Origin of the sequence: Sinorhizobium fredii USDA 257 (assembly GCF_000265205.3) — a bacterium.
GTDB lineage: Bacteria > Pseudomonadota > Alphaproteobacteria > Rhizobiales > Rhizobiaceae > Sinorhizobium > Sinorhizobium fredii_B.
Window position 1 is genome coordinate 2,792,297 of sequence record NC_018000.1, and the last position, 115,343, is coordinate 2,907,639.

General features: G+C 61.6%; 89 protein-coding genes, 17 pseudogenes and 1 riboswitch (1 of these 107 cut by a window edge). Of the genes and pseudogenes, 52 read left to right on the forward strand and 54 right to left on the reverse strand.

Features of this window, described 5'->3' with window-relative positions; all coding sequences use genetic code 11:
* Positions 1–363 carry the 5' portion of a VOC family protein gene (locus USDA257_RS12890; protein ID WP_014763404.1) on the reverse strand. Its footprint begins 3 nt before the window's first position, so only the first 363 of its 366 coding nucleotides appear in the window; it begins with the start codon at positions 361–363; the stop codon falls past the left edge of the window.
* A gap of 231 nt (positions 364–594) precedes the next feature.
* On the opposite strand from USDA257_RS12890, the pseudogene USDA257_RS33950 reads away from it, so the two are divergent.
* A pseudogene (locus tag USDA257_RS33950) lies at positions 595–828 on the forward strand (transposase); the annotation flags it as partial.
* A 28-nt stretch (positions 829–856) separates the two neighbouring features.
* Here the strand turns inward: USDA257_RS33950 and USDA257_RS12895 are convergent.
* Positions 857–1,672: a helix-turn-helix domain-containing protein gene (locus tag USDA257_RS12895; protein WP_014763406.1), complete on the reverse strand. Its 816-nt coding sequence runs from the start codon at positions 1,670–1,672 to the stop codon at positions 857–859.
* Between the two features lie 203 nt (positions 1,673–1,875).
* Between USDA257_RS12895 and USDA257_RS12900 the strand changes: the two genes are divergently transcribed.
* From USDA257_RS12900 to nhaA (USDA257_RS12915), 4 genes are all read left to right on the forward strand, one after another.
* Positions 1,876–3,339, forward strand: a complete 1,464-nt coding sequence (locus USDA257_RS12900; RefSeq protein WP_014763407.1) for an alanine/glycine:cation symporter family protein — start codon at positions 1,876–1,878, stop codon at positions 3,337–3,339.
* Between the two features lie 75 nt (positions 3,340–3,414).
* The gene (locus tag USDA257_RS12905; RefSeq protein ID WP_014763408.1) at positions 3,415–4,818 is read left to right on the forward strand and encodes an aspartate ammonia-lyase; all 1,404 of its coding nucleotides are present in this window, start codon (positions 3,415–3,417) and stop codon (positions 4,816–4,818) included.
* Entirely contained in the window at positions 4,815–5,759 is a 945-nt protein-coding gene (locus USDA257_RS12910) for an asparaginase (RefSeq protein ID WP_014763409.1), read from the forward strand. Before USDA257_RS12905 ends, USDA257_RS12910 begins: the two co-directional genes overlap by 4 nt.
* 644 nt (positions 5,760–6,403) lie before the next feature.
* Entirely contained in the window at positions 6,404–7,717 is a 1,314-nt protein-coding gene (gene nhaA, locus USDA257_RS12915; RefSeq protein WP_014763410.1) for a Na+/H+ antiporter NhaA, read from the forward strand.
* Between the two features lie 137 nt (positions 7,718–7,854).
* Here nhaA (USDA257_RS12915) and nhaA (USDA257_RS12920) read toward each other — a convergent pair whose 3' ends face one another.
* The 5 genes from nhaA (USDA257_RS12920) to USDA257_RS12945 all read right to left on the reverse strand — a co-directional run bounded on the left by nhaA (USDA257_RS12920) (position 7,855) and on the right by USDA257_RS12945 (position 14,957).
* Positions 7,855–9,009 carry a Na+/H+ antiporter NhaA gene (nhaA, locus tag USDA257_RS12920; protein WP_014763411.1) on the reverse strand — a complete coding sequence of 385 codons (1,155 nt, stop codon included), beginning with the start codon at positions 9,007–9,009 and terminating at the stop codon, positions 7,855–7,857.
* 451 nt (positions 9,010–9,460) lie between these two features.
* Entirely contained in the window at positions 9,461–10,972 is a 1,512-nt protein-coding gene (locus USDA257_RS12925) for an amino acid permease (RefSeq protein ID WP_048657380.1), read from the reverse strand.
* A gap of 1,062 nt (positions 10,973–12,034) precedes the next feature.
* Positions 12,035–12,706: an ABC transporter ATP-binding protein gene (locus USDA257_RS12935; protein WP_014763414.1), complete on the reverse strand. Its 672-nt coding sequence runs from the start codon at positions 12,704–12,706 to the stop codon at positions 12,035–12,037.
* On the reverse strand, positions 12,703–13,944 hold the full coding sequence (locus tag USDA257_RS12940) for an ABC transporter permease (protein WP_014763415.1): 1,242 nt from the start codon (positions 13,942–13,944) through the stop codon (positions 12,703–12,705). Before USDA257_RS12940 ends, USDA257_RS12935 begins: the two co-directional genes overlap by 4 nt.
* Positions 13,945–13,949: 5 nt before the next feature.
* Complete coding sequence (locus USDA257_RS12945; protein ID WP_014763416.1) at positions 13,950–14,957, reverse strand: efflux RND transporter periplasmic adaptor subunit; 1,008 nt, start codon at positions 14,955–14,957, stop codon at positions 13,950–13,952.
* A gap of 271 nt (positions 14,958–15,228) precedes the next feature.
* On the opposite strand from USDA257_RS12945, the gene USDA257_RS12950 reads away from it, so the two are divergent.
* Together USDA257_RS12950 and USDA257_RS12955 are read left to right on the forward strand one after the other, a co-directional pair.
* Positions 15,229–16,521, forward strand: a complete 1,293-nt coding sequence (locus USDA257_RS12950; protein WP_048657381.1) for a TrkH family potassium uptake protein — start codon at positions 15,229–15,231, stop codon at positions 16,519–16,521.
* Entirely contained in the window at positions 16,514–17,185 is a 672-nt protein-coding gene (locus tag USDA257_RS12955; protein WP_014763418.1) for a potassium channel family protein, read from the forward strand. Before USDA257_RS12950 ends, USDA257_RS12955 begins: the two co-directional genes overlap by 8 nt.
* Positions 17,186–17,618: 433 nt before the next feature.
* On the opposite strand, the gene USDA257_RS36920 is transcribed toward USDA257_RS12955, so the two are convergent.
* On the reverse strand, positions 17,619–17,960 hold the full coding sequence (locus USDA257_RS36920) for a hypothetical protein (RefSeq protein ID WP_014763420.1): 342 nt from the start codon (positions 17,958–17,960) through the stop codon (positions 17,619–17,621).
* Positions 17,961–17,995: 35 nt separating this feature from the next.
* Between USDA257_RS36920 and USDA257_RS12965 the strand changes: the two genes are divergently transcribed.
* Positions 17,996–18,301, forward strand: coding sequence for a hypothetical protein (locus tag USDA257_RS12965; RefSeq protein ID WP_014763421.1), 306 nt, complete (start codon positions 17,996–17,998; stop codon positions 18,299–18,301).
* 439 nt (positions 18,302–18,740) lie between these two features.
* Here the strand turns inward: USDA257_RS12965 and USDA257_RS12970 are convergent, their stop codons facing one another.
* Together USDA257_RS12970 and USDA257_RS12975 are read right to left on the reverse strand one after the other, a co-directional pair.
* On the reverse strand, positions 18,741–19,955 hold the full coding sequence (locus USDA257_RS12970; protein ID WP_080605578.1) for an IS701-like element ISRm31 family transposase: 1,215 nt from the start codon (positions 19,953–19,955) through the stop codon (positions 18,741–18,743).
* Between the two features lie 67 nt (positions 19,956–20,022).
* Positions 20,023–20,121: pseudogene (locus USDA257_RS12975) on the reverse strand (IS5 family transposase); the annotation flags it as partial.
* 110 nt (positions 20,122–20,231) lie between these two features.
* On the opposite strand from USDA257_RS12975, the gene USDA257_RS12980 reads away from it, so the two are divergent.
* The gene (locus tag USDA257_RS12980) at positions 20,232–21,746 is read left to right on the forward strand and encodes an integrase (RefSeq protein ID WP_041414048.1); all 1,515 of its coding nucleotides are present in this window, start codon (positions 20,232–20,234) and stop codon (positions 21,744–21,746) included.
* A gap of 170 nt (positions 21,747–21,916) precedes the next feature.
* On the opposite strand, the pseudogene USDA257_RS33960 reads toward USDA257_RS12980, so the two are convergent.
* From USDA257_RS33960 to USDA257_RS12995, 3 genes and pseudogenes are all read right to left on the reverse strand, one after another.
* Positions 21,917–22,587: pseudogene (locus tag USDA257_RS33960) on the reverse strand (IS5 family transposase); the annotation flags it as partial.
* Positions 22,588–22,664: 77 nt separating this feature from the next.
* Positions 22,665–23,444, reverse strand: a complete 780-nt coding sequence (locus USDA257_RS12990) for a universal stress protein (RefSeq protein WP_014763425.1) — start codon at positions 23,442–23,444, stop codon at positions 22,665–22,667.
* Between the two features lie 187 nt (positions 23,445–23,631).
* Positions 23,632–24,235 (reverse strand): annotated as a pseudogene (locus USDA257_RS12995) (arsenite efflux MFS transporter ArsK); the annotation flags it as partial.
* 105 nt (positions 24,236–24,340) lie between these two features.
* Between USDA257_RS12995 and USDA257_RS13000 the strand changes: the two are divergent.
* The 3 genes from USDA257_RS13000 to USDA257_RS33965 all read left to right on the forward strand — a co-directional run bounded on the left by USDA257_RS13000 (position 24,341) and on the right by USDA257_RS33965 (position 26,984).
* Positions 24,341–25,444: a hypothetical protein gene (locus USDA257_RS13000; protein ID WP_014763427.1), complete on the forward strand. Its 1,104-nt coding sequence runs from the start codon at positions 24,341–24,343 to the stop codon at positions 25,442–25,444.
* Positions 25,431–26,516 (forward strand): nucleotidyltransferase family protein, encoded by a 1,086-nt coding sequence (locus USDA257_RS13005; protein WP_014763428.1) that lies wholly within the window; start codon positions 25,431–25,433, stop codon positions 26,514–26,516. Before USDA257_RS13000 ends, USDA257_RS13005 begins: the two co-directional genes overlap by 14 nt.
* Before the next feature lie 162 nt (positions 26,517–26,678).
* Positions 26,679–26,984: a hypothetical protein gene (locus tag USDA257_RS33965; RefSeq protein WP_080605579.1), complete on the forward strand. Its 306-nt coding sequence runs from the start codon at positions 26,679–26,681 to the stop codon at positions 26,982–26,984.
* A gap of 415 nt (positions 26,985–27,399) precedes the next feature.
* Here USDA257_RS33965 and tnpC read toward each other — a convergent pair whose 3' ends face one another.
* From tnpC to tnpA, 3 genes are read right to left on the reverse strand one after another with little or no spacing between them, the layout of a single operon-like run.
* Entirely contained in the window at positions 27,400–28,992 is a 1,593-nt protein-coding gene (gene tnpC, locus USDA257_RS13010; protein WP_014761247.1) for an IS66 family transposase, read from the reverse strand.
* 53 nt (positions 28,993–29,045) lie between these two features.
* Positions 29,046–29,399 carry an IS66 family insertion sequence element accessory protein TnpB gene (tnpB, locus tag USDA257_RS13015; RefSeq protein ID WP_014761246.1) on the reverse strand — a complete coding sequence of 118 codons (354 nt, stop codon included), beginning with the start codon at positions 29,397–29,399 and terminating at the stop codon, positions 29,046–29,048.
* Positions 29,380–29,847 (reverse strand): IS66-like element accessory protein TnpA, encoded by a 468-nt coding sequence (gene tnpA, locus USDA257_RS13020; protein WP_014761245.1) that lies wholly within the window; start codon positions 29,845–29,847, stop codon positions 29,380–29,382. Before tnpA ends, tnpB begins: the two co-directional genes overlap by 20 nt.
* Before the next feature lie 440 nt (positions 29,848–30,287).
* Between tnpA and USDA257_RS37795 the strand changes: the two are divergent.
* Positions 30,288–30,520 (forward strand): annotated as a pseudogene (locus USDA257_RS37795) (Na+/H+ antiporter NhaA); the annotation flags it as partial.
* A gap of 49 nt (positions 30,521–30,569) precedes the next feature.
* Here the strand turns inward: USDA257_RS37795 and USDA257_RS38420 are convergent.
* A complete protein-coding gene (locus tag USDA257_RS38420) occupies positions 30,570–30,704 on the reverse strand; it encodes a hypothetical protein (protein WP_014763430.1) in 135 nt (44 codons plus the stop codon).
* Between the two features lie 78 nt (positions 30,705–30,782).
* Here USDA257_RS38420 and USDA257_RS13025 point away from each other — a divergent pair, with 78 nt between their 5' ends.
* The 5 genes from USDA257_RS13025 (at position 30,783) to USDA257_RS38780 (ending at position 36,619) form a co-directional block, all read left to right on the forward strand.
* On the forward strand, positions 30,783–31,103 hold the full coding sequence (locus USDA257_RS13025) for a DUF1476 domain-containing protein (RefSeq protein ID WP_014763431.1): 321 nt from the start codon (positions 30,783–30,785) through the stop codon (positions 31,101–31,103).
* A gap of 443 nt (positions 31,104–31,546) precedes the next feature.
* Positions 31,547–32,272: a hypothetical protein gene (locus USDA257_RS13030; protein ID WP_052316340.1), complete on the forward strand. Its 726-nt coding sequence runs from the start codon at positions 31,547–31,549 to the stop codon at positions 32,270–32,272.
* A 96-nt stretch (positions 32,273–32,368) separates the two neighbouring features.
* Positions 32,369–34,048, forward strand: coding sequence for a sensor histidine kinase (locus tag USDA257_RS13035; RefSeq protein WP_014763432.1), 1,680 nt, complete (start codon positions 32,369–32,371; stop codon positions 34,046–34,048).
* The gene (locus tag USDA257_RS13040) at positions 34,036–34,674 is read left to right on the forward strand and encodes a response regulator (protein ID WP_014763433.1); all 639 of its coding nucleotides are present in this window, start codon (positions 34,036–34,038) and stop codon (positions 34,672–34,674) included. Before USDA257_RS13035 ends, USDA257_RS13040 begins: the two co-directional genes overlap by 13 nt.
* A 1,672-nt stretch (positions 34,675–36,346) precedes the next feature.
* On the forward strand, positions 36,347–36,619 hold the full coding sequence (locus USDA257_RS38780) for a hypothetical protein (protein WP_144051926.1): 273 nt from the start codon (positions 36,347–36,349) through the stop codon (positions 36,617–36,619).
* A gap of 163 nt (positions 36,620–36,782) precedes the next feature.
* Here USDA257_RS38780 and USDA257_RS13055 read toward each other — a convergent pair whose 3' ends face one another.
* Positions 36,783–43,859 (reverse strand): hypothetical protein, encoded by a 7,077-nt coding sequence (locus USDA257_RS13055; protein WP_014763435.1) that lies wholly within the window; start codon positions 43,857–43,859, stop codon positions 36,783–36,785.
* A gap of 553 nt (positions 43,860–44,412) precedes the next feature.
* On the opposite strand from USDA257_RS13055, the gene USDA257_RS36600 reads away from it, so the two are divergent.
* A complete protein-coding gene (locus USDA257_RS36600) occupies positions 44,413–44,601 on the forward strand; it encodes a hypothetical protein (protein WP_014763436.1) in 189 nt (62 codons plus the stop codon).
* Between the two features lie 29 nt (positions 44,602–44,630).
* On the opposite strand, the gene USDA257_RS13070 is transcribed toward USDA257_RS36600, so the two are convergent.
* Positions 44,631–44,855, reverse strand: a complete 225-nt coding sequence (locus USDA257_RS13070; RefSeq protein ID WP_041414176.1) for a hypothetical protein — start codon at positions 44,853–44,855, stop codon at positions 44,631–44,633.
* 646 nt (positions 44,856–45,501) lie between these two features.
* On the opposite strand from USDA257_RS13070, the pseudogene USDA257_RS36605 reads away from it, so the two are divergent.
* A pseudogene (locus USDA257_RS36605) lies at positions 45,502–45,604 on the forward strand (IS5/IS1182 family transposase); the annotation flags it as partial.
* Positions 45,605–45,750: 146 nt separating this feature from the next.
* Positions 45,751–46,254 (forward strand): MarR family winged helix-turn-helix transcriptional regulator, encoded by a 504-nt coding sequence (locus USDA257_RS13080; RefSeq protein ID WP_014763439.1) that lies wholly within the window; start codon positions 45,751–45,753, stop codon positions 46,252–46,254.
* 225 nt (positions 46,255–46,479) lie between these two features.
* Here USDA257_RS13080 and USDA257_RS38530 read toward each other — a convergent pair.
* Positions 46,480–47,144: pseudogene (locus USDA257_RS38530) on the reverse strand (protein-L-isoaspartate O-methyltransferase family protein).
* A gap of 316 nt (positions 47,145–47,460) precedes the next feature.
* On the opposite strand from USDA257_RS38530, the gene USDA257_RS13090 reads away from it, so the two are divergent.
* Positions 47,461–47,934, forward strand: coding sequence for a c-type cytochrome (locus USDA257_RS13090; RefSeq protein ID WP_014763440.1), 474 nt, complete (start codon positions 47,461–47,463; stop codon positions 47,932–47,934).
* Positions 47,935–47,972: 38 nt separating this feature from the next.
* Entirely contained in the window at positions 47,973–48,584 is a 612-nt protein-coding gene (locus tag USDA257_RS13095) for a class I SAM-dependent methyltransferase (RefSeq protein WP_014763441.1), read from the forward strand.
* Positions 48,585–48,614: 30 nt separating this feature from the next.
* Here USDA257_RS13095 and USDA257_RS13100 read toward each other — a convergent pair whose 3' ends face one another.
* The 6 genes from USDA257_RS13100 to USDA257_RS13125 form a co-directional block, all read right to left on the reverse strand.
* A complete protein-coding gene (locus tag USDA257_RS13100) occupies positions 48,615–49,436 on the reverse strand; it encodes a DsbA family protein (RefSeq protein ID WP_014763442.1) in 822 nt (273 codons plus the stop codon).
* The gene (locus USDA257_RS13105) at positions 49,430–50,134 is read right to left on the reverse strand and encodes an SCO family protein (protein WP_223843427.1); all 705 of its coding nucleotides are present in this window, start codon (positions 50,132–50,134) and stop codon (positions 49,430–49,432) included. The genes USDA257_RS13100 and USDA257_RS13105 overlap by 7 nt, the downstream gene beginning before the upstream one ends.
* Entirely contained in the window at positions 50,134–50,781 is a 648-nt protein-coding gene (locus tag USDA257_RS13110) for a redoxin family protein (protein WP_014763444.1), read from the reverse strand. Before USDA257_RS13110 ends, USDA257_RS13105 begins: the two co-directional genes overlap by 1 nt.
* Positions 50,778–51,218: a DUF411 domain-containing protein gene (locus USDA257_RS13115; protein ID WP_014763445.1), complete on the reverse strand. Its 441-nt coding sequence runs from the start codon at positions 51,216–51,218 to the stop codon at positions 50,778–50,780. Before USDA257_RS13115 ends, USDA257_RS13110 begins: the two co-directional genes overlap by 4 nt.
* A 25-nt stretch (positions 51,219–51,243) precedes the next feature.
* Entirely contained in the window at positions 51,244–52,701 is a 1,458-nt protein-coding gene (locus USDA257_RS13120; RefSeq protein ID WP_014763446.1) for a multicopper oxidase family protein, read from the reverse strand.
* A 98-nt stretch (positions 52,702–52,799) separates the two neighbouring features.
* A complete protein-coding gene (locus tag USDA257_RS13125) occupies positions 52,800–53,153 on the reverse strand; it encodes a hypothetical protein (protein WP_041415211.1) in 354 nt (117 codons plus the stop codon).
* Positions 53,154–53,615: 462 nt separating this feature from the next.
* Between USDA257_RS13125 and USDA257_RS13130 the strand changes: the two genes are divergently transcribed.
* A complete protein-coding gene (locus USDA257_RS13130; protein WP_014763449.1) occupies positions 53,616–54,794 on the forward strand; it encodes an IS110 family transposase in 1,179 nt (392 codons plus the stop codon).
* A gap of 8 nt (positions 54,795–54,802) precedes the next feature.
* Here the strand turns inward: USDA257_RS13130 and USDA257_RS13135 are convergent, their stop codons facing one another.
* The 7 genes from USDA257_RS13135 to USDA257_RS13165 form a co-directional block, all read right to left on the reverse strand.
* Positions 54,803–57,970, reverse strand: coding sequence for an efflux RND transporter permease subunit (locus USDA257_RS13135; protein ID WP_014763450.1), 3,168 nt, complete (start codon positions 57,968–57,970; stop codon positions 54,803–54,805).
* On the reverse strand, positions 57,967–59,397 hold the full coding sequence (locus tag USDA257_RS13140; RefSeq protein ID WP_014763451.1) for an efflux RND transporter periplasmic adaptor subunit: 1,431 nt from the start codon (positions 59,395–59,397) through the stop codon (positions 57,967–57,969). Before USDA257_RS13140 ends, USDA257_RS13135 begins: the two co-directional genes overlap by 4 nt.
* Positions 59,394–59,792 (reverse strand): FixH family protein, encoded by a 399-nt coding sequence (locus tag USDA257_RS13145; protein ID WP_014763452.1) that lies wholly within the window; start codon positions 59,790–59,792, stop codon positions 59,394–59,396. The genes USDA257_RS13140 and USDA257_RS13145 overlap by 4 nt, the downstream gene beginning before the upstream one ends.
* Positions 59,793–59,902: 110 nt before the next feature.
* The gene (locus tag USDA257_RS13150) at positions 59,903–60,274 is read right to left on the reverse strand and encodes a hypothetical protein (RefSeq protein ID WP_223843428.1); all 372 of its coding nucleotides are present in this window, start codon (positions 60,272–60,274) and stop codon (positions 59,903–59,905) included.
* Positions 60,275–60,378: 104 nt separating this feature from the next.
* Complete coding sequence (gene petA / locus USDA257_RS13155; protein WP_048657478.1) at positions 60,379–60,882, reverse strand: ubiquinol-cytochrome c reductase iron-sulfur subunit; 504 nt, start codon at positions 60,880–60,882, stop codon at positions 60,379–60,381.
* A 383-nt stretch (positions 60,883–61,265) separates the two neighbouring features.
* Positions 61,266–62,639, reverse strand: coding sequence for an IS1182 family transposase (locus tag USDA257_RS13160; protein WP_014763455.1), 1,374 nt, complete (start codon positions 62,637–62,639; stop codon positions 61,266–61,268).
* A gap of 396 nt (positions 62,640–63,035) precedes the next feature.
* Entirely contained in the window at positions 63,036–64,268 is a 1,233-nt protein-coding gene (locus USDA257_RS13165) for a flavin-containing monooxygenase (protein ID WP_041415213.1), read from the reverse strand.
* 367 nt (positions 64,269–64,635) lie between these two features.
* Here USDA257_RS13165 and USDA257_RS13170 point away from each other — a divergent pair.
* The 7 genes and pseudogenes from USDA257_RS13170 to USDA257_RS13190 all read left to right on the forward strand — a co-directional run.
* A pseudogene (locus USDA257_RS13170) lies at positions 64,636–65,015 on the forward strand (lipocalin-like domain-containing protein); the annotation flags it as partial.
* A 144-nt stretch (positions 65,016–65,159) separates the two neighbouring features.
* Positions 65,160–65,576, forward strand: a pseudogene (locus USDA257_RS37455) (DUF924 family protein); the annotation flags it as partial.
* Between the two features lie 65 nt (positions 65,577–65,641).
* A pseudogene (locus USDA257_RS13175) lies at positions 65,642–66,733 on the forward strand (IS1182 family transposase); the annotation flags it as partial.
* Between the two features lie 303 nt (positions 66,734–67,036).
* Positions 67,037–68,806 carry an adenylate/guanylate cyclase domain-containing protein gene (locus USDA257_RS13180; protein ID WP_231698935.1) on the forward strand — a complete coding sequence of 590 codons (1,770 nt, stop codon included), beginning with the start codon at positions 67,037–67,039 and terminating at the stop codon, positions 68,804–68,806.
* Between the two features lie 364 nt (positions 68,807–69,170).
* On the forward strand, positions 69,171–69,305 hold the full coding sequence (locus USDA257_RS38435; protein ID WP_014763461.1) for a hypothetical protein: 135 nt from the start codon (positions 69,171–69,173) through the stop codon (positions 69,303–69,305).
* Between the two features lie 142 nt (positions 69,306–69,447).
* Positions 69,448–69,720 (forward strand): EAL domain-containing protein, encoded by a 273-nt coding sequence (locus USDA257_RS13185; protein WP_052316341.1) that lies wholly within the window; start codon positions 69,448–69,450, stop codon positions 69,718–69,720.
* 688 nt (positions 69,721–70,408) lie between these two features.
* The gene (locus tag USDA257_RS13190; protein WP_014763463.1) at positions 70,409–72,406 is read left to right on the forward strand and encodes a HAMP domain-containing methyl-accepting chemotaxis protein; all 1,998 of its coding nucleotides are present in this window, start codon (positions 70,409–70,411) and stop codon (positions 72,404–72,406) included.
* A gap of 197 nt (positions 72,407–72,603) precedes the next feature.
* Here USDA257_RS13190 and USDA257_RS13195 read toward each other — a convergent pair whose 3' ends face one another.
* Positions 72,604–74,703, reverse strand: coding sequence for a GGDEF/EAL domain-containing response regulator (locus USDA257_RS13195; protein ID WP_014763464.1), 2,100 nt, complete (start codon positions 74,701–74,703; stop codon positions 72,604–72,606).
* 539 nt (positions 74,704–75,242) lie between these two features.
* On the opposite strand from USDA257_RS13195, the pseudogene USDA257_RS34005 reads away from it, so the two are divergent.
* Both USDA257_RS34005 and USDA257_RS13205 read left to right on the forward strand, forming a co-directional pair.
* A pseudogene (locus USDA257_RS34005) lies at positions 75,243–75,494 on the forward strand (aromatic amino acid lyase); the annotation flags it as partial.
* 22 nt (positions 75,495–75,516) lie between these two features.
* Complete coding sequence (locus USDA257_RS13205) at positions 75,517–75,861, forward strand: high-affinity nickel-transporter (protein ID WP_014763466.1); 345 nt, start codon at positions 75,517–75,519, stop codon at positions 75,859–75,861.
* 22 nt (positions 75,862–75,883) lie between these two features.
* Here USDA257_RS13205 and USDA257_RS13210 read toward each other — a convergent pair whose 3' ends face one another.
* Positions 75,884–77,077 carry an MFS transporter gene (locus USDA257_RS13210; protein ID WP_080605785.1) on the reverse strand — a complete coding sequence of 398 codons (1,194 nt, stop codon included), beginning with the start codon at positions 77,075–77,077 and terminating at the stop codon, positions 75,884–75,886.
* Between the two features lie 308 nt (positions 77,078–77,385).
* Between USDA257_RS13210 and USDA257_RS13215 the strand changes: the two are divergent.
* Together USDA257_RS13215 and chrA are read left to right on the forward strand one after the other, a co-directional pair.
* Positions 77,386–78,208: pseudogene (locus USDA257_RS13215) on the forward strand (chromate resistance protein ChrB domain-containing protein).
* Positions 78,209–79,624 (forward strand): chromate efflux transporter, encoded by a 1,416-nt coding sequence (chrA, locus tag USDA257_RS13220; protein ID WP_014763468.1) that lies wholly within the window; start codon positions 78,209–78,211, stop codon positions 79,622–79,624. It abuts the pseudogene before it with no gap.
* A gap of 146 nt (positions 79,625–79,770) precedes the next feature.
* Here chrA and USDA257_RS13225 read toward each other — a convergent pair whose 3' ends face one another.
* From USDA257_RS13225 to USDA257_RS13295, 15 genes are all read right to left on the reverse strand, one after another.
* Complete coding sequence (locus USDA257_RS13225) at positions 79,771–79,956, reverse strand: hypothetical protein (protein ID WP_041414181.1); 186 nt, start codon at positions 79,954–79,956, stop codon at positions 79,771–79,773.
* Between the two features lie 24 nt (positions 79,957–79,980).
* The gene (locus tag USDA257_RS13230) at positions 79,981–80,568 is read right to left on the reverse strand and encodes a HupE/UreJ family protein (RefSeq protein WP_014763470.1); all 588 of its coding nucleotides are present in this window, start codon (positions 80,566–80,568) and stop codon (positions 79,981–79,983) included.
* 25 nt (positions 80,569–80,593) lie between these two features.
* Positions 80,594–81,133 carry a hypothetical protein gene (locus tag USDA257_RS13235; RefSeq protein WP_014763471.1) on the reverse strand — a complete coding sequence of 180 codons (540 nt, stop codon included), beginning with the start codon at positions 81,131–81,133 and terminating at the stop codon, positions 80,594–80,596.
* Positions 81,134–81,143: 10 nt separating this feature from the next.
* Positions 81,144–82,349: an agmatinase family protein gene (locus USDA257_RS13240; protein ID WP_014763472.1), complete on the reverse strand. Its 1,206-nt coding sequence runs from the start codon at positions 82,347–82,349 to the stop codon at positions 81,144–81,146.
* Positions 82,342–83,142, reverse strand: a complete 801-nt coding sequence (locus USDA257_RS13245; RefSeq protein WP_014763473.1) for an ABC transporter ATP-binding protein — start codon at positions 83,140–83,142, stop codon at positions 82,342–82,344. The genes USDA257_RS13240 and USDA257_RS13245 overlap by 8 nt, the downstream gene beginning before the upstream one ends.
* Complete coding sequence (locus USDA257_RS13250) at positions 83,139–83,963, reverse strand: ABC transporter permease (RefSeq protein WP_014763474.1); 825 nt, start codon at positions 83,961–83,963, stop codon at positions 83,139–83,141. Before USDA257_RS13250 ends, USDA257_RS13245 begins: the two co-directional genes overlap by 4 nt.
* 76 nt (positions 83,964–84,039) lie before the next feature.
* Positions 84,040–85,122: a putative urea ABC transporter substrate-binding protein gene (locus USDA257_RS13255; RefSeq protein WP_014763475.1), complete on the reverse strand. Its 1,083-nt coding sequence runs from the start codon at positions 85,120–85,122 to the stop codon at positions 84,040–84,042.
* Positions 85,123–85,215: 93 nt separating this feature from the next.
* Positions 85,216–85,323, reverse strand: a riboswitch (guanidine-I (ykkC/yxkD leader).
* Positions 85,324–85,571: 248 nt separating this feature from the next.
* Positions 85,572–87,377 carry an allophanate hydrolase gene (atzF, locus tag USDA257_RS13260; protein ID WP_014763476.1) on the reverse strand — a complete coding sequence of 602 codons (1,806 nt, stop codon included), beginning with the start codon at positions 87,375–87,377 and terminating at the stop codon, positions 85,572–85,574.
* Entirely contained in the window at positions 87,374–87,727 is a 354-nt protein-coding gene (locus tag USDA257_RS13265; RefSeq protein WP_014763477.1) for a cupin domain-containing protein, read from the reverse strand. Before USDA257_RS13265 ends, atzF begins: the two co-directional genes overlap by 4 nt.
* Positions 87,720–88,388 (reverse strand): cysteine hydrolase family protein, encoded by a 669-nt coding sequence (locus USDA257_RS13270; protein ID WP_014763478.1) that lies wholly within the window; start codon positions 88,386–88,388, stop codon positions 87,720–87,722. Before USDA257_RS13270 ends, USDA257_RS13265 begins: the two co-directional genes overlap by 8 nt.
* Entirely contained in the window at positions 88,388–89,935 is a 1,548-nt protein-coding gene (locus USDA257_RS13275) for an ABC transporter ATP-binding protein (RefSeq protein ID WP_041414182.1), read from the reverse strand. The genes USDA257_RS13270 and USDA257_RS13275 overlap by 1 nt, the downstream gene beginning before the upstream one ends.
* On the reverse strand, positions 89,932–90,648 hold the full coding sequence (gene biuH / locus USDA257_RS13280) for a biuret amidohydrolase (protein ID WP_048657383.1): 717 nt from the start codon (positions 90,646–90,648) through the stop codon (positions 89,932–89,934). Before biuH ends, USDA257_RS13275 begins: the two co-directional genes overlap by 4 nt.
* 12 nt (positions 90,649–90,660) lie before the next feature.
* A complete protein-coding gene (locus USDA257_RS13285) occupies positions 90,661–91,587 on the reverse strand; it encodes an ABC transporter permease (RefSeq protein WP_014763480.1) in 927 nt (308 codons plus the stop codon).
* Positions 91,587–92,717: an ABC transporter permease gene (locus tag USDA257_RS13290; RefSeq protein ID WP_014763481.1), complete on the reverse strand. Its 1,131-nt coding sequence runs from the start codon at positions 92,715–92,717 to the stop codon at positions 91,587–91,589. The genes USDA257_RS13285 and USDA257_RS13290 overlap by 1 nt, the downstream gene beginning before the upstream one ends.
* Before the next feature lie 15 nt (positions 92,718–92,732).
* The gene (locus USDA257_RS13295) at positions 92,733–93,878 is read right to left on the reverse strand and encodes a BMP family ABC transporter substrate-binding protein (RefSeq protein ID WP_014763482.1); all 1,146 of its coding nucleotides are present in this window, start codon (positions 93,876–93,878) and stop codon (positions 92,733–92,735) included.
* Positions 93,879–94,219: 341 nt separating this feature from the next.
* Here USDA257_RS13295 and USDA257_RS13300 point away from each other — a divergent pair, with 341 nt between their 5' ends.
* The 14 genes from USDA257_RS13300 (at position 94,220) to dhaK (ending at position 107,053) form a co-directional block, all read left to right on the forward strand.
* Entirely contained in the window at positions 94,220–94,897 is a 678-nt protein-coding gene (locus USDA257_RS13300; protein WP_041414185.1) for a GntR family transcriptional regulator, read from the forward strand.
* Positions 94,898–95,099: 202 nt separating this feature from the next.
* Positions 95,100–96,425 carry an ABC transporter substrate-binding protein gene (locus tag USDA257_RS13305; RefSeq protein WP_014763484.1) on the forward strand — a complete coding sequence of 442 codons (1,326 nt, stop codon included), beginning with the start codon at positions 95,100–95,102 and terminating at the stop codon, positions 96,423–96,425.
* 123 nt (positions 96,426–96,548) lie between these two features.
* Positions 96,549–97,475 (forward strand): carbohydrate ABC transporter permease, encoded by a 927-nt coding sequence (locus USDA257_RS13310; RefSeq protein ID WP_014763485.1) that lies wholly within the window; start codon positions 96,549–96,551, stop codon positions 97,473–97,475.
* On the forward strand, positions 97,472–98,428 hold the full coding sequence (locus USDA257_RS13315; RefSeq protein ID WP_014763486.1) for a carbohydrate ABC transporter permease: 957 nt from the start codon (positions 97,472–97,474) through the stop codon (positions 98,426–98,428). The genes USDA257_RS13310 and USDA257_RS13315 overlap by 4 nt, the downstream gene beginning before the upstream one ends.
* Positions 98,425–98,634, forward strand: a complete 210-nt coding sequence (locus USDA257_RS13320; protein ID WP_014763487.1) for a hypothetical protein — start codon at positions 98,425–98,427, stop codon at positions 98,632–98,634. Before USDA257_RS13315 ends, USDA257_RS13320 begins: the two co-directional genes overlap by 4 nt.
* A gap of 3 nt (positions 98,635–98,637) precedes the next feature.
* Positions 98,638–99,735 (forward strand): ABC transporter ATP-binding protein, encoded by a 1,098-nt coding sequence (locus USDA257_RS13325; protein ID WP_014763488.1) that lies wholly within the window; start codon positions 98,638–98,640, stop codon positions 99,733–99,735.
* Entirely contained in the window at positions 99,728–100,735 is a 1,008-nt protein-coding gene (locus USDA257_RS13330) for an ABC transporter ATP-binding protein (RefSeq protein ID WP_014763489.1), read from the forward strand. Before USDA257_RS13325 ends, USDA257_RS13330 begins: the two co-directional genes overlap by 8 nt.
* A 39-nt stretch (positions 100,736–100,774) precedes the next feature.
* On the forward strand, positions 100,775–102,409 hold the full coding sequence (locus USDA257_RS13335; protein ID WP_041414187.1) for a dihydroxyacetone kinase subunit DhaK: 1,635 nt from the start codon (positions 100,775–100,777) through the stop codon (positions 102,407–102,409).
* Positions 102,410–102,575: 166 nt separating this feature from the next.
* Complete coding sequence (gene dhaL / locus USDA257_RS13340) at positions 102,576–103,196, forward strand: dihydroxyacetone kinase subunit DhaL (protein WP_370057269.1); 621 nt, start codon at positions 102,576–102,578, stop codon at positions 103,194–103,196.
* A complete protein-coding gene (gene dhaM, locus USDA257_RS13345) occupies positions 103,193–103,591 on the forward strand; it encodes a dihydroxyacetone kinase phosphoryl donor subunit DhaM (protein ID WP_041415222.1) in 399 nt (132 codons plus the stop codon). The genes dhaL and dhaM overlap by 4 nt, the downstream gene beginning before the upstream one ends.
* Complete coding sequence (locus USDA257_RS13350; RefSeq protein WP_014763493.1) at positions 103,591–103,935, forward strand: HPr family phosphocarrier protein; 345 nt, start codon at positions 103,591–103,593, stop codon at positions 103,933–103,935. The genes dhaM and USDA257_RS13350 overlap by 1 nt, the downstream gene beginning before the upstream one ends.
* On the forward strand, positions 103,919–105,526 hold the full coding sequence (locus USDA257_RS13355) for a phosphoenolpyruvate--protein phosphotransferase (RefSeq protein ID WP_041414188.1): 1,608 nt from the start codon (positions 103,919–103,921) through the stop codon (positions 105,524–105,526). The genes USDA257_RS13350 and USDA257_RS13355 overlap by 17 nt, the downstream gene beginning before the upstream one ends.
* Positions 105,527–105,531: 5 nt before the next feature.
* A complete protein-coding gene (locus tag USDA257_RS13360) occupies positions 105,532–105,942 on the forward strand; it encodes a hypothetical protein (RefSeq protein WP_014763495.1) in 411 nt (136 codons plus the stop codon).
* Positions 105,943–106,057: 115 nt separating this feature from the next.
* Positions 106,058–107,053 (forward strand): dihydroxyacetone kinase subunit DhaK, encoded by a 996-nt coding sequence (dhaK, locus tag USDA257_RS13365; RefSeq protein WP_014763496.1) that lies wholly within the window; start codon positions 106,058–106,060, stop codon positions 107,051–107,053.
* 173 nt (positions 107,054–107,226) lie between these two features.
* Here dhaK and USDA257_RS13370 read toward each other — a convergent pair.
* Both USDA257_RS13370 and USDA257_RS38785 read right to left on the reverse strand, forming a co-directional pair.
* Positions 107,227–107,801: pseudogene (locus tag USDA257_RS13370) on the reverse strand (NADPH-dependent F420 reductase); the annotation flags it as partial.
* 27 nt (positions 107,802–107,828) lie between these two features.
* Entirely contained in the window at positions 107,829–107,918 is a 90-nt protein-coding gene (locus USDA257_RS38785) for an SDR family oxidoreductase (protein WP_370057266.1), read from the reverse strand.
* Here USDA257_RS38785 and USDA257_RS13375 point away from each other — a divergent pair.
* The 3 pseudogenes from USDA257_RS13375 to USDA257_RS13385 all read left to right on the forward strand — a co-directional run.
* Positions 107,886–108,716, forward strand: a pseudogene (locus USDA257_RS13375) (GlxA family transcriptional regulator); the annotation flags it as partial. The gene USDA257_RS38785 and the pseudogene USDA257_RS13375 sit on opposite strands and share 33 nt — an antisense overlap.
* 83 nt (positions 108,717–108,799) lie before the next feature.
* Positions 108,800–109,012 (forward strand): annotated as a pseudogene (locus USDA257_RS13380) (tyrosine-type recombinase/integrase); the annotation flags it as partial.
* A gap of 13 nt (positions 109,013–109,025) precedes the next feature.
* Positions 109,026–110,214 (forward strand): annotated as a pseudogene (locus USDA257_RS13385) (IS91 family transposase).
* A 498-nt stretch (positions 110,215–110,712) separates the two neighbouring features.
* Here USDA257_RS13385 and USDA257_RS13390 read toward each other — a convergent pair.
* Complete coding sequence (locus USDA257_RS13390; RefSeq protein WP_014763500.1) at positions 110,713–114,081, reverse strand: AAA family ATPase; 3,369 nt, start codon at positions 114,079–114,081, stop codon at positions 110,713–110,715.
* Positions 114,082–114,728: 647 nt separating this feature from the next.
* Positions 114,729–115,323 (reverse strand): annotated as a pseudogene (locus USDA257_RS13395) (tyrosine-type recombinase/integrase).
* Positions 115,324–115,343 lie beyond the last annotated feature (20 nt).

Sequence of the window (115,343 nt, forward strand, 5' to 3'; positions counted from 1 at the left end):
ATCCTTCTTGAACTCGAATAGCTCGATGACGTTGCCCGATGGATCTTCAAGCAAGATGGCGCGGCCGGCACCGCCGTCGCTGATTTGGCCGCGGAATCTTGCATCAGCCCGGCGCAACCGCTCAATAAGGACGTCGACCTCGTTTGTAACAATCATAAATCGGTTCCATCCGCCCGGCTTCGGATCGCCGCCCGCTTGACCACCGCTCCCCGCACCTGGGGCGCTGAGATACAGCGTCAAGTCGTCGCGTAGCAGCGCGGCGAACTTGCCCGGATTGTGCTTGTCGATCTTGAAATCGAGATTGTCTCGATAGAACGCGACCGCCTCGTTGACGTCTGCAACGATGTATCGGACGGATGCCATTCAACCTTCTCCTCTGTCTTGTAGCTAGAACGGTCCACTCGCGCAAAGGTTTCCTGTCGATGGAGCTGAGTGCAGAAGCTGGCTGTCTGTATGCCAGCCGCAGAAGTTGGATTTAAGGGATTGGACGTAGTCGTATTTCGGCGGTGTTTATGACACCCTATACGACCGACATTGGGTCAGCATACCAAATGGCGGCTTTCATATCGCGCCAGCTTCTGACTCAGGCTCAACATGAGCCGATATGACCTGACCGACTTCGAATGGCGCGTGATCGAGCCGCTGCTACCCAACAAGACGAGAGGCGTGCCGCGCGTCTATGATCGACGCGTGCTGAACGGCATCTTCTGGGTGCTGCGATCCGGTGCGCCGTGGCGAGACCTACCCGGGCCCTATGGCACTCGCACTACCTGCTATAATCGCTTCGTCCAATGGCGGAAGGCGGGCATGTGGGATCGGCGGCTGGAGCGACGGGAGGCGAGACCACGAGTAATTCTCAGATGAAGTTGGCGCGGAACAGCACTTGACCGGGGGCGATGTCGTTGGTGACAGCGGCGCGCAGCGCTGCGTCAAGCCGCGGATCGTCCGGCTCGTAAAGGCCGCACATAGATAGCGCCTGACGCGGATTCACTGCAAAGCCGAGATAATCATATACCACCCGCGCGCAACAGGGCATGCGCTCGCCGCTGCCGGAGACGCCGAGCTTGAGGCCGGTCAGGCGGGTGATGCGGTTTTTGAAAGAAGGGAACAGGATAGTCTGGCTGATTTCCAGTCCAGTCAGCGTCTCATAATCGACAAGGAAAATCCGGTCCCTTAGAAAGTGCGCCACGCCGCGATAGACGCCGCGATATGCTTTCTCACCGGGACGCTCGACGAGCCGCTCGCTGCGCCGGTAAAAGATACCCCCTTCGCTTTGTTCGAAGCGGACGAGAGTACGCAAAATCCGTCCTGGATAGGCCATCGAGTAATAGTTTTCAAAGTAATAGCCGAGATATCTATCTAAGCCCGCGCTCCCCATCGCCTTCAGGCGGCTCAGGTGGGCGGCCTCGCGAGTTGCAGCCGGCACTTCGACGCGCGCGCGAGGACGTAGCTGCACAAGCTCCGCGAAGCGCACGGCCGGGAGCAGTATCTCGTGCTCCTCTACACCAAAGAAATCGCATAGGCGGCGCAGAATATGGGCGGAAGGCAAGTGGCGGCCGCCGAGATAGCGATTGAATTGCGGTCGATTGATCTTCACTTGCCGGCAGACCTCAGCGATCGAACCGCGATAGCTGCACAAAAGCCGTAGGTTGGCGGCGAAATTCTCGTGCATAGGTCTCTCTCAGCGTCAAAAAGCGAAAGCGCGTTTTGGCGCGAACCGTGCACCAGAATGCGCCAATTAGCAATAATCCGGCAAGTTGTCACAGCGAGTGGCAACGGGCATAGCCCGTATCAGGGAGATTTCAGGCTTTCCGGCGGCGGCCGGTCGGCCATCACCGCGCCGACGATTGCGGCGCGCGCCAACGGGAGGATGTTATGCTCGATTTTCTCAATGACCTTTTGTGGAGCAAGGTGCTGATCGTCGTGCTGATCGGCATTGGTCTGTGGTTTACGCTTGCCTCGCGTTTCGTCCAGCTTCGCTATTTCGGGCGCATGTTTCGCATTCTTGGTTCCGGACAGGCCTTTGCCAGGGGGTCGGATGGCCATCTCTCCTCCTTTCAGGCGCTGATGCTCTCGGTTGCCGGCCGTGTCGGCGGCGGCAATATTGCCGGCGTTGCGGTAGCGATCACGCTTGGCGGGCCGGGCGCTATCTTCTGGATGTGGCTCGTCGGCCTCATCGGCATGGCGACGAGCTTCTTCGAATGCACCCTGGCGCAGGCCTACAAGCGGGCTGAGCCGGATGGTACCTATCGCGGCGGCCCGGCCTATTACATCGCCCGTGGCCTCGGCGAGCGATGGAAATGGCTGGCGGGCGTCTATTCGGTGCTCTTGCTGGTCACGTTCGGTTTCGGTTTCAACGGAGTGCAGTCCTATTCCGTGGCCACGTCGCTCAACGATGCCTTCGGCCTGCCGGTGATCGCCACTGGCGCCGGCATCGCCGTCCTCGTCGGCATCATCATCGCCGGCGGTGTCCGGCGCATCGCCCGCATTGCCGACGTGCTGGTGCCAGTCATGGCGCTGAGCTACATCGCCATTGCGCTGGTCGTGCTTGCGTTCAACATCGATGCTTTGCCCGCCACGCTCATGCTGATCGTCAAGAGCGCCTTCGGCCTGGAGCCGGCGATCGGCGGTGGCATCGGCGCTGCCATCGTTATGGGCGTGCGGCGCGGGCTCTTCTCCAATGAAGCCGGTCTCGGCAGCGCGCCCAATGTCGCGGCCGTGGCGCAAGTGCCGCATCCGGCATCGCAAGGTGTCGTGCAGGCGTTCTCGGTGTTTATCGACACGCTGATCGTATGCTCCTGCACAGCCTTCATCATTCTGCTCGGCGATGTCTACCGCCCGGGCGCAGACGAAATGGTCGGCGTGGCCCTCGCCCAAGCTTCGCTCGCGAGTCATATCGGCGAGTGGGGGCGCGTCTTCGTCAGCATTGCGATGATGCTCTTCGGCTTCACCACGATGATCTATAATTACTATCTCGGCGAGAACAGCCTGGTCTGGTTCGGCGGGCGCAACAAGCCGCTCATCATTCTTTACCGGATGGCGGTGGTTGGCCTGTGCGGCTGGGGCGCCACCTCCGACCTCGGCACGATCTTCGCCTTTGCCGACGTCACCATGGGCCTGCTCGCGCTCGTTAACCTGCTGGCGCTCGTCATGCTCTTCAAGCCTGCGCTGAAGCTGATGCGGGATTACGACAGGCAACTGGTGCAGGGCGCTTCCGAACCGGTCTTCAATCCGGAAAAATTCGGCTATCCTGGGATAGATCGCGACGCCTGGAAAGGCGAGGCCTGGGGCTACGAGCCCGAAGGCGCGGTGGCAGCGAGCGGGAGCGCGCGCGTCTAGATCATCCCGCTCTCAGCACGAACCCCGGGCCGCGACAACCCGGCCCGTCGTTTTCAACTTTCGCGAGCCAACGACATGAACATGCGTATCGAACACGACCTGCTTGGGGATAGGGAGGTGCCGACCGATGCCTGGTTCGGCATTCAGACCCTGCGGGCGGTCGAGAATTTTCCGATCACCGGCGTGCCGATCAGCCATTTTCCGCATTTTGTAGCGGCACTCGCAATGGTGAAGGCAGCTGCCGCCCGCGCCAATTGCGATCTTGGCCTGCTCGCCCCGCACAAGGCCGAGGCGATCTTCGCCGCCTGCGAGGAGATCGCTGCCGGTCGGCTGCATGACCAGTTCGTCGTAGACCTCATCCAGGGCGGAGCCGGCACCTCGACCAATATGAATGCCAACGAGGTCATCTCCAATCTCGCGCTCGAAAAGCTCGGTCATGCCAAAGGTGCTTACCTGCACCTGCATCCCAACGACGATGTGAACAAGTCGCAATCGACCAATGACGCCTATCCGACTGCGGTGTGCCTCGGCCTGCAATTCGCCGCCGAGCCGCTCGTCGCAGCGATCGGCTCGCTCAAGGAAGCGCTTGCGGATAAGGGTAAGGAATTTGCCGACGTCTTGAAAATGGGTCGCACCCAGCTTCAGGACGCGGTGCCGATGACGCTTGGTCAGGAATTCGACGCTTTCGCCGTCAACCTCGGCGAAGACATCGAGCGAACCGGCGAGATCCTGCGTCTCCTCTCAGAGGTCAACCTGGGCGGCACGGCCATCGGCACCGGCCTCAACACCCATCCCGATTATGCGCCTCTCGTGGTCCGCCATCTTGCCGAGATATCCGGCAAGCCGATGCTGCCGGCCGCCAACCTCATCGAGGCGACCTCCGACATGGGCGCCTTTGTGCTCTTCTCCGGCCTGCTCAAGCGGCTGGCGATCAAGCTCTCGAAGCTCGCCAACGATCTGCGCCTGCTTTCGAGCGGACCGCGCGCCGGCCTCGGCGAGATCGAGCTTCCGGCCATGCAGCCCGGCTCTTCAATCATGCCGGGCAAGGTCAATCCCGTCATTCCCGAAGCGGTCAATCAGGTTGCCTATCAGGTGATCGGCAACGACCTTGCCGTCACGCTCGCGGCCGAGGCCGGCCAGCTCCAGCTCAACGCCATGGAGCCGCTGATCGTCTACAATCTGTTCTCTTCAATCAAGATGCTGGCGACCGCCTGCCAAATCCTCGAAGAACGGTGCATCCGCGGCATTCGCGCCAATCGCGAGCAGTGCCGGCGCCATGTCGAACGCAGCATCGGCATCGTCACCGCCCTGGTGCCGCGCATCGGCTACCAGAACGCCACGCGCATCGCCGCCGAGGCATTGGCGACCGGCGCCACCGTGGGCGAACTGGTCGCCGCCGAGGGGCTGCTGACGCCGCAGGAGCTCGAAAGGTTGCTCAGCCCCGAGGCGATGCTCGGGCCCGGAGCCGAGGTCGGATGAAGCGCCGCATCCTCATCCTCCACACGGGCGGCACCATCGGTATGGAGGCCACTCCCAGTGGCCTTAAGCCGATGGCGGGGTTTGGCGCGCTGCTCAAGCGCCGGCTCGGCGAAACGGCCTCCGCTGCGCCGCTGCCCGATTGCGATGTCGTCGAACTCGAAAGGCTGATCGACAGCGCCAATCTGCAACCGGCGCAATGGCCGGTCATTGCCGGCGAACTCGTCCGCCGCTGGGAGGCCTATGACGGCTTCGTCGTTCTGCATGGCACCGACACCATGGCCTGGACGGCTTCGGCGCTCTCCTTCATGCTGCGCGGTCTCGACAAGCCGGTCATCCTGACCGGCGCGCAGATTCCGCTTGCGGCGCCGCGCAGCGATGCGCTGAAAAATCTGGAGATGGCCCTGATCCTTGCGGCGCAACATCCGATCCGTGAGGTGAGCATCTGTTTTGGACGAAAGCTGCTTAGGGGAAACCGCAGTCGCAAGATCGCCACCGATCGCTTCGACGCCTTCGATTCGCCCAACTATCCGCCGATCGCCGAATCCGGCATCAAAATCGTGCTGCATCGTGAGTTGCTCCTTGCGGCCGAGGCCAAGGCTTTCTTTCTGCCGAAGCATTTCGAGCCAGAGGCGGTGGCGGTGCTCACCATCCATCCGGGGCTTTCGTCGCCCGTCGTCGAGGTGGCACTCTCCTCCCCCCATCTCCGCGGGGTGGTGCTGCGTAGCTACGGCGTTGGCAATGTGCCGGAGGCGGACGCGCGGCTGCTTGCGGCCCTTGGCGGGGCCGTGGCGCGTGGCGTGACCGTGATTAACACCACACAATGCGTCTTTGGCGCCGTCGCGCAGGACACTTATGCCACAGGCACCGCCTTGGCCCGCATCGGCGTCGTCTCGGGCGGTGACATGACGCTGGAGGCCGCCTTTGCAAATTGCATGTCCTGACCGCCGAAAGACTGGGCCCGGAGGAAATCCGTGCTCGCATCGCGCAGCCGCTCTGCGGCGAGATCACGACGACCGCATAGTCGATCTGCGCCTGAGCAGACGATCGGCACCCCCCCCCAGGATACCTATTCATTGACACGGGATTCTCACATTGACGGGAGAGCGACACTTCAGCCGGGGAAGGGGCATCCCCTTCGCGTTGGATGCCGCCGCTCGCACAGTCGCCTTGACGAGCTCGATGTTGTGGAAATCAGCACAAGCCGTTGGTCTCTAGTTCTCGATGCAGACCAAATGGTGGCTTGTATGCGATCTACTCTAACGTGAATGCCTCGTCCCGAGCGCGATGCAGTGCTGGTCGAGTGGCCCGGAATGACTTCGCGTTATCCGGAATACAACGACGAGTCTCTACATCGGCCGGCGGCGGGCCAATGGGTCGAGAATTCGCCTTCACCATCGTCGTGGCAGGGTGGAAGTGCAGCAGCCGCTCGCCCTCTGTGTAGTTCGGCCGGACCTTCCGGGCGTCACGGCGAGGAGGTCGGCCGCCACCGCAAGATAACGGCCGATCTTGGCGATTGAAACCAAAACCAGGAGGCGCGCCAACGGCTCCTTGATGATGCCCGCTGCAAGATTGGAGGGCCTCTCTGGTGAAACTCGGCCTCGTCGTTTACATGAACCTGAGAGGCGCACTGCCTGCGGCGGAGTCTCGCCTTATTGGCAAAGACAACAGAACCCTTGCAACAGAGGACGTGAGCACTTTGTCCAAAGCTTACGAAAACACTTCGCAAAGCGGCCGTATCCGGTCGACGCTCCGTCAATTCCTGGATAATGAGGCTGCGGGCGGCCTCGTGCTGATGGCGACAGCCGTACTTGCCATTGGAGTGGCAAACTCACCTCTTGCACCGGTCTATTTCTCGGCACTGCACGTCCATGTCGGCCCCCTAAGCCTTCAACACTGGATCAACGACGCTTTGATGAGCGTGTTCTTCCTGCTCGTCGGCCTTGAAATAAAGCGCGAGATGCTCGATGGTCATCTATCGAGCTGGAGCCGCCGAATTTTGCCTGGAGCCGCCGCGGCGGGTGGCATGTTGGTGCCAGCCCTGATTTACATCGGTTTCAATCTGGCAAACCCGACAGCATTGCGCGGCTGGGCTATTCCAACGGCCACTGATATTGCCTTCGCCCTCGGCGTCCTTTCGCTGCTTGGACCACGCGTGCCCGCCTCGCTGAAGATATTCCTTGCTGCCCTGGCAATCATCGATGATCTCGGGGCAGTCATTGTTATCGCATTGTTCTACACCGACGCTCTGAACTTCATCGCGATCGCCGCCGCCGGCGGCTTGGTCGCCGTTCTGATCACCTTCAATCGCTTGAAGGTTGCTCGCCTGTGGCCCTATCTGTTGGCCGGCGCAACCCTGTGGTTACTCGTGCTTCTCTCAGGCATTCATGCAACATTGGCCGGCGTGATGCTGGCCATGACAATTCCGCTGAAATTGACTCCTGGCACCCCGGAAGCATCGCACCACGAGTCGCCGCTGCACAAGCTTGAACATGCGCTGCAAAGGCCGGTAGCTTTCTTGGTCGTGCCGATATTCGGCTTTGCCAATGCCGGCGTGTCATTCGCCGGCGTTACGCCTTCGGTGTTGCTCGAACCCCTGACGCTCGGCGTGGCGGCGGGGTTGCTGATTGGCAAGCTCGTTGGTGTCTTCGGGACGGTGGCAATCCTGGTCAGGACCGGTCTTGCTGATCTGCCCGCCACTGCAACCTGGAGCCAGACCTTAGGTGTCGCTCTTTTGTGTGGCATAGGCTTCACCATGAGCCTGTTCATCGGGCTTCTGGCGTTTGATGAACCGGGAATCCAGGACCGGGTAAAGCTCGGGATCCTCGCCGGCTCGGTTTTGGCAGGCATTGCCGGCTACACAGTATTGAGTGTGGTAGGGCGGAAATGTCGCTCCGAGTAGGGAAGATCGTTGGGTGGCGCTTCTTTCCAACATGAACCGATGCAATCCCTGGTTCCTTTTTCATGTCATTGGGACTGAACTCTGTTTTCTTCCGTCGGCAGCAACCGGGATATCAGAGCGCCGGCGCAAGTACCTGCCTAAGAGGGCTTTCGAGGGGCCCACCTCAAAATGCCGTATCCGCAGGCTCCCGCAACAAGGGAACCGGCGAAGATTCCCAGTTTGGCTCTGTCTTTCAGTTCTGGTTCGGTGAACGCCAACTGAGCAATGAACAAACTCATGGTAAAACCAAATCCACAGAGCAGCGCGGTCCCGGCCGCTTGAGTCCAGGTTGCCCCCTCCGGCAAATCAGCAACCTTTGAATTTACCAATAGGACGACGGTGCCGAAGACGCCGACTATTTTGCCTATGGATAGGCCTGCGGCTACGCCCAAGGTGACCGGCTCGAACAGGGTGCTAGGAGAGACACCTGCGAATGAAACGCCCGCATTGGCGAATCCGAACAGCGGCACGATTAAGAAGGCGACGGGTGTACTGAGACAATGTTCGAGCCGGTGGAGCGGCGATGCCGAAAATGTCGCATCCGACGCGTCATGACGGAGATGGCCAGGGATCGCCAGTGCTACGAGCACTCCGGCAAGCGTCGCATGCACACCCGACCGCAGCAAAAACGCCCACAGGACCAAACCCAGCAGCGCGTAGGGAACAAGATGGTTCACCCCTTGGCGGTTCAGAAGAAAGAGGAGCGATAAGAGAACTCCCACAATCGCGAGGTCAGGTACCGAAAGGCCGTGGCCGTAGAAGAGCGCGATGACAAGAATGGCTCCTACATCATCGATAATGGCCAACGCGGTCAGGAAAACCTTCAAGGAAGACGGAACGCGAGGTCCCAGTAGCGAAAGGACGCCGAGAGCAAAGGCTACGTCGGTCGCGGACGGTATGGCCCAGCCCCGCAACGCCGTCGGGCTGCCGAGATTGAGGACGATGTAAATCAGGGCAGGCATTAGCATGCCACCCGCTGCCGCAGCGCCCGGTAGAAGGCAGCGTCGCCAGCTCGAGAGTCCTCCGTAGGCCCACTCTCGCTTGATCTCGAGGCCAATGCGAAGGAAGAACAATGCCATCAGTCCGTCGTTGATCCATTGCTGCACACTGAATGGACCAATATTGCGACCGAGCGCTGCGGAGTAGGATGGGGAAAAGCGCGAGTTCGCCAGCACGATCGCAAGCAGCGCTGCAATCATGAGCAGCAGGGCTGCCGAGAATTTCTTGTCTGAAAGCCGGCGCAGCAGACTCATGGTTACGCTCACCTTGAGGGCGATGCACCCAAACCGAGCGCATCGCAACCGGTTCGCAATAAGGGGCGCTGCGTGGAATTTTCCCTGCGAAGCTAGGGAACATCCGCCGCATGACCGATGTTTCCCTTCCTGTCTCACCCACGGTAGCTTACCGCAGCCATCCGAAATACAGAGCGGCAGATAAACCGACCTGGAGAAAAGCCAGTGTGACTATCAGAATGACAAATCCGCGCTTCAGGAGAGTCATGCGACACCTCTTTCCATCGGGCCGCCCCCTGGGGCAAATCGCGCATTGCTGCGGCCCTGTCTGATCATGAACAGCGCATGCATGTCAAACCGAATGCGGCATTCACTTAAAATATCGCTTCGAGACCACTGCCGAAGGGCACACGGCAGTGCTCCGGTGCTTGGAGAAGCCTCAGCGAAAGAGCTCGTCCGGCATACCGGCCGTTCACATAGACGCCGCGCCTTCGCGCTGCCTGACCGCGAAATCCTCCTCTGGCGAATAGACGAGCGTCTTGCGGCCATAGGCGGCGAAGTAGACGATCGCCAGTGCATACCAGATAGCGACGCCGATGATGCCCCTCTGATAAAGGGGATCGGCGAGCTGGAACGCGATCGTCACCAGCGCTATGACGACGGTAAGCGCCGCACCTGGTATGCCAAACGGGCTGCGGTAGGGCCGCTCGATGTTCGGAAAAGCGCGGCGCAGTTGGATGAAAGTCAGCCCCTGAAGCAGGTAGGAAAACATGGCGCCAAACACCGCCATGTTCAGCAGCACACCGCCTATGAAGGAGCCGGCCTGCTCACCGCCCTGAGTGAACCAGACCACCAGCATGACGAGATAACCGACCAGCGCCCCGGCAACCAGTGCTGTGTTCGGCGTCTTGTGCGCGCCATGGGTGACCGACAAGAAATGCGGGAAATAGCCGGCGCGTGACAGCGAATAGATTTGCCGACCAAAGGCGAAGATGATCGCGTGGAAACTTGCAATCAGTCCAGCCACTGCAAACAACGACAGGATCTTCGCCCAGCCCGTGCCGTAGATCGCACGGAAGCCGTCGAGGATCGGCTCGCCCGAGGAACCGAGCTTGAAAGCGCCGTCAGGAATGGCCGGATTGATGATGAGCACCAGGAAACCGGTCGCAATCAATGTGAACATGCCAAGCATGATGCCCTTGGGCATGTCGCGCCTCGGATCGACCGATTCCTCGGCGGCTAGCGGCAACTGCTCGATGGCAAGGAACAGCCAGACGGCGAAAGGCATCGAGGCCAGCACGCCATAGATGCCGAACGGGAGGAACGGTCCGCCACCCTCCGGAAGCTCGACGGCCGTACCAGTCGCCGGATCAACGCCAACGTTCATCGCATACCTGCTGAAATCGATGAACGGAATGGCGCTCAAGAAGAAGAACACCAGAATGGCCAGCGCAATTAGTGTGACAATCACCGTGACCTTAAACGAGAGTTCCACTCCCCGAACATTAAGACCGACGAAGACGATGTAGCCGATCAACCACCAGACGGGCTGGAAGTACTGCGGCGTCTCGAAAATGCCGGTCAGGTATGCCCCGATGAAGAACACCACGACCGCGGGGGTGAGCACATATTCGATATTTTCCGCCACGCCGGTGATAAACCCACCCCATGGACCAAATGCCGTCCGCGCGAAAGAATAGGCGCCGCCCGTATGCGGCAAGGCCGGGCTCATCTCGGCGATGGAGTAAGTCAGGCCGAGATACATGATTGTGATCAGAATGGTGCCGATGAACATGCCGCCCCATCCGCCGACGGCAAAGCCAAGATTCCAGCCCGAGAAGTCACCGGAAATGACCGCCCCCACACCGAGAGCCCAGAGCGAGAAGACACCCGCATGACGCCTAAGCTCGCGTATGGAGAAATACTCCTGCCCAGGTATGTGATAGATCACCCCACCTTCATGCTGTTTGCTGTCGTCGGCCATGGCAGTTGCCTTTCGCGGATGTTCGCTGCGATTCCGGCCTAGTAGGCAAAGTGAAGCTGGAGCTTCCAAAGCCCCTCGGGTTAATCGGGCGCGTATGGCTTCTGTGGCCCGAGTTTCGAAGAGCACGCTGCCAGCCAACAACCGCTCAGAAGCGAACAACTGAGGCGGGGTAACAAGCCAATGCCTGTGTCGCATGCAAGATTTACCCAGAAACTCTTGCTGATTTCATGCTCAATCGAAGGCTTTGTCAAACGTATTTGAATGTTACCGCGCTCCCAAAACCCACACTTCCGCTGCAAATGTGCAATTGGCGGTAGCTGGGTGCACGTCGCTCATTTTTTTGTATTGATTACCATACTTCTGTCGCATGAACTCAATGTCATCCATTCAGTGGCTGATTGCGTGACAGGATAACTCGGCCAGGCTCTGTCTTATTCTTTACTTGCCGACCTGATCCTAAGGCGCAATACTTCTCTTTAGAAAGATCATCGGAGGTGGAGGAGGCCACCATGAACTATCATACACGCGAAAGACTCCATGCTGTGGCGGCCGTTCATGCCGGAATGGATGCCCCCGCGATGTCGCGGGACGAACGCCTCGCGCGATGGGCGCATCTCTTGGAGCAAGATCCGGACCGGTCCCTCGCAACGCTCACCGAGACTGAGTATGAGCCTGAATTCATACGCGACAGTATGCGAAGCGAAGGTTCTCCTATCACGATAGCATCTGAGGACGCTGCACTTCGCGCCGACGGTCTCACAGGCGACACTTATGGGGACGCGAAGCGCTTCTTCGGATTGGCCGATTGGCAGTTGCACCACGTCGTATGTAGCTGCCATTCCGGCGCAACGGTGCGATCCGGAAAGGCTGCGGAATATGTTCGCGAGGTAGCGAAGCCATATCCCGGCCTTCTTGCCATGCTCTGGGATGCGCTGCGTATTTTCCGTTGACTGTACGCCGCTGACGATCGCGCTGGCCAAAGCTTGAGTCGGGCGGGCAGTGAGCCATTTTGCCCGCCTGAGCTTGGCCAGCTTGACACCGCTGGAAACTAGTCTTTTGAAATTAGTTAATCTTGCCGTCGATAAGCTGGATTCTCCGGTCCATTCGCTCGGCAATCTCGAGATCGTGTGTGACTGCCACGACCGTCTTGCCGCGATCGCGCACCAGACCTTCGAGTATCCTGAAAACCTGCTCTGAGCTATGGCTATCGAGGCTGCCTGTCGGCTCGTCGGCGAGGATCAGCGAAGGATCGTTAGCGAGCGCGCGCGCGACCGCCACGCGCTGGCGCTGTCCGCCGGAAAGCTGGTCAGGCCGCTTGTCGAGGTGTTCCCCCAGTCCCAGCGAGGTGAGCAATTCGCCGGCTCGCTCCCGCATTTGCCCCCGGGCCAGTCGCCCGAGCCTGCGCATCGGAATCTCGACGTTCTCGCGCGCCGTGAATTCCGGCAAGAGAAAGTGAAACTGAAAGACGAAGCCGAGTTTGGAGAGCCGCGTGGCTGCCCGCTCGCGCTCATCCATCGGCTCGGTATCGCGGCCGGCAATTCTGAGTGTGCCGCTTGTCGGCCGGTCGAGCAGGCCGAGCAGGTAGAGGAGGGAGGATTTGCCCGACCCGGACGGCCCCGTGATGGCGACGAACTCGTTCTCGCCGATCGATAGCGAGACATTTCTAACCAGCGTGACGGGAACGGTCTCCGGCAGGACGCGCGTCAGGTTCTCGGTCTCGATGAGCACGTTCATGTCGCACCCCTGATGATGTCGACAGGATTGAGGCCGGCAGCGCGGCGCGCCGGCAGGTATCCAGCCAACGCCGCCGAGCCCAATGCGAAAGCAGCGGCGATGACGTAATGAAGCAGGCTCCAGGCGATCGGCAGATGCGTCATTTCCTGTCCCGTCGCTGCGATCTCGAAGCGCACCAGTGACAGCGCATAGGTCATCGAAAATCCGAGCAGCCAGCCAAGCGCAGAGCCTGCCACGCCGATGGCCACGCCTTCGAGCAGGAAGAGGCGGCGCATGTCGGCTTCGCGGAAGCCGAGGGACTTCATGATGGCGATGTCGCGCGCTTTCTCATGCGTGATGGTGGAGATGATGTTGTAGATTCCGAATCCCGCGACCAGCATGATCGCGCCGACAACCGTATACATGATGACATTGCGCACCACGAGCGCCTCGAGAATCGACTCGTTTGCCTCCTGCCACGCCACCGCCTTGTAGCCGAGTTCGGCCTCGGCACGGCGCGCCACCGACGGCGCGTTGTTCGGATCGTCGAGCTTGATACGGATTTCGTTGACGGCGTTCGGCCGCGCGGACAGGACTTGCGCATTCTTCAGAAGCACATAGGCCTCGCCCTCGTCACGTGCGGTGGTTCCCGTGTGGAACAGACCGGCTATCTTAAAATTACGGGTCAGCCCCTCAGAAGACACCGCCGTGACCGTGTCGCCCAGACTCGCACCGAGCCTGGTCGCCATTGTGTCGCCAATCAGAACATTGTTGCCGCCTGCAGCAAGTGCAGCGAAGCTTCCTTCGACGAAGTCCTCCACGATAGGCGAGACACCGAGCTCACGCTCGGGATCGACCCCGATGATCGCCGCGCCCACCTCCTGGCTGGAATATCGCATTACGCCCTGCGCCTTGAGGCTTGCGGCGAACCGTCCAGGAACCCAGCTCGCCAGCCAGGCGGTCGCGGCCGTCGGATTGATGATGCCGCGTCGGTCGTCGCGCGGCCTCAGCCCGGAAATTGCCACCGAGGCGAAGGCGTCCTCAGCGGGTTGGCGGCGCGCCGTTCGCTGCTCGTCAGTGATGTTGACATGCGGCATGGTGTCGACGAGTTGTCTGATGAAATCGTCCTGCCCGCCCTGCATAAGCGCCGCCATGGCGATCGAAAATCCGACTCCGACGGCCACGCCCAGAACGGCAACCAGCATCTGGCGACCGCGGCCGGCGATATGGGTGGCTGCGATGTCGAAGATGAGCGGCATTACACTCATTCCTGCGAGGCGGCGGCGAAGGTCACGCGCGCACCGTCGGCTACTGCAGGATAGGGTGACACGACACGGGCGTTCTCGTCGATGCCGGAAAGAACTTCGATGCCGTTAGCGCCACGAATCCCAGTCCGAATTTCGTGGCGCCGCGCCCTTCCATCTTCGACCAGGACGACCTGATTCCCGTTTACGGCCGATGAAGGTAATAAGAGCGCATTGTTGGAGACACGGATGACGATATTGACGTCGGTCGACATGCCGATCCGCAGTGGCGTGTCGTCCGGCAGGCGCAGGCGGACGCGGTAGGTCTTCGTAACAGAGTCGCCCTTGGGCGTAACGCTGTCGACGACCGCCTCCAGATTCTGCCCCGGAAAAGCGTCCGCTTTCAGGAGCGCGCGCTGGCCAACCTCGACGCGCGGAATATCCTCCTCATTGACTTCGGAGACCACCAGCAGCGGCTTTGGCTCGCCGACCCAGAAAAGCACCGTCCCGAGCTCAGCAACCTCGCCGACCTCGCCATCCTGCCGGAGCACGACGCCGGGGCTCGGGGCTCGCAAAACATAAGTTTCCAGGCGCGCCTTTTGTCCGGCAATCAGTGCCTCGATCTGCAGGAGGTCGGATCGAGCCCGATCGACCGCCTGCTGGCTTGTCACATTGCGTTCCGCAAGCACCGAGAGGCGGCGGAATTCCTCCTGAGCCAAGCCCAGCCGCGCTTCCAGTTCACCCAGCGTGGCGCGTACCTGGCTGTCATCGAGTCGAGCAAGGATATCACCGCGCGCCACCAGCGACCCTTCGCAGTCGCATTGCTCGACGATTCTGTCGCGGACCACCGGAGCGACCTTGGCCCAGGTGCGCGGTTCGACCGTGCCGCTCGCATAGACGATTTCTGCCGCGGCTCCACGCGACGGAACCACGACGGAGACCGGCGTGGGGCGCCATGCAAACAAGGCTGTGGATGCGGCTATGGCCGCAAGACCAATGGCGCCGATTATCCAGCGTTTCAACCGCACCAGACGCTCCCGAGCGAGTATGACCTACACCGTTAGACCGAGCGTCGGTCTCACGAACTCCATCCTTAAGCAACTTTCAATAAGCGAACAAAATGCAATCCGAATCGCGTATCCAGGCGGGCGAATCATTTCAGTAACCGATAGTAGCGGATATTAATCCGGCGTAGCGATTCTGGGTTTGCAGCGGGCGAGTCAGAGCGTTGCAAGCTGCACATCCAATGAGGTGGAATTTTTGCCACGATCCATCCGACACCCTGCACGGCTTGTGCCGATGGCATTCCTTATTGCCATTTTTGTAGGCACAGCCTTGCTCATGCTGCCGATCTCTCGCGCGGGGCCGGGAGCTGCTCCCCTGCTTACCGCATTGTTTACCGCCACCTCGGCAGTCTGCGTCACGGGGCTTATCGTCCAGGACACACCGACGTACTGGTCCGGCTTCGGCCAAGGCGTGATTCTTGCGCTGTTCCAGGTCGGTGGTTTCGGAATCATGACAGGCGCAACGCTTCTGGGTCTCCTCGTTACTCGCAGACTGAGACTGAGTAGCCGTCTCATTGCCCAGACGGAGACCAAGAGCCTCACTCTGGGCGATGTCGCTGGCGTCCTTCGTCTCATCTTACTCGTTACAGTGACAGTCGAACTGCTGACCGCGGCTGTGCTCAGTTGGCGGTTCCGATACGGCTATGATCATGATTGGAGCGACGCGCTGTGGCATGGGCTGTTTCATGCGGTCTCCGCGTTCAATAATGCAGGGTTCTCAACCTATTCCGATAGCCTAATCGGATTTGCGTTCGACCCACTTATCCTTGTTCCGATCATGGCCGCAGTCATCATCGGCGGCATTGGTTTTCCGGTTCTCTTCGAGCTCCGGCAGGCGACGCGGCAGCCGCAACGCTGGTCTATCCACACCAAGATTACCCTGCTTGGAACGGCTTTTTTGCTCGTGGCCGGACTCGCTGCGACGGCCGTCTACGAGTGGGGCAATCAGGCAACGTTGGGATCATACGAATGGACGGGAAAGCTGCTGAACGCGGCGACCCATTCGGTCATGACGAGAACCGCCGGCTTTAACAGCGTCAATATTGGAGAAATGCGTATCGAGACGCTGGTATCGACCTATGCTTTGATGTTTATCGGCGGCGGCAGTGCCGGAACCGCCGGCGGCATAAAGGTCACCACGTTCTTCCTTCTTGGATTTGTTGTCTGGGCGGAGATTCGAGGTCAGCCCGATACAACCGCGTTTCGACGTCGTATCGGCGCCCATGCTCAACGCCAGGCACTGGCAATTGTATTGTTGTCAGTTGCCTCTGTTGGCGGGGGCGTGCTCATTCTCCTCAGCGTCACGAGCTTCCCGCTTGAGGATGTCATGTTTGAAGTCATCTCGGCATTTGGGACCGTTGGCCTGTCTACGGGCATTACTGCAGGACTACCTCCCGCCGGGCAACTTGTTGTCATCGTCTTGATGTACATCGGCCGCGTCGGCACGATCACAATTGCAAGCGCGCTCGCGCTGCAAGAGCGCAATATACTCTTCCGATATCCAGAGGAGCGCCCAATCGTTGGCTAAGAACAGCATTCCCCGCGGGGACGGGGTCGTCATTATTGGTCTCGGCCGCTTCGGCAGCGCCGTTGCACAATCACTGGTCTCTCTTGGCCATGAGGTGTTGGCCATCGACGAAAACGCGGAGCTGGTTCAGAGCTGGGCCACCCGGCTGACCCACGTCGTGGAGGCTGATAGCTCCAATACAGACTCTCTGCGTCGCCTCGGCGTCCAGGACTTTCCGCATGCGGTCGTCGGAATTGGAACGGATATCGAAGCGAGCGTGCTTACCGTGCTGGCGCTCTCGGAACTCGGAGTGCCCGACATCTGGGCAAAGGCCGTCAATCCTAACCACGGTCGCATTCTGGAGCGTACCGGAGCGCATCATGTCGTATATCCGGAAGCGGCCATGGGCGAGCGTGTCGCCCACCTGGTCACTGGCAAGATGATCGACTTCATAGAATTCGATGATGGCTTTGCCATCGTGAAGACGACCGCGCCGGAAGAAGCTATCGACAAGACGCTGGGAGAATCCGGTCTTCGTAGCAAGTACGGGGTGACCATCGTCGGCGTCAAGCGGAGGAAGATGGACTTTACGTATGCCACGCCGGAAACAATGGTCGAGGCGGGTGATCTGTTGATCGTGTCAGGACCGACCAAACTGGTGGAAAGGTTCGCAGCGCTTACTTGACGCATTTGGGCTCGGTCGGCGAACTGGCGGTTTTCGGCAGTGTGATCAAAGTTGCTCGCAGTTCTCCGACATCGAAAGGTCCCTTGCCATGTAGCTGTCGAAGCCGCGAGCGCGGCGACTTCACGCTCTCGCGGATCTGCCACCAGACACGAATGCTGCTGTCGATGTTTGTTATCGGACGCTTCCACGTTGGCTTGCCTATAGAATATCCTAGATTCTAGGGCCGCGCTTCTGAGCGCTCTGAATGATCCCCATTTTCTCGTTAATGGCATGCTGCAGACCGGCCGGCCCGAGGTAGTTCGCGATGGACCAAAGGAGCAACGTTCGTAACGCATTGACAGTGCGCCGGCAGAAGCGCGCTCTTGCAAGACGTAAGCAAAAATACCCCCGAGAAGAAGAGCTACATATTTGATAAAGAGCTTGGGCCGGCGGCTTAGGACATGCCCTCTAGTTTCAGAACGCTATCGCCCTGTTCATCGCTCTCGGCGCGGTCATTGGCGCCGGCATTGCTCTCTACGGGCGCTGGGCGGCGAGGAGCCGATCGGCGAATGACATCATGCGTCCGCCGTCTCCTCTCCGCGGCGGCCATCTCTTGAATAGCATAGGCATGGGGCATCGGGGACGAAATGGCAGATGATGATATGAACGGGAACGGCAACAGTTCGTTGCCGGCCAATTGGGCGGCGCTGAGCGTCCGGGGTCCAGGCTGACGGGCGTCGGCTTCATGGCCCTGCAGCCGATCAAGGACAACACCGCTCATCTCGAGGAAACGCATGTCCCCGTTTCTAATCGGCGGTTTCTCAGAAGGAAATGGAATGGCGATCGGCACGAGGTTCCGAGGACCGGCTACGCCAGGAGGCGGCGCTGAAGGACATCCACGACGCCCAGGTGCCGCGCGCGGAACTCGATCGCGTCTGGGAGGGCTATGACCAGCGCTTCTCTGACCACCAGCGGCAGATCGATGCGGTGAAGCAGGCGCAAGGCAGTGTCTACAGGCAGCGCGGCATCATCCTCGACCAACACCCATTGAGCTGCAACGCTTCCAAAAGAGCCTTTAAATCGTTGTCTCCAGAGAAGAGAACGACATGGTCGGCCGGACAGGACACCGCCTCTTGACGATCGGCATTATATGCTGATTTACAACCTTTACGCAGCTCATTGAGTTTGCTGTGAGCCGCGATTTAGGCGGACAGGTGGAACTGAACTATGCGCCGGCGGGTTTGGGTGTCGAGATCGTTATCCCGCTAGGATCGATTTCATTGACATCGAGACCGGTCTCACGCGTAAAATCGTGAGGTCGAGTGCTCGCGCCAAGGATTGCTACTATCCGCGCAGCCGGCAAACGGTTCCACTCAGAACGAAAACAGCCAAATTGACCGTTCAATGCTGCGATTTAATCTAGCATTACAGTTGCATTTAGTTTTGAGGTGAGCTCGTCGAGCGGCCGCCTGATGGGCGCGCCTCCAGCATGACCATGCGATGACGTAGGCGGGGCTTATGCGACGCTGAGCAAGCCTGATGGCGATGCGCCGGACTTCCTGGATAGACCAGCGGATCAAGTCCTGATGGTCGGCATCCGCGGTCTTTTTGGGGGCGTCGCGTCATTGGCGCGGTACCGGATCACCGCCATCATGGCGAAGGCAAGCATGACGAGGGAGACGTGGCGATGCCAGCCATGCCATGACCGGGTTTCGTTGTGATCGAGTCCGAGCTCGTTCTTGGCGGTCTCGAAGCTGTCTTCGATCGCCCAGCGATGGCCTTCAACGGAAACGAGCGTCTGGATGTCCGTCCCGGCCGGGCACCATGTGGTGAAGAATGCGAGATCACCGTCGCTGATATTGCGCCGGATCAGCAGGCCACGGGTCCAAAGCCCAGATTTCGTCTCGTTATATTCGTCGGCATCGAGGTCGGCGAGTTCGCAATAGGCCCAGTCATGAAGCCGCGCGCCTTTGGTGCCCTCACCGGCGGAAAGACGTTGCCATGCACTTGGATCGAGATCACGGGCGATCTCCTGCGCTGTGCCGGCGACCGGAGGCTTACCCGACCAGGAGCCGAAATGGTGGTCCGATTTAACCCCAAGAACGTAGCCTTTGCAGGCTCGACGCAGGGTCCCTTCGACGTCCCCGACGCCATAGACCGCATCTGCGGCCACCCATGAAAACGGCACGTCGGCTGCCAGCGCACGCCGTATCATCTCGACAGCCAGGCCTGGCTTGGTAGCGAAGGCTGTAGCCTGAGGAACATGAGCTGCTGCAAGCCTTGCCGGATCGCCAGTCCAGCTCTTGGGCAAGTACAGGGCTCGATCGATAAAGGCATGGCCGCGAACGGACACATAGGCGGCGAACACACCGATCTGGCAGTTCGTTATCTTGCCAGCCGAACCTGTATATTGACGTGCAACACCGCACGATGTCTTGCCCTGCTTGAGGAAGCCCGTCTCGTCGATGACCAGGACCGCATCATCCGTGGCGAGGTTTTCTACGACATACTCTCGCACGATGTCGCGAAGTGCGTCCGCGTCCCAGCGCCCGCGCCCCAGAATGGCTTGTTGCCGCCACGGGCCGGGATCACCGGCCGCCTCAGCACGCATCCAACCTGTCTTACGCCGCTCGTCACCCAGCAAGCCGTCCAGGAAAAGGTTCGCAGAGGCTGCAACTCGCTCCTGCGTAAACAGTCCGCGCATGCGAGCCTTCACGTCGCGCAACGATGATGCCCAAAGCTCAAGCGTCGTCTCGATTGATGCACCTGCCATCCATGACCTCCGAATCATGGAGACCCATAGATTCAGATCATAAATAAATATGCAACTGTGATGCTAGGCTGTGGTGACGATTTAATCATTTGAGCCAGAGCATGATGCTGGCGAGCTTGACGAATCCGAGGAAGGTTGCTGCGAGCTTATCGTAGCGTGTTGCGATGCGGCGCCACTGCTTGCAGCGCGACAACCAAGATGAGACGCGCATTGCCTCGTCGAAACTGTTCCCGAATACTCAACCGTTGCCTCACATAATTTGCTCCCTACCGAGGGGTATGAACAGGGGCGACTATGGGACAGCTGAGCATGGCGACGAGGAAAGAACTGACGGCGGCGGTTTCGGAGCGTTATCGTGCTTCGACGCGAACGGAGAAGGCGAGAATTCTGGATGAGTTCGTCGTCATCACGGGCTTTCACCGCAAGCACGCGATGCGCCTGCTGCGGCGCCACGGGAGAGAGCCTACAGGTCGGCGAGCGCGGCCGCGGGTTTATGATGAAGCGGAACGCAATGCGCTCATATTGCTGTGGGAGGCGTCTGATCGGGTTTGTGGGAAGCGGCTGAAGGCGTTGCTACCCGTCCTTGTCGAGGCGATGGAACGGCACGGTCATTTTAACCTCGCGCCTGAGATCCGCGGCAAATTGCTGGCGATGAGCGCGGCCACGATCGACAGGACGCTGGGACCGATCCGAGAGGGTTTGGGACGCCCTCGACGGCGGCCCGCGGCGCACGCCCTGCGACGGAGCATTCCCATTAGAACGTCGGCGGATTGGGACAATCCGGCGCCAGGCTTCGTTGAGGCGGATCTCGTCGCCCATTGCGGCCCTTCGGCTCGCGGCAGCTTCATCCAAACCCTTGTTCTCACCGACATCGCGACTGGCTGGACGGAATGTGCGCCGCTGCTGGTTCGCGAACAGACACTGTTGAGCAGTGTGCTCACAGAATTGCGCAAGCAACTGCCCTTCGCGCTTCTCGGCCTGGATACGGACAACGACACCGTCTTCATGAACGAGACGTTGAAGGCCTATTGTGACGCCGCCAACATTGTCTTCACGCGCTGCCGCCCCTACCGCAAGAACGACCAGGCCTTTGTCGAGCAGAAGAATGGCGCCGTCGTGCGCAGGATGGTTGGATATCGTCGGTTCGAGGGACTGGAGGCCGCCACGCTGCTAGCGAAGCTCTACCGATCAGCACGGCTGTTCGTAAACTTCTTTCAGCCATCATTCAAATTGATCGCGAAGCAGCGCGACGGCGCTCGTGTGCGCAAGACGTATAGTCCGCCAGCCACGCCGCATCAGCGTCTGATTGCCGACGCTCGCACGTCAGATGCAGTCCGCTCCCGTCTGCAGGAAATCTACGCAGGGCTCGATCCTGTCCTGCTATTGCGCGATATTCGCGCCCTACAGGAGCGACTCGCTGCGCTTGCCGACACGCCGCCGGCCATGCGCACTGACGGGGTAGCTCAGCCGATCGACCTTTTCCTCGCGAGTTTGCGGACGGCCTGGAAGGACGGAGCTACCCGGCCGACGGATCGTCCGATTGTAAAGGCCAAAAGAGGACGGCGGCGTCCTGACCCTCTCGTCAAGGCGACCGCCGACTTGCGAAGTTGGTTCGAAGCCGAACCATGGCGAACCGGCAGTGAACTTCTGTCACGTCTGCAGGCCGAGTATCCCGGCGATTACCCCGACAAGCTGCTTCGAACACTTCAGCGCCGGCTGAAGGTCTGGCGTAGCGAACAGGCGGACGCGTTGCTGTTTGGCACCTTGAACAAGGAGCCGCCGATCCACCAAATCGCAAGGCCGCACTGAGGTGCCGTGGCGCTCGCGAAGGAGGCCAGGCGCTGCGAAACCCCTGCCATCTCCGCGCCCGGCCTCCTTCGCCCCAACCCGGGAGCAAAATGAATGAGGCAACGTACGAATATCGGGGAGCATCGTTACGTGCGGCAATACGTGATCTCAGCCAGATTGTCGCTCTACAACTGCTTGAGTTTGGCGAAGAAGCCCTCAATTCCCCAGCGTTGGCGGTAGGCGATCCGATCATAGCCGTGCTGATGCTTGCGATGACGGCGAGGCGGAATGACCGGCTCGCCGCCCTGATCCAGGATGGCGTCGTGGAGGCTGTCGGCATCGTAGGCGCGGTCGGCGATGACTTGGCCTGAAGCCAGTCCGGCGACAAGGCCGCAGGCTGGCGCCATGTCGTTCTGCTGGCCGGGTCCGATCGCGAAGCGGATCGGCAGGCCGAGTGCATCTACGACGGCGTGGAGCTTGGTGCCGAAGCCGCCGCGCGAGCGCCCGAGAGCCTGGGCTTCAGGTCCCCCCTTTTGCGCCGCGCGCCTGCGGCTTGTGCATTCGCCCGGATGACAGTGGCGTCGATCGCCAGCCATTCGAGATCGGGATCACGGACAATCGCTTCGAACAGGCGGTCAAACACGCCCATCTCGATCCAGCGGTAATAGCGACGCTTGGCCGTCTGATATGGGCCGAATCGCTCTGGAAGATCACGCCAGCGTGCACCGGAACGGGCCATCCATAACAACGCGTCGAAGAAGCGGCGCCCGTCGCTGCGCGGGCCGCGCCTTCCCTTCCGTCCCCCGGGAACGAACGGCTTCACCTTCTCCCACTGATCGTCACGAAGAGCTTCGCCTTCCATCGCTGGCCTCCAAAAGCCAGCGTTGAATCTGATTTGCACCCTGATGGGAATCCCAAATCTTAAATCGTCACTACGGCCTAGTGCGACATCAGAACCGGCATTGAAATGTTATTCAGCAGATTGCGCGTCGCGCCGCCGAACATATCTTCAAAGAGCGGCGAGTGGCCATACGCGCCGCATACGATAAGATCTGCACTCTCTCGGTCGAGGACCGCAAATAACGCACCGGTGAAATCGGTCTCCCCGGTATCGCGCCATCCTTCCAAGGCAACCGTAACCGCGTGATGTTCGAGATGGCTCTTTATCTCCTGAACATCTTCATTTTGGTCGCTGTAGTTGCTCGCAAAAACGAACAGGAAAACTTTGCGCGCTAGCTTGAGGATTGGCATCGCATCATGAACGGCGCGGGTTGACTCTCGACTGAAATTCCAGGCAACGATCACCCGCTCGCCGATTGCACCTTCACCGGCCCAGCCCGTCGGAAGCACCAACATGGGAACCCCGGCGGTCATCAGAATTTCTTGAGGAACTGCTGAATTGGAAAGATGGCGGCGATCCGGATGCGGCTGTGTCGTTACCAGAAGATCAGCGCAATGGGCAAAAAGCACTGCGGTATGAGCTTCCGGCCTTGCCCGGTGATATTGGAAATCCAGGCCAGCCTCCTGAACTGCCGTGGTGAATTTGGCCTCGATTGCCATCGCGGAATCGCGGCTCTCCCCTTCCAGTGCTTCCTTTGTGCTGATGTCGACGCCGATCAGTCTGGCTTGGTGCTTGGCAGCGACATTTATGGCGGTGCGCACTCGGGCAGGGCAATCTGCTCCAACGTCCAAATAGACGACGATATCTCTATAGCCCATAGCTTCCTCCATGTGCGAAGGCGTAATGCCGAGGCGAACCCCATCTCAGTGAACCCTTAATACCCATTGACGCGGCAGGTTCCGGATGCCTGCAAAGAAAAACCCGCTGCGGCGATGTCGGGCTGAGTGCACAAGCGGCAAGGAAGGCCTGATTTGGTCGCTTCGGAGGCGACCACGAGCCGCTCCATAATACGGAGAAAACGAAGGGAGCAAGCGCACCCGCCACCAGCCGGGCGGCGACCATGCGGCCGGTAATTGCGCCGTAGCCGGCCGATCCGAACAGCCAGAGCGGCAGCGCGCTCTGGGCAATGCTGTTGATGCCCGAACCGAGACCAAGACAAATTCCGAAGGCGGCAGCACCGGGCAGCCACGTTCCGGATACGCCAACGACGACGACAGCCGCGACTATCAGGGTGGCCGAGCGCGTCGCGAGCATCGGTGGCGGCAGGTTCTTGCCGAATGCCATACTGATGAAGCCTGATCAAGACCTGCGCGGGTCCGAACAGCGAGCCGATGACCACCGCTGCCGTGCCGAAACCGATGGATCCCAGCATCGGAACCATGTGCATCAGTATCGCCGAAAGCGTGAACCCATGCAGGGCAAAAGCTAATGAAACAAGGAACATGCCACGTCGCCTGACCTTAGACGTAAACGCGCCGACGATCGCCTCTCGGTCTTCACCCGTGAATGCGGTTGCTTCGGACCTCCGGCTTCGCGGAAGGCAGACGAGCAGGTTCAATGCCGCGTAGGCGGTGTAGATTTCGCGCCATGTCAGGTGCTTGTGAAGGCTACGCCGGCGTATATAGTTAGATAGATTTCGGTCTGTCTCGCGCTCAGCTACGATAGGAAAAAAGCGGGGAGGCGTCTTTGCATTAGCGGAGGGCAGGGGGACCGAATGAAGATCCGCCTCACCGACGGGGCACGCTTTTTCCTGCTTGGCGAGCGGAAGACGATCTTTGTCGAGTCGTCACAGCAGATTTTCGAAGTTGACGACATCACTGCCTATCTCACCTGCCTCCTTGCCGAGGCAATGTCGGCTCACGACTTGGAAAATGCGCTTGTGGCGCGCGGCTCACGTCGTGTCGCAGCGCGCTCGTTCGTGAGGGACTATCTTCTCGAATGGTCGCGACGCGGGGTACTGGACGTCGCCTTCGACGAGGACGAGGGCGCGCCTGTGCACACGCAGTTGCTCGATCTCGCCGGCACGGCCGTGTCGATTGCCTATCACGATCGGGGATTGCTCGATAGCATCCTTCCCGTTTTCGATCATCAGGCCGCGTCCGGCATGCAGCCCCTGATTACCTACTCTGTGGGCCGCTTCGGTGAGCGCGCCTGCATCAGCCGACATCGTTCGCAAGCGATGATCGTCACGGCCGCGGAGGCGGTGCCGGCATTGAAAACGCTGCTGACGGACGACGTCCTCCAGAACCTCGGCGCGGCCGTCGCCCTTCACACCGCGCTTCTGGTGAAGAACGGGAATGGCCTCTTGATCTGCGGCGCCCCCGGAGCGGGCAAGACGACGCTCGCTTTGGCGCTGAGCGAGGCCGGGTTTTTCTATGGCGCAGATGATATCGCTGTGTTGAACGAGGATGGCCGGCTACGCGGCGTAGCGTTTGCGCCGGCGCTCAAAGAGGGTTCGTGGCGCCTCTTTGAGGGAATGCGGGATGCGATCCACATCGCTCCGATACACCGCCGTCTCGACAACAAGCGTGTGCGCTACCTCGCGCCGGTCCACCTTGCTTCCCCCGAGGCAGTTCCGCTCGGATGCATCGTGCTCATCCGCCGCCGGCGAAGCGGGCCGGCGGCGGTTAGGAAGGTCGAGCCGTTTCGCGCTCTCTCGGAGTTGCTTGCTGGCGCCTTCACGCCCATGCGTAGGCTGCACCTGCGGCAGTTCCAGACCCTCCTAATCGCGGTCTCGGGCGCCAGGGTCATCGAACTGACCTATTCGCGGCTCGATAAGGCCGTAGAGACCTTGAGCCGGTACCATGACGGGGAATAGCTATCGCGGTCTTCTTGCCCTCGTCGCCTGCCTCAAGGGCACTCCTCCCGGAGAGGTGGATTGGGATGAAGTCATAGCAGATGCCAACAGGAGCCTGACGATCTCGTCTCTTGCCGCCGCAATGAGCTTAGCTGGGGCCGTGGACATACCGGAGGACGTTCGCTCCTATTTTTCTCTGATTTACGAGCGAAACGCTGAGCGCAACTCCAGGCTGTCTGCCCAACTCACAGAGGCGATCGGCTGCCTGAACGGTGTCGGCGTCGAGCCGATCATGATGAAAGGCGCGGCTCTCCTCCTGGGGTGGGAGCACCGAGCGGTCGGCGCGAGGCTTCTGACGGACCTCGATATTCTCGTGCGGCCCGAGGAAATACCCGATGCGATCGCCGCGCTCCGGCGGATTGGATATGAGATCCAGTTTGCGGCCGGCAGCGGCTCCTGGCCGGGAAATCCCAGGTATCATCTGCCGGCGGTGCTGGCGCGATCGAGGGACGCGGGCGCAATCGACCTTCAGTGTCGGCCGAGAGGTCCCGCCTCCTTCAGCGACGTCGAATGGCTTTACGGTCGCAGTCGCCGGGCGGACCTCGATGGAATCCATGTCCATATTCCGTCGCCCTTTGTGCAGGTCGTGTTCCTGATCCTGCATGACCAGTTTCAGGACGGCGACTATTGGCGCGGTCTCCTCGATCTGCGCCACCTTCTCGACATGGCGCAACTCGCGCGCTCGGCAAAAATAGACTGGGACGAATTGAGATCGCTCTTCGCCGCCGGCTATGAGAGAAATGCCGTGGATACGCAGATCATCACGGCCGATGCGCTGTTCGGCCTTGAGGGTGCTGGCGGTCTCTTTTTTGGAAAGCTGGCGCATTGCCAATTAGCGCGGCGCCGGCTCCAGTTCGGCCGAGATTATCTCGCCGTCCCGTTGACTGTTCTGACGCTTCTGACGGAGATCTTTCACTACCCGTCCTGGGATCGCTTCGGCGGCGAGCGCTATCCTTCCCGGTCGCAGGAGATCAGGCGAAAGCTCCGCGAGTTGCGGCGCATTTTTCGTCCCAAGCCACCTGGAAAACTATAGAGGCGGGCAGCAAGCCGGAACTGCGTTCCTCTCCGGTCACTGCTAACCTGATAAACACTATTGGGAATTCTCCCAGGTAATCATTCTGGATTAACGCAAAAGCCATTAACAAATGAGTTGACCTTTGCTGTAATGTGGGAAGAAATGCGAGGGAGGGCGCTTATGAGTTCCGAAAAAACTGATGGTCTGCCGTCAAGGTGCGAAGAAGACCGGCGCGAATTCCTGAAGAAGTGCGGTCGTTTTGCAGTCGTCACTCCACCCGCGGTCACCATGCTGCTTTCCACCAGCCTCACGTCGAACGCAATAGCGGCTTCCGGCGGTGGTGGAGGCGGAAGCCACGCCAACAATGGCTGGGGCAACGGTCCGGATGCGACAAACAAGGGCAGCTACCACGGCGCAGGCGTATCCCGAGGAGGCCCGGGGGCTGGCTACTCGCAGAGTAGTTCCAAAGTCGGCGGCGCCCGATAACCCGGCTTGAACAGTCGGCAAACTCGTGTCGGCTGACAGCGTGCAAAGGCGCCGAACGGTTCCCATGCGCGGCGCCTCTACCGAGTCTAGGTACGTCTCAGACAATTGGTACCGACGAAACGAACTTTCTGCTGCTGACGTTTAGCCCACGCCGCCGCGAGGTCAAAAGCTCAGCCGCTGATACAGAGCCAGCCATGCATTGAATATCCGCTTTGGCACTTGCTTTCGCCGAGCACAATTTCTCCCCTCTTTAGCGCTTTTGGCAGCGCCTCCCGCAATATTGCGCTCAGCACCTGAGGATGAATTCGCGACAAATTGTTTGCATTCGAACACGCTTGTATAGTAAGCGCGATTTTCCCCGCACATTGACGCCGGCGATTTCGACGGATCGTCTTGCGTTGGGAACGGCATCTGGTCAGGCGGTGGCAGTCTGTGTGAAGTTGAAGGGCAACAAGTCGTCGATATCAGCATCGCCCGCGCGTTGAGGCAATTCGGTAAGGACGTGGCGCAACCACGTCAACGGCTCGACGCCGCAGGCACGGCAGGTCAGCATGAGGCTGTAGATGACGGCGCTGGCCTTGGCTCCGTCGGTGGTATCGCTGAACAGCCAGCTCTTTCTGCCGGTCGCAAAAACTCTGATGTCGCGCTCCAAGATGTTGTTGTCGATCGGCATCCTGCCATCGTCTGTGTAGCGCGTCAGATAATCCCACTGGTTCAGGGTGTAGGATACAGCATCGCCCAGCTTGGTGTCCGGCATGACCTTCGGCGCGATTTCGTCGAGCCATACCTTGAGAGCGGTCAGGACGGGTATGCTGTGTTGCTGTCGGAATCGGCGAACGCTGTCGGCCTTCGTTTCGCCGGCATCAGGCTTCTTGTCTCGTGCTTGCCTTTCAACCCGATAGAGTTGTTCGAAGAACCGGAGAGCCTGCTCGGGCGGACCGCCGCCTTTCTTTCTGGCTTTGAGGGCATCGACGAAGCGCCGCCTCGAATGGGCCATGCATCCGATATGGATCGCGCCATCCAGCGTGCGCCAGGCGGTGTAACCATCGCTCATCAATATGCCGCGGTAATCGCCGAGGAAGGTCTGGGGGTGAATCTGGCCGCGGCCCGGCTGATAATCGAGAAGCACGATCGGCTCGTCACTGTCGTCGCCGCTCCGATAGGCCCACATATACGATGTGCTGGTGGCCTCTTTGTCCTTTTCCTTCAGGACCTGAACGGTCGTCTCGTCGCCATGGATGAGGGGTTGCGACCTGAGCCGCAGTTTCAGCGCGTCATAGATGCGATGCAGATGCTTCTCGCTCGAACCGATCACCCAGTGGCCGAGAGCACCACGGCTGACAGGAACACCGGCGCGTTCGAAGGTCTGCGCCAGACGGTAGAGCGGTGTGCCGTCGACGTACTTGTGAACGAGTGCGAAGGCCAATGTCGAGGCCGTGGCGATGCTGCCCGGCAAGGGCTGCACCGGCATCGGCGCGGTCACGACAGGCGTGTTGATCCCGGTGCGGTCGCAATGGCGGCATGCATATTTGAACCGCACATTCTGTAAGACCTTCGCCTTCACTTCGATATGAAGTTGCTCGGTAACGGCCTCGCCCATGCGGTGCATCTGCCCACGGCAGCAAGGACAAGCCTTCTGATCGTCGGGAAGGTCATACTCGACGCGCTCGCGCGGCAGGTTCTGCGGTAGTGGTCTGCGGCCACGCTTCTGACCCGTCGTGCTTTCGACAGGCGGCAGGCCTGTGTCCGGAATGTCGATGACCTCGCTCTCGTGGCTGTCCGCTCCATCCTCGTCCGCAGCCTCTTCGGCTTCGTTGAAGATGCGATCAACGTGCTTTTCGCTGCGCGGCGCAAAGCGATGGAGCCGTGCAAGCGCCAGCTCTTCCTCCAGCTTGACGACCCGCTGCGAGAGCGTTTCCTTCTCGGCTTTCAGCGCGGCGATTTCGGCAGCATTGGCCGCCAACTGCGCCATCAGCTCTGCAACGCTCGGTTCGCCGGTTCGATTCATCGTAGTTTTGAATCTGAACCGCTACCCTACGTCAACAGCTCAATTCGCCACCCTCAGCCGGCGACCTGATACTGCCGCACCGGGTGGCGGACCATCGCATCGATATCGATGCCGTCGAGGATCCAGTGCAGTTGCTCGGTCGTCACCGTGACCACCGCCACCTCACGGCGAGGCCATCGGAACTTGTCCTCGGTCAGCCGCTTCAGGACCAGCACAAAGCCCGATCGGTCGAAGAACAAGAGCTTCATCCGGTCGCGACGGCGATTGCAGAACGCAAAAACCGCTGGAGCAAACGGATCGAGCGCCATCGTCTCCTGGACCAGAACTGCAAGGCTGTTGATGCCAGCCCGAAAGTCGATCGGTTCGCGATGCAGGTAGACCTGAAGGTCAGCGCCCAGTCTGAACATGACCCAACGCTCCGATTATTGCTGCCAACACGTCCACATCACTACATTCCAGCGTCAGCTTCACACCGTTCGGCAGTGACGCGCTCACCTTGGCTGGAGAGGACAGCCGGTCGATCCTCTCCGATTGCGATCGTCGCTCTTCACCATCCGTGGCAGGCATCTCCAACGCAAACGCGCTGCTCTGCATTGGCAGGCTGCTCGCCGCGGTGATCTGAACCGGAAGAAAAGCCGATGTCGAAGACGGCGGCAGAGCACGGAACTCCTTGGCCTTCTTTATCCATTTCCAAACGAGGTTCGCGTTGACCCCATGTTCGAGCGCAAGTTTCGATACTGATGCGCCAGGTTCAAGGCAGGCCGAAATAAGACGGTCTTTCGATGCTGGATCGAACCGGCGTCGTCCATTCCGACCAACGAGTCGCACGACAAGCTTTTGACCTTCTTCCATCATTTGGTGTCCACCTCCTTTAGGTGGACACCAAATGCCAAAGCTCACACCATCACAGAAGGTGCGGGGAAATTCGCGCTTACCTTGTATAAACGTGGTCTGCTGCATAAAATCGCCTCGCCTGTGAATCGAACGCTCGGGCACGGGAAGCCTCTTCTGAGAGATCGGAAGGGGGCTTCTCGGTTCAGAACGGACTGCGTTGCCAGTCGAAAGCCCGGAACTGAAGCACGGTAACCGCTTCAGTTCATGTATGCCGCCTCTATGGAAATCCTCCTCCCGCCAGGGTCCAGCGGTCGGCCACATATTTGCACCGCGGTAGCCGAACATGCCCGGGATAAACAGCACGTCTGTGGCGTAACTTAGTATCGTCGTTTACATCACCGGGAGGGCGCATGGTGCGTGCGGCAGAGGCCACTTCACGTTGCAACAGAGGACGTGGACACCTGTCGAGATCGTACGAAAAACTTTCGCGTGGCGGCCGTACCCGGTCGACGCTTCGTCAGTTCCTCGTCAATGAGGCCTCGGGCCGCCTTGTGCTGATGGCGACGGCCGTACTGGCAATCATGCCAACTCACCTTTATCGGTAGCCTATTTCTCCGCTCTATATGCCTATTTCGGTCCGCTGAGCCTTCAGCACTGGATTAGCGACGCTCTGATGAGCGTCTTTTTCCTGCTAACCGCCTCCGGCAGGATAGGGTCAGTTTCTCGGCCTCAATTCAGCGCAGTCATGATGCGCCCATGATGGTATCGACGGAATTGAGACGAGCGGCGCGGCGCGCCGGCAGGCAACCTGTTTCGGCGCGCTGCTGATCGATCACGTTGGGCGGTGCGGTCTTGCCAATAATGCCCGTTCGCGCCACTCTGAGCTTCGACTAATAGCCGGACATCCGCGGATGTCGGATGAAGGTCGGAACCTGCACCCGAACCGAGGGCCAAGCATGAGCAGCATGAGAGACCGCCAAGAAGGCTTCGAAAAGAAATTCGCGATGGACGAGGAATCGAAGTTCAAGGCCATGGCACGTCGCAACAAGCTCTTCGGCCTATGGGCCGCCGAGAAGCTCGGCAAGACCGGCGCGGACGCCGACGCCTATGCGAAGGAGGTGGTGCGCGCGGACTTCGAGGAAGCAGGGGACAACGATGTGTTCCGCAAGGTGCGCGCCGATTTCGACGCAGCTGGCGTCGCACAGCCCGACCATGAGATTCGCAGCGTTATGGACGAACTGCTGGCGACCGCCGTCGACCAGATCAAGAACACGTGAATTCCGCTGAGTTCTGACAGATAACTGCGGAAGGAGGTACGGTTCCTGTCGGCCTTCGGAACCGGAGCCAGAGCTCGATCAGCGGCTACGGAAACATCACGACAGGCGCGTTCTTGATATTCCACAATACGGATCTAGGCCACGCTGCGGCATATTACGATACCAACCCGAATGTTGCCGGTGGCGCGGTGCTTATCGCGGAACTCGACAATGTCACGCTTCTGGGCACTTCGGCAACTTCCATACCGGTGATTTTCTGTTGGTCTAGCGCTGAACGACAATGCAAGTGGCGATGGCCGAACTTTGGCGCGCCGCATGCCCCTCGGCAAGGTCTATATAATACTCTAGATTCCGTCCAGCTCCACCTAGTGCTATTAAGGGGACAACACCTTCTTACTCGTGATGGATTTATTACGCCGGAACGGCCGCTGGGGTAGTTCTCAATGGACCAAGGAATAAAGCGCCGTATCGCGGCTTCTGTGCCGGCAGAGGAGTTCACGAGGCTGGATAGAGACGGTCCTGCGGCTGCCGCGATGAAACCGCACAAGAGTGCGCTTCTTTGGCACGACCTCGCCACCAAACACCCGTCGATTATTGTCGGCGTCGTCCTCGCCTATGCTTTTCGAGATCCCCCACTGGCGGACCATCTCGCGCTGTCGATCGTTGCCGGTGGTTTAAGTGTGCTCACCTTGGCGTCAGCGAACTATGTGTTAAGGGAATGGCTGAACCGGATTGACATTCAAGCTTTGGGAAAACAAGCAGATGCCACCCTGATATCCGTTGGGCTTTTTGGTGTGTTTTCTATGGCGGGTCTGCTACTGGCCTCTCAGCTTGGGAGACCGTTTTTGTGGACGGCAGTCGTGTTCCTGTGTTCAGGAATGATTTACCAGGTCCCTAGATTTCAGCCGAAAGACGCGCCGAATTTGCATGTGATCGTCGAGTCCATCAGGCATCCAATCCAATTCACACTCGGCTGGATGATTATCGACCCGTTAACTTCGCCTCCAATTTACCTCGTCCTCGCTTTCTGGACTGCAGCGGCTTTCTTGGCTTGGCTCCCAAAATCTCACCATAGCTCCGAGACCGCGGCGAACATACGGAGTAGGCGCTTCGCAGGAGCATTCCGGCACAATCGGCATGTTGCCCAGCCGGGTCGAGATGGTGGCTGACGCTTTCGTTGACTTTTCTCGCCTTTGTAGTGAAGATTTAGAAATACTGAAAATACATTTTCCTACTCACGCGAGAGCTTCTATGCGGAGTTGCGCATGGTTAGCATAGAATTTAGTCGCAATGCCGACGCGAGGCACTCGCATTGGCCGGGGAAGGGGTTTGCGAGTCTGGCCCGCAACTGGTTGCTGCGCACCGACCCTGAGCGATTGATTTGTATCGGTCGATTTCTGAGTGCCGCGTTTGCTTTCCTGGCGATCTATCTGGATCCGACTCGACCCAACTCGCAGCTTTATGAGTCCCGGGTTGTTCTGTGTCTGTATCTCTTCCTTTCCATTGGGCTGATCTTCTTTCCTCTCCGCCGTTCGTTCGATAGTCCTGCGCATTTGTTCATCCATATTGTTGATGCCGCAGTGGTCGGCTGGCTGACATTTCTGACGAATGAGCTTGCCAGCCCGTTTTTCACCATTCTCCCATTCGTGATCTTATCGATGACGATGCGCTGGGGTTTAAAGGGAGCGACGCTTGGTGCGTTAATCGCCCTTTTCGTCCAACTGGTCGTAGGCATTCCTGATCTGCTGGATGGGGAATCGGAGCTCAATCTCTTCATCATGAGGTCCATCTATTTTGTGCTGATAGCGGCTACTCTGGGATATTTCGGGGCCTATAGGGAACAAAGCAGGCAACGCTTAGCCCAACTTGCACAGTGGCCGCCAGGTGCTATAGGCGAGGACTCGGTATCCTGGTTGGGAATACTCCTGGAACACGCCTCCCGGGTCCTGGGAGGCCCACACCTGCTAGTGATCTGGCGTGATCAGGAGCTTGAATCGGGATGCGTCGCCTACTGGACATGCGGCAATCTGCAGTTGATCGACGTCAAGGGCTCTGAGTTCTGGCAACGTCACGACCCGCAACAACATGCCACAGATCGACGCAAGAGCAGCAAAAAACTGGACGCGATCTTCGCTGAATTGCCGGAGTTATCCGCAAAGCCCAGTGAAACACATTGCAAAGTATCTGCAGCTGCCTTTTCGAGTATTCGATTTCGTGGATGCGTCTTTGTCATCAGCCCTGCCCCTAATCCTGACGGTGGCCCCGCTTTAACTCAGATCATTGCCGCTCGCCTCAGCGCGGAACTTGAACGTATCGCTTTGATTCAGTCGGCGCTCGCGGAAGAGCGCATGCGTCTTGCAAGGGACTTGCATGATACCGTTCTCCAGAACCTTACCGCGGCGCGTCTGAAGCTGAAACTGATCAGCGAAGCGGTTCCGAATGCTGCAAAGGCACAATTGACGGAGGTGGGGCTGCTCCTTCTTGAGCAACAACAGTGCTTGCGCAAATTCGTCGAGGACAGCCGAGCGGCTGAGGGAGGTAGTCTTGCTCGACTCGGGCAGACCCTCCCCGATTTCCTAAAGCTCTTAAAAGCGCGTTGGAATTGCGACATCGGGTTTTCGTTTGGCCCCGCAGAACTCGTGGTGCCAAAATGGATGCTGCACGAGATAATGCAGTTGATCTCCGAAGCCGCGGCCAATGCGGTCCGTCATGGGCGAGCCACACGACTGAACATCATCGTCACAGGAGTGGAAGATAGCCTAACCCTCGAAATAACTGACGATGGCTCCGGGGTGCCCGAGAACTTGGAGCCTCAGAAGCCCTCGTCGCTTTCGCAACGCGTCGCGGAACTGGGTGGGCAACTCACAGTTTGCGCGACGTCGCCTGGCTTCGGGCTTCAGATCACGCTCCCTGCTAGGCTGGAGGGCTGGTCATGTACTCAGTGATCATCGTGGACGACCACCCTCTGCTCCTGAGGGGCCTCCAGGATCTGATGAGCGCGGCACCAGAGTTTGAAGTCGTCGGTGCAACCACCAGCGGAACCGAAGCAGTTTCGCTGATTTGCGATCTTCAGCCAGACATTGCCGTTCTTGATGTGGCGATCCCAAGTATGGGTGGACTAGAGATTCTGCGGGCGACGCGCAACAAAAGACTGACCAAATTCATTTTTCTCACGGCAACGATAAGCGGACCCCAGATTGCCGATGCACTGAAAATGGGATTGTCTGGAATTCTCTTGAAGGAGTACGCCCCGGAAGAACTGCTGAACTGCATGCGCAAAGTCGCAAACGGAGGCAAGTGGCTCCCGCAGGAGCTGCTATCAAGAGCGTCGATGCCGAGTGATGAAGGCATGGTCGAAAAGCTTAATCTCCTTACGGCGCGGGAACGCCAGATCACCGTGTTGATATGCAGTGGGCTTTCGAACCGCACCATTGCTGAGAGGATCGGCACATCAGAAGGAACAGTCGGAATTCATTTACACAATATTTTCCGTAAGTTGGAGATTAGTAATCGTACAGCGCTTGCCGCCCTACATGTCCAATACATGACTGCTAATAATAAGAATGTTTGAATGTATCATACGCTCTGAAATAATGCGAAACAGTTTGGCGGAACCGCCGACAATCAGGCGATCTGCGCGGGTTCCTTCGCACTATGGGCAACTAACAGTAAGAGGCTGAAGCGAACACCGTCGCCATGTTTCATGGGCTGCTTGCGAGGCCAATTTGCGAGGCCAATTTCACTACGGCGCCGCGCTTCTTATCAGATGCGCAAACGTTGCTTTGGCGCTGTAGCAGTTGAGATGCTGCATGTTTTGAACCCTAAACGGGCTACCCTTTATGGAAGCGTGCAGTGGGGTCGCCACAGCGATCTTCCCTTTCGGAAGCTTCAAACCGAACGCCATATATCGTCCTCTATATTTCGCAACCCCATCTTTCGATGTAATTATTTCAGTCCCGAAGGCGTAGACCCTTCGAGATATTGGGCCATAAAGATATAGACATAGGTTGCAACGGCCTCGCTTCTAGCAAGGAGTTTTACCATGGTTTCTATCACGAAAGTGCTTTTTGCATGTGCATTGGGCGTGTCTTCTTTGTTGGCATTTCCGATGCTTTCAATCAGTCCCTCCGACGGCCTTGAATCCGGCAAGGCATTCGCAGATAACCGCGACCGGGGACACCCGTCCGGTGACATAGGAAGACAAGACAGCCGCACGACCAGTTCGGGAAACTAATTGAACCCGCATCCAAAAAGCTCGCTCGTATTCGGAGGCCCTGGTGGCCTCCTTTTTTTTGCGATTTCACGCAGGCCTGCTTGTCATATATTGTGCCCGACGCGCGGCAAGCGCTGAGCGAGTCCCAATGTCCAGTTTTCGGAGATGTTGTGCAGGTGGATTCTGATCGCTCCCCATCTGATGTTGCCAAGGTAGAGGCAAATTGCTCGGTTGGAAAGGCCGCCGCAAATCAGTGTCGTGAACTTAAGTTCACGGGGTGTAAGCAGGTTAAACTTCAAATATCCCTGCTTGCTCGCTTGAGACGCTTTGGCCAGCAGCACTTCGCGAGATCACGGTGTTGATCGATAGGGTTGAAGATTCCCGTAGCGCTTGCCGCCCTGCATGTGCAATACATGACAGCTAATAATAAGAGTATTTGAATCTCGCTTTCAGAAGTCTACCCCAAAAAAAGAGGCCATTGGGGGCCTCCGCTGATCTGCTAGTAGAATCAATTTGCCTGACAATATCGTTTAACATTGTCTTGTTTTTCGCTGCAGGCATGATTGGATTATCTCGTTTTCCACAAACACCCTTATTTTCTAGTATACCATTGTTAGGAAAAGAGAGTAGAAATTTCTTTCTAAACTAACTTTGATAATATTGAGTCTGTATGAAATTCGTCATCAAAAAACTCTCAAAATTAAATACGTAGGATCATTTCAACAGCTATTTGGCATCAAGGCACGTTGCGCTTAGAATAATTGCACCGAAGGACCCACGTGAGAATATAGAGGATCATATACAGGCGAAAAATTTCCTGCCAAGAAGATCAGGTGGCGAAGGCACGACTACTGCGCGATCTCGAACGCCAAGCGCCTTTGGTGATCCGGGTCGTACTCATGTCAAAAAATTCGATCGGACCTGCTAACATAACCCTTCGGTATACAGTTCTATATATTCTCAAGTCCTCAGGGGAATGGGAGGATCGCATCCAAGTTGATAGTTGTTGGATGCTGAGGAGTCCACGTCAATGCACTCCAAAACACCCCAAGCGCGGCCAACACGGAGTGAAGAAGACCGCCGCGAATTTCTAAAGAAATGCGGTCGCTTCGCTGCCATCACGCCGCCATTGGTTACAATGCTACTGTCCACTAGCCTCACTTCGGACGCTATCGCCAAATCCGGCGCCGATAATCGCGATGGCTCCGGTCGTGATCGTCCCCGCCGAGACCGCAGGGCGCGCCGAGTTGACCAAGGACGCTCGGCCGACGTGGCCAGGGAAGGGCACGGGGATTTTCGATGAAGCTGCGAAGGAGCGCGACTTTCCTGCTTTGGCAGCGGTAGGCGATCTTTGTCGAGTCGTCGCGGATCTTCAAATTTTCGCACCAATGCCGTTGGGAAGCTATAGGTCAATTCTGAACATCGCGGTCCTTTGCAGTCCGAACGATGACCCACATAGGTCGATATTACACCGCCAGATAGGCCGCGATCACTGCCGCTATCTGATCGGAGCTCAGAGCGTCCATCTGGGAGTCCATCAAGGCGTTCAGTTGCGTGCTAGACAGATTCCCGATGTCTTCTGTGGACAGGCCCGCCACACCGGATGCGCTGAACGAGGCGACATCTTCCGCTGAGAAGGTTGCCAGATCGTCGGTCTCCAGTGCGGCGACCTGCGCCGAGGTCATCGCACTGACCTGGACCGACGTCAAAGCCTCGGCCTGGTCTGTCGTCAAGGCGGCGACGACCCTGGTGCTCAACCCCGAGATCGCGCTCGTGCTCAAGGCGACGATATGATCGGTGGAGAGCTGGGCGATGTCGTCAGTCCCCAGAGCCGCTGCCTGTATGGCGTTGAGGGCACTGAGCTGCGCCGTGGACAAGGTGGCGATCTGGGCGGTGCTCATCGCCGCCACCTGGTTGTAGCTCAGCGATCCGATCTGGCTTGTTCTCAATGCGGCGATCTCGGCAGTGGAGAGCGCTGCGACAAAGGTGGTGGACAGGCCTTTGATGGCCGACGCGTTGATCGCCGCCAGTTCCGCGGTCGAGAACGTACCGATATCCTCGGTGGTCAGACCGGCGAGCCCATCGGCGCTCAAGGCGGCAATTTGACCGGTGGACAGCGAGTCGATCTGAGTAGCGCTCATGGTTCCGACCTGGGCGCTGCTCAGGCCCGCAATGCTGGTGGTCCCCAGAGCGGCGATCTCGGCGGTGGAGAGCCCGGCGATGAATTCCGTGGGCAGTCCCCTGATGGCGGAAGAGCTGATCGCCGCGAGTTCCTCGGCCGAGAACCCCTCCAGATCATCCGTGCTCAGCCCCGACAGCGCATCCGAGCTCATGGCGGCGATCTGCACGGTGGTAAGGGCGTCGACCTGATCGTCGCTCAGGGCCCTGACCTGATCGCTGCCGAGGCCGGCAACGCCCGCCGTGCTCAAAGCGGCAATCTGCGCCGTCGAGAGTACCGCGAGATCGTCGGTGCTTAGTGCCGCCACTTGCTTGGAGCCGAGACCGCTGATCTGCGCCGTTGACAGGCCCTCGATCTGGTCGGTGCTCAGCGCGTTGATCTGGGCGGTGGAAAGGCCTGATATGCCGGCCGAGCTCAAGGCCCCGATCTGATCGACCGAAAGCGCAGCGATGGTGTCTGTGGAGAGCCCCAACACGGCAGTCGAACTGATCGCCGCTATTTCATCCGTCGAGAAGGTCTCCAGATCATCCGTGCCGAGAACGGCGATCTGCTTCGAACTCAGTGCGGCAATCTGGAACGAGGTGAGAGCCTCGACCTGGTCGATGTTCAAGGCGTTGATCTGGGCCGTTGAAAGGCCGGCGATGCCACCCGTGCCCAGCGCCGCGATCTGATCTTCCGAAAGCGCCGCTATCGTGTCGGTGGACAATCCCGCCACGGCACGCGAACTGATCGCTGCGATATCCTCGGTCGAGAAGCTTTCCAGATCGTCCGTACTCAGCGCCGCGATCTGCGTCGAACTCATCACCGCCACCTGGGCCGAGGTCAGGGCCTCGAGCTGATCGGCGTTCAGCGTGTCGATCTGGGCGGTGGAAAGGCTTGCAAACGCTGCCGCACCCAGCGCGGCAATCTGGTCCGTCGAGAGAATCGCGATGTCGTCCGTTCCCAGCACCGCCACCTGCTTGGAGTTCAGGGCTGCGATCTGGTCGGTCGACAGTGCCTCGATCTGGGCGGTGCTCAACGCCTGGATCTGGATGGTGGAAAGACCGGCGACGCCCGCCGCGCTCAAGGCGGCAATCTGATCCGCCGAAAGCGCTGCGATCGTGTCCGTGGACAATCCCGCCACGGCGCCCGAGCTGATCGCCCCGATATCCGCGCTCGAAAAGCTCTCCAGATCGTCCGTGCTCAGCACCGCAATCTGCGTCGAACTCATCACCGCGATCTGACTCATGGTCAGAGCCTCGAGCTGATCGGCGCTCAGCGCCTGGATCTGCATGGTCGAAAGCGCCGCAACGCCCGCCGTGCTCAGTGTGGCAATCTGTTCCGTCGAAAGAGCCGCAATGTCGTCGGTGCCCAGCGCCGCCACCTGCTTGGACCTGAGAGCAGCGATCTGGTCGGTCGACAGGGCCTCGAGCTGGTCGGCGCTCAAGGCGTTGAGCTGGGCGGTGGAAAGGTCTGCGACGCCGTCCGCGCTCAAGGCAGCGATCTGATCCGCCGAAAGCGCTGCTATCATGTCCGTAGACAACCCCGCTACGGCATCCGAACTGATCGCCGCGATATCCGCGGTCGAGAAGGTCGCGAGATCCTCCGTGCTCAGCGCCGCGATCTGCGTCGAACTCAGCGCCGCGACCTGTTCTGAGGTCAGGGCCGCGAGCTGCTCGGCGCTCAGCGCATCGATCTGTGCCGTGGAAAGGACCGCAATGCCAGCCGTGCCAAGCGCGGCAATCTGGTCCGCCGAGAAGGCCGCAATGTCCTCGGTGCCCAGGGCCGCCGCCTGCTTGGAGCTGAGGACAGCGACCTGTTCGGTCGACAGGGCTGCGATCTGGTCGGTGCTCAACGTACTCATTTGGGCCGTCGTAAGACCGGCGACGCCGGCCGTGCTCAAAGCCGCGATCTGTTCCGCCGAAAGCGCCGCAATCGTATCCGTGGACAGTCCCGCCACGGCGCTTGAACTGAGAGCCGCGATCTCCGCCGTCGAGAAGCCTGCAATGTCGTGCGTGCTCAGCGCAGCGATTTGCTTGGAGCCGAGCGCGGCGATCTGGTCCGTCGTCAAGGCATCGACCTGGTCCGCGCTCAGGATGGAAATATCCGCCGTGCTCAGACCGACAACGCCGCCCGCGCTCAAGGCGGCGATCTGGTCGGTCGAGAGCGCCGCGACGTCGTCCGTGCTCAACACGTCGACCTGTCTGGACGTGAGCGCCCCCATCTGGGCCGTGGTCAAGGCCGCAAGCTGATCGCTGTTCAAGGCATCGACCTGCTTGGTGCTCAGCGCCGCAACGGCAGCCGTGCTCAACGCAGCGATCTGACCGGCGGAGAAGGCAGCTATGACATCCGTCGAAAGGCCGGAAACGAGATCCGCGCCGATCGCCGCAATGTCCTCGACCGACAGCGCCGTTATATCGTCCGCATCAAGCGCGGAGATTTGCTGCGACGTCAGCCCGCCAATCTGGTCGGTCGACAAGGCGGCAATCTGGTCGGAGTTCAGAACAGCGATCTGCTTGGTGGTCAGTCCGGCGACGGCCGTGGCGCTCAAGGCTGCGATCTGATCGGTCGAAAGGGAAGCGACGGCAGACGTGGACAGTCCCGCTATGGCACTCGCGCTGATGGCAGCAATGTCCTTGATCGAGAAGACCGCCACGTCTTCCGTCCCCAGGACTGCAAGCTGCGTCGAGCTCAGGGCGCCGACCTGCGCCGCGGTCAGAGCCTCTAGCTGATCCGTGCTCAAGGCAGCGAGCTGCTTCGTGGTCAGTCCCGCCATGGCAGCCGTGCCCAAGGCCCCGATCTGATCGGTCGAGAGGGCCGTGATATCGCTTGTGCCCAAGGCGGTGACTTGCGTCGAACTCAGGGCGGCAACCTGCTTGGTGCTCAAGGCGGCGAGCTGGCTGGTACTGAGCGCGTTGACCTGTGCGCTGCTCAGGCCGGCAATGCCGGCCGTGCTCAGGGCCGCAACCCGATCCGTCGAGAGGGCCGAGACGGCGGCCGTGGAGAGGCTCGAAATGGCACTCGAACTGATGGCCGCGATGTCCTTGGTCGAGAAGACCGCAATGTCTTCCGTCCCCAGGACTACAAGCTGCGTCGCACTCAGAGCGCCGACCTGGGTCGAAGTCAGGGCTTCGACTTGATCGGTGCTCAAGGCGACGAGCTGCCTGGTGGTCAGTCCTGCGACGGCAGTGACACTCAAAGCTGCGATCTGATCGGTCGAGAGACCCGCAAGGTCGTCCGTGCCCAGGGCGGCGACCTGCGCCGAGCCCAGCGCCGCCACCTGCTTGGTGCTCAAGGCGGCGAACTGGCTGCTGCTGAGCACGTTCAACTGCGCGCTGCTCAGGCCGGCAATACCCGTCGTGCTCAGGAGAGCGATCTCATCGGTGGAAAGGGCAGCAATGACAGCCGTGGACAGTCCCGTCATGGCGCTCGCGCTGATCGCCGCAATGTCCTTGGTCGAGAAGACCGCTATGTCCTCCGTCCCCAGGGCTCCGATCTGAGTCGAACTTAGGGCTCCGACCTGGGCGGCGGTCAGGGCCTCCATCTGGTCGGTGCTCAAGGCCACGATTTGCTTTGTGCTCAGCCCGGTGATCGCCGTTGTGCTCAACGCCGCGATCTGGTCGGTCGAGAAGGCCTCGATGTCGCTCGTGTCCAGGGCGGCAATTTGCGCCGACGTCAACGCGGCGACCTGCTTGGTGCTCAGCGCGACGATCTGGTCCGTGGACAGGGCCTCGACCTGGTCAGAGGTCAGCTCGCTGATGCCGGCGGTGCCGAGCGCGGCGATCATGTCCGAGGACAGGGCCGCGACAGTCTCCGTGCTCAAGGCGGCGACTTGCGTCGATTTCAGCGCGGCAATCTGTTTGGTGCTCAAAGCGACGACCTGGTCGGAGCTCAGCGTGGCCATCTGGTCCGTGCTCAGGCCCGCGATGCCGGCGGTGCTGAGCGCGGCAATCTGCGTGGAGGACAGGGCCGCGACGACATCCTCCGACAAGCCCGAAATGGCCTTCGAGCCGATTGCGGCAATATCGGCGGTCGAGAACGCCTCTATGTCCTCTGGCTCGAGGGCCGAGAGCTGGGTGGAGCTGAGAACGGCAACCTGCGTGGAGGAGAGGGCTGCAATCTGGTCGCTGGACAGGGCGTCGATCTGGTCGGTGCTGAGGTGAGCGACGCCCTTCGTGGTCAGCGCCACGATCTGGTTCGTGGTGAGGGCCTCGATGAGATCTGCCGACAATCCGGCAACGGCGCTCGAACTGATCGCCGCGATATCGGCGGTCGAGAATGCCGCTATGTCCTCCGCACTGAGGACGGCAAGCTGCTCGGAGCCGAGGGCGGCAACCTGTGCAGTGGAGAGAGCCCCGACCTGATCGGAGGACAAGGCTTCGATCTGGTCGGCGGTCAGGCCGGCGACAGCCTTCGTGCCGAGCGCCGCGACCTGAGCCGTGGTCAAAGCCGCGACGTTGTCCGTGTTCAAGGCGGCGATTTGCGTCGAACTCAGCGCTTTAAGCTGCGCGGTGGACAGGGCCGCGGTCTGGTCGGTCGACAAGGCGGCGATCTGTGCGGTGGTCAGGCTCGCGACCGCACTCGTGCTGAGCGCGGCGATTTGAGCGGTGGAAAGCGCTGCAATGGCGTCCACGCTGACGCCCGGGGCGCCTTTGTTGGTAATTGCCGCCATCTCGGCGGTCGAGAACGTCGCTACGCCCTCTTCTCCAAGAGCGGCGAGCTGTGTCGAGCTCAGTGCCTTCACCTGCGAGACGGACAAAGCTTCTGCCTGGGCGGTCGACAGGCCGGCGATCTGGGTGCTCGACAGGCTGGCGATCGCACTCGTGCTCAAGGCCGCAATCTGATCGGTGGACAGGGACGCGATGACCTCCGCATCCAATCCCAGTATGGCTTTGTTGCTGATCGCGGCGATGTCGCCGGTCGAGAACATAGCCAACCCGTCGGTCCCCAGGGCCGCAATCTGTCGCGCGTTCAGGACCTTCACCTGTGTCACGGACAGAGCCTCGATCTGGTCGGTCGACAACGCAGCGATCTGATCGGTTGTCAGGCCCAGGACGCCCTTCGTGCTGAGCGCCGCGACCTGATCGGTGGACAAGGCCGCAAGATCGTCCGTGCCGAAGGCGGCGACTTGCGCCGAACTCAATGTCCTGAGCTGTGCGGCGGAAAGGACCGCGGTCTGGTCGGAGGACAAGGCGTCGCTCTGGGCGGTGGTCAGGCCCGAAATGGCACTGGTGCTCAGGGCAGCAACCTGAGCGGTCGAAAGCGCAGCGATGGCTTCCGTACTCACTCCCTTGATGGCCAGATTGGTGATCGCCGCGATTTCGGCAGTCGAGAATGTCGCGATGCCGTCGGTCCCGAGCGCCGCAAGCTGCCTCGAATTCAGCGCCTTCACCTGCAAGGCAGACATCGCCTCGGCCTGATCGGTCGACAGGGCGGCCATCTGCGCGGTCGTCAGGTTGGCGACCGCAGTCGTGTTCAGGGCGGCAATCTGTGCGGTGGAGAGCGCAGCGATCGCACCCGTGGTCAAGCCCCATACGGCCTTGTTGATCGCCGCGATTTCGGAAGTCGAGAATGCCGCGATGCCGTCCGTCTCCAAGGACCCGAGCTGCGCCGCGGTCAGCGCCTTCACCTGTGAGACGGTCAGTGCCTCGATCTGGTCGATCGCCAACACGCCGAACTGGTTGGTGGAAAGCCCCGAGATCGCCGAGGCGCTCAGCGCAGCAATCTGATCGGTGGAAAGCGCGGCAATATCGTCGCTGCCCAAGGCATCGATTTGCGAGGCCTTCAGTGCACCGACCTGGGCTGTCATCAAGGCGGCAATCTGATCGGTGGACAAGGCGGCGATCTGCGCGGCCGTCAGGCCGGCGATGGCGCGGGTGCTCAAGGCGGCAATCTGATCCGTGGAAAGGGATGCGATGACCTCTGTGGCCAGACCTGACACGGCTTTCGCACCGATGGCCGCGATGTCGGCGGTCGAGAAGGTCGCCAGGTCTTCCTCGCTCATGACCGAGAGCTGCAACGCGCTAAAAACCGCGACCTGGGTCGAACTCAACGCCTCCGTCTGGTCCGTCGAAAGACCGTCGACCTGCGTCGTCGTGAGGGCCGCAACTTGGCTCGTGCCGAAGCTTTCGATGTCGGATTGGTCGAGGACGGCGAGTTGCTCCAGGGTCAAACCGACGACGGCGCTTGGGGAGATGGCGGCCAACTGCCGGGAACTGAGGACATCGACGTCCTCCGTGTCCAGCGCGGCGATCTGAGCCGATGACATCGCGCTGATCTGCTTCGTCGTCAACGAGGCCACGTCTTCCGTCGTCCAGGCAGCCACGGCCGCCGTCGAATAGGATTTGATCAGAGTGGGGCTCAGGGACGAAATGATGGAGGTCATGCGTGAAAACCCTTGGGCCTGCCAAAGCAGTTCTTATTAGCAACGATCGCGCCGAAAGAGATGCCGTCGTCCATGCAGGATCCCGCGCATCTCTGGCCAGCGACCTGGCGATGGCTGCCTGCCGGCTGCTGAGACGCCATCGGATACGCGCCACCAATAAAGGAGCGGACTTGCCTGAACCTGAAGAACCGCTCAGTGAGGCGGCTCAGCACTGATCAGCGTCTTTCCGCTGGTGCTGCGCGACGGCGCGCTCCAGCTCGGACGCGACCTGCTGACGCTCCCCGGCGTGGATTGATACCAGACCGTACTAAGCCGCCCAGAGGGCAGATGGGGAGCCGATTTTGTCGCTTGCGGCAATTTTGGGGTTTGGGTCGAACCGGTATTTCGGAGGGAGGAAGGACGGGGAGACCGCGTTTCCTCGGCCTGCGCCGTTCGCCTCGCTGCTCACGCCGGCCGCTCGCCGGCCCACCGAGGCCCGCGCGGCTGCGCTGGCGCTTTTGGAGTTGCGATTACGGCTTCAATGCTTGCTATCGGATAGTGGAATGCCCTTTAGATGGGCGAAAATGCGAAACCAGAATTCGTGGTCCGCCTCTCGACGATCGACGTAGGCCTCAAGCGCGCAATGAGCCACGGCCGTGGTGGCATCCACACCGTACAGCTCTACGGCGGCTTCTATGGCGCTCTCCTGATCGAAATTACCTGCAAAGATGCTTTTCACCTGGTCATCCCTCATTTTCGTTGATGGTTCTTAGCCTTAGCTGGCCCGTCCCATTAACCGCATGCCCTCGCCAGTCCACGAGATGAATGTTCGACTTCCTGCAAGCGGTCCACCCAGGATGACAGGCGTGTTGATCTCGACCAGGCCGTGATCGAGGAGAACGCGAAGCCGACGCCACGGGAGGTCGGTTTCCTCGCCCCGGCGATCAGCGCCATGTCCTCCTGAACCTGCTGAGCCGCGCTGCTCGCCATCGCGGGCAACTTGGAAAATATTGTCATCCTCTACGCCTCCTGCGTTGTCAGAAGTCTTCCATTGTTGGTTGATGCCCAATGCTCACCCATTCAATCTGAGATTTTAAGCATCGGTACGCAATATCTCCGGAGGAGATATGCGGCGGCAGTCGGGGTCACGGCGGAAAGCCGCGCCCTGCGATGCAGGGCGCGGCCTAATCCATGGGCCCTCCTCAATGGCCAGCGCCGGGCCGAAGCCAAATAGACCCCGTCCTGCCTTCAACGCCGACGACAACGGCGCCGCAAGCGCCTCCAACATGGGCCCCGTGGGTAGGACCAACGCCGCGTTTGCCGCCGTTGCGAAATGATCCGCCCCCAAGCCACCGGAGGTGCAACGCCAGCCTGCCCCAATACAGCCGCCACAGAATGCCGGTGAAGGTTTTGAGATGGCGCTCGGGCGATTGCCCACCAAACGGCCGGTCATCCTTGTGCTTGCACTAGGACTTTCAGTCTTCAGCCTACCTCGGCAAGGCGGCCGTGACCGGAGGGGTACGAGGCAATCGAAAGATGGCGGAGCTCGGGGCCGGCATGTTCCTGAAACCTCCTCGGATTCGGCCGCCTCTCACCGCCAACAAAGGTCATGCGATACTATTGGGGCGGCGTGTCACATTCGGGGTGCGGTCCTGAATGAACGAAGCTGATGAACGCCATCACCGCCGCACATGACGGTGCGATCCAGATGATCGACAGCACTTCGATCACCCGGGGCTCACCAGCAGGCTGCGACGGGAGAAGAAAAGCCAGACATTTTGAACAACCGTTTCGTTCGAATGTGTAGCGTGGCCGCGGCAGCGATGTGCCTATCTCTTTCGCCTCTATAATATTGCGATTTAATCGCACCCGATTTATATATGCGGCAGTAAGAACTCGATTGGATTTACCCATGACCACGTCCCCGACCGCAAAGAGCTCCAGCGGACCGCCCGCGTCCCCGCAGGCAGGCAGCGGGGGACGGAAGCTGTCGAATTTCCTGTGCTTCGCGATCTACTCGGCTAACCTTGCCTTCGGTCGGGCGTATAAGCCGATCCTCGACGAGATTGGCCTGACTTACACTCAATACATCGCCCTGGTCGCCCTCTCCGAGGGGGACGACCAGACCGTCGGGGAACTCGGGGAAAAGATGTTCCTCGAATCCAACACGCTGACGCCGATCCTCAAGAAGCTCGAGCAGATAGGCTTCATCATTCGTCGCCGCGATCCCGCGGACGAGCGGCAGGTTCGATTGAGCCTGACCCCCGCCGGACGCACTCTGCTCGATTCCGATCCCGCCGCGGCGCTGGTCGACGCGACCGGGCTTGGAGACGACTTTGATGAAGTGCAGGGAAACGTGGCGAGGCTACGCGACAATCTCCTACGCACCACGCGGGCCGGCCCGGAAAAATCATAGGGGCTCCGCCAGCGGAGCGCCGGTAACGGCGTCGCCGGCCGCCGATAAGGTGTTACGGCTCCCGGCGCCACTTGCAGCAACTCTGGGTGTCCACGCGCCGGTCCTCTGCAAAGACATCGCAGCGGCTCACTGACGGCGCCGCTCACGTGCGCATGCTGGGAACTCGAGATCGCTCAGGCGCAAATCAGGTCCCGTCTCGGCTCGGCCGGATGTCCGCACGCCGCATTAAACCTTTTCGAGCAGACTAAACTGAACCGGGAGAAGTTTGCGAAGCTTGAGTTCCCCTGCCGCATTTTTGTCATTGACAGTCAGGAATTGTCCTTTTCCAGATCCCAACGGCCTGACCAGGCGTCCATCCGGCTTGAGCTGGTCAAGCAATGCCGGCGGCGACTGCTTGGCCGCCACCGTGACCAGTATCTTGTCGAACGGAACGCGCTCAGGCCAGCCGCGAGACCCGTCTCAGACACGAATGCCGACATTGCTATAACCGAAGCCCTGCAGCAGAGCCTCGGCATGGCTTGCGAATTCCTTAATGATTTCCACGCTCCAGACCTGCCGGCGAGCTCCGCGAGGATTGCGGTTTGATAGCCCAGGCCGGTGCCGATTTCGAGCACTGCCTCATGCCGTTGGGGAGCGAGGAGATCGGTCAGCGACCATGAAGGGCTGCGAGATGGTTTTATCGAGGCCGATCGGCAGCGGCATGTCCCGATAGGCATAAGGCGCAAGCGGGGCTGGCACGAAGAGATGCCGCGGCACCCACTGCATCGCAGCCGTCACCGGATCAGCGCCGCCCTGCCGAGCTCGTCGCTCGCAAGCTGGACATTGATAGCAATCAGCTCGACCATGTGCCTGCGTAAGATCGCGAGGTGCTCTTCATTCATTGGTTTCATGATCGCAGGCCTTCCTCATTGCCAGATAGCTATGATCAGACGGCCTCAGGCGTGACCGGAACCGAGTCCACTTGCGCCATGGCGCGCAAACCGCGGTGGCCGCAAATGGGTCCCTAACCGGTCATTGGTGTCTGTATGGTCAATGGGCTTAATTGGGCCCAGTTCCAGTCGCTCGAAAAAGGTTCCGAAACTGACTCCGCGATCAGGAAGGGCATTACCGTCGGACGGACCCCGATGAGATACCTGCCTGCAAATTGAAGCACACCGTCAATCGCTAGTATTATTCACTCTCCACCGCAAGGTCGCTAGTGAGCAGATGATTGTCATTCGTTCCGCGATTCTCCTGGCATCAGTTTTGGTAGCGGTTGCCGTGGCAGCGCTATCGTTCGGCTGGTATTGGCTCCACTTCGGCAGACCCGTCGGTGAAGCCAAAACAGCCGCACTCGGCCGGACGCTCTATGCTCAGCACTGCGCCTCCTGCCACGGCGCACTACTTGAAGGCCAGCCTGATTGGAAACGCCTGCTGCCGAGCGGCCGGATGCCCGCGCCGCCGCATGACGCTTCCGGTCACACCTGGCATCATCCCGATGGTGTGCTCTTCCGCCTAATCAAAGAGGGACCGGCCGCAGTTGTGGGCGGAGGCTACCAAAGCGATATGCAAGGCTTTGGCGAGATCCTCAACGATGATGAGATCCGTGCGGTGCTGGCATTCTTAAAGAGCACCTGGCCAGAGCGCGAGCGCGCTTACCAAGCGGAAATGAGCCGCCGGGAGCGAGAAGAGATGAAGTGATATGATCCTGTGGCAGAGGCTGAATGGGAGGACCATCCATGGGCATTTACAGCGAAGTCATCCTGCCAAGGCTCTGCGATCTCTCCATGCGCAACGAGCGCCTGCGCGCCTATCGCGAACGTGTGATCGGCGCGGCGGAGGGGCGGGTCCTGGAGATTGGAAGCGGCTCGGGTCTGAACCTGCCATTCTACAGTCCGATGGTTCGCGAGATCTTGGCACTCGAACCCGACCCGAATCTCCTCGCGATGGCCCGTCGCGCTCCGCCTGTTGACGCGCCATTGAATTTCATCGAAGCCTCCGCGGAGCGGATTCCCCTCGACGACAGCAGCGTCGATACGGTGGTGACGACCTGGACTCTTTGCACGATCCCGGAAGCCGCCGAGGCTCTAACCGAAATGCGCCGCGTGCTCAGGCCGCAGGGCAAACTCCTCTTCGTCGAGCACGGCCTTTCGCCCGACCGCGGCGTGCGCTGGTGGCAGGATACGCTCACGCCGATCTGGCGGCGTATCAGCGGCGGCTGTCATCTCAACCGCCCGATCCAGTCGATGATCGAAAAAGCCGGCTTCGGCATCGAGCGCATCGAGACCGGCTACATGCGAGGGCCGAAGCCAATGACGTTCATGTATGAGGGCAGCGCCCGCCCTAGATGAGTAACGGCCGCGCTCTTAGTCCAGCGCCCGCTATTTTGCGCGTGCCGACGCGATCAGCCGCTTCATGGTCGCCTCGTCGACGAGTCCGCGGACCACTTCCTTTCCGACGACGAAGCTCGGCGTGCCGCCGATGCGCAAGGCTTCCGCGAGGGCGATGTTGCGCTTGATGGCGGCGTCGATCGCCGGGTCTTGCATGTCGGTCTTCAGGCGCTCGACATCGATCCCCACATCGGCGGCGACTTCGAGGGTCGAGGTCTCGGTGATGCGGCCGTTGTAGGTCATCATCCTCTGGTGAAAGGCGAGATACCTGCCCTGCTTGCGGCTCGCAAGCGCGGCGCGAGCGGCGAAGACTGAGCCCGGACCGAGGATGGGATATTCCTTGAAGACGAGCCGTATTCCCTTGTCGGCTTTTTCGAGCTTGCCGAGCAGCGGTGCCGCCTGCCGGCAATAGGGGCAGTTGTAGTCGAAGAACTCGACGACGATGGCGTCGCCTTGAGGATTCACGCCGACCGGGGCATCCGGATCGTTGAAGATTTCATCGCGCCGCTCTGAGACCACCTTGGCCGCTTCGCCGGCAGCCGCGGCCTGCCGACGGGCCTCCAGGTCCTTCACAGACTGCAAAATGACCTCGGGGTTGGCGAGAATATAAGCATGAAGTTGCCGCTCGAGATCGTCCGTCTTTCGGGCGGGCGGAAGGATCCCCAACGCGTATAGAAGCGCCAGTCCGGAGAGCACGACCGACAGGCCCGCGAGCGCAATTGCGGTAAACGCCAAGAGCCTCGGACATCGCCCCCGCTTTCCAGCGGCGGAGTCCGGTTCGGAAGAGGAATTGTCGGGCGCTTCTGCTACCATGGGAGCAATCCTGTCAGCTTCTCCCAGAAACCTGGCTCCGGGTGCGGATGCGGCTTCTGTGTCCGGTTTGTCAGCGCGTTGACGAAGACGACCAGATTGACCGTCTCGAACTTCAGCCCGTGAAAGCGGGCGCGCAGGCGACCGTCCTGATCGATCACGTGGGTGACGATCCCGTGCATCTGCATGCCGCCGTTGTCTTCGGTGAACTTGAGACCGTAGGTCTCGGCGATCTTGCGGGTCGTGTCCTCGGGGTTGTCCGGGTCGGTCGTCAGGAAGACCCAGTTTGCCGGATCAAGGCCATGCGCCTGGCCGTAGTCGCGGAGGACCGGGCCGGTGTCGTGCTTCGGATCCGTTGTGATGGTGACGAACTCGACCATCTCCTTCATCGGAGTCTGGTTGATCGTCTTCTGGATTTCGGCAATCCGCTCCGCATGCAGCGGACAGACGTCCGGACAGTTGGTGTAGACGAAATTCAGGACGACGACCTTGCCACGCAACACGTCGAGGCCGACCACCCGCCTGTCGGCATCCTGCAGGGTGAAGGCAGGCGCTTCGCTGTCCACGGGCTGGAAATACTGCTCCTTGTCGCGGAGGTCCTGATCGACCTCCTCGAGCGAATGAGCCGCCGCCGGCGCGGTCAACGCCATCACCGCGGCGATCGCGAGGAGTGCCAGTCGCAGCATACGCACCGGATACATCATTGCGAATTTCCCTTGTTGCCGGAGGTGGGCACGCCTCCCGCTTTCTGTTCGACGATCGACTTGAGGAACGCCACCATGTCCGGTGCGTCCCATTCAGCAGGCCCCATCAGTCGGCCGAGTTCCCGTCCGTCGGTGTCGATCAGGATTGTCGTCGGCAATCCGACTGCCGCAAGGGCGGAGAGCGCCCGACCGGAAGCGTCGACGTGCGCGGCGAGCCGCCGAACCCCGATCTCAGAGTAGAACGTCTTCACCGTCTCCGCTCCCAGGCGGTCAACCGAGAGGGCGACGACTTGAAACCTGTCACCGCCCAGCGCCGCCTGCAGCCGATCGAGGGTCGGCATCTCCTTGCGGCACGGCAGACACCAGGTCGCCCAGACGTTGAGCAGAACGACCTTGCCGCGGAAATCCGCGAGCGTGCGAGGCTGTCCGTCGCCGTCGGTGAACAGAACATCCGGAATGGGCTTCGGCGTATCGTTCAGCACGAAGCCCTTGGGGACACCCTCGGGTTCTGGACCGACAGAGGCGCGGAGAAAGAGAGCGCCTGCAAATCCAGCGAAGCCCATGACACCCAGCAGCAGAAGCGACCGACGGCGCATGGCCGACGGCGCAGAGGTCCTCGCTGTGTCGGTGTTCATCTTGGTCATTCCGTCGTGTAGACCTCCGGGGTCTTGCCGTCCTTCGGCACGGTGTAGATCACAAACGGTTCGGTTTTGGTGCCGATCATGCCCGGCGAGCCCATTGGCATTCCAGGCAACGTTATGCCAGCGATCGGGGGTCTCTCCTTGAGCAGCTTGCGGACGACGTTCACCGGCACGTGCCCATCGACAACGTAGCCCTCGACGAACATCGTGTGGCAGCCCTGCAGGTCTTCCGGCACGCCGGCCTTTCGGCTGATCTCGAGAAGGTCGTTGGTCGGTTTGACGTCAACGTTGAAGCCGTTGTCGCGGAGATACGCGGCATAGCCCTCGCAGCAGCCGCACTGCGGGTTCTTATAGAGCGTCGCCTGCAGCGGATCGGCAAGCGCCGGCGAGGCGAAGGCCATGAGAAGGGCGAGACTGGCGAAGCGGATCGAAGGATTCATTTCGGTTCTCCTTGTTCTGTTTGGTTCAGGCGACGCGCAGCACGGTCATCATCCCGGACATCTGGTGGTCCATGACATGGCAGTGCAGCATCCAGTCGCCGGGGTTGTCGGCGACGAAGGCGACCTCGACCACGTCCTTCGGGGCCATCAACACTGTGTCCTGCCACTGGCGGTGCGGGACGGCCTTGCCGTTGCGGCTCAACACTTTGAGGCTGTGGCCGTGGAAGTGCATCGGGTGCCACCAGGCGGTCTCGTTGCGCAGTTCCAGCAGGACGCTGCGGCCCCGCTCGAAGACGAGGGCGGGTTCCATGCCGGCATGGCCGTCGCCGGTCATCGACTGGCCGTTGATCGTCCAAACCGCGTCGTGGCCCATGCCCATCATTCCACCGCCGCCACCCATAATGCCGCCCATCATCCCACCCATGCCGGACATTCCGCCCATGCTCACCATGCCGCCCTGGAGCGTCAGCGTGTGGCGCTCGGCCGATGCGAGGTTCGGCTCCGGCAAGGGATTGCGGGGCAGTACGACAAGCGCGTCGAAAACGTGCGCGCGGATCGGCGGCCGGCTATCGTAAGCAATCTGCGTCAGCCGGTAGGATAGGCCGTCGTAGAAGTCGTCGACGACATCGTAGCGCCGGCCCGGCTCGCCCTCGAGGTCGAGGACGAGATCGACGCGCATCGCCGGGCCGACAAGGATTCGGCCGTCTTCGGGTTCGTGCGGATCGCAGGGCTGGCCGTCGATCGTGACGACTATCGGTCGATGCCCTTCAAACCGAAGCGCCATGATCCGGGCGAGCGACGCATTGACGAGGCGCAGGCGGACGCGCTCGCCAGTCCGGAAGGGCTCCGCTTCGGAGACCCGGCCGTTGAGCGTCACCGTATTGCCGACGCGTCCGGACATCGCCGCCTCCATCCGGTTGCCAAAGCGCGATGCGATCGCGCCTCTGTCCGTCAACCGCCAGTCGGAAAGGAGCCAGAGGACGTCATGATCGACGGCGACGGGTTCGCGCTCCTCGACGATGACCGCTCCGGCGAGACCGCGGCCGAGTTGCTCGAGACTGTTGGCATGCGGGTGATACCAGAAGGTCCCCGCGTCCGGCGGCGTGAATTCGTAGACGAAACGCTCTCCCGGCTTGATCGGCGGCTGCGTCAGACCAGGCACCCCGTCCATGGCGTTGGGAAGCCTGATGCCGTGCCAGTGGACGGTGGTCTCCTGGTCCAGTCGGTTTTCGACGACGAGGCGAGCGCGCTCGCCCTGGCGAAGCCGCACGACCGAGCCCGGAACCGTTCCGTTGTAGGTCCAGACATCCGTTTCCGGCCTATCTGGACGAAGTCGCGCGCGGCCAGGCGCGGCGACGATGCGGTAGCCGTCGGATGGCGCGGACTGCGCCGGGAACGGTGCCAACGCACTCGCCAGCAGAAGGCCCGCGCCAGCCTGGAGCAGACCCCGGCGAGACACGAGACAATGGGATTCGCTATTCACATTCGATCCTTCCGATCATCGTCGATGACGGAACGCATGGGCGGCAATGCACACGCGTTCGTTCATCCGGTTGTGTCGCTGGCCGCGACAGCCGGAACTCAGCCGATGTAGGAGGTTCGTGGTGGATCGGGGTCGGGCTGCACCCCCCTGCCAACGAGGAGAGGATCGCGGACACCTGCAGAAGCGGGCTTCTCGCCAATCGGAACGAGCGTCGCTATCGGCAGCGGCGCGACGGCGGGGGCGGCGCAGACGTTGCCGCAGGCCATCGCCTTCAAGCCGCCGGGCTGGTCGGGACAATCCTGACAGTCGCCCTGGTCCGACATGGCCATCTCGGACATAGTCGCCATCTTCGCAGTCATGCCGCTCGCCTGGGCGACCGACAGGCCCATCCCCGCGGCAACGAAGGTCGCGAGGAGCAAGAGGCCAAGCTGTCGGACAGACCAGCGTTTCATAGCGGAGAGAATCGCGCCGAACCTCCGGGAATACAAGCCATGATGCGCCCCAGAGGAGACCCAGCGCGTCAACATTGCGTGACGCGACGCGAGCGGACGTCTCAGCGGAAGAACACGTATTTGATCAGGGCCGCGATCACGAGCACGATCATGAGAAACGCGACGATGCCGATGCCCCCCATGCCCCACATCATGCCGCCGCCCATCATGTCGTCCATCATGGCATCCTCCCTTCATTCGGCCTTACCCCTTTTTCAACGTGCCATTGATTGCCGCAAGCTGTCGTGGCGCAGGTGAGATGGGTATGGCTGTCATTCGGCTGTCCTCGATGGCTCCGGCGGCTGGGCCGCCTGTCTCACCGCCCTTGGTTCGACCGCTGATTGCTCGATGCCCGCGATGGCTAAGTAAGGCGATGTCGGCGATCCCAGGCCTGCGCCGGCTCCCAACGATGCGAGGCACCCGATGGAGGTATTTGTTGGAATAGACGTCGCAAAAGAGACCCACTGGGTCTGTGCGCTCGATCATGCGGCTCGCGTTCTTCTCAACCGTGCCGTCGACAACGAACAGGCCGATATCGACGCCCTTGTCAGGGAACTGGTGGCCCTTGGCGACGACGTTGTGATCGGGCTGGACATCACCGGATCGCTGGCCCGCTTCCTTGAAGCGGTCCTGCTGGCCGAGGGCCTGCGTCTCGTCCACGTACCGGGCATCGCCGTCAACCGGGCCGGACACGGCTTTGCCGGCGGCGAGCGCAAGTCGGACCCACGCGATGCCCACACCATCGCCGATCTCGTCCGCACCCGGTCGCTGCGTCCGATCCTGCCCGACGACGAGACCGTCATCGCGCTTCGACTGAAGGTCACACGCCGACGCGAGATCACCGATGACCAGACACGCCGTATCTCCCGATTGCGCCAGCTCCTCGGCGCCATTCATCCCGGCCTGGAGCGGCGCCTCGACCTGACGGGCAAGGGACCGCTCGTGCTCATCACCCGCTATGTCACGCCGGGCGAGATCCGCTCTGCAGGCCACAAGAGGATCGTAGCCTACCTCAGGAAGACGCCGCATCTGCATGCGGCCGAAGCGCTTGCCCGGGCCGCACTCGAAGCCGCCCAGGGCCAGCGAACCGTCGTGCCGGGGGAGGCCGTCTTCGCCGACATGATCCGTGAGATCGCAGCCGAAGCGCTCGAAGCCCGCCAGATCCTTGGCCGCCTCGACAGGGATATCGAGGCGCTTCTCGACGACCACCTTGATGGCGCCCTCATCCGTTCCCTGCCGGGGATGGGGGCGGAATTGACGGCGGAACTCATCGCCAACATCGGCACCATCGACAGGTTCCCCTCCGCCGACGCGCTGGCCAGCGCCGCCGGTCTGGCGCCTGTCATCCGACAGTCCGGAATGTCCAGGAACTGGCGACGTGCCCATGGCGGCGACAAGGCCCTCAAACGCGTCTTCTTCCAGAGCGCCTTCTGCGCCGTCTCCACAAGGGACCCACTGTCCAAGGCCTTCTACGACCGAAAGCGAAAAGAGGGAAAACACCACACCCAGGCTATCATCGCCCTGGCCAGACGGCGCATAACCGTCCTCTGGACCATGATCCGATCCAGACAGGCATTCGATCCCAACCGAAAAGCGGCTTGACTTTTCCATTACTCAGCCGCCTCCAAGAGCTTCTCCTCTGCGGCCTCGACCGCTGGTCGGTTGTCGGCCGCCAGCCGCCAGCCCTTCACCAGTCCGTAGATCGCCGGGATCACCGCGAGCGTCAGCACCGTCGACGAGATCATGCCGCCGATCATCGGCACCGCGATGCGCTGCATGATTTCCGATCCGGTTCCGGTGCTCCAGAGGATCGGCACCAGCCCGGCGATGATCGCGACGACTGTCATCATCTTCGGCCGCACCCGTTCGACCGCACCGACCATGATCGCCCTGTGGAGGTCATCCCGCGTGAACGCGCGCTTCTCCGCCGCGCAGACCGACCGCTGCTCCCGCAGCGCCTGGTCGAGATAGATCAGCATGATCACGCCCGTTTCGGCCGCCACGCCTGCCAGCGCGATGAAGCCGACGACCACCGCGACCGAGGCGTTGAACCCTAGCCACCACATCAGCCAGATGCCGCCGACGAGCGCGAAGGGTAGCGACAGCATGACGATCAGCGTCTCGGTCAGCGCCTTGAAGTTCAGGTAGAGCAGCAGGAAGATCAACGCCAGCGTCAGCGGCACGACGATCGCCAGCCGCGCCTTCGCCCGTTCGAGATACTCGTACTGGCCGCTCCAGGCGACCGAGTAGCCGGGCGGCAGCGGGACGCTCTTGGCGACGGCCTCCCGCGCTTCCGCGACGTAGCCGCCGAGATCGCGATTGGCGATGTCGACGAAGACGTAGACGGCGAGCTGGCCATTTTCGGTGCGGATCGTCGTCGCACCGCGCGTCAGCTTCACTTCCGCCACTTCGCCCAGCGGCACGCTGCCGCCGCCCGGAAGCGCGACCTGGACGTCGCGGGCGATCGATTGCGGATCGCTGCGGAAGGCGCGCGGATAGCGGACCGCCACGCCGTAGCGCTCGCGCCCCTCGACCGTCGAAGTGACCACCTCGGAACCGAGCGCTGTGCCGATCACCTCCTGCACGTCGTCGACACTGAGGCCATATCGTCCGAGCGCGATGCGGTCCGGTACGATGTCGAGATAGTAGCCGCCGATCACTCGCTCGGCGTAGGCGCTCGATGTGCCGGGGATCGTCTTCAGCACGGTCTCGATGTCGCGGGCGATCCGCTCCATCTCCTTGAGGTCGATGCCGTAGACCTTGACGCCGACGGGCGTGCGGATGCCGGTCGACAGCATGTCGATGCGGGCGCGGATCGGCATGGTCCACGCATTGGAGACGCCGGGGAACTGCAGCGCCGCATCCATTTCCTGCTTGAGGCTGTCGATGGTCACGCCCGGCCGCCATTCGGACTTCGGTTTGAGGGTGATGATCGTTTCGAACATCTCCGTCGGCGCGGGATCGGTGGCGGTCAGCGCCCTCCCGGCCTTGCCGAACACAGTCTCGACCTCCGGGAACGACTTGATGATCCGGTCCTGGGTCTGCATCAGCTCGGCCGCCTTGGTCACCGACAGGCCGGGCAAGGTCGTCGGCATGTACATCAGCGTGCCCTCGTTGAGGCTCGGCATGAACTCGCTGCCGATCTGCCGCGCCGGCCACACCGTCGCGGCGAGCGCGGCGACCGCCAGCAAGATCGTGATCGTCTTCGCCCGCAGCACCCCGGCGATGACCGGGCGGTAGACCCAGATCAGGAAGCGGTTGAGCGGGTTCTTGTGTTCGGGCACGATCCGGCCGCGCACGAACACGACCATCAGCGCCGGAACGAGCGTCACGGACAGGAGCGCGGCGGCCGCCATCGCGAAGGTCTTCGTGAAGGCGAGCGGTCCGAACAGCCGTCCCTCCTGTGATTCGAGCGTGAAGATCGGCAAGAACGATACCGTGATGATCAGCAGACTGAAGAAGAGCGCCGGGCCAACTTCGCTTGCGGCCTTGATCAGCACCTCGGTGCGGGGTTTGTCGGGCGGCGCGCGCTCCAGATGCTTGTGGGCGTTCTCGATCATCACGATCGCCGCGTCGATCATCGCGCCGATGGCGATGGCGATGCCGCCGAGGCTCATGATGTTGGCCCCAATCCCTAATGCCCGCATTGCGACGAATGAGATCAGGATGCCGATCGGCAGCATGATGATCGCGACGAGGGCGCTCCGGACATGCAGGAGGAAGGCGATCGTCACCAGGGCGACGATGACGGATTCCTCGACGAGCGTGCCCTTGAGCGTCTCGATCGCCGCCTCGATTAGCTCCGAGCGATCGTAGACGGGCAGGATTTCCGTGCCGGCGGGAAGGCTTTCCTTGATCGCCGTCAGGCTCTTCTTGGCGCTGTCGATGACGTTAAGCGCGTTTTCGCCGACCCGCTGCAGCACGATGCCGCTTGCGACCTCTCCTTCGCCGTTCAACTCAGTAATGCCGCGGCGCTCGTCTGGAACCGTCTCCACCCGCGCTACGTCGCCAAGACGGAGCGGCGTGCCGCCTTCGGTCACCAGAACGATGTTCTCGATGTCCTTGATGCCCTGCAGGTAGCCTTTGCCCCGGACCATGAACTCGAATTCGGAAATCTCGACCGTCCGCCCACCGACGTCCCGATTGCTGGCGCGGACCGCGTCGGCGACTTGTTTAAGCGTCACGTTCTGCGCTCTGAGGCGTGCCGGGTCGACGACGATGGAATACTGCTTGACGAAGCCGCCGACGCTCGCGACCTCGGCGACGCCCTCGGACTTCGAAGCGGCGAAGCGGACAACCCAATCCTGCAGCGAGCGGAGTTCCGCCAGCGACAGTTCCTTCGCCACGAGGGCGTACTGGTAGACCCAGCCCACGCCCGTCGCATCCGGGCCGAGGCTCGGCGACACGCCTTCGGGCAGCCTGCTGGAGGCGGCGTTCAGGTATTCGAGCACGCGGCTGCGCGCCCAGTAGGGATCGGTCCCGTCTTCGAAGATGACGTAGACGAAGGAAACCCCGAAGAAGGAGAAGCCGCGCACGACCCTCGAGCGTGGGACGGTCAGCATGGACGTCGTCAGCGGATAGGTGACCTGGTCCTCGACCACCTGCGGTGCCTGGCCGGGATAGTCGGTAAAGACGATGACCTGCACGTCCGAGAGGTCCGGGATGGCATCCAGCGGAAGCGTCCGCAGGGAATAGACTCCGGCGGCAATCGAGAGCGCAGCGCCGACGAAGATCAGCACGAGATTGCGGGCGGACCAGGCGATCAAGTTCGAGATCATGGCTGTGCCTCGCTCGCGGTCAGCGCATTCAGCGCCGCGTTGAGGTTGCTTTCAGCGTCGAGCAGGAAGTTGGCGGCAACCACGATCTTCTCGCCGGCTTCGATCCCTTTCGTGATCTCCGTCCGGTCATCGCCACGCGCTCCGAGAGCGACGTCTCGCGGTTCGAAGCGGCCGTCGCCCTTGTCGACGAACACCAGTTGGCGATCACCCGTGTCGATGACGGCGCTGTTCGGCACGGCGACAACCGGATCCGGTTCGCCCGAGGCGATCTCGACCTCGGCGTACATGTTGGCGAGAAGCAGGCCATCGGCGTTGGAGAGCTCAACCCGTACCTTGGCCGTCCGCGTCTGCGCCTGAAGTTCGGGATAGATCAGGTCGACGGTGCCTTCGAACATCTTGCCGGGGAGATTGCGCACGCTGACCGTGGCGGGCGCGCCCTTCCGGATGGCTGCGGCATCGTATTCGGGGACGTCCGCGATCACCCACACCCTGGACGTGTCGGCGATGCGGAACAGGACGTCGCCGGCCTCCGCCATCATGCCCGTGGTCGCGTTGCGCTCGAGGACGACGCCGTCGCCGGGCGACAGGTAGGCGATGCTCTTGGGCACCGCCCGGTCGCGCGCGATCGCCCGGACCGCCTCTTCCGGTACGCCGAGATTGCGCAGTTGCAGCGCGCCGCCGACGTCGAGGTCGGGCTTGCCGCCGCCGCGCAGTTCCGTGGCGTATTCAGCTCCGGCCTTGGCGATCTCCTTCGAATAGAAATGGAAGAGCCGGTCACCTTTTTTCACTCGGTCGCCTGTGGTGACGTCGGCGACATCTTCGATGAAGGCGTCCGCCCGCATCGAGACAATCCGCACCAGTCGTTCGTCGAATGCGACAGTGCCGGGCACGCGCACCTTGCGGGCGATGACGGCTCGCTCCGCCGTCGCTGTCTTCACCCCGGTCCGCTGGAGCTTGCCGAGCGAAACTTTGACGACGGAGGTGTCCGCCTCGTCGCCCTCGTAGACCGGGATGTAGTCCATGCCCATCGAGTCTTTCTTCGGCACCTTGGAGGTGTCGGGCAGGCCCATGGGATTGCGGTAATAGAGTATCTTGCGCTCGCCCGCGTTCGGCGTGGCTCCCGCGCTTTCGGCGGATGCCTTCTCCACCGTCTCGAAGGATACGTCCTCGCTCTGCCGCACGGCGACGAAGGCGCGGCCGTCAGGAGTTTCCTTCGGCATAGCCGAATACTCCGGCGCACCGTCCGGATGGCGGTAGTAGATGACCTTGCCCGTCGGCATGGCCGCGGGCGGCATTGTTTCCCCGAGCGCCTGCCCGGGGAAAAACTGGCGGAAGTTGGTGGCGAGGCCGCGCGTGCCCGCCACGTAGCCTCCCCCGCCAGCGGCGGCGAGGGAGCTGACGAGGACCAGGAATTTGAACGTCTTCACGGTGTCGCCTGCAGGATGACTTCGCCTTGGACGGTGTCGGTCTCGCCCTGGACCTTGGCAGCGAGCTTGAAGCGCCAGCCGCCTTCCATGCTGAGGTTGGTCTTGAAGCGGTAGATGCCGGGTTCCGTAGACGGCACAGGCTCGACAGAGGTTGTCATTGCCTCCATGCCTTCCGGTGCCATGTCGAGGCGCGTGGTGAAGATCACCGCGTCCGAAACGGGCTTTTCCGTTCGCTTGTCGATCAGCCGAACCGCGACGGTCGCTTCCGGACTCTGCGCGACCTCGGACTGGACGAGCTGGAACTCGTAGTCCGTTGCAGTGGCGAAGGATGTGGTTGTCGAGGCGAGCACAACCGCCAGCGATGCGAGGATTCCCTTGCGAGAAAATTGGTTCATACGAAATCTCACCCAGGACGGGCAGGTCGGCCGCGTCCTTGAACAGACAATATGGTCGGATGCACCCGCCGACGCTTGGGCAGGACGAATCCAGCGGATCGAAGGTGAGATCAGGCCTTGGGAGGTCGCGCGGGCGGCTCGATGATAGCCGAGGGCAGATGGCTGTCCTCTAACAAGCCGTGCGACAGTTCGCGGGACTCAAGACTGATGCGCCGGCCGCCCGTGTCCTCATGGGCGAGAATGGTGGAGGAGCATAAGAGTGCGAGCGGACACGCCCTACCGCATTCGTTCTTTTGGGCGGGCTGCTGCTCCGGACAGCAGGACATGTCCTCGGCGCCTTCCATGCCCGGCACGGCTTCCATCTGCATGTCGGACGAAAGTGCCATCGCATTCGCCGCCACGCTCATGCTCACGGGACCGAACACGACCCCGAGCAGCGCTAACAGACAAAGAAAGCGCCGGAGCGCGACGACAGCGAACATGCGCTTATGCTTGCATAGCGCGCCGTTCATTGGAAGACGGTCACGGAAAGTTGCGACCGAGGGCCGCATCCGACCTCCACTGGGTTATTTAACCAGGCAGAGGACTATCCAATCCGCACAACAGTTTCGGACACGAATTCGAACCGCGGAATCGCAAGGTTCTCCGGTGCGGGTCCCTTGCGGACCCTGCCGGCGGTATCATAGTGCGATCCGTGGCAGGGGCAGAACCAGCCCCCGAAATCGCCGGCCTGTCCTAGAGGCACGCAGCCGAGATGCGTGCAGACGCCAATCATCACGATCCAGTTCTCCTTCGCCTCCCCGGCGGAGCGGGCGACATCGGTCGCAGGCTGGTCGTCGGAAAGGTTGGCGTTCCGGGCGAATGGATCCTTTAGATCATCAAGTGCTGTCGCCTTTGCCGCCTCGATCTCCTGCTGGGTGCGGTTTCGAATGAAGACCGGCCGACCGCGCCATTTGACGGTCAGAGACATGCCTTCTGCGAGGGATGATACATCCACCTCGATGGAGGCCATCGCGAGCGTCGATGCGTCAGGACGCATCTGGTCAATGAATGGCCAGGACGCGGCCCCGACACCGACGGCCCCCGCCATGGCTGTCACCAGATAGAGAAAATCGCGTTTGGTTGGCCCGCCTGGTTCGTCTATCGCCACAGGAATAGTGCCTCGTTATGGCGCTTAGCTGGTCCCGTTGCAAAAGATCGTGGATCGCCCTGCCCAACCGGGGCGTGGTGACGACGATCTTTCGAGAGAAGCTCTGCGCAGCCATTATACGTCCAAGCCCCAAGCGATGGGAATGGCAACTGAGTCCGGCAAAAGCCGCCCTCCGGCTCACCGAATTGGACTTCTGCTCACCACCATTCCGCGAGGCTGATGAAGGCGTACTCTCGACTGATAGTGTTGAAGAAGTCAGGCTTGAAGCCGGTAGAGTAGCTCGCTCAGGGCGTCGCGATTGAGGTCGACGCGACCTCCTCGGCCTAAGTGGCCGGGATTACCGTCCGCGGGGTGCAGATCTTGGCCAATTTCCTGAGGTTCTGGGCGATGGCGGCGAGGTGGAACTCATCGCGGGCACCGCAGGGGCCGCGTAGTCGCAATCTATCGAGCTTCAGAATGCGTTTGAGGTGCGCGAAGAGCATCTCCACCTTCTTTCGCTGATAGCGTGACGTCTGGTAAGCGTCGGTTTTGGCAATGTCGCGAGCCATGTCGCGCGCGCCCTCATAGATTGAGCGCGTTACCTTGCGCGCCGGCGCCTTCGGACAACAGCGAGGCTTAAGTGCGCAGGCGTCGCAGTCATGCTTGCTCGCCCGATAACGTAGCGTGTTGTCCTTTCCCACACCGGTCCGCGGTGTCGAGAATGGCCGCCGGTAATGCTGAAGAATCTTATCACCTGGGCAGCGGTAGGTATCGCTTGCATGGTCGTAGGCGAAGTCCTCACGCGAGAAGGTGCCGTCCTTGCGCTTGGAGTTATCGAACACCGGGATATGCGGCTCGATCCCGCGCTCATGCACCAGCCAGTTCAGCATCTCGGCCGAGCCGTAGCCGGTGTCGGCAATCAGCCGTTCCGGCCACAGGCCGAGTTCCTCGTGAGTGCGCTCGATCATGGTCTTTGCAGCCGTCACCTCGGCCTGACGCACGGCAGTCGAGGGCTCCACGTCCACGATGATGGCGTGCTCTACATCGATGAGGTAGTTGGTGCAGTAGGCGTACACAGCCGGGCCGCCCCAAGAGGCGGTCCAGCGTGCCGCTGGGTCGACCGGCGAGATGAACTTGGGCTCCACCGGCGTGGCGGCTCCAAAGGCGGCATCATCCAGGGTGGCGAGATACTCTCCCACAGCCCGCTTGGCTTTGGGGTCAAGGTCCTCGGCTGTCTCGATCCCGCGTTGACGATGCGCGTCCGCCACGATCATGCTGGCATCGACGGCAAAACCTTCGCCGCCGACGAGACCTTCTCTCATGCAGCGCCGCACGACGGTCTCAAACAGCTCACGCAGCAGATCGGCATCACGGAAGCGCCCATGGCGCGTCTTGGAGAAAGTCGAATGGTCCGGCACATCACCCTCAAGGCCAAGCCGGCAGAACCACCGATAGACCAGGTTCAGGTGGACTTCCTCGCACAGCCGCCGCTCCGAGCGGATGCCGAAGCAGTAGCCGACAATCAGCATGCGGATCAGCAGTTCGGGATCGATAGAGGGACGGCCGATCGGGCTGTAGTAAGGCGCAAGGTGCTGGCGGACACCGGAAAGGTCAACGAAGCGGTCGATGGCCCTCAGAAGGTGGTCCGCCGGCACGTGCCGTTCCAGACTGAAGCCATAGAACAGCTCCTCCTGCATCACACTTTGCTCACCCATCATCGACTCAATCTCCTTCCGATAAGAAGACTGAATCAGTGCTTTAGGACTGTTTCAAGCCTGACTTTTTCAACACTATCGACCCATTTCGGTCGTTCAGCTACCGGCATCACGACGACCGCTTTTGGCCGCACACACGACATTGAGAACTCGCGGTAAATGCCTCTTCGCCCGCGTTGCGTCGTCAGGCGCGTCACCGCGATTCGCCGAAATCGATGTCGTCACTCCGCAATCTGCCATCATTCTAAAATGTTCCTTGGAGAAAATTCGCTTTCAGACGTTCGGTTCCGAATTCGACACTCGCCCCGGCTACGATCACGAAAGTCGTTTTTGCCCTACCACCAGCCACACCGAAAGGTCGTGACTCATCACCTTGTTCCTGTGCATGCCTTCCGACCGTTAACTCACTGATCGCCTGGCGAGATGGTTCACCAGGCGTGCTGCCTCTTCAGCAATCCCGGGTATGGTTCCGGACTTCCGTGTCGATGCAAAGTCGAGGCCGGAGAAATACAGTCCGGGAACGAATCCGATTCCGTTCTGGTGAATAGGCTGGCCGTCGTCGTCGATGGTGTCCGGGATTTTGATCCACTGGAAATCGCCTCTGAAGCCTGTGCACCAGATCACCGACCTTATGCCGCTTGTCGCCAACTCGATTGAGCGGATCGGTGGACTGGGCAGGCGTGGGGCGATCATCTCGGCTGGGTCATCCTCGGCTGGCGGCGCGTTCAGCCCGGCGCGCCGGATGTAATCGTCAATAAAGCGCTTGACGTCGGCTGAGCTCTCGTTGGCAAAGCGCATGTGCTCATCCAGGTTGTCGCCGAACATCAGGCTGCCATTCTCGATACCCAAGAAGCGACCGAGCAACACGACGCCCTCAGTGCTCAGCGATTGCAGGCTGATGGTGTGGGTGGCACCGAGCAGGCCTCGCGGCGGCAGCTTCCCAGAAGGCAGGACGATTTCGCTTCGCGGCACGTCGAGATAGCCGGACAGGGTCATCCAATTGAAGATGTCGCCGCCGCGATAATGGCGGACCAGGCGGCCGGCTCGGCTCGTCGCCAGAAAGACCGAGCGTCCCGCGAGCGCCAGGTCCTCGGCAATCTGGCCGCCAGATTGGCCGCTGCCGACCACCAAGACAGCACCTTGTTCCAGTTCGGCGGCATTGCGGTAGGCCGAAGAGTCGAGTTGGCGGAGTGCTGTCGGCAGCTCCGCCGCCGTAGGCGGTCGCTTCGGACAGTTCAGGCTACCGCTCGCTATGACCACGTTGCGGGCCTGAAGTACACCGCGTGGTGTCGCCACGAGAAAGAGCCCGCGATCCTTGGACAGTTCCTCTACCGGAGCGTCAGTTATCACCGGCAAATGATGCCGCTCGACATAACTCTCGAGATAGGAGACGAATTGATGCTGTGTGCTGGCCCCCCCGGGGTCAGGCACGTCAGGGGAATCGCCGGGCAGCAACGAGCGGATGTTCGGCGAGTTCAGACGGAAGGAGTCCCAGCGTTGGGTCCGCCACGTCTCTCCGATCCGGCCCCGTTCGAGCACCCGATGATCGCGACCTCTCTGCTTGAGGAAGTAGCTGATCCCAAGCCCGGCCGAACCCGCTCCAATGACAACGACATGAAGAATCCCTGCCATGCCCCGCCAGCCTGCCGTGCCGAAATGGACGATTGCGTTCACAGTAACATGGAAGGCGATCAACTCTAAGGACGAAGGCGTTGTTCGCTTCCGTCCCGCAGGCTCGCAGCATCCCAAATCTCAAGGGAGACCGAACTTCAGGAAAACTCTCGGCGCAACGACCGCCGAATGTAGGAAAAGCGCGGTCCTATCTCATGACCGCTCCCGGAACCAGACCAGGCGCTACCCCCTCAGCATGAAATAGGCACACTATGCTCTTGTCGGTGGTGTGCACGCCAACTCCGTATGGTATTGTGGGCGATCCTGCGGCGGCTGTTTGGAGGGGGATCGCACGCCAAATGCATCCGCATTGCTCGGAACCTGGCGAATGCTCTCATGGACACGGCAAGTTGTTGCCTCCGGCGAGGTAGCCGATGCCATGGGTCCGGACCCGGTGGGATTTCTCTCGTATCAGGCGGACGGCCGAGTCATGGCGTTGGTGGTCCGCCGCTGGCGACCGATACCCAAGGGTCCCAGGCTTACGGAGAATGAGAAGGTCGCCCTTTTCGATGTCATGCTGGCCTATAGTGACTCCTATACGGTCACGGCAGGGTTGCCCATCACGTTGACGCAAGCTGGAATCCGCTTGCGGACTATCCAACTTGATCCTGCTTTTTTCGATCAGTGGCGACAGGTTGGTGATCACGCCGCACCGGGCATTTTGTGACGGGCAAGGAAGTGATCTATCGAATAGAATTTCAGAAGCTTGAAGGGGCGGTCAACGATGACCCGCGATGTCGCCATCGCCAAGGCAGCGCGGTCGGGAGGCACACGATACCATGCCACCGCCGCGCCTGGGTATTTCCAGGTGCAGCGGTCAGTGGGCTTTGACGAACGCTGTGGGGTGCTACCATGACGAGCGCGATCGACATTCCCGAATGGAACGCCGTTCTGGACTTCTGGTTTCCCGAGAGGTGCCGGCCGGACTTCGATGTCCGCAGCCACCAGGAATACTGGGTGTGGCGGATGCGTGGAGGGGCGGACGAAGAGATCGTCGCCCGGTTTACCGAAACGGCTGAAGCAGCTGCACGCGACGAACTTGGCCACTGGGCGGACGATCCTCACGGACGGCTGGCCCTGATCATAGCGCTCGACCAGTTCCCGCGCTCGATCTGGCGCGATACGCCGCGTGCCTTTTCCCAGGACGGCAAAGCACTCGCCCTGGCGGTCGAAGGCTATTCGAACGGCCACTATGGCGCATTGGAAACGCCCTGGTACAAGACCATCTACAATTTGCCGCTCGCCCATTGCGAGGGACCCGATCATCTCGAGCGGCTCGACCGGGCGATCGCGCTGGCACAGGATATCCTTGCCGAGGCACCGGCGCATCTGCAGCGATCCGCGCCGCCTGCGCGCAGTTTGTGGTGCTGTGCCGCCAGCTTAACCTGTTCACCCGAGCCGTCGTCGCCATCGACGGCAGCAAGTTCAAGGCGGTCAACAACCGCGACAAGAACTTCACGGTCGCCAAGGTCGCCAAGCGCATCGAGCAGGTGGAGGCCAGCATCGCGCGCTATCTGACGGACTTGGACCGAGCTGACCGGGAGGACGGCGATGTCGCCGGGGCCAAGACGGTGCGCCTCAAGGAGAAGATCGAAGGCCTGCGCCGGCAGATGCAGTCGCTCAGGGAGATCGGCAAGCAGGTCGAGGTCGCACCGACAAACAAATCTCTCTGACCGATCCCGATGCCCGGTCGATGGCAACCAGCGGCAAAGGCACCGGCATTGTCGGCTACAATGTCCAGATCGCCGTCGACGCCGAGCATCACCTGATCGTTGCGCATGAGGTGACCAATCTCGGCAGCGATCGGGCGCAACTGAGCGCGATGGCCGACAAGGCACGCGATGCGACGGGATGCGAGGAGATCACGGTGCTGGCAGACCGGGGTTATTACAACGGTGACGAGGTGCTGGCCTGCGAGGGCACGGGCATTCTGCCGATAATCCCCAAGACGCGGACATCCGGCAACGCCAAGCGCGGCCTCTTCACCGTGGCAGACTTCATCTATGACGCCGAGAACGACCGCTACACCTGCCCGGCGGGCGAGCACCTGACGAGGGGAAAGGTGCGCTCGGACCGCCGGGACAACATCGATCAGTATCGCAACCTCACCGCCTGCCTGACCTGCGCCCTCAAGTTCCCGATGCACGCCCGACAAGATCAAGCGCCTGAAGCGTTGGCAGCACGAGGGTGTCCTCGACAAGATGCAGGCCAGGCTCGACCGCGCACTGGAAGCCATGACCATCCGTCGGCAGACTGTCGAGCATCCCTTCGGAACGCTCAAGGCATGGATGGGCAGTACCCATTTCCTGACCAGAACCCTCAACCAGGTGAAAACCGAGATGAGTCTGCAGGTGCTCGCCTACAATATGAAGCGGATGATCAATACCTTCGGCGTCAAGCCGCTGACGGAGGCGATCGCCGCCTGACCACGCGCGTCCGACAGCGCGCGCCGCCATCACGCGCGCAAAAAGTAGCAGTCATCGACAGTCACGCACCCGCGTTTTCACACGTCCTCGACCCTTCTGCGACATTCGTCGGCCAGGATGTAATCGGGCCAATGCTCGAACAGCGGACACTCCGCGGATAACCAGGACGGTCCAATCTCCGCACTGGGAGATGGTCGCGGAGGCGGCACTAAGCTATTCTTCCGTGATTTCGGAGTGGCTGGCCATGAGTACCGCACAGTACCAAGGGCCGAAGAGATGACTAACCACGGAGAACGCAGGCTGGTGGCAGTCTTCGTTGCCGATGTGGTGGGCTACTCTCGCCTTGTAGAACTGGACGAGAGGGCAACGGTCGCGGCGATCAAAGATTTGCGTCGGGCCTTGTTTGAGCCCTTGCTGGCGGAGCACCGTGGCCGCCTCGTCAAGCTCACCGGCGACGGCCTGATCGCCGAGTTCGGTTCCGTCGTCGAGGCCGTTGCCTGCGCCGCTGAAATTCAGAAGCAACTGCCTGACCGGCAGGCGGAGATGCCGGTTGAGCGCCGAATTATCTTGCGTATCGGCATCAACCTGGGCGACGTTTTAGTCGATGGCGATGACCTGCTCGGCGACGGTGTCAACGTGGCGGCCCGATTAGAGCAGGCCTGCACGCCGGGCGGCGTCCTGATCTCAGGAACGGCCCACGACCAGCTTCCGGGCAAGCTGGATTGTCGCTTCGAGTACGCGGGCGAGCTGCGACTGAAGAACATTGCCCGGCCTGTGCGGGCCTACCGGATGGTGCTCGACAGCGCCCGTGACGCCGCAGCGGTCGCTTGGCCGTCGGCCGATAAGCCTGCCGTGGCGGTGCTACCGTTCGACAACATGAGCGGCGATCCTGAGCAAGACTATTTCAGCGACGGCATCACCGAAGACATCATCACGGAACTCTCGCGCTTCCACGAGCTCATGGTGATTGCCCGCAACTCCTCCTTTTCGTTCCGCGGGAAAAGCATCGACGTGCGCGAGATCGGCCGCTCGCTCGGGGCCAGGTACCTGGTCGAGGGCAGCATCCGTCGGGCTGGAGATCGCGTACGTATCACGGCCCAGCTCGTGGATGCCGCCAGCGGAGCCCATTTTTGGGTGGAGCGATACGACCGCGCTCTCGAGGACGTGTTCGCGGTTCAGGAGGAGATTTCTCAAAGCATTGTCGCGACGGCGGCCCAGCGGATCATCCAGGACAGCGAGGTCGCGGCCCGACGGCGCCAGCCGGAAGACATTCGCGCCTATGATCTGTTCCTCCAGGGGAACCGTCTTTCCGACGTGTTCACGCCGGAGGCTCAGGCGAGGGCGCAGGCACTCTTCGAGGCGGCGCTCGAGATCGATCCGGGCTTTGCCCGCGCCCATACGGGTCTGGCCTGGGTTTACCTCAACCGTTCGGTCGAGGGCAGCGTCGGGGTGCCGCGGGCGAAGGACCTGGACCGGATCGCGGCGCTGCGCCAAGCCGAAGAAGCGCTGGCGAAGGATCCCAACGATCCGCGGGTGCACTCCACTTTCGGATACATGTGTCTGATGTGGCGCGACTTCGACCGGGCCGAGCGGCACATGGACCTTGCCCGGGCCATGAACCCGAACGATCCCTTGATCCAGATCTTCTGGGCCTGGGTCCAGTCGTGCGTGGGAAAACCGGAGCGGGCCTTGCACGCGGCCGAGATCGCCTTCCGGCTCAATCCATGTCACCCCAACTGGTACAATTATTATTTTTCGCACATCCTGTTCCGGCTCGGGCGGGATCGGGAAGCGGCCGACCTTCTGGAACGCCTCATAGTGGACGCGCCGGCACGGCGGCACCCGCGATACATGGCCTTGCGCGCGGCAGCCTGCGGTCATTTGGGGCGCATCGAGGAGGCGCAGCGATGTGCCAGGATCTCCATCGAAGCGGTGGATAAGTGTTGGCAGGGCGATCCAGCGGCGGGTCCGCGGGAATATGTGGACTGGCTCGTGGACGCCTTGTACCTGCGGCGCGATGAGGACGCGGAACGGCTACGCGACGGTTTGCGGCGTGCCGGGTTGCCGGCTTGAGGATGGCTTCCGCGGAACCGCTTTTGCACCAAACGAGCCATTCCGCCAACGGATCCGATGGCAGAGCTCCAACCGTCCGAGACGGACGTGAATTCGACGTATCGACCCATTGCGGCCGCTCGCCAACACAACCGCGCATGTCCGGTGCTCGCGGCTTTGGTGACGCCCGATGTCGCGGCTAACTAGCTGTGAAGAAAACATCGCTTCACCTGCTTCCCAAAGTGATCCGCAGTATTAACGCTCAGGGTAAATATATGTAGTTAATCGAGGTTTAATCTTTTCTGTCCAATGTCTTGGCAAGCATCCGGGGCCTACCTGCGGTGTTGTGCAGGTCGGCACAGCGGGTTCTTTCAATGGGTGGGGCATGGAGAAATTTCTGAGTGGCGTTGCGGCCGCTTTGGTCAGCGGCACGTCGCTTTATGCCGCGGATATCTATCAGCCGCCTGCGGAGGTGCCCTATGTCGAGCAGCCCGCCGAAGTGGTTCAGACGAGCGGCTGAAATCGATCTATCAGCATTTCCCTGCTACAACCTCGTTCCATTTCGTGGAACAGGTCATCGTCGCTGTCGAGGAAAGCGGTGCAAGGCCCGACACCATATCTCTCGAATTCACCGAAGGCGTTACCATTCAGTATCGACGATTTTGGCACCGGATATTCAATCGCTGAGCTACCTGCATCAACTTCCGTTCGACACGCTGAAGATAGACCGCTCTTTCGTAAATGCGCTTCAGCAAAAACCGGACGGAAACCGCATCATCCAGACGATCCTCGATCTGGCGAAAAACCTGAAAATGGATGTCGTGGCGGAAGGAGCGGAAACGGAGCACCATGTCGACCAACTTCGGGAGATGGGTTGCCGGTTCGCGCAAGGTCACTATTTCTCCCGCCCGGTCGACACAGCGATTCTTCAATAGGGACCAGAATATCGCTAGGCAGCGGCATTGGCGCTGATGCGGCAGTCAAAAAGGCGGCAATTGTGCGACGCGGGCCCAGGCAGCGCAAAATCGAGGGTGGATGAGTTCGATTCGCGAGGTCGACTCAAATCTATGGCCTTTGAAGAGGACACGGAGTGAGCTGGCACCAACACCGAAATCTCCCATTTGACCGCGAGCGCAGCGACGCTGGTCGCTGAAGCGGACGAGCAGCGCCTTCGTGCGATCAGATCGCGCTGCTGGCTTATAAAGAGATCTTCAGGAAGTGAGGGGAACGAGCCCTGCTGCCCTGTCCCCCAGCTATCGGGCGCTGGCAGATGCTTCAATACGGTGGACGGGACAGCTCCGCAGCGTCCGCGTCATGCTTCGCCAGATCTCGGATCGCTGCAATGCAGCGAAAAATGCCTCAATATTGCGATGCAGCGCCACCACGTTGGCGATTTGTAAATCATTTCGCTGAATTGTCATATAGCGATTTTGCAAGTTTAGATTGCCGACTACCACAGTTTGTTTCGATAGCAATTATGCAACCGCCTCCCTTTCCCGGATGGAGGATCTTCTCGTTCTGCAGCATCAGCCGGCGGGGTGACTCGCGTCGGAATATATTCGAACCACGAACGAACGGCAGGAGTCATGACGACTTCCTATGCTTCGTACACAGGAGTCCCGGATGAAATGGAAATCCTTTTCCTTGCAAGCCTCGCTCACGGGAGCCTTCGGCTTGCTGCTGCTGCTTCTGGCCGGACAGGGCCTGTTCGCTCTATCATCGATAGGCAGCGTCTACGGTGACGTTCAGACTTTGGCGACCAATTGGGTGCCGAGCGTCGATATCACCAACAAGATCAACATAACGATGGCGGATCTCCGGGGATCGCAGACGCGCTTGCTCGTCGCCTCCGACGCCGCTGCCGTGGAAAAGACGGAACATGCAATCGGCGAAGACATCGCCGCGCTTCGCGAGCGAATGTCGACCTATGAAGCTCTAATTTCAGAGCCGGAGGAGCGCACGACGTACCAGGCGTTCAAGGAAAAAGTGGACGCATACCTGAAGCTCAATGAGCGCGTTGTTGCACGCTTCAGGGCCGGGCAACGCGAGGAGGCGAGCAAGCTCATATTGGGCGAGGTGCGCAACACCTATCTCGAGATGGAAGAGCTGATCCAACGCCTCGTCCAGATCAATACTTCCGGCACGGAAAAAAGCTTCGCTAACAGCACCACGGCCTACACGAGCGCCCACGTTACGGCCTTCGCGTTGCTCGGCATCGCCCTTCTCGCCGGCCTCGGTGTGATGGCCTTTGCCATCGTTGGCATCTCGCGGCCGATCAATCGCACGACCGAGGTGATGCGCACGCTTTCTGACGGCGATCTCTCGGTCGAGATCCCCTTCACCGACCGGACCAACGAAATCGGCGAGATGGCGCGGGCCGTCGAGGTGTTCAAGCAGAACGGCATCAAGGTTCGCGAGCTGAACGCCCAGGAAGCGGCGCTGCAGGCGAAAAGCGCCGACCTGCAGTCGAGCATCGGTCAGGTCGTCTCGGCGGCGGTTGCCGGCGACTTCACCAAGCGCATCAGCAAGGCCTATGAAAACGCCGATCTCGACCGCTTCGCTGCCCAGGTCAACGAGCTCATCACCTCCGTCGACCGCGGCGTTGCGGAGACCCGCCGCGTCATCGCGGCGCTGGCCAAGGGTGATCTGACCGAAACGATGCGCGGCGAGTTCCAAGGCGCCTTCGGCAAGCTCAAGGACAACGTCAATCAGACGATGACGAATCTGCGCTCGGTGCTCGGTGAGGTACGCACCGCGATCGACACGATCAATGGCGGCGCCGGCGAGATGCGCATTGCCTCGGGCGACCTCTCGAAGCGCACCGAGCAGCAGGCCGCCTCCCTGGAAGAAACCTCCTCGGCGCTGGAGGAGATCACCGCCGCGGTGAAGAGCTCGACCGAGCGGGCGCTCGAGGCAAGCCACATGGTCGACGAGGCGCGGAAAAGCACCGAGCAGTCGAGCGCCGTCGTCAAGGATGCGGTCTCGGCGATGGGCAAGATCGAGCAGGCTTCCGGCGAAATCGGCCAGATCATCAACGTCATCGACGAGATCGCCTTCCAGACCAATCTCCTGGCGCTCAATGCCGGCGTCGAGGCGGCGCGCGCCGGCGAGGCCGGCAAGGGCTTCGCCGTCGTTGCCCAGGAGGTGCGCGAGCTGGCACAGCGTTCGGCCAATGCGGCGAAGGATATCAAGGCGCTGATCTCGCGCTCGGGCGAGGAGGTGACCTCCGGCGTCAAGCTGGTGACGGCAACCGGCGAGGCGCTGTCGATGATCGAACGCCATGTGGTCAAGATCAACGAGCATGTGCATTCGATCGCGACCGCGGCACGCGAGCAGTCGACCGGACTGGCGGAGGTCAGCACGGCGGTCAACCAGATGGATCAGGTGACGCAGCAGAATGCGGCGATGGTGGAGGAATCGACGGCGGCGACCAACCGACTGGCCGACGAGGCGGCGAACCTCGCCCGACTGATCGCCAGCTTCCAGCTCAAGGGCGCGGCCGCGCCGCGGGCAGCGAGCCATGACAGCAGGCCGGCGGCCTCGCCGGCTCGAGCGCTCACCCGCAAGCTTGCCGGCGCCTTCGGCGGCCGCGGTGCGGCGGCTTCCGCGACGGCCGACTAGGAGGAGTTCTGATAGCGGCGGCAGCTTCGGCCGGTCAGGCGAGCACGCGGGAGAGAATCGTCCTCCATTTCGGCGGCCAGCAATTCTCCATCAAGACCACCCTCGATCCGGGAGAAATGGGGATGGGTAGCGACGAAAGCGGTCATTCCGATCATCGATCTGGCTGCACGTTTCAGATTGTCGGCACGAACGATGGGTCAACGGAGATCGGCGGAAGGGCGTTGCTGGCGGCTGATCGAGCCCGACCGGGTTTGCGCATGCTGCTCCGGCTCATCCGCCAGCATAACGTATTTGGCATAATCTGAAATGGGGCGAGGCCGCCCTACCAAATAGCCTTGGACCTGATCGCAGTCCTCCCGGGTCAAGAAAGTAAGTTGATCCGCCGATTCAACACCCTCTGCGATGATAGGCAGATTCAGCCCCCGACCGAGTCCTATCACCGCTCGAATAATGGCTGCTGACTGAGAACGGCCGATATTACGGACAAACGACTGGTCGATCTTAATCTTGTCGAACGGGAAGGCCTGCAGATAGGAGAGCGAGGAATAACCGGTTCCGAAATCGTCAATCGCAATCCGCACACCGAATGCCTTAAGTCGACCTAATGTCGATATGGTCCGGTCAAAGTCATCGATCAAAACGCTTTCGGTAATCTCGAGCTCCAACCGCGAGGGTTCAAGACCGGTCTCGGCGAGAACGGATTGAATAAGGACAGAGAGGTCGCCGTGTTTAAATTGTAAAGGCGACAAGTTGACCGCCACACGAAGTTTACGACCCCATGAAGCCGCCTCCCTGCAGGCTTCCCGCAGTACCCACTCCCCGATCTCGATCATGAGACTGCTCTCTTCGGCAATCGGTATGAAGACTGTCGGAGGGACATTGCCGCGGGTCGGATGGTTCCATCGCAACAGGGCTTCGAAGCCGACAATGTCCCCGCCAATGTTCGCCTGCGGCTGATAAACGATCGACAGTTGCTGTTTGGAAATCGCCTCATGCAGATCACGTTGCATGGCTCGCTGTTCTCGCAACCACCTGTCCATCTGGGGTTCAAAAAATCGGGCAGCGCCGCGCCCGTCGGCTTTTGCGCGATAGAGCGCCGCATCGGCATTGCCGACGAGAATACTGGCGCTGTCGCCATCCGCCGGGAACAGCGCTACACCCAGGCTGGTACCCAGTCTGATGCGGGTCCCCTCGATCTCCGCGTCCTCTCCCAAAGCAGCGACTACCCGCTCAGCGAGCTGTGCGGCAGAGCTTGCGTCGGCTTCTGCGAGAACAATGAATTCATCACCGCCAAGCCGCGCGACGAACGCACTGTCGGCAACCGCGCAAAGTCGCCTGGCGGCAGTGCAAAGAACCAGATCACCGACATTATGACCGAAGAGGTCGTTCACCTCCTTGAACCGGTCGAGGTCAAGGCACAGGACCGCAAAGTCCGATCCTTGCGCGCCGTGTTGTTCTAGCAACCCATCGAGTTTGTGCATCAGGGCGGCGCGATTGGGCAGACCAGTAAGTGGATCGTGCAGCGCCAGATGCGCTATCTGACGTTCCGCGTTTCGATGCTCGGTTATATCCTCGTGCGTAGATACCCATCCACCGTCGGATGTTCTCTCATGATGAACCAGAATGACCTTGCCCGACTTCAACTCCGCTAACCAGTCCTGGGGAGTTGAGTTGGAGTTAACGGAATCGCACCAAGCCAGGTACTCATCGTGCGGGACAACCGGACACGCGCCAACGGCGTATCGCAATTCCGAAATCTCGCTCAATGTCATGCCGGGCTTGATCATATCCGGCGGTAATCCATACACCTCCGCATATCGTCGATTAGACAGTATCAGCCGTTGGTCGGCGTCAAAAAAACAGACGCCCTGGCCGATATTTTCGAGCGTTGTGGCGAATTGCATATTGCGGAGGTCGAGCTGCCCTCGTGTTATGCGCAACTCAAGGTGGGTTTTCACACGCGCCAGGAGTTCCTCGACACAAATTGGCTTAACCAAGCAGTCCGTGGCGCCGGCCGCAAAAGCGTTTTCTCGATCGTCTGGATGGACGAGGTGGATGATCGGTGTCGCGCCGATATCCTCAATCTCCGGCAGTCTATGATCACGACCGTCGGCAACATCATACAGGATCCGGTCCGGCTTGAACCGTTGGATTTGCTGCGCCATGGTTGCGCATTCGGCGACGCGGATCGAGAACCCGGCGCCTTTCACAGACTCCACTACGGTCGATAGTTTCGGCCCCCGCTCTCCAATGATCAAGACGGCGCTCTCGGAGAATTGAAAAGGATCGGAAGTCATCGTCGCACGCTCCTTATGCATCGCTGCATTGTCATCGAAAGACTGCGGAGGACCTCGCGAGCTCGTCGAGCTGTTCTCACGAGTTGCATTCAGGCGCATCTCACGCCCACAACGTGTTATTTCTTTGTCGCGATGACAACCCCCGAATTTCAGTGTCGCTGTACCGTCGATGGTCACCGGCGGGGGCGTTGCAGCGGCTATGGAGCTTCCGTTCCCCACCCATCCGCGACGGATCGGAACCGGAAAGATGTCCGCTGAGCAGACGGTGGTGCGCAGGACCTAAAAAGGACCACGAGAATGTGACCACCTGTCGCCAAGTCCTTCGAGTTTATGCCTGTGACCCGGCCTCGACCGAACCTTTCACCGGCACGCGGGGGCTAGGAGATGTGGGTCAGAAGTCGTCTGGGAAGGCCCAGTAAGCTCCTAGCGAAATACCCAAGGTTCTGAGGATGGCTCGATTCCATCACGACTGCGTCTAAAGATTCGGACAGTTCCTCGCGACGATGTTTAACATGGATGTGCCTTGGTCCAGGGAAAGGATGGTCAAAGGGCTGCTGCGCGCCCACTCCGTCGGCGTCGGCCGGGATACTGCGGTTCCCGTCGTGCGTGCCGCAATGGCTGCCCGCCTCAACAACATCCCGACGGGCGGCCCCGGTGTTCAGCCTCATGTTGCCGAAATGCTTATCGCCTTCCTGAACAATGGTATTACGCCGATCATGCCTTCCCGAGGCTCGGTGGGACAGGCCGACATGACGCTGCTCAGCCATATCGGCCTTGCGATGCTCGGCGAAGGCGAAGTCGACTATCGAGGCGATGCTGTGGATTGCCTTCTTCCGGCCGCCGCATGTGCACGGCGAAAGGGAAGGTGTCGCCGTCGGCTTCATGGCCGGCCTGATCCCTTGTCCGTTGACGCTGTTCGTCATGACCTTCGCCATGTCGCGGCGTGCCCGAAGCCGGGATCATGTTCGCGTTCGTCATGATGACGGGGTGGCACTCCCCCTCTCCAGCGTGGCACTCGCGACCGTCTTCTTCCGGATGCGGATCGAGAAAGTGCTCGCCACCCGGCACGCTCTGTTGGCCAAGATATCGAAGCTTGTCGAGGCCCTCACCGGTCTGGTCCTAGTGATCATCGCATTGCGGGAGATCCTCATTCGTTGAAGAGGGTCCGCCGCCGGTTGCGTCAGCATTCCTCCGGCGGCTTCAGCCGCCGGAACTGCATCAGCAACAGCAGATCGTAGACAATCTTCAATGCCCCGCAGATAAGCAGAGGCCATGCTCGGGATGATGCGGCGAAGAGGGCGCCGGCCAGGACAGGGCTGGCCGAGGCTGCAAGACTGCGCGGCACCGACGTGAAGCTTGCAGCGGCGGCCCGCTCCGCCTCGGTGACAACGGCCATCACGTAGGACGAGCGCGTCGGCACGTCCATCTGCGACAATGCGGCCCGGACAAGCAGAAAGGCAAGCGCGAGGGCTAGTGTGGGCGCAAATGCCGCCAGCATCAGAGCGATGCTCGACGGTATGTGCGTGAACACCATCGTGTTGATCAGGCCGATGCGTCGCGACAGCCATGCGGCCACAGGGAACGACAGCGCCGACAACACGCCCGACCAGAAGAAGAAAACAGCAGCCTCCGAAAGCGACAGGCCAAAACGTTCGAAGAGCCAAAGGGCGAGCAGTGATTGGACGACGAAGCCGCCGGCGAAGGCATCGAGACTGAACAGGGCCGCGAGCTTGAAAACAAGATGGCGCGAAGGGCCGAGCGCGGCCGTAGCGCCCGCGTCGGCTGCCGGGCGGCTTGGGATGCGCGCGTAAAGCAAGCCGCCGAGCAGCCCGAGAAGCGCGTAAACGACGAACATCGCCCTGATGCCGCCAAGACGATCAAGGCCAATTGGGCCAAGAAGGTCGGGTACCGCTGCTGCGAGGCCGCCTATCGCTCCGGCGAACGCGCCTACGAGGCTATAGCGCGCGAACATCCTGGTTCGCTCACGCTCCGTCACTTCGCGGGTGAGCACGGCATGCTCCAATGGCACGAACACGCTGACACTGCCGGCCGAGGGATTGATCGTGCCGGCAAATGCGATGACCAGCAGCAGCGCGTAATCGTGGACAACGGCAAAGGCCACACCTGTTGCAATCATCAAGCTCGCGCCAGCCAGCAGAAGTTGGCGGTGATCGTGCCGGGCCCCGAGGAAGCCGACACATATCGTCAGCAGCGCGGAACCGAGGAGCGATGCGGTCGCGATGACACCGACTTCTAGCGGCGTAAATCCGAGGGCGAGCAGATAGATCGGCAACAGCACGGCCACGAAGCCGTCGCCGATGTCTCGCAGGGCGCGCGCCGCGAAGAGGAAAGTCGCAGGGTGTATCCGCAGCACCGTTCTGGTCTCTCGGTCGTTGATAGATGCATGAACGGCGAGGCGTTTGCCGCGCCCCACCTGAAGCCGACAAAGATGCCGGAACGAAGTGTCGGTTGCCAGTGGCCGGTGGAGAATCTCGGCCACTCCCGCGCGCTTGTCGAGCTTGGCGAACCGGCGACTAAGATCAGTCCATCGACGTATAAACCGAGCCGCTTGACAGCGCCGGACAATGAGCGGAAAACACCTGGTATGGGGTTGCGATCACCCCACGAGGCGACAGCCGAAGCATCGCGTCCATTCAACCGCTCACACGGAGGACGCGTCATATGTCGTCACGTCTTGAAATCTCCCCCGAGAAGCTCGTCCGCCTTATTGGCACCCCGAAATGCCCCGCGCTCATCGATGTCCGCATGGATGAGGATTTTGACGAGGATCCGCGCTTGCTACCCGGTTCGGTCCGGCGCGACTATCGCAACGTGCAGGAATGGGCCGCGGAGCTCGATTCAGACTCCGCAGTCGTGATCTGCCATCGCGGCAAGAAGCTCAGCTGCGGCGTTGCTGCCTGGCTTCGCAACTATGGCATTGCCGCCGACGTTCTCGAAGGCGGCTTCGAGGCCTGGGCCGAGGGCGGCTATGCGGCCGTGCCAGCTTCTGCAGTTCCGGAGCGGGACGCCAGCGGCCGCACCGTCTGGGTGACAAGGGCGCGGCCGAAGATCGACCGCATCGCCTGCCCCTTGGCTGATTCGCCGCTTTGTCGATCCACAGGCCGTCTTCCTGTACGTGTCGCCACCCGAGGTCGAGACGGTTGCCGAGCGCTTCGCCGCGACCCCCTTCGACATTGATGCGCCGATCCGCTGGAGCCACCGGGGCGAGCTTTGCACCTTCGACGTCATGGTCGAAGAGTTCGGCCTGGCGACCGAACCGCTGCTACGGCTCGCGACCATCGTGCGCGGGGCGGATACGTCCCGCCTCGATCTTGCGCCACAAGCGCCCGGCCTGCTTGCGGCATCTCTCGGCCTGTCGCGCATGTATGCCGACGACCTCGAGCAATTGGAGGCCGGGATGCTGCTCTACGACGCCTTTTACCGCTGGTGCCGGGATGCTACCGACGAAACGCATAACTGGCCGTCGCCGAAGAAGGATTCGTGAATGACCGAGACTGCAAACAGGGCCGCGCCGGCTACGGCGCGGCAAGAATACGCTCACGGCATTCCCTTCGGTGAAGCCGTCCGGGTGTGGGCGAGGATCGCGGCCCTGAGCTTCGGCGGTCCGGCCGGACAGATCGCGGTGATGCACCGCATCCTCGTCGACGAGAAGCGCTGGATCGGCGAGCACCGTTTTCTGCATGCCTTGAACTACTGCATGTTGCTGCCCGGACCCGAGGCGCAGCAGCTTGCCGTCTATATCGGCTGGCTGCTGCACCGCACCGCCGGCGGCCTCGTCGCCGGGACGCTGTTCGTGCTGCCGGGCTTCCTCGCCATCCTGGGCTTAAGCTACATCTACGCCGCCTTTGGCAATGTCACCGTTGTTGAGGGGCTGTTCTTCGGCCTGAAGGCCGCGGTGCTCGCCGTCGTCATCCATGCCGTGTTCCGCATCGGTAGCAGGGCGCTCAAGAACCGGCTGATGCTCGGCATCGCCGCAGCCGCTTTCATCGCCATCTTCTTCTTCCGCGTCCCATTCCCGCTGATTATTCTGGCGGCGGGCATCATCGGCTACATCGGCGGCCGCTCCGGTTCGCCGCTCTTCCGGATCGGCGGCGGTCACAAGGCGGGGACTGGCCCGGTGCTCAAGGACGAGGATTCGCTGCTCGGCGAGGAAACCCCGGCGCATGCCCGTCCGAACCTTTCCTGGTCGCTTCGGGTTTCGGCGGTGTTCTTCGCGATCTGGCTCGTCCCACTGGCGCTGCTGACCGCCTTTCTTGGCGTGGACAATGTCTTTACCCAGATCGGGCTGTTCTTCAGCCAGATGGCCGTCGTCACCTTCGGCGGAGCCTACGCCGTGCTCGCCTATGTCGCCCAGGAGGCGGTTCAGCATTACGGCTGGCTGAAACCCGGCGAGATGCTCGACGGCCTCGGCATGGCCGAGACGACACCGGGCCCTCTGATCATGGTCGTCCAGTTCGTCGGATTCATGGGAGCCTACCGTGATCCGGGATCGCTGAACCCGATGACGGCGGCGACGCTCGCGGCGATCCTGACGACCTGGGTGACCTTCGTGCCGTGCTTCCTCTGGATTTTCCTCGGAGCGCCCTTCATCGAGCGCCTTCGCAACAACGTAGCGCTGACGGGCGCGATGTCTGCGATCACCGCCGCCGTCGTCGGCGTGATCCTCAACCTTGCTGTCTGGTTCGGCCTGCACACACTGTTTTCGGAGGTGGTGACGTGGAAGCTCGGATGGTTCGCCCTCGACGTTCCCAATCCATCCTCACTGGTATTGCCATCACTCCTGCTGACAGCGGCGGCCGCGGTCGCAATCTTCCGCTATCAGGTTTCGATCATCGCGACGCTGCTCGCCTGCGCCATCGCCGGGCTTGTTTGGACAGTCGGAGCAAATGCCTTGATTTAGGTCGATGGCTGGCGGCATTTGACGCTTGATGCTGCCGGACTCACGCTCACGACCCGCCGCATCAGCTTCACCGCAAGAGTGTTCGCTGACCCTGAAATGGCGAGCCGCTCCCCAACGCGAGTAGCCCGCCTCGACAAACGCGACCTTCACGATTGCCTGTTGTAATGTTTGCGCGGCGTCACGCGGCCGTCGCTCTTTCCAGCCTCGCTCTGCACGCTGGACGCCAGCCGGGGCAAGGCCGGATGCAGGCTCTGAAGACCAGCAAAGCGGCAAGCCATGCCCGCGAAGACGACCTGTCGCCAGTAAGTCAATATCTCGGCAATGGCACGCATATCCATCTCCTCGCGCGCGAAGCGTCAGGCGAAATAGGCCAACCCGATACCGGCGCCCATGATCGCCGCGCCGGCGATGCGAAGCGCCGCCGTGGCGACCGCGCCGTATCGGGCAAGCTTAAGGCAAGCGGCGATTCCGGCCACGTGCAGGGTCGCCGTTCCCCCGATGAAACCGAGGATGTAGCCGACCGGGGCTCCCGCCGGCCCCTCCGCTCCATGAGCGAAACCGTGGAAGCAGCCGAAGGCGGCTGCGCCCGTGACCGCGAGGGCGAGCGGCACGTTTGCGTTCGCGATCAGCGTCGCGCCCAAGAGAACGACGGAGGCGAGGATCGCCGTTTCGATGAGCGGCATTGTCATGCCGGCCATGGCAAACGCAGCACCCGTCACCATGGCCGCGATGAAAGCGAGCGGCAGCCGCCACAGCGCCGGTCCGCCGAGCCGCGCGGCGATCAGTCCGACGGCGGCCATAGCCAGCGGGTGGTCGACGCCGGAAAAGGGGTGATAGAGGCCGCTCGCCATGCTGTGGACATGGTCGCCGCCGGTATGGGCCAGGGCCTGAGCGGGCAGGGTGGCGAGAAGGGCGACGAGCGCGGTCAGAATCCTGAAGTTCATGACGTTCCCTTTCTGAAGGAGGAATTCATTCGGTCGGTTCGATGTCGAAGTGCGAGGCGTCGGTCCGGTCCTCGAGCGTGCGCGCCTCGGCGAAGGAAAGCCGGACGACCGCTTTGCCGTCGTGATAGAGGAATCCCAGGTCCTGGCGCCGCGAGGTCATGCGTGCGGGCAGCACGTCGTAGCGCACGCCGTTGCCACCGAGGAGCGGCACGACCGCACCGATATCGGTGCGATCCGCGGTCTCGACACGAAGCAGATGCAGGGCTTTCCCGCAAGCGTCGACGCCGACGAAGGGAATGCCCGCAAGTCTGAGAAAACTCGTCGGATCGCTCGCGCGGGCGAAGTTCTCGATGAAAGCCGCCTCGACGAGATCGAGATCACGCTGGTGCGGCGGCGATTGGTCCTTGCTTTCGGGGCGATGCGGTACCTGCCATTGTACGGTGTCACGCTGCCGGTTATGGCCGGGACCCCCATGCTGGTGGCCGTGCTGGTGGTGGTCGTGACCTGGACCGTGATCACGGTCGTGTGAATGCGCGCCGTGATGGTAATGGTGTCCGCTGTGCATGGTCGCCTCCTCAGAAACTCACCGGCTTGTCGATCAGGTGCTTGTGGGAGCCGAGCTTGCCATGCGCTACGAGCGAGCCAAGCGCCTCCACCACCACCCGTACGCCGAAAAGCGCCGTGATGTCGGAGGTGTCGTACGGCGGGCTGACCTCCACGACCTCAAGGCCGCAGAGCCCTTCTGCCGCGACCAGGCCGAGAATCTTCAGCGCTTCGCGCGGCAGGAAACCGCCCGGTTCCGGCCAGCCGGTGCCGGGCACGAAGCCGCAATCGATACTGTCGACGTCGAAAGAGATGTAGACGGCGTCCGCGTCCTTCCAGGCGAGTTCGAGCGCAATCTCCGCGGTCTTCTCCGGACCGAGCTTTTCAATGTCGTCGATCGTCAGCACGTTGGTGCCGCGCTCGCGCGCCACCTTCACGCCGTCGCGCGGCACCTGCCAGCCGCCGATACCGAGCTGGACGAGATTTTTCGGCGAGACGTTCGGCAGATTGGTCGCCCAGAACCAGGGCGTCGTGTGCATGCGTTCGTCGAGATCCTTTTCCTGGATATCGATGTGGCGATCGAAATGGATGATGCCGATGCGTTTCGAGGTGCATTCGGCAATGCCGCGCACGCAGGGAAAGCCGATCGAGTGGTCGCCGCCGAGCATGATCGGCAGCGCGCCGGAGGAAAAGACATGGGCGACGCCGCGGGTGATCTGGTCGAAGCTCTTTTCCAGATTGGCCGGAATGGTGAAGACGTCGCCGGCATCGCAGAGCGTCATCTGCTCGCGCAGATCCACACCCATCTCGTAATTATAGGGTGTATACAGCGCGGAGATCCGACGGATGCCCTGCGGTCCGAAGCGCGTGCCCGGACGATAGGTCGTGCCGCTGTCGAAAGGGATGCCGAGCACGGCAGCATCGTATTTGCCGACATCGCGCACGTTTTCGACGTAGGGCGCCTTCAGGAACGTGTTGATGCCGGCGAAATGCGGCAGCTCGCCCCGCGCGAAGGTCGGGATCGACTTGTCCGTCAGACTCTCCGATCCCGGCAGCCCCATGTCGAGTGCCCATTTCTTTTCCCGTCCCCAGCCCTTGCCGGCAAGCTTTGCTTCCGCCTCGAGCGCCTTCCAGCCCTGGCTGTCGAGCATGTTGAAATCCGGGTGGTGGCGGCGCTCGCGACCTGACGTCGCGAGTGGGCCGGCGCGACGGGACTGGCGGCTTGGGGGTTCACGCATCGGGCATGCTCCTTTTCGTTTCGTGGAATGTCGTTTTGATCGGCCGCGAAAAGCCGAGAATCGGGACGGGGCCGTCGCGGCTCAAATCGAGGTCGTAGATGATGCGGGCGCCGTAGCGCTCCGGCGCTTGCGGATCGATGCGTGGCTTGTCGAAGGCGAGCAGCCGCGTGCCGAGGCCGAAGGCTTCCTTGAGATCGTGGGTGACCATGATCACGGTCACGCCGCGCTCGCGCCATAGCGGCTTGATCAGCGCGTGCATCTGCGCCCGCGTGCCGGGGTCAAGCGCGCCGAAGGGCTCGTCGAGCAGCAGCACTTTCGGTTCCCTGGCGAGCGCCTGGGCGATCGCCAGCCGCTGCTGCTGACCGCCGGAAAGGGCGCTCGGAAACTTCCGCGCGTGCCCGCTAAGGCCGACCGCTTCGAGAAGCGCCTCCGCCTTCTCGCTCGCCGCCCTTCTCCTGGTTCCGAACAGCTTGGCCATGAACGGGCTTGCGGCAAATTCGAAGGCGATCAGGACGTTCTCAAGCACGGTGAGATGCGGAAACACCGAGTAGCGCTGGAAGACCACGCCGCGGTCCGGCCCCGGCTCGGCCGGCAGCGCTACTCCATCGAGCGTTATGATGCCGCGCGTCGGCCGCTCCTGTCCGAGAATCATTCGGAGGAAGGTGGATTTGCCACAGCCCGAGGGGCCGACGACCGAGACGAATGCACCGGAGGCGATATCGAGCGAGATGCTTTCGAGCACGATCTGGTCGCCATATTCCATCCAGATATTATGGACCCGGATATCGCTCATAAGCGGGCCTCCTGGACATAGGCCCAGGGGAAGACACGCCGGGCGAGCCATGCCAGCAGCGAGTCGAGGAGGTAGGCGATGAGCGTGATCCAGGCGACGTAAGGAAGGATCACGTCCATGGCGAGATAGCGCCGGACGAGGAAAATGCGGTAGCCGAGGCCGCTCTCGGCGGCGATCGCTTCGGCCGAGATGAGGAAGAGGAAGGCCGGGCCGAGCGAGAGCCTCAAGGCTTCGATAAGCCGCGGCATCGCCTGCGGCAATGCCACGCGCAACGTCAGTTGCCAGGTCGAGGCGCCGAGCGTCTGCGCCTTGACGATCTGTTCGCGGGGGATGGCGCCAACGGTCATGGCGAGATCGCGGACGAGAAAGGGCGCGATGCCGATCACGATCAGCACGATCTTGGAGAGTTCACCGAGGCCGAAGACGATGAAGAGCACCGGCAGGATCGCCATCGGCGGGATCATCGAAATGACGGCGACGAGCGGTGACAGACCAGCACTCGCCACTGGCAATAGACCGAGCGTCAACCCAAGCACCAGGCCGACGGCGGCGGCCACACCGAGGCCGATGAACAGTCGCTGGAGGCTCGCCGCGGTATCCGACCAAAGGGTCAAGTCTCCCGACCGCCGGTCGGGCTCGGTCGCCAGCCGGTCCATGCTTGTCGCCATTTCCGCGATCGGCGGCAGCAGCTTGTCGCCCGGATTTGCGGTCCGCCGTTCCGCCGAAACGACGACATAGAGGTAGGCGATCAGCAGAAACGGCAGGAGGGCAAGCAGGATCCGCGTTCCCGATCCCGGGACGATATTGATGGCACGTCGCATGGCCGGTTCCTATCCTGGAGAGCACGTCGGACTGCGATCGGCAGGGGGGCGCCGGCCACCCTGCCTGACCGGAGCATCAGAGCGAGCCTTCGGCGGCGAGCTTCATGTAGCTGGCGTCGAAGCGCAGCTTCACATTGTCGGCCGAACCCAGCACCTGGCCGCCCGGGAAGGCGATGCCGACGATGTCCTTGTCCGGGGCGCCGTCGCCGAGAAGGCCATGATCGAAGGAGAAGGTGCGCACCAGGTCCATGGTCTTGACGAGATCCTCGCTCTCGGCGAATGCGACCGCCTCCTGAGGTGTCGCGAACAGCTTGGTCGCCGCAAGCTGGGCCTCGAAGCCGGCAAGGTCCGTGCCGGACATCGCTCCCATCGCGGCGCGTGCGGCGTTACCCTTCTCGCCCGGGTCCGTCAGGACCGACATCGTCTCGTACCAGATGCCGGCGAGTGCCTTGCCGAAGTCGGGATTGTCCTTGAGCACCTCGGTGTTGACCATCAACGTGTCGATGATCTCGCCTGGAATTTGCGTGGAATCGAACAGCGCGGCGGAACCGGGTTCGGCCTTGACCTCGGCGAGCAGCGGGTTCCAGGTGACCACCGTCGAGGTTTCAGGCGACTTGAAGGCGGCGACCATGTCGGCATCGGAGGTGTTGACGATCGTCACGTCCTTTTCGGAAAGCCCCGCCGTTTCGAGAGCGCGCGCAAGCAGGTAGTGCGAGACCGACAGTTCGACGAGATTGATGCTCTCACCCTTGAGCTCGGCGGGCGTATTCGCGGTCCTGGAGACGATGCCGTCATTGCCGTTGGAAAAGTCGCCGATGATCAGGATCGTCGTGTCGACGCCGCCGGCGGCTGGAATGGTCAGGCCATCCATGTTCGTCGCTGTCACGCCGTCGAAGCCGCCGGCAGTGTACTGGTTGATCGACTCGACGTAGTCGTTGATCTGCTTGACGTTGATGGTGATGCCGTATTTGTCGGCCCATTTCTTCACGATACCGGCATCCGCCGCATAGGGCCATGGCATCCAACCGACATAGATCGTCCAGGCGATATTGAATTCCTTCTTCGGCTCCGCATGCGCCCCGCCGGCTAGAAGCGAGAGCGAAAGGCCGAGGGCGGCCGAGAGGGTACGAAAACCGAATCTGCCATTTCCGAAACGCATCGTTCTGTTCCCCTGTTCAACTTGGGGCTCACGCTGCGCTCTTTTCTCGGAAATCACAGGCGGGATTCCCAAAGCAACGGCACCGCTGCATGAGCCTCCCGGGCTTTTATCCCGCCGTGGACCCGGTGGATGTCTCCCCACCGGAGGTTTCTCTCGGTCCAGTCATGCCTTATCGGCATCGGAACCCTAGAAACATTTTCAGTATAATTCCATGTCGTCCAAAGTAAAGTGGAAGTTTTGCCGATTTCTATGCCTATAATTTGTGCGTTGAATGCTTATAAATTAAGCAATTAGACCGTAACTTATTACGATAACATTGGGGCGATCTCGTGCGTTGAGGCGAGTTGCCGAACGGCGAGTTCGGCCGCGACCTGCGAAGAGTCATCTTGAGCAGGTTCGACGTTTCAAGACTGCTCTCCCTCACCACTCCCCTGTCAGCCCGGAGCGTCTCAGGCCGCCAAGCTGGCGATGTAGGCACGCCATCCGCCATGGCGGCTGATGTCTGCAGCTCCGGCAAGCCCGGCCGGCTCGACTATAAAGCCCTTGCAGGCCGTTCCGTCGGCAAGCTGGACGGTGCCAATCGCAAGTGGTGATGGAACGGCTGCGACAAAGAGCCCGAACGCCTCCGCTCGTAACGTCCAGACCTCAACCTCAATCAGGGCACCTTCACTCTCCTGACAACGCACGAGACCGGGCTTCGCGGGCTCGGTGCCCGTAAGAGCATAAAGCCTGTAGCATTTGGCCGTCAGCGCCCGCCGGGAAAATCGGGCGCCCAGGTCTCGCAACTGACCGTTCAAGGGCATGCCGGAAAGATGCGCGCCGACCACGACGAGTTCAATCAGCTCGTCCTCGTCGGTTTCCGCAGAAGGATGGTTCGCTGGCTGCGGCCACCCGGTGGCGCCGAGCGGCAGGGCGCTTAGCCGATGCAGTTCGCCAGCGAGCAATGCGGTCAGGTGATCCTTGCCGGCAGGCGCGAGCAAGGTGACGCTCGCGGGCCGGCCGTCGGATCTGCGGCCTGTCGGTACGGTCATGCCGCACATGTCCAGAAGGTTGACGAAATTGGTGTAGGTGCCGAGCCGCGCGTTTTCGCGGATCGGTTCCGATTCGAGATCGGCGCGCGTGTAGTGTGTAGGCGCGGTTGGGACGCATATCATGTCGACTGTGGCGACGAGCGGAGCGACCTTTCGTTTCAGCGCCTGCAATGCATAGTGACCCTCGAAGGCATCCGCCGCCGATAATGCCTTGGCGCCGCCATAGATCGTTCGCGTCACCGGATGAAAGCTCGCCTCCTGCGCATCGAAGAAGTCCTTGACCGCCGCATAGCGCTCGGCGACCCAGGCGCCTTCGTAGAGAAGCGCGGCCGTGGCATAGAAATCGGCAAAGGGCAGTTCGACGATCTGGTGCCCCAACGAGCGCAGCATCTGGAGCGCCTCATCATAGGCACTCTCCATGAGTACGTCGCCGTAGAAGCGCCGATCCGCTCCTGCCGGAACGCCGACTTTGAGGACCGGTGGCAAAGAGAGGCCGCCCCTCGACGCAATATCCCGGGAGTAGGGATCGGTCTCATCGGGTCGTGCGGAGACTTTGAAGACCCGATAGGCGTCGGCGACGGTCAGGGCGAAGATCGAGACGCAGTCGAGCGTTCGGCAGGCCGGCACGACGCCCGTGGTCGACAGGGCCCCGATACTCGGCTTGAGGCCGACGATATTGTTGAGCCCGGCCGGTATGCGGCCGGATCCCGCCGTGTCGGTGCCGAGCGCGAAGCTGACGATACCGTGGGCCGTCGCGACCGCCGAACCGGAGCTCGACCCGCCAGGCACAAGTGCTTGATCAATCGCATTGCGCGGCACCGGATAGGGCGTGCGCACCCCAACCAGACCGGTTGCGAACTGATCGAGATTGGTCTTGCCGACGACGAGGGCGCCGGCCTCGCGCAACAGTCGCACGACTGTGGCGTCCCCTTCGGCCAGGTAGGCATAGTCCGGGCAGGCGGCCGTCGTCGGCATGCGGGCGACATCGATATTGTCCTTGACGGCGAAGGGAATGCCCCACAGCGGTTTGGCGACAGGGTCGAAGGCGCCCAGTGCGGCGGCCGCGTCAAGGAGATCGCTGCTGTCGGCGAGAGTGAGAAAGATGCCGGGGTCGTCGACGGCCGCGATGCGCTCGAAAATCGTCCCGATCATCTCAGTTACGGTCCAACCGGAAAGATAGGCCGCGTGAATAGATGCAATGTCGAAAGCCTGTCCGCCTGTCATGGCTCATTTCCTTCAAGCATCGTTACGGGCCGGTCCCACTGGATCAGCACGACACAGCCGGTGTCGCTCCAGACGGAATGTTCCTTGCCGCCGGCATTCACGATATAGGTCCCGGCTCCGTAGTCGCCGCTTTCGTCGGACTGCGTGCCGGTAAGCACCAGGATCGTCTCCAGGCCCTCGTGACGGTGACGCGGCACGGAAGCGCCGGCCTCGTAGTGGAGCAGGGCTACGGCCGGCTGGTCGCCGTCGAAGCGCTTGATCCAGTGGATCATCACGCCGTCGCGAAACGGCTCGAATTGGAGTTCGCGCCAGCTTCCCTGGGTCAGGCTCTCGCGTGTCGCTTCAGGCATGGGCAATCTCCTTGATCACATCGGCAAGGTGCGCCGTCCACCCGACGATGGCGCCCTGGGCGCGGATCATCGCGAGCGTCGCGGCCTTGAACTCCGGGAAATAGCTTTCCGTCGCTTCCTCGACGAGCAGGCACTCGTAGCCGCGGTCGTTCGCCTCGCGCATGGTCGTCTGCACGCAGACTTCCGTCGTGACACCGGCGAAGATGAGCTGGGCGATACGCCGCTCCTTGAGGATGTCGTCGAGCGGCGTCGCATGGAACGCGCCCTTGCCGGGCTTTTCGATAACCGTCTCGCCCACCACCGGCGCGAGTTCCGGCAGGATCGCGGTGCCCGGTTCGCCAGCAATCAGGATGCGCCCCATCGGCCCCTCGTCGCCGATCCTCAAGCGAGGATTGCCGCGCTCGCGCTTGGCGCGCGGCAGATCGGAAAGGTCGGGCCGGTGACATTCCATGGTATGGATCACCGGCAGGCCGGCGGCGCGAAAGCGCTCGATCAATCGCTTGACGTCCGGCACGATCTTCATCAGCCGCGAGACGTCATTGCCGAGGCTGGCGCCGAAGCCGCCTTCCTCCGTGAAGTCACGCTGCATGTCGATGACGATGAGTGCGACGGCGTCGCGCCGGAGCCTGAACGGAAAAGGTTCTGCCTTGATCTGCGCCATCAGTGGTGTCCCGCCATGTGTGCGCCGATGACGGCGACGTCGGCCACGCGGATCGGCGTCTCGTAGACAAGCTTGCCATCCGACATGACGATGATCCGATCCGACATCTCCATGAGCTCGTCGAGATCCTCCGACATTAGGAGCACGGCGGCGCCGGCATTGCGCGCCTTCATGATACGGGCGCGGATTTCCGCGACCGCGGAGAAGTCGAGGCCGAAACAGGGGTTGGAGACGATCAGGAGATCGACGTCGCCCGACAGTTCGCGGGCGAGCACGGCGCGCTGCACATTCCCGCCCGAAAGCGCTGCGATCGGCGAGGCGGGGGAGGCGGTCTTCACCTTGAAATCGGAAATCAGCGCCGTCGCCCGCTTCCTCATGCCGCGCCCGTCGAGCCAGATCGCGTCGCTGCCGTCCTTGCGCATGTCGAAGGTCCGGAAGGCGAGATTTTCCGTCACCGTCATTTTCGGCGCGCAGGCATTGTTGAGCGGCTCTTCCGGGATGAAGCGAATGTTGTTCGCCCGGGCTTCGGGTCGCGTGGCGCTGTAGGGCTTGCCCTTGACCATGACGGCGCCGACTTCCGCCCGGCGCTGGCCGGCAAGCACCTCGGAGAGTTCCTTCTGGCCGTTACCGGAAATGCCGGCAATGCCGACGATCTCCCCGGCGCGAACGACAAGGTCCTCGATCTCAATGCTCTTCAGGCCGGTTCGGTCCGGAGCTCTGACCTGCTTGACGGCGAGCACGGGAGCGGCGTGCGGGGGAACGGGCAGGCGTGTGTCGAGCTCGGTAAGCTTGGCGTCGCCAATCATCATCGCTGCCATGTCCGCGGTGGAGAGTTCGGAAACCTTGCCGGTGCCCGAAAGCCTGCCGCGCCGGAGCACGGAAACCGCATCGGCGAACTTCGTCACCTCGTGGAACTTGTGCGAAATCATCAGGACCGTCAGTTCGCCGCGCTCAGTCATGCCGCGCACGAGGCCGAGCATGTCGTCGGCCTCGGCCGGGGTGAGCACGGAGGTCGGCTCGTCGAGCACCAGGAAGCGGCGTCCGAGATAGAGCTGCTTGATGATCTCGAGCTTCTGCTTCTCGCCGGCTGCGAGTTCGCTCACTGGGCGGTCGAGCGCGATGTCGAAGGGCATCGTCTCCATGAAGGCGGAGAGCTTCTTCCGCTCCTTCGACCAGTTGATGATCGCGGGCACGCGCACGCGGCTGATGACCAGGTTTTCAGCGCCGGTCAGCGACGGCACCAGCGTAAAGTGCTGATAGACCATCCCGAGACCGTGAGCCGCGGCATCGCGCGGCGAAGCGATCGCCACTTCTCGGCCGTCGACCTGCAATTGCCCCAAGGTCGGGTGATAGAAGCCCATGATGCACTTGACGAGCGTCGACTTGCCGGCCCCGTTTTCGCCGAGAAGCGCATGGAAGGAGCCGGCCGGCACCTTGATAGACACATGATCGAGCGCGGTGAAGGAGCCGAAGCGCATCGTCATCCCAACGGTCTCGATGCCGACGGCGGGCATAGCCTTTGGGGCGTGGATTTCGCCGATGATCATGGCAGTTGACCGACGAGTGTTGCGGAATTGGACACGGAGCCGAAGACGCCGCCCTGCATCTTCACCATCCTGATCGCGGCAAGATGGTTGCCGTAGTCGGTCGCCCCGCAGCAATCCTCGAGCAGCAGGCATTCGAAGCCGCGGTCGTTCGCCTCCCGCATCGTCGTGTGCACGCAGACATCGGTGGTGATGCCCGTCAGGATGATGTTCGCGATGCGCTTCTGATTGAGGATCAGTTCGAGGTCGGTGGCGCAGAAGGAGCCCTTGCCCGGCTTGTCGATGATCGTTTCGCCCTCGATCGGCTTCAGCTCGTCGATGATCTCCCATCCGGGTTCGCCGCGGACCAGGATGCGCCCGCACGGGCCGGCATCGCCGATCCCTGCCTTGATCCGCTGCGAACGCCAGCGCTTGTTGGCAGGAAGGTCGGCCAGATCCGGTCGATGGCCCTCGCGCGTGTGGATGATGTGGTAGCCCTTGGCCCGCGTCGCCGCGAGCACCGTCTTGATCGGCTTGATCGGCGCGCGTACCAGCGAGAGGTCGTAGCCCATGTGGTCGACATAGCCGCCGGGACCGCAGAAGTCCGTCTGCATGTCGATGACGATCAGCGCCGTGTTCTCCGGCCGGAGATCGCCGTTATAGGGCCACGGATAGGGATTGGCATCGATATGGCTGAGCTTCTGGCATGTGACCGGAAGGGAGGCGAGGCGGCTCATGAGGGGTCGCTCCTATTTGGTGATCGACAATGCGCCGGGCGCACCGGCGAGCGAGCGGGTGGGAGAGGATGTGGCGATCATGATCACGAGGGTGAGCATGTAGGGCGCTGCATAGAAGAGGTAGTACCCCTTTGTGACGCCGACCGATTGCAAGGCCGGCCCAAGCGCGCCCGCGCCGCCGAAGAGTAGCGCGGCGAGGAAGCATCCGATCGGGTTCCAGCGGGCGAAGATGACGAGCGCCACGGCCATGAGGCCCTGTCCGGACGAGATTCCCTCGTTCCATGAGCCCGGATAGTAGAGCGAAAGATAGGCACCGCCGATCGCGGCCAGCGCTCCGCCGGTGGCCGTTGCGAGCAGGCGCACCGTGTCAGGGTTCAGGCCCATGGCGCGGGCGGCGTCCGAGCTGTCACCGACGACGCGCAGGATGAGGCCGGTGCGGGTATTGCGGAAGGCCCACCAGAGGAAGAGGGCAAGGGCCGCACCGATCAGGAATAGCGCGTTGATGTTGAGCGCGGCCTGGATCTGCGGCAGGTCCGACCAGCCGCCGAAAGGGATGGCAGGCAGCTTCGGCGCGGCGGGCTGGATGAAGGGTTTTCCGAGGAAGAAGGCGAGGCCGAGACCGAGCTGCATCATGGCGATACCGATGGCGATGTCGTTCACCTTCGGAAACTTGCAGATAAAGCCGTGGGTGAGGCCGAAACAGGCGCCCGCCGCCATCGCCGCTAGCACGCCGAGCCAGGGCGAGAGCGTAATGACTGCGACGGCATAGGCGATCATTGCGCCGAAGACCAGCGTGCCTTCGAGACCGAGATTGATCCGACCGGAGCGTTCCGTGATCGCCTCACCGAGGCTCACGAAAATGAAGGGCGTGGAGACGCGGATCGCGCCGGCGAAGACCGCAAGGGGAACTCCCCAAATGCCGATACCGGTCCCGTCCATCATGCGCTCCTTTTCCAGAGGTCCGGATTGAAGATCCTGAAGCGACCGTAGAAGGTCTCGCAAAACAGGATCACGATGAAAAGCGTGCCCTGAAGGACGAGGACGGTCGCGTCCGGCAGGCCCATGCGGCGCTGGATCAGGCCGCCGGAGGCATCAATGCCGCCGAGCAGGATGGCGACGGGGATGATTGCCAGCGGATTGTGGCGCGCGAGGAATGCGACAAGGATGCCGGTGTAGCCGTAACCTGCGGCAAGCGAGCCGTTGGCGCTGCCCTGCACGGCGGCGACTTCGATCGTGCCGGCAAGACCGGCGAAGCAACCGGCGAGCGCGGTGAAGCCGACGATCAGCTTGCCGACGGCAAGTCCCTGTATCTGCGCGGCGCGGACATTGCCGCCGGCAATGCGCGCGGCGAAGCCGAAACTCGTCGCCTCGATCAGGACCCAGGAAGCAATGCAGGCGACTATGCCGACGGCGAGGCCCCAATGCACGTCCATGCCGGGGATGCTGCCGAGCATGTAGTCCGGCGGCAGCGGCGCGGTCGAGGGCTTGTTGAGGCTGGCAGGATCGCGCAGCGGCCCCTCGATCAGATGGTTCATCAAGGCAATGGCGATGTAGGCGAGCAGCAGCGAGGCGATCGTCTCGTTGACACCGCGATTGTGCCTGAGCAGGCCGGTAAGCCCGATCCAGATTGCGCCGACGAGCATGCCGGCAAGCGCCATGAAGAGCCAGACGAGCGGAGGGGGTGCGCCGCCGACGAGGGGCAGGGCGATCGCCGCTCCGGCAACGCCGCCGAGCACGACAGCGCCCTCCGCGCCGATAACCACGAGGCCGAGCCTGGCTGGAAGAGCGACGCAGAGCGCGGTCAGGAGGAGCGGTGCGGCTCGGCTGAGTGAATTCTGGATCGAAAACCAGGTGCCGAAGCCGCCGGCGTACATGAGCTGAAAGAGCGCGATCGGCGACTTGCCGATCAGTGCGATGAACATCGAGAACAGCGCGAGTCCGATGAGGATGGCAAAGAGCGTAATCGTCAGCGGTTCCGCGCGCCGGGCCAGCCATTCGAGGAAGGGCCGCAAATTACCGGCCCGCCCGTCGAGTGTTGGCAGAGTGTGGGAGTTGGCCTCCAGGGTCATGATGCCGACGCTCCCTCAAGCGGCCGAGCCGACGACGCCCTCAACCAGATAGGCCATGCTCTCGAGCTCGATGGCGTCCTCCGCGAAGGCCTGACCGTCGGTCACAACGACATTGCCTTTGTTGTCCCTGATGGGCCCTTTGAAGACCGAGAAGCCGGCGGTCATCATTTCCCCAAGCGTCGCCTCGAACTTCCTGCGTGCTTCCTCCGAGACCGCCGGGCCGAGCGGGCTCATCTTGACGAAGCCCTCCTTGAGTCCGCCGCGCACGAAGTTGCCGAGCTTTTCCCCGGCCTGGGCCTTCTTCACGAAGTCCGCGTAGACATTGCCCCATGCCCATTCGGCGCCGGTCAGATATTTTTCCGGAGCCAGCGGACCTTGGTTGGCGTGATAGCCGCAGATGAATGCGCCCCGGCCCGCGGCCGTCTCGACCACGACCTTGGGGCTATCCACATGGCAAGTGACGACGTCCACGCCCTGGTCGATGAGCGCGTTGGTGGCTTCCGCCTCCTTGACGGCAAGCGACCACTCGCCGGTGAAGATGACCTGGCAGGTGATGGCCGGATCGACGGAGCGGGCGCCGAGCAGGAAGGAATTGATGTTCTGCAGCACCTGCGGAATGGGCTTGGCGGCGACGAAACCGATCTTCTTGCTCCTGGTCGCGTAGCCAGCAGCGATGCCGTTGAGATACTGCCCCTGGCCGATATAGCCGAAATAGGATCCGGTGTTCGCCGGATGCTTGCCCTCCTGCCAGAGGCCGCCGCAATGGCGGAAATGGATGTCGGGATATTTCTTGGACATTTCCAGCATGTGGGGATCGAAATAGCCGAAGGAGGTGGGGAAGAGCAGTGCCGCTCCGTCGAGGTTGATCATCGATTCCATCGTCTTTTGAACGTCGACGGTCTCGGGGACGTTCTCTTCCTCGACAACGGTAACGCCCGGCAGGGCCTTGATCGCGGTCGCGCCCTCCGCATGGGCCTGGTTGTAGCCATAGTCGTCCTTGGGGCCGACATAAATGAAGCCGACGGTCAGTGCGCTCTGGGCGGCGGCGGGGGAAAAGACAAGGCCCGGCGCGAGGCTCGCCACGGCGGCACCCACGGCAGATGATTGGAGAAATGCGCGGCGGGATAGGGGACGGGAGGAGGCATGAAGGAGTTTGGTCATCGGAAATGCTCCTGAGTGGCGGAGGTCGGGTTCGAGATCGACGCAATAGGAAGTGCATGCAATGTGCGTGCCAAGATGTAAGTATCGGATATTATTGAGGTACACTATTCGTGAAGATGGCCATTGACGAAACTGTATGCAGTTTCCTCCAAGAGCATGATGGTTTTTTATGCGATGCTAACGAAATGAGCCAACCAGTATTATGTCTGGCCACGATTGGGGCAGAGCCAGGCTTGATAATCTGCGTAAATAGCAACAAATTTCAATTGATTGCGCTGGCAGTTTGACTTGTGAATCATGTGCGCGCATCTGTATGCAGATTACGTGATAATGAGTCGCGCGTGAAACAGCTAAGAAGACGAGAGATCATTCGAGCAGGTACGACCGTCGAGCAGATGGTACGGGCGATCGCCGACATGATCGTCACCGGCAAGATGCAGCCCGGCGAAAAACTCGATGAATTCTCGCTCGCCGGCCGCTTCGAGGTTTCGCGTACTCCGGTGCGGGAAGCGCTGCGGCAACTCTGCGCCATGGGTCTTGTGGAGCGGCAACCCAATCGCAGCGCAGTGATCACAAATGTGACCGGTGGATATCTCGCCTCGATGTTCGAGGCGATGGCCGAACTTGAGAGGATCTGTGCCCGGCTTTCGGCCGAGCGTATGACGGTCGACGAGCGCCGCGCGCTGGAAAAGATGCACCGGGATTCCATGCGCCTGGTTCACGCGGCTGCAGACGAGGAATATGCGGCGCATAATGTCGACTTCCATACCAGGCTTTATCGGGGCGCGCACAACGACCACATCTTCGAACTGGTCACGCAGACCCGCGCTCGACTTGCGCCCTTCCGCCGGGCTCAATTCCGTCTGCCGGGGCGGCTCGCGAAGTCCTATCAGGAACATCAGAGCATCGTCACCGCAATCCTTCGTGCCGATGCCGAAGAGGCGGGCAAGGCCGCCTATTGGCACGTATCAAACGTCAGCGACGCAAGCACGGTCTTCGTGAGCCACAACACAGACTGACCGGGCGCGGCGGCACGCTCCTCCATCTGGACCTTCTCTCGTTGCACGTGCTGCGTTGCAGCGACGAATTGCACTTGAAGTGTTTAGTATAATGTATATCACTAAACATATTGCTCAACATGGGGAGTACGGCTTGGGCATGTGAGCAAGGGAGAATTTTCCGAGGCCGATGTCGGTCGGTTCTGTATCTGGGAGGAATACTATGCGGAAGATGACGAAGGCCCTGATGGGCATGTCGTCGGCACTCTTGCTGTCGACGGCGATACCGGGAATGGCCAAGGCCGATGATTTGACGCTGTGCTGGGCAGCCTGGGATCCGGCGAATGCGCTGGTCGAGCTGTCCAAGGATTTTACCGCAGCGACCGGCACCACGATGAAGTTTGAGTTCGTGCCGTGGCCGAATTTCGCCGACCGCATTCTCAACGAGCTCAATTCGGGCGGCAAGCTCTGCGATCTCCTGATCGGCGACAGCCAGTGGCTCGGCGGCTCCGCCGAGAACGGTTACTACGTCAAGCTCAACGATTTCTTCGACAAGGAAGGGATCAAGATGAGCGACTTCGCCGAAGCCGCGGTCAATGCCTACTCCACCTGGCCGAAGGGTACGCCGACCTATTGGGCGTTGCCGGCCATGGGCGACGCCAACGGCTGGTTCTATCGCAAGGATTGGTTCGCCAAGCCCGAATTGCAGGCCGAGTTCAAAGGGAAGTACGGTCGTGACCTCGGCCCGCCGCAGACCTGGAACGAACTGAAGCAGGTCGCCGAATTCTTCACCGGTCGCGAAATCGATGGCCAGAAGGTCTACGGCGCGGCGATCTTTACCGAACGTGCCTCCGAGGGCGTTACCATGGGCGCGACCTCGGCGCTCTATCCCTATGGCTTCAAATACGAGACGACACCGGGCAAATACGATATGGACGGCGCCGTCAATTCGCCCGACTCCGTTGCCGGCCTCGAGGCCTACAAGGCGCTTTACAAGTGCTGCCAGCCGCCCGGCTATACCGACAGCTACATGGGCGAGGGGCTCGATGCCTTCAAATCCGGCCAGGTGGCGATGGCGATGAACTGGTTCGCCTTCTTCCCCGGCCTTTACAAGGACGAGAAGGTCGGCGGCGACAAGATCGGCTTCTTCGTCAATCCCAAGCAGAAGGTCGCCGCCTCGACGCTCGGCGGGCAGGGGATGTCCGTCGTCGCCAATACCGACAACATGGACGGCGCGCTCGCCTACATCAAATGGTTCGCCCAGCCCGACGTCCAGAAGAAATGGTGGTCGCTCGGCGGCTACGCCGTGCACGACGCAGTCCTAAATGATCCGTCCTTCAAGGCCAGCCAGCCTTTTGCGGCCGACTTCCTCGTCGCAATGAACCAGGTTCAGGACTTCTGGCAGGAGCCCTCCTACGCGATCCTGCTGCAGGCCATGCAGAAGCGCCTGCACGATTATGTCGTCGCCGACCAGGGCACCGCACAAGAGGCGCTCGATGCTCTCGTCAACGACTGGAAGGAAATCTTCGAGGACGAAGGCAAGCTCTAGTCTTGCCTCAGGAAACGGCCCGGCTGCGAAAGTCCGGGCCGTCGGCCCCGAACCGATCCTCCTTGAATTCAGGTGACGATAGTGACCGATGCCCCTTCGACCATTTCGGAGCGATCCGCCGACATGCTTGCCCGTGCGACGCCGACAACGATCGCGGTTCGGGTGCGCGGCCTTTCGGACCGCGCCATCGCCTGGCTCTTCATAACGCCCACGATCGCCTTGCTGCTCGCGATTAATATCTTTCCGCTGATCTGGGCGGTCTATCTGTCCTTCACGAACTTCCGTGCGAACCGCCCCAATGCCGAAGTCGAGGGCGTCGGCCTGCGCAACTACCAGCGCGTGCTGAACGACCCGGACATCTGGATCGCCATGCAGACGACGGCGCATTTCGTCTTCTGGACGATTCTCCTGCAGACGGTCATCGGCTTCGCGCTCGCCTATCTGATCGACCGCAAGTTCCGCGGCCACGCCTTCTGGACGACGGTCATCCTCATTCCGATGATGCTGTCGCCGGCGGTCGTCGGCAATTTCTGGCGGTTCCTGTACCAACCGCAGATCGGCCTCTTCAATTATATCGTCTCGTTCTTCACGGGCATCCCGCCGTCATCCTTCGAGATGCTCGGTTCTGTAACCTTGGCACCCTGGGCGATCATCATCGTCGATACTTGGATGTGGGCGCCTTACGTCATGCTGATCTGCCTCGCCGGCCTCAGATCCATACCGGACTACATCTACGAGGCGGCCGAGGTCGACCGCGCCTCCGCCTGGCGGCAATTCTGGTCGATCACCGTGCCGATGGCCCTGCCCTTCATCATGCTCGCCGTGCTCTTCCGCGGCATCGAGAACTTCAAGATGTTCGACATGGTGATGCTCTTGACCGGCGGGGGGCCCGGTTCGACCACCGAGGTCGCGTCGATCACGCTGAAGCGGGAGGCCTTCGAAAGCTGGCTCACCGGACGATCGTCCGCCTTCGCGATCATCCTTTTCGTGGCGGTGTTCGGCCTCGCCAACATCTACGTCAAAGCGCTCAACAAGGTGAAACAGCGATGAGCTCGGTCAAAACCACCGCCCATTCCGTGGTCGAGCCGACGCCGACCGTAAAGCGCATCGCCGGCGCGATCGTCATCCTCTATGCGCTGGTGACGATGATCCCGCTCGCCTGGATCTTCCTGACGAGCATCAAGTCGCCGCCGGATTCGATCAGCTACCCGCCGAAGATCGTCTTCACGCCGACGCTCGAGGGCTTCTGCAACCTCTTCACGACGCGTACAAGGCAGACGCCGGACTATATCCAGGCGCTCCCCGCCCCGAGCAGTACCTGCGACGAGATCACCCGCAGCCGCAACATGGTCATCGCGGGTCCCTCGAACTATTGGCCGCGCTTCGGCAATTCGCTGCTGATCGCTTTCGGCTCGACCTTCCTCGCCGTCTCGCTCGGAACGCTTGCTGCCTATGGATTCTCCCGTTTCCGCGTGCCGCTCGCCGACGATCTCCTGTTCTTCATTCTTTCGACCCGGATGATGCCGCCGATCGCGGTGGCGATCCCGATCTACCTCATGTATCGCCAGTTCGGACTGTCCGACACGGCGCTCGGCATGATCCTCCTCTATACCGCCGTCAATGTCTCGCTCGCGGTCTGGCTGCTCAAGGGCTTTATCGACGAGATTCCGCGCGAATACGAGGAGGCGGCGATGATCGACGGATATACCCGCCTGCAGGCCTTCTGGAAGGTCGTGCTGCCGCAGGCGACGACCGGCATCGCGGCAACCGCGATCTTCTGCCTGATCTTTGCCTGGAACGAATATGCCTTCGCGGTGCTGCTCACGTCTGGCTCTGCGCAGACCGCGCCGCCCTTCATACCGACGATCATCGGCGAAGGCGGCCAGGACTGGCCGGCGGTCGCCGCCGGCACGACGATCTTCCTGGTGCCGATCCTCGTCTTCACCATCATCCTGCGCAAGCAATTGCTGCGCGGCATCACCTTCGGAGCGGTACGCAAATGACGAACCCGCGAGAAATGACCCGTCCTCGGCAGAAGCGGCCGTTCTTCCTCAGGCGCGGCCCGATGGAAAACATCGCGACGGTGCTGATCGCCGCAGGCTTCCTGATGTTGTTCCAGCCGTTCCTCCTGGCGCTCTACACCTATTCGCTCACCATGCTGCTGGCTGGAACCGTCCTGTTCATCATCGTCTCGAAATTTCCGGAGTGAGAGATGTCCGAGATCAAGATCGTAAACCTCCGCAAGCAGTTCGGCGATTTCGTCGCCGTCGAGGATTCGAGCTTCACCGTCGAGGACGGCGAGTTCTTGGCGCTGCTCGGTCCCTCCGGATGCGGCAAGACGACGACGCTGCGGATGATCGCCGGGCTCGAACTGCCGACCAGCGGCAGGATCTATCTGGACGGCAAGGACGTCACCTTCAACCGCGCGAGCGCCCGCGACATCGCCTTCGTCTTCCAGCTCTTCGCCCTCTATCCGCACATGAATGTGCGCCGGAACATTGGCTTCCCGCTCCTGTCCCAGGGCGTCGCCAAGCCGGAAATCCGCACCCGAGTCGAGGAAACCGCGAAGCTCTTGAGGATCGACCATATCCTTGACCGCTCGGTTTCCGGCCTCGCCGGCGGCGACCGCCAGCGTGTCGCGCTCGGCCGGGCGATCGTCCGGCGTCCGAAATGCTTCCTGATGGACGAGCCGCTCGGCACGCTCGACGCCGAATTCCGCGAGGTGATGGTTCATGAACTGCGAGAACTGCACAATCGCATCCATGCCACGACCGTCTACGTCACCCACGACCAGCACGAGGCGATGGCGATGGCCGACAAGATCGCCGTGATGAACCATGGCGTCATCGAGCAGTTCGGCACGCCGCAGGAAATCTACAATCGTCCCACGTCGATGTATGTCGCCGACTTTATCGGCTCGCCGCCGATGAATTTCATGCGCTTCAATTCGGGGCTCAGGCGGGGGACGCGGTCGATCGTCCTCGACGGTCACGAAGTCGCCGTGCCGGAGGTGGGGGAGGACGTCGCGCCGGGCGAAATGGCGCTCGGCGTGCGTCCGGAACATATCCGCTTCAGCGATCAATCTCCCATCCGCGGCGCTGTCTATGGCAGCGAATATCTCGGCACCAACCAGATCGTCGCCGTGGAGACCTCCGCCGGCATCGTCAAGGCACGCGTTTCGGCGGACCGCAGCTTCAGTCTTGGCGAGACCGTCGGGCTCGAATTCAATCCGGCAAAGCTCGCCGTCTTCGACTGTGCCTCGGGCCGGGCGATCGCCTCCTCCCTCTATGCGGGCGCGCGCCATGTCTGAGGTCGTTCTTCACCGTATGGGCAAGACTTTCGACGACACGGTCGCGGTCGAAGATCTGTCGCTGACCATCAGGGACGGCGAATTCGTCGTCCTCCTCGGGCCGACGGGCGCCGGCAAGACGACGACCCTGCGTTTGATCGCCGGGCTCGAAAGGCCGGATTGTGGGCGGGTGACGATTGCCGGTCGCGATGTCGGCCGGCAATCGTCGGCCGAGCGGGACGTGGCCTTCGTCTTCCAGCAATATTCGCTTTATCCGCATTTGAGCGTCTACGACAATCTCGCCTTCCCCCTGCGCTCCCCGGCCCGGCGGCTGAATAGTGACGAGATCGATCGGCGGGTGCGCGAGGTGGCGCGCATGGTTCGGATCGAGCACAAGCTCCAAAGCCGCTCGACGCGGCTTTCGGGCGGTGAGATGCAGCGCGTCGCGATCGGCCGCGCGCTCGTTCGCCGGCCGGCGATTTATCTGATGGACGAGCCGCTGTCGTCGCTGGACGCCAAGCTGCGCGCCGAACTCCGGCTGGAACTGAAGCGCATCCAGAAGGAGCTGGGCTCCACGCTGCTCTATGTCACCCACGACCAGGTGGAGGCGATGACGATGGCCGATCGCATCGGCATCCTGTGCGAAGGGCGGCTCGTGCAGATCGGCACGCCGCGGGAGATCTACGCGGACCCGGCCAATTTGCACGTCGCGGCGCGCCTCGGCCAGCCGCACATAAACCTGCTGCCGACCGATCTCCTCCCAGGCGCGGCGCCACCCTCGGGCGCCAGAACGATCGGCGCGCGAACCGAACATCTGGAGATCGCCACGGACGCTCAGGGCAATGCCGAGGTGGACTGGATCGAGCACCTCGGCGACCAGAACCACCTGCACATACGGGTGAGGGGCCACAAGCTCGTCACGCTGGCAGATCCATATCTCTCCATCAAGCCGGGCGACCGGATCAACCTGACGCTGAGACAGCCCCTTTATTTCGGGTCGGACGGCGAGCGGCTGCGCTGATGCCGCTGCGACCAATCGACAAGCAATTGGATGACCACGATGAAGCATTTTTTCAACCGCAGGGAAAACATCGTTACCGAAGCGCTGGATGGCTTGATGCAGACGGCGCCGGCGGGGAGCCTCGCGCGCCTCGACACCTACCCCGATATCAAGGTCGTCATGCGCGGCGACTGGGACAAGGCGAAGGTTGCGGTCATATCGGGAGGCGGAGCCGGCCATGAACCATCGCATGCGGGCTTCGTCGGGAGAGGCATGTTGAGCGCGGCGGTTTCCGGCGAGATCTTTGCCTCGCCAAGCGTCGAGGCGGTGCTGACGGCGATCCGCGCGGTGACCGGGTCGAAGGGCTGCCTGCTGATCGTCAAGAACTATACCGGCGATCGCCTCAACTTCGGGCTCGCAGCTGAAAAGGCGCGCGTCGAAGGCTTTCGAGTCGAGATGGTCATCGTTGCCGATGACATCGCGCTCCCGGATATCATCCAGCCACGCGGTGTCGCGGGAACGCTCTTCGTCCACAAGATCGCCGGTCACCTCGCCGAGTGCGGCGCCGATCTCGAGACCGTTACCGCCACCGCCCGCTCGGCGGCGCGCGATATTGTTTCGCTCGGCGTTTCGCTCTCCTCGTGCTCGATCCCCGGCCAGGCCCATGCGGAACGGCTCGAGGCGGACGAGGGGGAACTGGGACTCGGCATCCACGGCGAACCCGGTGTCGAACGGATCGCCCTGCAGGAGGCGCGCAGCATCGTTGCGACCATGTCCGAGCGGCTTTCCCGGGCTTTGCCGGGAGACGGCGGCTATGCGCTTCTCATCAACAATCTCGGTGCCGTGCCGCCGATCGAGATGGGACTGATCGCCCACACGGTCCTTTCCTCTTCACTCGCCGAGCGTGTGAAGCTGACGATAGGCCCGGCGCCGCTGATGACGGCGCTCAACATGAACGGCTTTTCGCTTTCCCTGATGCGGCTTGACGGTGCGCGTGAGGCAGCATTGAAGGCGCCCGTCGGGCCGCACGCCTGGGTACCCGCAGTCGAGCGGCATGACGTCACCGTGCTGCCGGCGATTGCCGTGCCGGCCACCCAGTCCATGGCGGCCAGTCACGATCCGGCCGCCGACCGGCTGATCGCGGCGATCTGCGATCACCTGCTCTCGCTCGAAACTGAGCTCAACCACCTCGACGCACGCGCCGGCGACGGCGATACCGGCTCGACCGTGGCGACAGGCTCGCGCAGCGTCCTGGCGCAGATCGAAAGGCTGCCGCTGAAGGACGTCGCCGCGACGCTCTCGTCGATCGGCAGCATTCTCAGCACCAGCATGGGCGGCTCGAGCGGCGTGCTTCTGTCGATCTTCTTCACCGCCGCCGCCAAGGCATATTCGGACACGAGAGACATGGCGGGGGCGCTGCTGGCGGGACTGGAACGGATGACCTTCTACGGGGGGGCAGGCGTCGGCGACCGCACCATGGTGGATGCTTTGGACCCGGCACTGCGCGCCCTCAAGGACGGCGGTCTGGCCGCGGCCGCGTCCGCTGCGCGTGCCGGCGCCGACGCGACAAGGGCGATGAAGAAGGCGAAGGCCGGGCGCGCATCTTATGTCGGCGAAAGAGATCTCGACGGCATACCCGATCCGGGAGCCATGGCGGTGGCCGCGGTCTTCGAAGTCGCAGCAGGGCTTCGTTAATGCACGTCGCGCAAGACGGTGCAGCCGTTTGGGGATGACGACATGCATGGAAACGAAGACTGAAAGCGCGTGGCACGAACCCGTTGGAATGCAACGCGCCTTTGGCATGTGCTCTAACGATGGCGGCCGATCGCGAGTATGATCGAGCGAGGGTTGGTAAAAGGTGTTGGTCGTGCTGGCGAATGCTGCGCTCATAGGCGGGTTGATCGAGGTCTGCCGCGAGGCGATTGCCGCCAATGCCGATCATCTGTCGGAGCTCGACAGGGCGATCGGCGACGGAGACCACGGCATCAATATGCGTCGCGGCTTGGAGGCGGTCTATGCCGAGCGAAGCCGGCTCGCAGAGCTTGCCCTGCCGAAAGCCCTGGAGGAGATCGGCTTCACGCTCGTCATGAGCGTTGGCGGCGCGGCCGGTCCGCTCTACGGGACGCTGCTGATCGCGATCGGCCGCCAGCTGGACGGTGCGAACGGCCAGCATGACTTCGCACGCGCGCTCGAGCACGCCATCGATGCCGTCGCCCGGCGCGGCCGCGCCAGCCCCGGCGACAAGACGCTGCTCGACGTGCTTTACCCTGTGCATGCCGAAGTGGTAAGGCGCGCGGGACTGGCAGGTATTTCCGAGCAGGCGGAAAGGGCGGCAAGGCTCACTTTCGGCATGAGGGCGATGCGCGGGCGTGCCGCGTTTCTCGGCGACCGGTCGATCGGGCATGTCGATCCAGGCGCCAAGAGTTGTGCGCTGATGACGGCAGCGATCTGTCGTTTCTTGGAGGAGCAATGTCCGGCTTGAACCCGAAATCCGCAAATGTCGGCATCGTCATCGTCTCGCATTCTCCGCTCGTCGCTGAGGGCGCCGCCGACATGGTGCGCCAGATGGTCGGCGATTGCGTGCCGCTCGCCTGGTCGGGCGGCAACGCCGAAGGCGGCCTCGGGACGCATGCAGCCGGAATATTGGCAGCGATCGAACGGGCCTGGTCGGATGCGGGCGTCGCCGTCTTCGTCGATCTCGGCGGGGCGGAGACCAATAGCGAAATGGCGATTGAAATGCTCGGCGAGCCGCGTTCTGGAAGGGTGATCATTTGCAACGCGCCTCTGGTCGAGGGGGCGGTGATGGCCGCCGCTGAAGCGTCGGGCGGTGCGGTTCTCGCCCGCGTCGTTGCGACCGCGCAGGAGCTGTCGCCGTGATGGATAACAGGTCGCGACGGGAAACGCCGGAGGCGGTCGATACGCACGGTTACTGCCAAGCGGAGATCGAGGTGACGCACGGCTTCGGGCTGCATGCTCGTCCGTCGGTCATCTTCACGCGGCTCGCCAAGTCGTTTCCCTGCACCGTCGAGATCGAGGTCAACGACAGCCACGTCTGGCTTAACGGCAAGAGCATCGTCAAGATCATGGGGGCGAGGATTCGCACGGGCTCGATACTGAAGATCCGCGCCCGAGGTTTACGCGCCGCAGAAGCGATCCATGCCCTCAAGGCGCTTGTCGAGCGCGACTTCGATGAAGAAAAAAAGCATGGCCGAAGCGCTTGAAATCGCCGGAACCGCCGCCTCTCCCGGCGTGGGGCTCGGGCCTGTCCATCGCGCCGCCGATGTACCGGCAGAGGTGTTTGCGCTACGCGACACCGTGGCCGCGGAGCGCGACAAGCTGCGGCAGGCCATCGCTACTGCCATTGCGGAGCTCCGGGCTCTCGCGGACCGGTCGGACGAGGAGAGCGCCGGCATTCTCGATTTCCAGATCGAGATGCTGCTCGATCCGGCTCTCGTCGAAATGGCCGAGGGTCGGATCGTCGCCGGCGACGGCGCCGCTCTCGCCTGGGTCGGGGCACTCGACGACTATATCGCCGGTATCGAGGAGGCGCCCGATGAGCAGCTGCGCGCCCGCGCGGTCGACATCGTCGATATACGCAATCGCGTCGTGAGCGCGCTCACGGGTCTTCCTCTGGAGAATTTCGCGCCGGGTTCGGTCTTCGTCGGCAAGGACCTTGAGCCAAGCCGCTTCCTTGCGCATGACTGGACCGCCGGCGGCGGCATCGTCCTCTTTGAAGGTAGCGTTTCAAGCCACGTGGCAATGCTTGCGCGCGGCCGGTCGGTGCCCATGGTCGTGGCCACGGGGCGGTTCGAAGTGGCCGACGGCGCACGCGTGCTCGTCGATGCGAATAACGCCCGGGTCGTTGTTGCGCCCGACGATGAGCATGTTCGCGAGGCGAAACCGATAAAAGCTGAAGCAAGGCCAATCGCCGCGCGCCGCGCCGGCGGAGTGGTCGAAACCGCCGACGGCGTTGCGATCCGGCTGTCCGCCATCATCAACGATCCAACGGAGCTCAGGGCCATTGACCCCGCGTCCTTCGCGGGCATAGGTCTGATGCGGACCGAATTTCTGGTGGCTTCGTCTGCGGATGCCGTCGACGAGCAAAGGCATTACGACATCTATCGGCATACACTGGAATGGGCCGGCGACGCGCCGGCGATCGTGCGCATGCTCGATTTAGGCGGTGACAAGACATTGCCGGGTCTAGGGGCCAGGAAGAGCGAATCCTTCATGGGCCTCAGAGGCATCCGGTTGCTCCTGGCACGGCCGGAGCTTGCCCGCGCCCAGGTGCGCGCGCTGTTGCGCGCCGCCGTGCACGGCAATCTTGGCGTCCTCCTGCCGATGGTGACTGTGCCGGACGAGCTCGATGCGATGCGGACCTACTTCGAAGAGGAGCGCGCCGTTCTCTTGAGGCGCGGGGTGGAGGCGCGCATGCCGGAGATCGGTATGATGGTGGAGGTTCCGGCGGCGGCGCTGATGCTCGAGCGCTTTTCGCGCTCGGCGTTTTTCTCTTTCGGCACGAATGATCTGGCGCAATATCTGATGGCTGCCGCAAGAGACGACCAAAGCGTCGCCGCCCTTTACGACGCGGCCACGCCAGCCGTCCTGAGGGTGATCGCTCAGGGCGTGGACCTTGCCGAGGCGATGAAAAAACCGATCGGGATCTGCGGCGAGATGGCCTCCGACCCCCGACATGTACCGGCGCTCATGGCCGCGGGCCTTCGCCACTTCTCTGTGGCGCCCAATCGCGTGACTGACATACGATCGATAATCAGCGGCTTGTGCACGGACGGCAGGCCGCGGCGGAGATGAAATGAATGTCGCGCGAGACGGTTGAGGACCCCATCATCGCCTACAAGACGATCTTGGCGCAGATTATCGACAATCGGCCGTCAGGAACCCGTCAGCGCCTCGCCGAGGCACTCGGCAAGCATCGCAGCTTCGTCACTCAGGTGACGAGTCCAACCTATTCGACCCCGCTGCCGGTGCGCCACCTCGCGACGATCTTCCGCGTCTGCCATTTCAGCCCGGGCGAGCAGGACCGCTTTCTTCAGGCCTATCAGTCCGCGCACCCGGGAAAGCTGCCGGATTTCGCAAGTGCGGAGAAGCTGCGCCAGCTCTCGCTGATCGTTCCCGATCTCGGCGATGAAAAGAAGAACCGCCTGTTCGACGAAGCGATCGAGGAGCTCGTCCGGAATATGGCGAAACTGGTCGGAATGATGGATTAGAGGGTCGTGGTGTGTTTCAGTATGTCGCTGCCTCCGGCAGAACCCCCTATGTTCCTGTCCGATCGAGCGGCGATTTGCGCAAGGCAGGAGAGCACGGCGTCGTGGGAGGGGCAGGATGAAGAAATTCATGAACCGAGCCGAGACGCTGGTTGCTGAGAGCCTGGCGGGCCTGGTGGCGGCCCACGAACGGCTGGTGACCTTCGGAGCCGACGGGAAGTTCGTTCGCAGGCGCAGCCTTCGGCCGGGCAAGGTCTCGCTCATTTCGGGCGGCGGCGCCGGGCACGAGCCGATGCATGTCGGCTTTGTCGGGAGAGGTATGTTGGATGCCGCGTGCACTGGGCATGTCTTCACTTCTCCAACGCCAGACCAGATTGTCGCCGCGATCCGGGAAACGGACGGTGGCGAGGGATGTCTGCTCATCGTCAAGAACTATGACGGCGATGTCATGAATTTCGAGATGGCCGCCGAACTCGTCGCGGCGGAGCACCGGATCGCTACCGTCGTGGTGCGCGATGACGTCGATCCCGGCGGGTCGAAGCGCAGCCAAGGCAGGAGAGGCGTTGCAGGAACCATCGTGGTGGAGAAGCTGCTCGGGGCGGCGGCGGAGGCCGGCTGGCGGCTCGATGAACTGAGTGCGCTCGGCGAGAGCCTGAACGGCCGCATCCGCACGATGGGGGTTTCGCTGCGTGGTGTTGCCGTGCCCGACACGGCGCGGGAGACCTTCGTTCTGGCTGAAGATGAAATGGAGATCGGGGTCGGCATTCACGGAGAGCCAGGCCGCGCACGGGTCACGTTCGCCACCGCCGACGAAATTGTGAAAACTATGCTCGAGGCAATCTTAGGCGAGCTGGCATCGGAGCGCGACAAAAAACTCCTCATGTTCATCAATGGCTACGGTGGTACACCGGCGGCCGAGCTTTACCTCGTATACAATGCTGCGAAAGCGCAGTGCGAGCGCCTCGGCCTTACGATCGCCCGGCCGCTGGTTGGGACCTATGTGACCTCTTTGGACATGGCGGGCCTGTCAATCACCGTTGCGGGCCTCGAGGAACGAGAGCTTTCGCTATGGGACGCGCCGGTAGACACGGCGGCGTTGCGTTGGGGAGGCTGATCGGATCTTTCACCTCTGGGCGCTTCGGCCTGTGCTTTGAAGGTCGCATTAGTGTACTGAGGGGACCTGCCGGCGCCACAGAGCATCGACCTGTGCCGGTCAGTCTCGGTGGGTTGGATATAATTCGGCCGTAGCCAATCCTGCGACCGAATGAACTTCAACCGAACTTCACGCGCCGGCAGCGGCCCACCTGGGAATTGGACGAGCCATCCGCCAATCGAGATCGGCCCAAGGTCGATGCCAGTGAGGCCGAGCTTGGCGATTAGTGAACCGACCTCCGCCTTAGATCGCGGATCGTCGCCAGAGTAGAAGAGCACGCGGCTTGCACCTTCGGAGTGTGGTCGCCGGAAAGAAGGTGCGGCTGGAGGTGATTGAATGCCTTCACGACGCGAGCGCCCGGCACTAGACTTGCGAAGATTTCCGTCGACAGACGGCCGTTGAGCTCGGCCGGCTTGAACAGAGGTCCCTCGATCGGATTGTTGGCGTCAATCACGGTCCCGCCCGCCCACTCTGGAAGACCAGCCAATGCCTGGGGAAGCTTCGACAAGGGGACTGCGATGAGGACGATGTCCACCTTTGCCGCCTCTTCGATCGATCCTGTCTTGATATGCGGCGACATCTCCAGGGAAAGGTCTTGAAGAGTTTCGGGACCACGACTGTTCGAGATGGTGGCAGCGATGCCGTTGCGGGCAAGGGCGCGGGCGAAGGCGGAGCCGATCTGGCCGGCTCCTATGATACCAATGGACATGGAATTGTTCGTTGCTGTGGCCATGGGTCAGGCGGTGAAGCCGCCATCCGCGACGATGTCGGCGCCCGTCACGAACGCGGCCTCCGGGCTGGCGAGGTAAGCAACGACGCTGGCGATCTCGTAATCCTTGCCGTAGCGGCCGATCGCCATGCCGAGACACCCTATGATACTGTGATGTTCGGCGCCGGCGCGACGATCGAGCCGATGACGCCTGGGCTGATCGCCTTTTCGCGTCGGGCGCTTGAAACGTCGCGCCGGGTGGCAGCGCCCTGCACCGGCGCCTTCGTTCTTGCGGAGGCCGGTCTGCTGGATGGGCGCCGTGCGACCACGCACTGGGCCTTCGCGCGCCGGCTGCAGGAGCGATTCCCGGCCGTGAAGGTCGAGGACGATCGCATTTTCATCGTCGACGGAAGCGTGTGGACGTCTGCCGGGATGACCGCGACCATCGATCTTGCGCTTGCGATGATCGAGAAGGACCACGGGCAGGACGTTGCGCGCTCAGTCGCCCGCAAGCTCGTCGTCTATCACCGGCGCGCCGGCGGCCAGTCGCAGTTCTCGGCCTTGCTCGAGCTCGAGCCGAAGTCCGACCGGATCCAGAAATCTATCGACTACGCCAAGGCGAATCTCGACGGCGTGTTGTCGGTGGAAGAACTGGCGGAAGCGGCAGGGCTGAGCCCGCGCCAGTTCAGCCGGGCGTTCCGGGCTGAAACAGGACAGTCGCCCGCCAAAGCCGTGGAGAATCTCCGCGTGGAGGCGGCCCGGCTGATGATGGAGCAGGGCCGGCACTCCATGGACGTCATCGCAGTGGAGACGGGTTTCGCCGATCCCGATCGCATGCGCCGTGCCTTTCTTCGCACGCTCGGCCAGCCGCCGCAGACGATCCGGCGGAATGCGCGCGAGAGTGCGTCCGCATAATGAGAGCTGACGCAGCGGATCTGAAACCTATCGTATCTGGATCGTGCAGCGACACGTCGCTTTCATCAGCTTGCCATCTCACCGCGACGCTGCATACCCTGCTCCACAGCTTCGCCACGCATCTGCTGGAGGCGAACACCGACGTGCGGGTGATCCAGGTTCTGCTCGGCCATGTCAAGCTGAGCAGCACCGCCCGTTACACCCACGTCGCCACCAAGCTGATCCGCGACACCATCAGCCCGTTCGAGCGCCTGCAGCAGTTGGAGGATCTGGCCCTGAGGCGTCGGCTGGAATGAAGCGCGCGCCGGGGTGTCCCGGCAAAAGCTGGAGGTCGCTGACATCTTCCGGGCCTATGGTCCTGCGTGGCGGCGAGCCAATGCCGGGCATGTCAGCCTGACCCAGCTCAAGGTCATGGCGGCGATCGAAGCCTGCCGAACCGAGGCGCTCGGCGGGCATGTGGCGGCTTGCACCAAGTGCGGGCATAACCACATCGCCTATAATTCCTGCAAGAACCAGCACTGTCCGAAGTGCCAAGGACCTGCGGCACGGGACTGGATGGCCGCCGGCGCCGCGGACCTGCTGCCGGTCGAGTATTTCCACGTGGTTTTCAGCCTGCCGGCCGAGATCGCCCAGATCGCTGACTGGAACAAGAAGGTTGCCTACGACCTGCTGTTTCGGGTATCGGCCGAGACGCTGAGCACCATCGCCGCCGATCCTCGGCACCTTGGCGCGCGCATCGGTATGACCAGCGTGCTACACACTTGGGATCGGCGCTGACCCATCACCCGCATGTGCACATCATCATGCCCGGCGGGGGGCTGTCGCCGGATGGCACACGGTGGATTTCATGCCGCGCCGGGTTCTTCCTGCCGGTGCGGGTTCTGTCGCGCCTGTTCCGGCGATTGTTTATCGCAGGGCTGCTGGCACTCCATTGCGCGGGCGATCTGAGGTTCTACGCTGATCTGGCAGCTCTCGCAGAGGCTGACGTGTTCGCCGCCTGGCTGGCTCCCTTGCGCAAATCCGACTGGGTGGTCTATGCCAAGCCGCCGTTCGGCGGTCCCGAGGCCGTGCTGGCCTATCTCAGCCGCTATACCCACCGGGTGGCGATCTCCAACAGCCGCCTGATCAGCGCCGATGCCGAGGCGGTCACCCGCTGGAAGGACTACCGGATCAAGACCGGCGACCGTCAGAAGGTGATGCGGCTGGCCACCGACGAGTTCATCCGCCGCTTCCTGCTCCATGTGCTGCCCGACGGGTTCTACCGCATCCGCCATTATGGCCTGCTGGCCAGTGCGGGCCGCAAGACCAACGTCGCAAAATCCGCGCTCTGCTTGGAGCGGAAACGGCCAAACAAGATGGTCCGCCAAGCGCTGAGGCGATCCCGCTCACTCTGAGAGAGCCATGCCCCGACTGCGGTGGCCCGATGCGCATCATCGAGATCTTCCGACGCGGCCAGAAACCCAGATGCCGTGCGCCACCGAGAAAGCCGGCCACATGACAAGACGCCCGTCACATTGGCCAAAGCCGATCCGGAAACAGGCCGCATGCCGAGATTGCATCGCTTTGCGCGCAATCACGTTGAGCATCGCAAAAGCGGCGAAATCGGCAGCAACGAGACCGCCAGATCTGCTTCCGATCATCTCCTCCCACGCCCTCAGGTCGGCCCTTATGCTTCTGCCGCCAGGGCCGAAGTCCACAACAGACGCCCGCAGCCCCGCGCTTTCCCCATAGTCCCCGCCCAGCCTCCGCGGCTTCCTCCTTCCAAGGTTTGTCAACGCGGGCCGCCAACGCCAGCGGCAAACGTCGAACTCCGGCCCGCATCGAAGAACCTTCAGGTGAGCGGAAGTTCGGAAGCCCCTCGGCTGAGGTCTGCTCCCGGCCGGGTTGCAGTCGTTGCGTGGCTCCCTATACTGCGACATCGCAACAACAAATGTCGGAGTTAGAATCATCGCTCCATCGGGGGATTACGACAAAGTCGCTGCAGCGGAGAAAGTGTTCAGGTGCTCAATTTACTACCTCCGCAGCTCTCAAGGACCGCTTGAGCATCCTGAAGATCGAGCGTCCCGTGGCCGTTAGAGAGACAGCCGAGGAGCGGCATGAGCAGCTCGCAGGCCTGCGCTCTAAGACCCTGTGCTCGCCAAAGCCGGGCCAGACTCACCGCCGAGCGCAGTTCCCACATCTTCGCATTCTGCATGCGGGCGACGTCGAGCGCATGGCGGAAGCACGCCTCGATTTCGGCAGGATCGCACTCTGAGCTCGATGATATGAGTTCGCCCTTGAGCCGATGCAGCTCCGCCTCGCACCAGCGGTTGCCAGTGCGCGCGACAATGGTAAGCGCCTCGTCAATCAAGGTGCTACCCTCGGCAAAACGATCAGCCTTTCCATGCGCCTCCGCGAGTAAGCCCATCGCCCAAGGCGCCGTCATTCCTGACCCGATCGCCTGCATCCCAGCTAACCCGTCTCTCAACCGCTGAATGCCTTCCGCGATCAGGCCCCGCTCTGCCAGCACCCATCCCTGCAGGAAGACTCCCTGGGTGTGCCAGAATGGAAATTCATGTTCGGCCGCGAACGCCAACGCCAACTCCGCCGCCTCTTGCGCCTTGGCGATGTCGCGTCGATGCACATGCAGAATCGCCGCCCATGTCAGTACATAGGCACGGCTGAACAAATGGCCGAGGCTCGCCGTCATGGCGAGCGCCTCGTCCATCAGCTCCAGCGCCCGGTCATCGTGGCCGAGATACCACAGCGCCATGCCGCCACGGCACAGGCAGATCGGTCCTCCATCCTGTCCATAGAGTGCTAGATGGGCCCGGTGCTGGGCGATGTCGTACTGGCTGATCCCGTGCTCGAAGTGCGTCCATGCCGAGGCGAATTCGCCGCGCCAGGAGCAGGTAATGCCCAAAGCATAGGACGCTTCCACCACGAGCACTGGATCCGAGATCTGCTGCGCCAACCTCAGAAGCCGTTCGCCAAGGTCCCGCGCCGCGGAAAGTTCGGACCGCACCGCATGATGAATGGTGAGACCGAGGAGCACCGGGAACAGCCTGGGCGTTTCCTTGATCCGCTCCGCCAGGATGAGAGCACGGTTGTAGACGCGCTCAACCTCCGGGTGGCCATAGCCCTTCGCGGCGGTAAGCACTCGTCCCATGGTGATCAACAACGTCAGCTCAAGCTCGAGGCGCTCCGGATTCTCGGGCATCTGGGCGAGCAGGTCGAGTGCCTTGGCCAAATGGCCGACGGCCTCGGCATTCGCCGCCCGCTCGTTTGCATGCTCGGCGGCCCGGTGCCAGAACACGACGGCTTGCGGCAGCTCTCCTGCCTCCGTCAGATGATGGGCCATGAGCTCCGGCTGAGCGGACACGACATGTGGGGCGAGTTCTTCGAAGACCTGCGCAATGCGGCGATGTAGTTCCCGGCGGCGGCTCTTGAGGAGCGACTGATATGCGGTATCTCGCACGAGCGCGTGCTTGAAGCTGTAGATCGCTTTAGGGGGACTTCCGCGCCGAAAAATCAGCTCAGTAGCAACCAGTTGATCAAGCCTCCTCTGCAGCTCATGCTCATCGAGCACTGCTAATGCCGCAATCAGCTCATAGGAGAACTCGCGCCCAATGCAGGCGCCGATCTGGGCCACCACCTTGGCCCTGCCGAGGCGGTCGAGGCGGGCCATGAGTGAGTCGTGTAGCGTTACCGGGATCGCCAGCGGTGGCATATGTGCAGCCAGTCCAAACTGATCGCCGGCCACTCCTAGGAGACCAGATTCGAGCATGGTTTTGGTCAACTCCTCAAGGTACAGCGGTACGCCATCGGTGCTGGCCAGGATGTAATCGAGCACTCTGGCAGGCAGTGCCTTTCCGCCGGTCAGCCGTTCGACCAGCGATTGAGCGTGCACCCGGTCGAGACGATTCAGGACCACCTTTGTCACGTGCCGGTAACTACGCCAAGGCGGGACGAACTCGGGCCTGTGGGTAATGACCAGCAGCACCGGGAGCTGCCGGATGCGGTTCACGAACAAGCCGAACAGCTCAAAGCTACTCGCGTCCAGCCAGTGAGCGTCCTCAAGCACCAGGAGCACCGGCTGCTTCGCAGCCAGTCTGGTAAGCTGGGCGATGAGCACGTTGAAGGTTCGATTCTTACGCTGTTGGGGCGCAAGATCCAGTATTGGACAGCGGCCGGTGGCTGGAATTCCAAGAAGCTCAGCCAACAATGGGAGCGCTTCGCTCACCTCACCCATCTGTTCCGCGATCAGCGCCTGGAGTTTGGCGAGCTTCACGACCGATGAATCCTCGCGTTCAAATCCCGCTTCCTGTTCAAGCTGGGCAATCACCGGACGAAGCGCGCTGTTGACGTGGTATGGCGAGGAGAAGTAGCGGCGCAACCTGTGTGGTTCTCGAAAGAGACGCTCGCGAAGGGCTAAGGCGAGACGCGACTTGCCGATTCCGGCCTCACCCTCGAGCAGGACGACCTGACCTTCGTTGGTCTTGGCCTGAGTCCAGCGATCGACCATCAATGCGAGTTCCGGGTCACGGCCGACCAACGGCAGAATGGTCGCGTGACCGACCTCGAAGCGGTCGTCGCTACGCACTTCGCCGAGCACCCGAAACGCTTCAGCCGCCCCGGAAAAACCTTTGATCGGCCGCAGTCCGATGCTTTCGAGCTTGAACTGACCCCGCAGCAGTGCGCGCGTCGCTTCGGCAATGACCACTGTGCCGGATCCGGCCAACGCCTGTAGGCGGGCCGCCAGGTTCGGCGTTTCACCTACGACGCTGCATTCCTCGGCCTCGCCGGTGCCGATGATGTCACCCACCACGACCAGGCCAGTGGCGATTCCGATCCTAACAGCCAGGTGTTCGCCTGCCGCATCCAGCCGGTCGACGGCCTCAACGACCGCGAGGCCGGCCCTCACGGCCCGCTCGGCATCTTCCTCGTGAGCCTGCGGATAGCCGAAGTATACGAGGACGCCGTCGCCCATATACTTGGCAACAAAACCGTCGTACCGGCCGACGATCTCGGTGGCGCAAGCACGGTACGCAACGATCGACTGCCGTAGGTCTTCTGGATCGAGGCGGGCGGAGAGTGCTGTCGATCCAACGAGATCGCAGAACATCACCGTAAGCTGTCGCCGTTCCGCCTCGCTGTGGACCGGTGATACGGAGGGACGTCGTGCCGCCGTGGGCAGCGGCGACTGCTGAGCCAGGGTCGCGGCCGCCCTGAGAAAACGCTTGCGGTCACCAAGTGACAGTCCGAGTTCCTTGAGCTCGGCATCGGTGAGATCGTCAACGACATCGAGATCGATGCCGTTCTTCAAGAAAGTTTGGCGATACCGCTCAAGCCTGATGCTGGCGAGCCAGTCTCCGATGTCGGGCATGACCTAGCATCCTCTGACATGGTCGAATTCGGCTTGTTCTGAGGCGCTTTCCCACGAGTCGAGGATATACAGCTTACACCCGTGGCCCTGATCAGTCCTCGACAATTCAGTCCCACCAGCAGCAAGCGGTCGACCACCACCGCCTTTCGTGAAGGCTCGCCCGGGTTCACGATTAGCCCGCGTGAAGCTAAATTCCCGGAGCTGGAGGAAAGCATCGGAAATGCTGTGCCCGTCTGATCTGAGCCGATTGCCAGTTTATTGTAAGAACGCGGCCGTTTCAGTTACCTTGGGCACTTCATGACGAGAATTAGTTGCCACAATCGGTCTTGGCGTGTTCGATCGGCTGGCACCGACCGACAAGCGCCGCAAGTAGCATCGCATTTTTGCTGCCGTGAAATTCCCGGCGGGGAACTTTTCCGCCCCGGCTAGAAGTTGGCGAGCGGAGAGGAGCGCTATGCGTCCGACCGAGCGTGCCAAGCTGATTGAGTGGATTGCGGCTTTCGCTAGCCGGTCACGCAACAGGTCTGCTTTGCGCAGATACATCGGAAGTCCCGGACGCTAGAAGCGTATGACCGCTCAGGGTCGGCTTCGGCCTTCAGCGGGGCCAAAGAGCGGCGCTTCAATGAGAAGCGCCGCTCTTTGCGCTATTAGAATTCAACCTGTTCAGAGATAGCGAGCGCGTCGTCGACCTCGATTCCGAGGTATTGTACGGTGCTCTCCAGCTTATTGTGGCCGAGCAAGAGCTGGACGGCGCGCAAGTTGCCTGTCTTTTTGTAGATGTGTGCCGCCTTCGTCCGCCTCATTGAATGCGTGCCGTAGCGTTTGGGATCAAGTCCGATGCTCGACACCCATCGCTCGACAATCCGGGCATATTGCCGCGTCGACGGATGCGGCTTTGTGTGAACTCGACTTGGAAACAAATAATCCCGTTCACCTAGTCTGCGACTTGCGATCCAAGCAACGATGGCCTCCCTTGTCTGGTCGGTCGATTCGAATTGCACTGGTCGGCCGGTCTTCTTCTGAATGATAATCGCCCGGTCGCGAACCCTCCCGGAGATCGAAACGTCGCCAACTGAGATCGCGACGAGATCACAAGCTCGTAGTTTGCTGTCGATCGCGAGATTGAACAGCGCCAGGTCGCGCATCGCCCAACATCTGAAGGCGGGTTCGGATGGCCCAGACCTCCTTCGGCTTCAATGGGGGCTTCTGACCGATGATGCGGCCCGAGTTCCAGCTAGACATAGCCTTCCTCCCAACAGCCT

What these genes read in the sequence shown, in the direction of transcription:
- USDA257_RS12895 (WP_014763406.1), bottom strand. Translation starts at nt 1,672, where the DNA reads ATGCACGAGAATTTCGCCGCCAACCTACGGCTTTTGTGCAGCTATCGC.
- USDA257_RS12900 (WP_014763407.1), top strand. Translation starts at nt 1,876, where the DNA reads ATGCTCGATTTTCTCAATGACCTTTTGTGGAGCAAGGTGCTGATCGTC.
- USDA257_RS12905 (WP_014763408.1), top strand. Translation starts at nt 3,415, where the DNA reads ATGAACATGCGTATCGAACACGACCTGCTTGGGGATAGGGAGGTGCCG.
- USDA257_RS12910 (WP_014763409.1), top strand. Translation starts at nt 4,815, where the DNA reads ATGAAGCGCCGCATCCTCATCCTCCACACGGGCGGCACCATCGGTATG.
- nhaA (WP_014763411.1), bottom strand. Translation starts at nt 9,009, where the DNA reads ATGAGTCTGCTGCGCCGGCTTTCAGACAAGAAATTCTCGGCAGCCCTG.
- USDA257_RS12925 (WP_048657380.1), bottom strand. Translation starts at nt 10,972, where the DNA reads ATGGCCGACGACAGCAAACAGCATGAAGGTGGGGTGATCTATCACATA.
- USDA257_RS12935 (WP_014763414.1), bottom strand. Translation starts at nt 12,706, where the DNA reads ATGAACGTGCTCATCGAGACCGAGAACCTGACGCGCGTCCTGCCGGAG.
- USDA257_RS12940 (WP_014763415.1), bottom strand. Translation starts at nt 13,944, where the DNA reads ATGCCGCTCATCTTCGACATCGCAGCCACCCATATCGCCGGCCGCGGT.
- USDA257_RS12950 (WP_048657381.1), top strand. Translation starts at nt 15,229, where the DNA reads ATGGCATTCCTTATTGCCATTTTTGTAGGCACAGCCTTGCTCATGCTG.
- USDA257_RS36920 (WP_014763420.1), bottom strand. Translation starts at nt 17,960, where the DNA reads ATGCGTTTCCTCGAGATGAGCGGTGTTGTCCTTGATCGGCTGCAGGGC.
- USDA257_RS12965 (WP_014763421.1), top strand. Translation starts at nt 17,996, where the DNA reads ATGGAATGGCGATCGGCACGAGGTTCCGAGGACCGGCTACGCCAGGAG.
- USDA257_RS12970 (WP_080605578.1), bottom strand. Translation starts at nt 19,955, where the DNA reads ATGATTCGGAGGTCATGGATGGCAGGTGCATCAATCGAGACGACGCTT.
- USDA257_RS12980 (WP_041414048.1), top strand. Translation starts at nt 20,232, where the DNA reads ATGGGACAGCTGAGCATGGCGACGAGGAAAGAACTGACGGCGGCGGTT.
- USDA257_RS12990 (WP_014763425.1), bottom strand. Translation starts at nt 23,444, where the DNA reads ATGGGCTATAGAGATATCGTCGTCTATTTGGACGTTGGAGCAGATTGC.
- USDA257_RS13000 (WP_014763427.1), top strand. Translation starts at nt 24,341, where the DNA reads ATGAAGATCCGCCTCACCGACGGGGCACGCTTTTTCCTGCTTGGCGAG.
- USDA257_RS13005 (WP_014763428.1), top strand. Translation starts at nt 25,431, where the DNA reads ATGACGGGGAATAGCTATCGCGGTCTTCTTGCCCTCGTCGCCTGCCTC.
- USDA257_RS33965 (WP_080605579.1), top strand. Translation starts at nt 26,679, where the DNA reads ATGAGTTCCGAAAAAACTGATGGTCTGCCGTCAAGGTGCGAAGAAGAC.
- tnpC (WP_014761247.1), bottom strand. Translation starts at nt 28,992, where the DNA reads ATGAATCGAACCGGCGAACCGAGCGTTGCAGAGCTGATGGCGCAGTTG.
- tnpB (WP_014761246.1), bottom strand. Translation starts at nt 29,399, where the DNA reads ATGTTCAGACTGGGCGCTGACCTTCAGGTCTACCTGCATCGCGAACCG.
- tnpA (WP_014761245.1), bottom strand. Translation starts at nt 29,847, where the DNA reads ATGATGGAAGAAGGTCAAAAGCTTGTCGTGCGACTCGTTGGTCGGAAT.
- USDA257_RS13025 (WP_014763431.1), top strand. Translation starts at nt 30,783, where the DNA reads ATGAGCAGCATGAGAGACCGCCAAGAAGGCTTCGAAAAGAAATTCGCG.
- USDA257_RS13030 (WP_052316340.1), top strand. Translation starts at nt 31,547, where the DNA reads ATGGACCAAGGAATAAAGCGCCGTATCGCGGCTTCTGTGCCGGCAGAG.
- USDA257_RS13035 (WP_014763432.1), top strand. Translation starts at nt 32,369, where the DNA reads ATGGTTAGCATAGAATTTAGTCGCAATGCCGACGCGAGGCACTCGCAT.
- USDA257_RS13040 (WP_014763433.1), top strand. Translation starts at nt 34,036, where the DNA reads ATGTACTCAGTGATCATCGTGGACGACCACCCTCTGCTCCTGAGGGGC.
- USDA257_RS38780 (WP_144051926.1), top strand. Translation starts at nt 36,347, where the DNA reads ATGCACTCCAAAACACCCCAAGCGCGGCCAACACGGAGTGAAGAAGAC.
- USDA257_RS13055 (WP_014763435.1), bottom strand. Translation starts at nt 43,859, where the DNA reads ATGACCTCCATCATTTCGTCCCTGAGCCCCACTCTGATCAAATCCTAT.
- USDA257_RS36600 (WP_014763436.1), top strand. Translation starts at nt 44,413, where the DNA reads ATGGGCGAAAATGCGAAACCAGAATTCGTGGTCCGCCTCTCGACGATC.
- USDA257_RS13070 (WP_041414176.1), bottom strand. Translation starts at nt 44,855, where the DNA reads ATGACAATATTTTCCAAGTTGCCCGCGATGGCGAGCAGCGCGGCTCAG.
- USDA257_RS13080 (WP_014763439.1), top strand. Translation starts at nt 45,751, where the DNA reads ATGACCACGTCCCCGACCGCAAAGAGCTCCAGCGGACCGCCCGCGTCC.
- USDA257_RS13090 (WP_014763440.1), top strand. Translation starts at nt 47,461, where the DNA reads ATGATTGTCATTCGTTCCGCGATTCTCCTGGCATCAGTTTTGGTAGCG.
- USDA257_RS13095 (WP_014763441.1), top strand. Translation starts at nt 47,973, where the DNA reads ATGGGCATTTACAGCGAAGTCATCCTGCCAAGGCTCTGCGATCTCTCC.
- USDA257_RS13100 (WP_014763442.1), bottom strand. Translation starts at nt 49,436, where the DNA reads ATGGTAGCAGAAGCGCCCGACAATTCCTCTTCCGAACCGGACTCCGCC.
- USDA257_RS13105 (WP_223843427.1), bottom strand. Translation starts at nt 50,134, where the DNA reads ATGTATCCGGTGCGTATGCTGCGACTGGCACTCCTCGCGATCGCCGCG.
- USDA257_RS13110 (WP_014763444.1), bottom strand. Translation starts at nt 50,781, where the DNA reads ATGACCAAGATGAACACCGACACAGCGAGGACCTCTGCGCCGTCGGCC.
- USDA257_RS13115 (WP_014763445.1), bottom strand. Translation starts at nt 51,218, where the DNA reads ATGAATCCTTCGATCCGCTTCGCCAGTCTCGCCCTTCTCATGGCCTTC.
- USDA257_RS13125 (WP_041415211.1), bottom strand. Translation starts at nt 53,153, where the DNA reads ATGAAACGCTGGTCTGTCCGACAGCTTGGCCTCTTGCTCCTCGCGACC.
- USDA257_RS13130 (WP_014763449.1), top strand. Translation starts at nt 53,616, where the DNA reads ATGGAGGTATTTGTTGGAATAGACGTCGCAAAAGAGACCCACTGGGTC.
- USDA257_RS13135 (WP_014763450.1), bottom strand. Translation starts at nt 57,970, where the DNA reads ATGATCTCGAACTTGATCGCCTGGTCCGCCCGCAATCTCGTGCTGATC.
- USDA257_RS13145 (WP_014763452.1), bottom strand. Translation starts at nt 59,792, where the DNA reads ATGAACCAATTTTCTCGCAAGGGAATCCTCGCATCGCTGGCGGTTGTG.
- USDA257_RS13150 (WP_223843428.1), bottom strand. Translation starts at nt 60,274, where the DNA reads ATGTTCGCTGTCGTCGCGCTCCGGCGCTTTCTTTGTCTGTTAGCGCTG.
- petA (WP_048657478.1), bottom strand. Translation starts at nt 60,882, where the DNA reads ATGGCGGGGGCCGTCGGTGTCGGGGCCGCGTCCTGGCCATTCATTGAC.
- USDA257_RS13160 (WP_014763455.1), bottom strand. Translation starts at nt 62,639, where the DNA reads ATGATGGGTGAGCAAAGTGTGATGCAGGAGGAGCTGTTCTATGGCTTC.
- USDA257_RS13165 (WP_041415213.1), bottom strand. Translation starts at nt 64,268, where the DNA reads ATGGCAGGGATTCTTCATGTCGTTGTCATTGGAGCGGGTTCGGCCGGG.
- USDA257_RS38435 (WP_014763461.1), top strand. Translation starts at nt 69,171, where the DNA reads ATGGAGAAATTTCTGAGTGGCGTTGCGGCCGCTTTGGTCAGCGGCACG.
- USDA257_RS13190 (WP_014763463.1), top strand. Translation starts at nt 70,409, where the DNA reads ATGAAATGGAAATCCTTTTCCTTGCAAGCCTCGCTCACGGGAGCCTTC.
- USDA257_RS13195 (WP_014763464.1), bottom strand. Translation starts at nt 74,703, where the DNA reads ATGACTTCCGATCCTTTTCAATTCTCCGAGAGCGCCGTCTTGATCATT.
- USDA257_RS13205 (WP_014763466.1), top strand. Translation starts at nt 75,517, where the DNA reads ATGCTGTGGATTGCCTTCTTCCGGCCGCCGCATGTGCACGGCGAAAGG.
- chrA (WP_014763468.1), top strand. Translation starts at nt 78,209, where the DNA reads ATGACCGAGACTGCAAACAGGGCCGCGCCGGCTACGGCGCGGCAAGAA.
- USDA257_RS13225 (WP_041414181.1), bottom strand. Translation starts at nt 79,956, where the DNA reads ATGCGTGCCATTGCCGAGATATTGACTTACTGGCGACAGGTCGTCTTC.
- USDA257_RS13230 (WP_014763470.1), bottom strand. Translation starts at nt 80,568, where the DNA reads ATGAACTTCAGGATTCTGACCGCGCTCGTCGCCCTTCTCGCCACCCTG.
- USDA257_RS13235 (WP_014763471.1), bottom strand. Translation starts at nt 81,133, where the DNA reads ATGCACAGCGGACACCATTACCATCACGGCGCGCATTCACACGACCGT.
- USDA257_RS13240 (WP_014763472.1), bottom strand. Translation starts at nt 82,349, where the DNA reads ATGCGTGAACCCCCAAGCCGCCAGTCCCGTCGCGCCGGCCCACTCGCG.
- USDA257_RS13245 (WP_014763473.1), bottom strand. Translation starts at nt 83,142, where the DNA reads ATGAGCGATATCCGGGTCCATAATATCTGGATGGAATATGGCGACCAG.
- USDA257_RS13250 (WP_014763474.1), bottom strand. Translation starts at nt 83,963, where the DNA reads ATGCGACGTGCCATCAATATCGTCCCGGGATCGGGAACGCGGATCCTG.
- USDA257_RS13255 (WP_014763475.1), bottom strand. Translation starts at nt 85,122, where the DNA reads ATGCGTTTCGGAAATGGCAGATTCGGTTTTCGTACCCTCTCGGCCGCC.
- atzF (WP_014763476.1), bottom strand. Translation starts at nt 87,377, where the DNA reads ATGACAGGCGGACAGGCTTTCGACATTGCATCTATTCACGCGGCCTAT.
- USDA257_RS13265 (WP_014763477.1), bottom strand. Translation starts at nt 87,727, where the DNA reads ATGCCTGAAGCGACACGCGAGAGCCTGACCCAGGGAAGCTGGCGCGAA.
- USDA257_RS13270 (WP_014763478.1), bottom strand. Translation starts at nt 88,388, where the DNA reads ATGGCGCAGATCAAGGCAGAACCTTTTCCGTTCAGGCTCCGGCGCGAC.
- USDA257_RS13275 (WP_041414182.1), bottom strand. Translation starts at nt 89,935, where the DNA reads ATGATCATCGGCGAAATCCACGCCCCAAAGGCTATGCCCGCCGTCGGC.
- biuH (WP_048657383.1), bottom strand. Translation starts at nt 90,648, where the DNA reads ATGAGCCGCCTCGCCTCCCTTCCGGTCACATGCCAGAAGCTCAGCCAT.
- USDA257_RS13285 (WP_014763480.1), bottom strand. Translation starts at nt 91,587, where the DNA reads ATGGACGGGACCGGTATCGGCATTTGGGGAGTTCCCCTTGCGGTCTTC.
- USDA257_RS13290 (WP_014763481.1), bottom strand. Translation starts at nt 92,717, where the DNA reads ATGACCCTGGAGGCCAACTCCCACACTCTGCCAACACTCGACGGGCGG.
- USDA257_RS13295 (WP_014763482.1), bottom strand. Translation starts at nt 93,878, where the DNA reads ATGACCAAACTCCTTCATGCCTCCTCCCGTCCCCTATCCCGCCGCGCA.
- USDA257_RS13305 (WP_014763484.1), top strand. Translation starts at nt 95,100, where the DNA reads ATGCGGAAGATGACGAAGGCCCTGATGGGCATGTCGTCGGCACTCTTG.
- USDA257_RS13310 (WP_014763485.1), top strand. Translation starts at nt 96,549, where the DNA reads ATGCTTGCCCGTGCGACGCCGACAACGATCGCGGTTCGGGTGCGCGGC.
- USDA257_RS13315 (WP_014763486.1), top strand. Translation starts at nt 97,472, where the DNA reads ATGAGCTCGGTCAAAACCACCGCCCATTCCGTGGTCGAGCCGACGCCG.
- USDA257_RS13320 (WP_014763487.1), top strand. Translation starts at nt 98,425, where the DNA reads ATGACGAACCCGCGAGAAATGACCCGTCCTCGGCAGAAGCGGCCGTTC.
- USDA257_RS13325 (WP_014763488.1), top strand. Translation starts at nt 98,638, where the DNA reads ATGTCCGAGATCAAGATCGTAAACCTCCGCAAGCAGTTCGGCGATTTC.
- USDA257_RS13330 (WP_014763489.1), top strand. Translation starts at nt 99,728, where the DNA reads ATGTCTGAGGTCGTTCTTCACCGTATGGGCAAGACTTTCGACGACACG.
- USDA257_RS13335 (WP_041414187.1), top strand. Translation starts at nt 100,775, where the DNA reads ATGAAGCATTTTTTCAACCGCAGGGAAAACATCGTTACCGAAGCGCTG.
- USDA257_RS13350 (WP_014763493.1), top strand. Translation starts at nt 103,591, where the DNA reads ATGGATAACAGGTCGCGACGGGAAACGCCGGAGGCGGTCGATACGCAC.
- USDA257_RS13355 (WP_041414188.1), top strand. Translation starts at nt 103,919, where the DNA reads ATGGCCGAAGCGCTTGAAATCGCCGGAACCGCCGCCTCTCCCGGCGTG.
- USDA257_RS13360 (WP_014763495.1), top strand. Translation starts at nt 105,532, where the DNA reads ATGTCGCGCGAGACGGTTGAGGACCCCATCATCGCCTACAAGACGATC.
- dhaK (WP_014763496.1), top strand. Translation starts at nt 106,058, where the DNA reads ATGAAGAAATTCATGAACCGAGCCGAGACGCTGGTTGCTGAGAGCCTG.
- USDA257_RS13390 (WP_014763500.1), bottom strand. Translation starts at nt 114,081, where the DNA reads ATGCCCGACATCGGAGACTGGCTCGCCAGCATCAGGCTTGAGCGGTAT.